Raw genomic sequence first — 111,382 nt, forward strand, 5'->3', positions numbered from 1 at the left:
CTCGCCGACCTCGCGCTGTACGCCGCGATCGGACCCGACTGGGGTCAGTGGGCGACCGAGATCTACGCCGACCTCGGGCTGCGGTTCGACGGCGAGCGCGCTGTGGCCGTCTCCACCGCCGCGGCCGCGCTGGCCGACGTCCGCCAGGACGCCGCGCTGATGCTGCACGACGAGCACCGTGACGTCGACGACGTGGCCGCGTTCCTGCAGCGGTGGCAACTGACCAGCGACGCGCGCGCCCGGCAGTCGCTGCGGTTCCTGTCGTCCCCGCTGTGGCGGGCCTACACCAGCACCTACGTCGAGGGCTATCGACTGTTGCGCGCCTGGCTCGACGCCCGCCCGGCCGACGTCACGCTGATCGAGCGGTTCGGCAGGCTTCTCGACGAGCCTTTGGTGCCGTCGGCGTTGCGCGCCTGACGCCGAGTTCTGCAGGACGGCTGGGATTTCAGAATGAAGACGACCATGGCGCAGAAGTCGGCGTAGTCTGCGCCGACTAAGCTGGGCCCATGACCGCTGAGCCCGTGACCACCCCTACTCCAGCGCTGGGCGCGGAGTACGCCGAGACCGCGAGCGCCGCGTACACGGCCGCCTTGAAGGTCATCGAGTCCGTCGAACCACGCATCGCTGCGGCCACGCGCCAGGAGCTCGCCGATCAGCGTGATTCGCTGAAGCTGATCGCCAGCGAGAACTACGCGTCGCCTGCCGTGCTGCTGACGATGGGCACCTGGTTCTCCGACAAGTACGCCGAGGGCACCGTCGGCCACCGCTTCTACGCGGCGTGCCAGAACGTCGACACCGTGGAGGCGCTGGCCGCCGAGCACGCCCGCGAGCTGTTCGGCGCGCCGTATGCCTACGCGCAGCCGCACTCCGGCATCGACGCCAACCTGGTCGCGTTCTGGGCAATCCTGCAGACCCGCATCGAGGCGCCCGGCCTGGCCGAACTCGGTGCCAAGAACGTCAACGACCTGACCGAGGCCGACTGGGAGAAGCTTCGCGCCACGCTGGGCAACCAGCGCCTGATGGGCATGTCGCTGGACGCGGGCGGCCACCTGACCCACGGTTTCCGGCCCAACATCTCCGGCAAGATGTTCCACCAGCGCAGCTACGGCACCGACCCGCAGACGGGCCTGCTGGACTACACGCAGGTCGCCGCGGCGGCTCGCGAGTTCAAGCCGCTGATCCTGGTCGCGGGGTACTCCGCCTACCCGCGCCGGGTGAACTTCGCCAAGATGCGCGAGATCGCCGACGAGGTGGGCGCCACCTTCATGGTCGACATGGCGCACTTCGCGGGCCTGGTGGCCGGCAAGGTGTTCACCGGCGACGAGGACCCGGTGCCGTTCGCTCACGTCACGACGACGACGACGCACAAGTCGCTGCGCGGCCCGCGCGGCGGCCTGGTGCTGGCCACCGAGGAGTACTCGGCGGCGGTGGACAAGGGCTGCCCGATGGTGCTCGGCGGCCCGATGGCCCACGTCATGGCGGCCAAGGCCGTCGCGTTCGCCGAGGCCCGTCAGCCGTCGTTCCAGCTCTACGCCCAGCGCATCGCCGACAACGCCAAGGCGTTGGCCGACGGCTTCCTCACCCGCGGCGCCCGCCTTGTCACCGGCGGCACCGACAACCACATCGTGCTGCTCGACGTCACGTCGTTCGGCCTGACCGGTCGTCAGGCCGAGTCGGCGTTGCTCGACGCCGGCGTCGTCACCAACCGCAACTCGATCCCGGCCGACCCGAACGGCGCCTGGTACACCAGCGGCATCCGGTTCGGCACCCCGGCGTTGACGACGCGCGGATTCGGTGCGGACGACTTCGACCGCGTGGCCGAGCTGGTCGTCGAGGTGCTGACGAACACCCAGCCCGACGGGACGTCGAAGGCCAAGTACGTCTTGGCCGACGGAGTTGCCGCCCGCGTGCGCAGTGCGTCGGCTGAACTGTTGAACGCCAACCCGCTGTACCCGGGTCTGACGCTCCAGTAGGACACGCCGCTGACCGATTTCGGGGAACGTGTGTCCACGGGTTACAGTTAGTTTCATGGCAGAGAAGCCCGTAGCCAATGCGTTGACCCTCGAGCTCGAGCCCGTCGTCGACGAGAATCTGACGCGCCACGTCGCCACCGAGGAGTTGTGGTACCCGCACGACTTCGTGCCCTTCGACAAGGGTGAGAACTTCGCGTTCCTCGGCGGCACGGACTGGGACGAGTCGTCGGTGACGCTGCCCAAGCCGGTGACCGATGCGCTGGAAATCCTGCTCATCGTCAAGGACAACCTGGCCGGCTACCACCGCGAGCTCGTCGAGCACTTCATCCTCGACGACAAGTGGGGACGTTGGCTCGGCCGGTGGACCGCCGAGGAGCACCTGCACGCGGTGGCCCTGCGCAACTACCTCGTCGTCACGCGCGAGATCGACCCCAGCGCCAACGAGGACGTCCGCGTCGAGCACGTCATGAAGGGCTACCGCGCCGACAAGCTCAGCCAGATCGAGACGCTGGTCTTCATGTCCTTCCTCGAGCGCGCTCACGCCGTCTTCTGCCGCAACCTGCAGGCCCAGATCACCGAGCCGATCCTGGCGTCGATGGTCGGCCGGATCGCCAAGGACGAGGAGCGCCACGAGGAGTTCTTCGCGAACCTCATCGCGCACTGCCTCACCACCAAGCGTGACGAGACGATCGCCGCGATCGCCACCCGCGCCGCCGCGTTCGAGCCCATCGGCGCGGACATCGACGCCTACGCAGGCAAGGTCCGCGTCGTCGCCGAAGCCGGCATCTTCGACGACGCGGCATTGCGCAAGGTGCTCTCCGATCGCATCGGCGCCTGGGGTGTCGCGGACGCTCCCGAACTCGCGGAATTCGTCGCCAACTAGTTAACCGAGTGGTCACATTTCGGCCACGGCGCGCCTGCTCGGCGCAATCCTCGGGACGGGAGTAGCGTCGGCTTCGATGGCCGACATGCTCTGCTATCCGGGCGGTACCCGTCGTTTCGACGAAGGGGCCGGCCCCGGTCCTGGTACCGCGGTATCCACCGAGGGAGTTCGTGCGGTGCCGCACGGGCCTAGGAGCGCCACGTGACTGATTCGGCCGTTCGGACTTACGTGCTCGACACCTCAGTGCTGCTGTCCGATCCCTGGGCATGCAGTCGGTTCGCCGAACACGCAGTCGTCGTCCCCCTCGTCGTGATCAGCGAGTTGGAGGACAAGAGGCACCACCACGAACTGGGCTGGTTTGCGCGCCAGGCCTTGCGGATGTTCGACGATCTTCGACTCGAACACGGGCGACTCGATCAGCCCATTCCCATTGGTACCCAAGGCGGAACGCTCCAGATCGAGCTCAACCACAGTGATCCGTCGGTCCTGCCCGCCGGCTTCCGCACGGGCACCAACGATGCACGAATCCTGACGTGCGCCGCCAACCTCGCCGCCGAGGGCAAGCTGGTCACCCTCGTCAGCAAGGACATCCCGTTGCGCGTCAAGGCGGGCGCGGTCGGCCTGCCCGCCGACGAGTACCACGCCCAGGACGTCGTGGCGTCGGGTTGGACGGGCATGTCCGAGGTGGAGGTCAGCGCCGACGACGTCAACGCGCTGTTCGCCGACGGCGAGATCGACCTCGAGGAGGCGCGAAACCTGCCGTGCCACACCGGTGTTCGGTTGCTCGGCGGCAACTCGCACGCGTTGGGCAGGGTGAACGCCGAGAAGAGGGTGCAGTTGGTCCGTGGCGACAGGGAGGTGTTCGGCCTCCGGGGAAGGTCAGCCGAACAGCGCGTCGCCCTGGACCTGCTGCTCGACGAGTCGGTCGGGATCGTGTCCCTCGGCGGCAAGGCGGGCACCGGAAAGTCGGCGCTGGCATTGTGCGCGGGACTCGAGGCGGTGCTGGAACGCCGCACGCACCGCAAGGTCGTCGTCTTCCGGCCGCTGTACGCCGTCGGCGGACAGGATCTGGGCTATCTACCCGGTAGCGAGAGCGAGAAGATGGGTCCGTGGGCGCAGGCCGTCTTCGACACCCTCGAGGGGCTCGCCAGTCCGGCGGTGCTCGACGAAGTGAATGCCCGCGGCATGCTGGAAGTGCTTCCGCTGACCCACATTCGAGGCCGTTCGCTACACGACTCCTTCGTCATCGTCGACGAGGCGCAGTCGCTGGAGCGCAACGTTCTGCTGACCGTGCTGTCGCGGCTCGGCGCCGGATCGCGGGTGGTGCTCACCCACGACGTCGCCCAGCGCGACAACCTGCGGGTGGGGCGGCACGACGGCGTGGCGGCGGTCATCGAGAAGCTCAAGGGCCATCCGCTGTTCGCTCACATCACGCTTCTGCGCAGTGAGCGTTCGCCGATCGCCGCGCTCGTCACCGAGATGCTGGAGGAGTTCAGCCCCGGCGCCCTGCCCTGATCCCCATCGCGTGTGCTGTGAGATCGCCGTTCGACGCGATTCCGCGATCTCACAGCACACGCGAAACGGTCAGGCGGGGTCGGTAAGGTGTGCTGGTGCGCAAGCGCCCCGAGAAGCCCACCTGGTCATACTGGCGGACCGTCATCGGCGTGTGCGCCGGGGTGGCAATCGTCGTGGTCGGCAGCCTGACCGGTCACGTTGCCAAGGCCGACGAGGTCGACTGCTCCCAGTTCAAGTGCATCGCCCTGACGTTCGACGACGGGCCAAGCCCGTACACCGACCGGTTGCTCCAGGTGCTCAAGGACAACGACGCCAAGGCGACGTTCTTCGAGATCGGCAACAAGGTGGCGGCCAATCCCGAAGGCGCCAAACGCGTGGTCGAGGCGGGCATGGAACTGGGCAGTCACACGTGGGAGCACCCCAACATGACGACCATTCCGCCCGAGGACATCCCCGCCCAATTCAGCAAGGCGAGCGACGCGATCGAGGCCGCGACGGGTCAACGCCCCAAGCTGGTGCGCACCGCAGGCGGTCTGATCAACGACCAGGTGCTGGAGGAGGCCAAGAAGCAGGGCCTCGCCGACATCAACTGGGACGTCATCCCGTTCGACTGGGCGAACGACGGCAACACCGACGCGACCCGTTACATGCTGATGACCCAGATCAAGCCGAACTCCGTCGTCCTGTTCCACGACACGTACTCCTCAACCGTCGACCTGGTTCAGCAGTTCATCCCCGTGCTCAAGGCCAACGGCTACCACATGGTGACCGTGTCGCAGATGCTCGGTGAGCGGGCACCGGGCAGCACCTATGGCAGCCGCGACAACGGTCCGCCCGCCAACGATTTGACCGACATCCCGCCGGCCGAGATCCCGACGCTGCCGAACACCCCGTCGCCCGCTCCGATGCCCAACTTCCCGATCACCGACATTCCGGACCAGAACTCCGGTGGTCCCACCAATGGGGCGTGACGGCACGTCATGACGACGAACACGGCGTTCGTCCTGACGCTGTTGGTGCTCTGCTACGCGGTTGTCTCGGGTCTGGTGAAGCGGTGGTACCTGGCGCCGGCGCTGATCTTCGTGCTGTGTGGAATGGCGTTGGGACCGTTCGGTTTCGATCTTCTCGAGGGCGGGACGAACACCTCGACGTTCACGGTGCTGGCGCAGCTGGCGCTGACGGTGATTCTGTTCAACCAGGCCGCCGAGCTGGACATGTCAGCGGTCGTGCGACGCCGCGAGGTGACCTTTCGTCTTCTGGCGGTGGGCATTCCGCTGGCGATCGCGCTCGGCATGGGGACGGCGCTGCTGCTCTTTCCGGTGATGCCGACGTGGGAGGCGGTGTGCCTGGCCGCGATCGTGGCGCCGACCGAGGTCGCGTTGATCGACGCCCTTCTCGACGACGACCGCGTCCCCGAGCGGATTCGCCACGCGCTGTCCACCGAGAGCGGTTTCTACGACGGCTTCGCGCTGGCGGCGCTCCTCGCGGCGGTGGCGTTCGCCTCGGAGCGCAACGAAGCCAGCGTGCACTGGGGGTACTTCCTGGTGCGCACCGAACTGGTGTCGGTGGTCGTCGGGCTCGCCATCGGGGCGGCGGGCGGTTGGGTGATCGGCAGGTCGCGGCAGCGCGGCTGGATGAGCGACATCTGGGCGCAGCTCGCCACGCTGGCCGTCGCGCTGGTGTGCTTCCAGGTTGGCGAGATGTTGCACGGCAGCGGCTTCGTCGCGGCGTTCGCCGGAGGTCTGGCCTTCGCCTACGCGGCGCGCCGGGCGGGTTCGCGGCCCGAGACGCACGTGTCCGACGCCGCCGGTCAACTGCTCGAGTTGACCGTCTTCGCGTTGTTCGGCGGCTATGCGGTGATCGTGGGGTGGCGCGACGTCAGTTGGCGCGTCGTCGTATTCGCCGTCGTTGCCTTGTTCGGCGTCCGCCTGGTGGCGGTCTGTCTGGCGCTGCTGCGCAGTGACGTGCCGGTGCGAGACAGGGTGTTCATCGGGTGGTTCGGCCCGCGCGGCATCGGCACGTTGGTGCTTGGCCTGCTGGTGTTGGAACGCGGCAGCATCGAGCAGGAGTCGCTGATCATCCAGGTTGTCGCGGTGACGGTGTCGCTGAGCCTGGTCCTGCACAGCGTGTCGGCGTGGCCAGGCATCAAGTGGCTGGCCACGCCGGACCGCGTTACTCGCCCTGCTTGACCTTCGCCATCTTCAGCACGTCGAGGCGCTTGTCGAGTTCCTCTTCGGACAGCTTGTCGCCGATCAGGCCGCGGTCGATGACCGTTTGCCGAATCGTCTTGCGCTCCTTGAGCGCTTCCTTGGCGACCTTCGCGGCCTCCTCGTAGCCGATCGCCGAATTCAGCGGCGTGACGATCGAGGGCGACGACTCGGCCAGCTCACGAAGGTGCTGCTCGTTGGCGACAAGGCCGTCGATGCACCGCTCGGCGAACAGCCTCGAGACGTTGGACAGCAGCGTGAACGACTCCAGGACGTTGCGCGCCATCATCGGGATGTAGACGTTGAGCTCGAAGGCACCGGAGAGGCCACCGACGGCGACGGCGGCGTCGTTGCCGATCACCTGGGCGGCGACCTGCGTAACAGCTTCGGGCAGAACGGGATTGACCTTGCCCGGCATGATCGAGCTGCCCGGCTGCAGGTCGGGCAGCTGAAGCTCGCCGAGACCGGTGAGCGGGCCGGAGCCCATCCAACGGACGTCATTGGCGATCTTGGTCAGCGACACGGCGATGGTCTTCAGGGCGCCGGACGCCTCGACGAGCCCGTCGCGGGCGGCCTGCGCCTCGAACGAGTCGACGGCCGTTCGCAATTCGGCGATGCCGGTCTGGTCGACGAGGACGTCGACGACCTTGGGGCCGAATCCGTCGGGTGCGTTGAGGCCGGTGCCGACGGCGGTGCCGCCGATGGCCAGCTCACCAAGCCGGGGGAGCGTCGCCTTGACGCGTTCGATGCCTGCCTCGATCTGACGGGCGTAGCCGCCGAACTCCTGGCCCAGCGTGACCGGGACGGCGTCCATCAGGTGCGTGCGGCCGGACTTGACGACGGTGCGCCACTGCCGGGCCTTGTTGCCCAGCGACTCGTGGAGCACCTCGAGAGCCGGAATCAGGTGTCGGACAGCGGCTTCCGTGGCGGCGATGTGGGTCGCGGTGGGGAAGGTGTCGTTGGAGCTCTGCGACATGTTGACGTGGTCGTTGGGGTGTACCTCGACGCCGTTGGCCTTCGCGATCGAGGCGATGACCTCATTGGCGTTCATGTTCGAGCTGGTGCCCGACCCTGTCTGGAAGACGTCGATCGGGAATTGGTCGTCGTGCTTGCCGTCGGCGATCTCGGCGGCCGCGGCGATGATGGCGTCGGCCTTGTCGGCGTCGAGCAGGCCGAGGTCCTTGTTCACCTGAGCGCAGGCACCCTTGAGCAGGCCGAGGGCCCGAATCTGGGTGCGCTCCAAGGGCCGGAACGAGATTGGGAAGTTCTCCACCGCGCGTTGGGTCTGTGCCCGCCAGAGGGCGCTCTTCGGCACCCGGACTTCGCCCATGGTGTCGTGCTCGATGCGGTATTCGACTTCGTTGTCGGGCATTTGCTCCCTGTTCGTCTCTCGGTTGGGGGGAAGGGTGTTACGGCAAGGGGTGGGCGGCGGACATGTCACCGGTGAAGTCGACCGCCGAGTACTCGTTGAGCTTCGAAAGTCGGTGGTACGCCTCGATCATGCGGACCGTGCCGGACTTGGAGCGCATCACGATCGACTGCGTGGTGCAGCCGCCGCCGAAGTAGCGGACGCCCTGCAGCAGATCGCCGTCGGTGACACCGGTGGCGGAGAAGAACACGTTCTCCCCGGACACCAGGTCCTCGGTGTGCAGCACGCGGTCGAGGTCGTGGCCCGCGTCGATCGCCTTCTGGCGCTCGGCGTCGTCGGTCGGGGCGAGGACGGCTTGGATGGCACCGCCCATGCAGCGGATGGCCGCGGCGGTGATGATGCCCTCTGGCGTGCCGCCGATGCCGGCCAGCATGTCGGTGCCGGAACCGGGCCGACAGGCCGCGATCGCACCCGCGACGTCACCGTCGGAGATCAGCCGGATGCGGGCGCCCGCCTCGCGGACGTCGGCCATCAGCTGGCTGTGCCGGGGCCGGTCGAGCACGCACACCGTGATGTCGGCGACCGAGGACTTGCGCACCTTGGCGACGCGGCGGATGTTCTCGCCGATCGGCGCGGTGATGTCGAGGACGTCGACCGCGTCAGGGCCGACGGCGATCTTGTTCATGTAGAACACCGCCGACGGATCGAACATGGCGCCGCGTTCTGCCACCGCGAGCACCGAGATGGCGTTGGGCATGCCCTTGGCCATCAGCGTGGTGCCGTCCACGGGGTCGACGGCGAAGTCGCAGTCCGGTCCGTCGCCGTTGCCGACCTCTTCTCCGTTGTAGAGCATCGGGGCGTTGTCCTTCTCGCCCTCACCGATGACGACGACGCCGCGCATCGACACCGAGTTCACCAGCTCGCGCATGGCGTCGACGGCGGCCCCGTCGCCGCCCTCCTTGTCGCCGCGGCCGACCCAGCGGCCCGCGGCCATGGCGCCCGCCTCGGTCACCCGTACCAACTCGAGGGCGAGGTTGCGATCCGGGGCTTCGCGTCGTGATCGGGACGAGCCGCTTGCGGGGGAAGCATCAGGGGCAGTCATGTGCAGATTCTCCCATTAACCGTCCACAGGTTGGGAGCTGGGATACTGGCAGAGTGACCACACCCCAGGCGGCTCCGGAGCCGAAGCCGGCCAAGTCGCGGCTGTTGCAGGACGGCCGCGACATGTTCTGGTCGATGGCACCTCTGGTCCTGGTCTGCATCGTGCTGGCGGGGATCCTCGGAATGTGCTCTTTCGCCCCGAACGGGCCAGGTCAAGGGCCTGTGCTGCCCTATGACACGACCGCCGCGATGAAGGCCGACGCCGAGACGCTGAAGATCCCGATCCGTCAGCCGCAGTTGCCGGAGGGGTGGCGCGCGAACTCCGGCTCACGCGCCAGCATCGACGGCGGCCGCACCGAGAACGGCAGGCCGGCGCGGGCCGTCATCTCGCGCACCGGTTTCCTGGCGCCGACGGGGATGTTCATCAGTCTGATTCAGAGCAATGCAGACGAGCAGAGCCTCGTCCGGTGGGTCGACACCGACGTGGTGCCCACGGGGACCCAGGACGTCGACGGCGTGCGGTGGATCGTCTACGAGGGCGGCGAGGATTCCCGGCCGGTGTGGACGACCCGGCTCAAGGGGCCGACCGGTCCGGCGCAGATCGCGGTCACGGGGCCAGCGGGTACCGACGAGTACCGTACGCTGGCGAAGGCCACGCAGTCGCAGCCTCCGCTGCCCGTCGTCTAGGAGACCCCATGCCCGGACCGGAAGCAGACCTCACCGGATGGGCCGTCGCGCCCTTCACCGCCGAGGGTTTCACCTACGACGTCTACCGCAAGGGCGAGGGCCCCGGCGTCGTCCTCATTCCCGAGATGCCCGGCATCCACCCAGGCGTGCTGGCGCTGGGAAACCACTTGGTGGACAACGGGTTCACCGTCGCGTGTCCGTCGCTGTACGGCACCCCGGGGGCCAAGGGCATCCGGCCCGGTGCGGTTCCGGTGATGCTGCGCGGTTGCGTGGCCAAGGAGTTCGCCGCCTTCGCCACCAACGCCGACCGGCCCGTCGCCCACTACCTGCGCGCGCTGGCCCGTGACCTCAACGAGCGGACGCCCGGCAAGGGCGTCGGCGTCATCGGCGAGTGCTGGAGCGGAGGGTTCGCCCTGGCCGCCGCGGTCGACGACAGCGTGCTGGCCCCGGTGCTGAGCCAGCCGTCGCTGCCGATCGGACTGACCGCCAAGCAGAAGGCCGATCCCGGCCTGTCGGAAGCCGAGCTCAAGGTCGTCGAACGCCGCGTCGCCGAGGACGGCCTGTGCGCGCTCGCATTGCGCTTCAGCGAGGACCCGATGTCGCCCGGTGCGCGTTTCGCGACATTGAAGGCACGGCTGGGGGACGCCTTCGAGGTGATCGAGATCGATTCGAAGAAGGGCAACGCGGCCGGATTCGGGAAGATGGCCCACTCGGTGCTGACCCTCGAGGTCCGCGAAGTCGACGGCCATCCCGCCTACGAGGCCCGCAAGCGGGTCGTCGAATTCCTCAAGCAGAGGCTGACCGCGTAGTCGCGCTCTGCGCTTGCTGCCGCTTGCGGTCACGCCGGCTCCAGATCCGTTGCCGCGCCTTCTCGATGAGGCGGGCGACGGGACCGGGCCCCTTGTCCTCGTCGTCGTCATCGGGGTCGTCGATCGGCACGCCCTTGAACACCGCGAGGTAGACGCTCACCGTCGTGACGATGACGATCATCACCACCGGGCCGATGATGATGCCCAGGAAGCCGAACATCGTGATGCCGGCGAAGACGGCCAGCAGCATCAGGGCGGAGTCCAGGCGGGCAGCTCGTGGGATCAGGATTGGTCGCAGGACGTTGTCGATGTTGGTCACGACGATCAGATGCCAGGCGATGACGAAGATGCCGCCGGGGACGTTGCCAAACAGGATCATTCCGATGCCGAACGGGATGCTCACGATGCCGCCGCCGAGCGGGATCACCGACAGCGCGGTGAGCAGGATCGCAAAGATGAAGAAGCCGTCGTGGAAGCCGGCAAGGTAGATCGACACCGCACCGGCCAACCCCTGCGCCAGCGCGATGACGAACTGGCCGAATACCGCGCCGCGCACCATCGCGCCCATCTTCTCGAAGTAGAGGTCGGTGACCTCTTCGCCGAGCGGGTTGAGTTGGCGGATCAGCGTCTGCACGCGTTCGCGGTTGGAGAGCAGCGAGATGAACACGTAAATGAACAGCACGGCCGCGGTGAGCCCGCCGGCGAGTCCGCCCGCGGCACCCTGCAGGGCGCCAAGCGCGTATTCGCCCACACTTTGGGCGACGGTGCTCATCTTCTCTTGCAGCAGTTGCGGTGTCACCTGGACGTCGCCGAGAAACGGGATCTTGTCGACGGCGTCGTTGGTCCACTTCAGCGCGTGGTCGCCGAGCGAGTTCAGGTCGGTGTGCGACACCCAATCCGACACGCTGCGGACCATGGCGCTGATCTGCACCACGGCCAACAGGATCAGCAGTGACAACGGGATGATCACCGCGAAGATCGCCGCCAACAACGTGAACGTCACCGACAGCCCGCGGTTGAACCGCGTGAGGAACCAGTTGAACAGCGGGTTGAACAGGTAGGCCGCGACGGTCGCGACGACGACGAGCATGAAGTAGCCGCGAAGGAAGTACGCGCCGAAGGCCAGGGCGACGACGACCGCGACGGCCAGCGCGCGCTTCTGCGTTTGGGTGAACTCCGTCGTCATGGCCACGGGAATGAGCCTACGGCGCGGCCAGTTTCGTCAGGTGTCCGAGGATGTCCGGGTAGCGCTTCAGGTGCGCGCCGCCGTTGAGGTCCAGCACCTCGCCGGTGAGCCACGCCGCCTTGGTCAGATACAGCACGGCCTCGGCGACGTCCTCCGGCGTGCCCGCCCGCCCCAGCGGCGTGTTCTCGACGTACTCCTCGACGACGCCGGGCACCAGCGCGGCGCCCTCGGTGAGCGGGGTGAGCACGAACCCCGGCGCGACGGCGTTGACCCGAATGCCCCGCGGCGCGAGTTCGAGTGCGGCGACGTGGGTCAGCATCGACAGCCCGGCCTTGGCAGAGCAGTAGGCGCTCATGCCGATGGCGGGTTGGCGGGCGTTGAGCGAGGAGATCGACACCAACGATCCGCCGTCGACGAGGTGGCGTCCCGCGTACTTGGCGACGATGAACGCACCGGTCAGGCAGACGTCGACGACCGAGCGGAACTGTTCGACCGGGAGGTCGACGATGGGGCCGAAGGTCGAGAAGCCCGCGCAGCTGACGACCGCGTCGCAGTCGCCGACGCCTTCGAAAAGTGTTGCGACGGTGGCTTCGTCGGCGACGTCGACGAACTCCCCGCGGTGTGGATCGCCGAGCTCGGCGGCCCTTGCGGCCGCGGCGTCGCCGTTGAGGTCGGCGATGACGACCCGATATCCGTCGGCGGCGAGTGCCTGAGCCGACGCCCAGCCGATTCCCGACGCTCCTCCGATGACGATCGAGTTCTTCATGGCTTGCCGCCGTCCGGTCGCGGGTCGGCCCACTTCGCCGCGATCGCACCCCACGGGTCGGCGTAGGGCTCGGTGCGACCGTGATAGGCCGAGCGGCGGGTGAAGATGGCCTTGGTCAGCGGTGCGGCGACGCGCAGCAGGTGACGGGTGACGCCGGCCTTGTTGGCCGTCTCGATCAGCATCTCGGGCCACGAATGTTGTTGATGCTTCAGCACTTCCTGTGCACGGGAGGTGTCCATCCAGTCGGTGTTGAACCAGTCGTCGTCGCGGGCCGGGTCGCCCTTCAACCCGGTTGGCAGGCCCCCGACGAGGCCCATCGCCGCGGCCATCGCGGGTGCGACGTCACCCTGGACGAGGCGATGCGTGTCGTCGCCGGCGACGAGCAACGTCTCACCGACGGCGTCGGCGGCGGTCGCGGCGGCGAAGGCCCGCGCCACGTCGCGCACGTCGACGGTCTGAATGCGTCCGTCGACGGGGAGCACACCCTCGAAGTAGAGGTTGTCCATCTTCATGTACGCCGCGGGGTCGACGGTCAACACCCCGCCGAGGCGCAGGATCACCCAGTCCAGTGTGGACGCGCGGACCAGCGCTTCGGCCGCCACCTTGTGCGCGCCGTAGACGTCGGCCGGGTTGAGCGGGGTGTCGGCGGTCAGCACGTCGGGGTGGGTGTGGGGGTTGCGCGCCCCGTAGACCGCGATGCTGGACGCCAGGACGAACCGCGGTCTGGTGGGCTGCTTCTCGGCGGCGGCCAGCAGCGAGCCCGTCGCTCCGACGTTCACCTTCTCGGCGAGTTCTCGCCTCGTGTAGATGAACGGCGGGATGACCGCGGCGAGATGGATGATCGCGGCGGGCGCGACGCCCGCGACGAGGGCGTCCACCGCGGCCGGGTCGGTCAGGTCCGCGTACTGGACCTCGACGCCCGGCGGAAGCTTGTCGGCGGCCTTGCGGTTGGCCGGGATGTCGAGGTCGGTGGCCACCACCCGCCGGCCGTCTGCGGCGAGCCGTTTCACCGTCGAGGATCCCACCAGCCCGAAGGCGCCCGTCACCAGTACGGCGTCCGTCATGCAGCTCCCTAGTCAACTAGAACGTGTTGCAGGCATCATTGCCTAGACGGTCGCGGTTCACCAGCGTTGGCGTCTGCGAATACAGCGGAATCCGATGTGGCTCATCCCGGTCTCGAGCATCTGTGGGCGCCGAGCGGCGGGGCGGTACCGCAGGCAGTAACCGTCCGCGCACATGAACGAGCCGCCCTTGACGACCTTTCGTCCGATCGCGAACTGCGGCTGAGCCGGATCGTAACTGTCTGCCGCGCAGCATGATTCGACGTCTCCGGTGTCCGACCACCAGTCGGTGGTCCACTCCCAGGCGTTGCCCGCCATGTCGAAGAGGCCATAGCCGTTCGCGGCGAAGCTCCCGACCGGCGCGGTGGTGCCGTATCCGGTGTCTGGAAGATACGGAAACTCGCCGTGCCAGTAGTTCGCGAGGCGTTGGCCAGGTTCTTCCGGCTCGTCACCCCAGGTGTAGGTCGCCCCGTCCAGTCCGCCGCGCGCCGCGACCTCCCACTGCGCCTCGGTCGGCAGGCTCAGCCCCGCCCAGTCGGCGTACGCCGAGGCGTCCTCGAACGCGACGTGCACGACGGGATGGTTCTCGCGGCCGCGCGTCGTCGAACGCGGTCCGCGGGGATGGTTCCAGCAGGCGCCCGGCGTCCACGTCCACCACTGGTCCAGGTGGCGCAGGTCAACCGGACCCGGCGTGCGGCGGAAGACCATCGATCCGGGGTGCAGGTTCTCCGGTGGCGCGCCGGGATAGTCGGCGGGGTCCAGCGGCCGCTCCGCCACGGTGACGTAGCCGGTGGCGTCGACGAAGGCGGCGTAGTCGGCGTTGGTCACCTGGTGGGTGTGGATCCAGAAGCCGTCGACTGCCACCTCGCGGAGGGGTGCTTCCTCGGCGTAGTGCGACTCGGAGCCAAGCGTGGCGGTCTGCGGCGGGATCCACGCCATGCCGTCGCCACCCGTCATCTCACGACTCCGCTTCGTCGAGACTGCGGTGAGGGCGGGAAAGTGCGAGTAACCGTCGCCGTGAGCGCAGTCTCGACGGGATCGTCAGTCAAAGACGGTCGTCCAGTCGTCGCGCATGCTCACCACGGTCCAGTCGCGCGTCTCGGCCTCCGCGAGCGCCCGCTCCGCACCGGTGACGTAGTCGAATTCCCGGTCGGCGTCGTCGTGGCGGACGAGCAGCCGCAGGCCGCGGGTGAATTCCAGCATCTCCATGTCGCCGTTGGAGTTTCCCGCCGCCAGGATGGGTCGACGGCCGATTCGGCTCCACAGCCGCACCGGTTTCATCGGGCCGTCGTCGAGGAATTCGGGTTCGGCAGTGGTGTAGACGTTGGCGTTCTCGAACCTCAGGCCCACCGAGCTGCCGACGACCCGCTCGCGGGGGATGCCGTACATCTGCCAGGTGACGGGTCGCATGAAGTCCCGACCTCCGCCGGAGACGATGTAGTTGGTGAACCCGTTGGCCTCCAGGTACCGCAACAGCTCGACCATCGGGGCGTACCCGCAGGACGTGTACGGCCGCCCCAGCGTTGGGTGCGTGGCCTCGGCGAAGAAGGCGTCGACCCGGCTGGAGTGTTCCTCGACGGTGATCGCGTGATGTGCCGAGAGGACCGCTGCCAGAAGGAGTTTGAAGTCGGCGTCGTCACCCTGATAGTGCTTGGTGACGGCGTCGCCGAGCCACCCCAGGTCGCCGGTGTAGGCCGCCCGGTACGGCTGCGTGTCGCGCAGCGAGGCGTCGGCCTCGGCCTGCTCCTTGAAGCGGCGCAACAGGAAGTCCAGCTGTACGTACATCGGCTTCTCGCACCACAGCGTGCCGTCGTTGTCGAAGACGGCAACCCGCTCCTCGGGCGGCATGTCGGTGACCGTGCGCTCCACGAAGTGGACGATCGCCGCCTTCGTGGGCCCCTCTTTCCAGGACTCCAGCATCAGCCGCCTCGGGTGGCGAGGAACTTCTCGAGTTCCTCGACCGCGTGGGTGATGGTGAACGACGCCGGCTCCTGACGTGGCGGGAACTCCTTGAACGTCTGCAGGAATTGCGTCGCGATGGCGGAGCCGTAGAGCACCAGATAGATCCGGTCGATCACCCAGTCCCAGTAGGTATTCGACGTCTTGTCCGCGCGCTCGTAGGGGTCGGTGCGGAGGTTGAACAGCTTCGGTGCCCGCAACTTGGTGAACGGTTCGAACCAAATCTGAAGCGTGCCTTCGCACCGCTGCTCCTGGAACACGATCTTCCAGTTCTCCGCGCGGATGCCGAGGACGTCGCAGTCGTCGGAGAAGTAGATCAGTCCGCGCCGCGGGCTCTTGTCGACCTCGCCGGTGAGGTATGGCACCAGGTTGTAGCCGTCGATGTGGACCTTGTACGTCATGTCGTCGACGGTGTGCCCGACCTTGAGCTTGTCGACGATGTCGGTGTCACCCGCCGCGGCGAGGAACGTCGGCAGCCAATCGTGATGCTGGACGATTTCGTTGGAGACCGATCGCGGCTTGATCTTCCCCGGCCACCGAATCAGCTCGGGAATGCGGAAGGCGCCCTCCCAGTTGGTGGCCTTCTCGCTGCGGAACGGCGTCGTGGCGCCGTCGGGCCAGCTATTTGCGTGGGGGCCGTTGTCGGTCGAGTAGATGACGATGGTGTCGTCGGCGAGGCCGAGCTCGTCCAAGAGGTCGAGCAGGGTGCCCACGTTGCGGTCGTGATCGATCATCGTGTCGTGGTACTCCGACTGCCAGCGGCCGGCCTGCCCACGGCTTTCCGGCTTGGTGTGCGTCCGAAAGTGCATGTGCGTCATGTTCATCCACACGAAGAACGGCGTCTCCGCTTCGTGCTGTCGTTTGATGAAGTCGACGCAGGCTCCGGTCGTCTCGTCGTCGACGGTCTCCATGCGCAGCTTCGTCAGCGGTCCGGTGTCCTCGATGCGCTGCTTGCCGACGGGTCCGTAGCGCTCGTCGACTTCGTCGGATTCCTCGTCGGTGGCCCAGGAGTGGATGACGCCGCGGGGCAGCAATCGCGCACGCATGATCGGCGCTTCCTCGGCGGTGGGATAGTCGGCGTTCTCCGGCTCCTCCTCGGCGTTGAGGTGGTACAGGTTGCCGAAGAACTCGTCGAACCCGTGCGCGGTCGGCAGGTACTTGTTCAGATCACCGAGGTGGTTCTTGCCGAATTGGCCGCATGCGTAACCCATTGGCTTCAGCAGCTCGGCGATGGTCGGGTCCTCCTTCTGGAGTCCGATGTCGACGCCGGGCATGCCGACCTTGCTCATCCCGGTGCGGTACACGCTCTGGCCGGTGATGAACGACGACCGCCCCGCCGTGCAGCTCTGCTCGCCGTAGGAGTCGGTGAAGAGCATGCCCTCGTCGGCGATCCGGTCGATGTTGGGCGTGGAGTAGCCCATCATGCCGCGGCTGTAGCAGCTCAGATTCGAGATGCCGATGTCGTCGCCCCAGATCACCAGGATGTTGGGTTTGTCTTCTGGCATGCGCAGTGCCCTTCTCGAATTGTCGGGAGGCACCCGGCATCGTCGAGGCTAGTCGGCCGCGAGAAAGTCGTTGAGCTTCTTGACGATCTGGTCGATGCTGAAGCTGGCCGGCTCGTGCCGCGGCGGGAACTCCTTGAACGTGTCGAGGAACATCGACGCCATCGCCGTGGCGTAGAAGACGAAGAAGTCGCGGCGAAGGAACCACTCGTAGTAGGTGTTCGAGGTGATGTCGGCGTACTCGAACGGGTCGGTCCGCAGGTTGAACAGCTTGGGCACCCGCAGTTCGGTGAACGGCTCGGCCCACGTCCGCAGCGTGCCCTGGGCGCGTTGTTCGGCGAATACGATCTTCCAGTTTTCGAAGCGCATCCCGACCATCTGCGCGTCGTCGTTGAAGTAGAAGAAGCCGCGGCGCGGGCTGTTCTCGACTTCGCCCATCAGATACGGCAGCAGGTTGAAGCCGTCGATGTGCACCTTGTATTCGGTGTCACCGTCACGCCCGGCTTTGTGGCCCTTCTTCAGTTTCTCGCTTATGTCGGGATCGCCAGCCGCCGCCAGCAGGGTCGGCAGCCAGTCGTGGTGCTGGATGATGTCGTTGGAGATGCTGCCCGCCTTGATCTTTCCCGGCCAGCGGATCAACTCCGGCACCCGGTAGGCGCCCTCCCAGTTGGTGTTCTTCTCGCTGCGGAACGGCGTGGTGCCTGCGTCGGGCCAGCTGTTGCGGTGGGGGCCGTTGTCGGTGGAGTAGATGACGATCGTGTCGTCGGCGATGCCGAGCTCGTCGAGCGCGTCGAGCACCGTGCCCACGTTGCGGTCGTGGTCGATCATCGCGTCGTGGTACTCGGACTGCCACATGCCGGCCTGGCCCTTGCTGCCCGGCTTGAGGTGGGTGTAGAGGTGCATGTGGGTGAAGTTGCACCAGACGAAGAACGGGGTGTCGGCCTCGTGCTGACGCCGGATGTAGTCGACCGTGAGGTCGGCGATGTCGTCGTCGATGGTCTCCATCCGCTTGGCGGTCAGGGGCCCGGTGTCTTCGATGGTCTGCTTGCCGACCGGTCCGAACTTTTCGTCGTCGGGTTCGGCTGAGTCCTCGTCGAGGGCCGTGCACTTCAGCACCCCACGCGGGAGGGCGAGTTCGTAGAGTCGGGGGAACTGGTCCTTGTGCGGATAGTCGTACTGCTCGGGCTCCTCCTCGGCGTTGAGGTGGTAGAGGTTGCCGTAGAACTCGTCGAAGCCGTGCACGGTCGGCAGGTACTTGTTCCGGTCGCCGAAGTGGTTCTTGCCGAACTGGCCGGTGGCGTAGCCGAGCGGCTTGAGGAGTTCGGCGATGGTCGGATCCTCAGCGGCCCAACCGATGTCGACTCCGGGGACGCCGACCTTGCTCATTCCGGTGCGGTACACGCTTTGCCCACTGATGAACGCCGCCCGGCCGGCTGTGCAGCTTTGCTCGCCGTAGGAATCGGTGAAGCGCATGCCTTCGTGGGCGATGCGGTCGATGTTGGGCGTGCGGTAGCCCATCATGCCGTCGCTGTAGCAGCTCAGGTTCGAGATGCCGATGTCGTCACCCCAGATGACCAGGATGTTGGGCTTTCCGCCGGGCATGATGAGTTCCCCCGCTCGCATCGATCCGTAGGGGTCTCACGCTAGGCCTGCGGGGGTGGCACCCGTCGAGGTTTGGGCCAAAAGCGTCACGCGGGAGCGGGCACGGGTAAGCCCGCACCCTTGAGCTGCGCGTAGAGGTCGACGTAGTACGGCAGGCAGTCGGCCATGGCGGCCTCGGTGGTGTACAGCGGGCGATAGCCCAAGTCACGCTCGGCCTTCGCGGTGGAGAAGTAGTTGTCGAGGTAGACGCGTTCCACCGCAAGGGGTTCCAGCAACGGCCGGGGGAGCCCGAAGCGGAAGTGCAGCCACTGCCATACCGACATCACCTTGTGGACCAACCTGCCGGACACCCGCAACCGGGGCCAGCTGTGACCGCACGCCTCGATCACGGGTCGGGAGAACTCGAACATGTTGACGGGTTCGCCGTCGTTGACGAAGTACGCCTGTCCTGGTGCCGAGCCGCCGGGAACCAGGTGCTCGCCGGCGAGGATGAAACCGTGAATCAGGTTGTGCACGTAGGAATTGTCGAGCTTGACGTTCTTGCCGCCGACGAGCACCTTGACGTGACCGGCCAGGATGCTCTCGAAGAGCTTGCGGAACATCGTCTGGTCGCCGCGGCCCCAGATGCCGCTGGGGCGGATGCTGCAGGTGAGCATGCCGGCCGCGCCGTTCTCGGTGAGCACGAACTTCTCGGCGACCACCTTCGTCTCGGTGTACAGATCGGCGAAACGCGTTGTGTACGGCAGGTTCTCGTCACCGTCGGTGATGGGTTGACCGCCCATGACGACGCTGTTGGAGGCGGTGTAGACGAAGCGCTTCACCCCTGCGGCCTGGGCGGCGTGAACCAGGTTCTTCGTGCCGCCGACGTTGACGGCGAAACTGCGCTCACGCGCCGGCGCGGAACCGCCGCCCATCAGGTCGATGATGGCGGCGGTGTGGATGACGGTGTCGACGCCGTCGACGGCGCGGGCCACGTCGTCTTCGTTGGTGATGTCCCCGACGACGGTCTCGAGCCGGTCCCGTGCGGGCAGTGGCGACGGCGCGCGGTCGAACGAGCGGACGGCGTGGCCGCGGTCGAGCAGCTCGGTGACGAGGTTGGTGCCGACGAAGCCGGAGCCGCCGGTGACCAGCACTCGGCCGAGATTAGTGGTCAGAGTCGTGTCACCCATGGGGTGAGAGTAACTGAAACGTGTTCCAGTTTCGACCCCCCGGAGCGTTAGGGGGTCGCGCGGTCAGGCGTCGGCGTCGTCCCTGGCGGCCAGGGCCCGCTCCACCTTCTCCCGGGCGCCGGCCAGGTGCTCCTCGCAACGTTTGGCCAGCTCCTCGCCTCTTTCCCACAGCTTGAGCGACGCGTCGAGGTCGAGTCCGCCCTCTTCGAGTTGACGCACCACCTCGATGAGTTCGTCGCGGGACTGCTCGTATCCCAGTTGACTAATGGGCTTCATCTGGTCCCTCGCTCACCGTTGTTATCGCGCCGTCGGCGACGCGGATTCGAAGTCGGGTTCCCGCCGGCGCGTCCGTCGTCGACCGTAGAACCGCCATGGAGTCGGACGCGACCTGCACCACCGCGTAGCCGCGTGCCAGGGTGGCCGCCGGCCCCAGGGTGGCCAGCCGCGCCGACAGGTGGCCGACGCTTCGTGATTCGGTCTCGATCAGACGCACGACGTCGCGACGGGCCGTCGCCCTGGCCCGGTGGACTTCCTCGACGCGTGCGGTCAGTGCGGCCAGGGGCTGGGCCAACACCGGACGGCTGCGCAGCTGATCCAGCGTGCGCTGTTCGCGGTGCACCCAGCTGCGCAGGGCCCTGGCGCTGCGCTCACGGAGGTCGGCGACGCGAGCCTGCTCGGCCGCGGCGTCGGGGACCACCCGCTTGGCGGCGTCGGTGGGGGTGGCGGCGCGGACGTCGGCGACCAGGTCGCACAGCGGGTTGTCGGGCTCGTGGCCGATCGCGGTCACCACCGGCGTGTTGCACTTGGCGATCTCGCGGCACAAGGTTTCGTCGGAGAAGGGCAGCAGGTCCTCGACGCTGCCGCCGCCACGGGCGAGCACGATGACGTCGACGTCGGGGTTGGCGTCGAGTTCCCGCAAGGCCTCGACGATCTGAGGCACCGCGCTGGGCCCCTGAACGATGGTGTTGCGCAGCGCGAAGCGCACGGCGGGCCAGCGCGCCTCGGCCACGGACATGACGTCCTTCTCCGCGGCGGACGCGCGTCCGGTGATCAACCCGACGGTGTTGGGCAGGAACGGAATTGGGCGCTTGAGTCGCGGGTCGAACAGGCCTTCGGCCGCGAGCAGCTGGCGGAGCCTGTCGATGCGGGCCAACAGCTCGCCGATGCCGACGGCGCGAATCTGGTTGACGCGCAAGGAGAACGACCCGCGGCCGACGAAGAAGTTGGGTCTGCCGTGCATGATCACCTGGGTGCCCTCGGCGAGTTTCACCGGCGCGTTGAACACCAGGTCTCGGGGGCAGGTGATCTGCAGTGACATGTCGGCGGCCGGATCACGCAGCGTGATGTAGGCGGTCGAGGAGTTCGGACGGACGTTGAGCTGGGCGATCTGGCCCTCGACCCACACCGTGCCGAGCTTGTCGATCCAGTCCTTGACCATCATTGCGACGGACCTGACCGGCCACGGATTGTCGGCGGACTTGCCCTGGGCGGGTTCTGTCACGTCGAGGCGAGCGAAGCGACGGGGATGGTCACCAGGGCGAGCGAAGCGACGGGGGTAATCACAGGATTACTTGGCGGACGCGCGGGTGATCCTGTTGGCGATCAGCGTCTGGAACGGTGCGCGCGCCTTGGTCGCCTCCTCGAAGGCCAGCAGTGCCTCGAGGTCGGGAACCTTCAGCGAGGGCAGCCGGGCGCGCAGCTGAGCCAGCGTCAACGACTCGTAGTCCAGGTCGGCGACCACGCCGGGCACGGGGGCGTCGACGTTCGTTTCGGGTTCGGCGTCGTCGCGCGATTCCGGCTCGCCGGTGCTGTACAGCGCGAACCTGCCCTCGGTCAGGCGCTCGCCGTTGCGGGGAGCGTCGTCCTCGGGCTCGTCGGAATCGGCGTCGTCCTCGTCGAAGGTGGCCCACTCGGGCTGCTCGTCCTTCGGCGGAAAGAGCTGCTCCAAGGTTTCGTCGCCCCGGTTCACCAGGTCGGCGACGTCCTGCTGCATCTTCATCACCAACTGGGCGAACTGGCTGACGATGGTCATCGGGTAGGTGATGACGGTCTGCGGCAGCCTGCGAGTTTCCTCGAGCGCGGTCACCGCGGCGCCGACCAGCAGACGGACTCCATATGGTGCAGTAGCCATGAGTGCAAGAGTACGGGCGAGTCCGCAGGTGGTGCTGGTAGCCCGACGGTAAGTACCCTGGACCCATGCCGGAGACGATCAACATGGGTATGCCGGGCGCGACCCTTTCCGTCGCCGCGCCGGTCGAGGGTAAGCGCGTCCTGCTCGCCGAGCCGCGCGGATACTGCGCAGGCGTCGACCGCGCGGTCGAAACCGTGGAGCGCGCCTTGGAGAAGCACGGCGCACCGGTTTACGTTCGCCACGAGATCGTCCACAACCGCTACGTGGTGGAGACCCTGGCCAAGGCCGGTGCGGTCTTCGTCGAGCGGACCGACGAGGTCCCCGAGGGCGCCATCGTGGTGTTCTCCGCCCACGGCGTCGCCCCGACGGTGCACGTCGAGGCCGCCGAGCGGAACCTGACCACCATCGACGCCACCTGCCCGCTGGTCACCAAGGTGCACAACGAGGCCAAGCGCTTCGCCCGTGACGACTACGACATCCTGCTCGTCGGCCACGAAGGCCACGAGGAGGTCGTCGGTACCGCGGGTGAGGCCCCCGACCACGTCCAGGTGGTCGACAGCCCGGACTCGGTCGAACACGTCACCGTGCGCGACGTCAACAAGGTCATCTGGTTGTCGCAGACCACGCTGAGCGTCGACGAGACGATGGAGACCGTCCGACGCCTGCGGGAGAAGTTCCCCACGCTGCAGGACCCGCCCAGCGACGACATCTGCTACGCCACCCAGAACCGCCAGGTCGCGGTCAAGGTGATGGCGCCGGAGTGCGATCTGGTGATCGTCGTGGGTTCGCGTAACTCGTCGAACTCGGTGCGTCTGGTCGAGGTGGCGCTCGGAGCTGGCGCGGACGCGTCGTACCTGGTGGACTACGCCGAGGACATCGACCCGGCCTGGCTGGACGGGGTGACGACGGTCGGCGTGACCTCCGGTGCCTCGGTGCCCGAGGTGCTGGTGCGCGGCGTTCTCGACCGGTTGGCCGACCACGGCTACGGCACGGTGCAGCCGGTGACGACCGCCAACGAGACGCTGGTGTTCTCACTGCCGAAGGCGATCCGCGCCAAGCGCAACGCCTAGCTAGCCGCTTACTCCCAGGAGTCGGGCGCCGAATGCCGAGGCCGACGCGGCTTCGTGCGGTGCTCGGTCCGTGACTCGTCGTCCTCAGACCCGCGATAGCGCACCCGGGAGATCGGGTGATGCGTGCCGCTGCTGCCGTTGGTGCGGGTCACCGGAGGCTCGAAGGGCTCATACGGTTCGTAGTCCGTGGGGCGCGGCCGACGACGTTCAGTCCGTTCGGGTCGTTCACCCCGCTCTGGGCGTTCGTAGGCATCGGGGCGTTCCCGCCGCTGCGGGCGCTCCGGCCGGTCGCGGTCCATGGCGCCGCTCCTGCGGTCCAGCGGGGGCAGTGGGCGCCGGTCGCGTGGTTCACGGGGCTCGCGGGTGCGTGGCTCGGTCGCGCGGGGACGACGGCGTGGCTCGGCGGGCGGGTCGACGGGCGCGGAGCTTCGCCTGCGCGGCCGGTCCTGCACGGGTTCGATGATCTCGGTCTCGGGCGGCCGGGAGTGCCGCGAGCGTCTCGAGGCCCGGCCAGCGGCCGCCCCCGTCGACCTCTCGGAACCGGCGGCGGGCGTCCTTGGGGTGCGGCGAGAGGGGCGCGGTGCCTCGTCGTCCATAGGGTCGACGTCGAGCGCGGCCGAGTCCGCTGCGGCGGCGCGGGCTTCCGCGCTCCGGGTGCTGCGGCTGCTGCGACGCGACTTGCCGGCCAACGCGCTGGCGGCCGCCGCCACGTCGGGAGTCTCGGTGGTCGGCTCGGGGTCCGTGGCGACGACGCGGCGTGCCGCTGCTCCCAGATACCACCGGACCATGCCGATGACGAGCACCGTCGCGGAGGTGAAGAACATCAGTGGGAATCGCTCGATCAGCGGATACCCGCAGTTGATCAGCGTGTCCTTGATGCCGGTGAACGTGCTGCCGTGGAACACGAAGTAGGCGAAGGGCACGGCGACGAAGAGGATGAGCGGAGGTTGGATGACGGCGGTGAAGACGCCCGACTGCCGAACCGCGAGTACGGCGGCCAGACAACCGAGCACGTAACACGCGGCGAAGACGCCACCGAGGGCCTTGTCGCCGGCGCCCGCGTCGAACGCAATTCCGATCGCAGTGAGGGTGGCTGCCACGATCGCGGCTCCCCACCAGGGGATTCCGGGGATATGGGGCAACGCCGATCGATGGTCGGCGGCTACCGCCGACCGTCCGCGCAGTCCTGACACACGTCGACCGTACCGGCAATCGCGAGGAGTGCAGGAACAGCGCGCACTGGCGCGCCCACGGACCGAGGTCGGTCGACGCCTAGACTCTTCAACCCGTGGGCCTCAACCTTGGAATCGTCGGACTACCCAACGTCGGAAAGTCGACGCTGTTCAACGCGCTGACACGCAATGACGTGCTTGCCGCGAACTACCCGTTCGCCACGATCGAACCGAACGAAGGCGTCGTCGCGCTGCCGGATCCGCGGCTCGACAAACTCGCCGAAATCTTCGGCTCGGAGAAGACCGTGCCGGCGCCGGTCACGTTCGTGGACATCGCCGGCATCGTCAAGGGGGCCTCCGAAGGCGCCGGCCTCGGGAACAAGTTCCTGGCCAACATCCGCGAGTGCGACGCCATCTGTCAGGTGGTCCGGGTGTTCGCCGACGACGACGTCATCCACGTCGACGGCAGGGTCGACCCCAAGTCCGACATCGAGGTCATCGAGACCGAGTTGATCCTGGCCGACCTCCAGACGTTGGAGAAGGCGGTGCCGCGGCTGGAGAAGGAAGCGCGCAACAACAAGGACCGCAAGCCGGTGCACGAGGCTGCGGTGGCCGCGCAGGCGACGCTCGACGGTGGCACCACTCTGTTCGCCTCCGGCGTCGACACCGCGCCGCTGCGCGAGCTGAACCTGATGACCACCAAGCCGTTCCTGTACGTGTTCAACGCCGACGAGTCGGTGCTGACCGACGACGCGAGGAAGGCCGAGCTGCGCGCGTTGGTGGCACCCGCCGACGCGGTGTTCCTCGACGCGAAGATCGAAGCCGAACTGCAGGAGCTCGACGACGAGTCGGCCGCGGAGTTGCTGGAGTCCATCGGTCAGACCGAGAAGGGCTTGGATGCGTTGGCGCGCGCCGGTTTTCACACCCTCAAGCTGCAGACGTACCTGACCGCCGGGCCCAAGGAGTCGCGGGCGTGGACGATCCACCGGGGCGACACCGCGCCCAAGGCGGCCGGCGTCATCCACACCGACTTCGAGAAGGGCTTCATCAAGGCCGAGATCGTGTCCTTCGAGGACCTGGTCGCCGCGGGGTCGATGGCCGCGGCGAAGTCGGCGGGCAAGGTGCGGATCGAAGGCAAGGACTACGTGATGGTCGACGGCGACGTGGTGGAGTTCCGGTTCAACGTTTAGCTCGGCCCCGTCGTCGAGATTGCGCTGAGGGCTGCGAATCGACGGAAATCGCGACCGTGGCCGCAGTCTCGCCTATTGGGGCTGGCCGCCGTCACGTTGCGTGTATCCGTGTCATCATTATGTGCATCAAATGATGCGCGTGGAGGTGGAATGCGTACGACGGTGACCATAGACGATGCCCTGCTGGCGAAGGCGGCCGAGCTCACCGGGTTGACCGAGAACGGGGCACTCCTCCGTCAGGGATTGCAGACCTTGATCCGCGTGGAGAGCGGGCGTCGCCTGGCTGCTCTCGGCGGCACGGATCCGGAAGCGTCTGCCGCGCCGCGACGGAGAGCGTCCGCCGGTTGATCCTCGTAGACACCTCGGTCTGGGTCGACCATTTGCACGCCGCCGAGGCACGGCTCATCGGCTTGCTGACCGAGGACGAGATCGGATGCCATCGCCTGGTCATCGAAGAGCTGGCACTCGGTTCGATGAAGCAGCGCGGTGTCGTCCTTGGACTGCTCTCCGGTCTCTACCATTTCCCCACAGTGACGCACCTCGAGCTTCTCCATCTCGTTGACCAACGTCGTTTGTGGGGCAGGGGATTGAGTGCAATCGACGCCAACATCCTCGGATCGGTTGCGTTGGTGGACGGCGCTCGTCTATGGACGAGGGACAAGCGGCTGAAAGCGGTATGCGCGGAGCTCGGCGTTGCCGTTCTCGAAGAATCGTGACGTTTTTCGGGCGTCATCCACATCGCACATCGCCGTGACGTCTATTGGTAAAGCACGGGTTGAACGATTAGCAGGAAGATTGAGGTGACTGGCGTGGATGCGCTGACCATCGGCGACGTGCGAGCGGCGTCTCGTCGGATCGCCGGTTCGGTTCGGAGCGTGGCGATTGCGCGCGACGGCTCGACGCACCTGGCGCTCGAGTTCCTGCAGTACACCGGGACGTTCAAAGCCCGTGGCGCGCAGAACTTCATCCGAGCCCACCTCGAATCAGGAGACCTCCCGGAGGCGGGAATCACGATTGCCTCGGGAGGCAACGCGGGACTCGAGTGTGCGTGGGCCGCGGCGCAGCACGGACTAACGGCGACGGTCTTCGTCCCCGCGAGTGCGCCTCGGGTGAAGGTCGACCGACTGCGGGCGTATGGCGCCGACGTCCGCTTGGAGGGCGCCGACTACGGGGACGCCCTGGCGGCGAGCAACGACTTCGCGGCCCGCACCGGTGCACTGGTCTCGCACGCCTACGACCACCCGCTCATCGCAGCGGGCGCCGGGACGCTGATGGAAGAAATTCACGACCAGCTTCCCGACGTCGACGTCGTCGTGGTGGCCGTCGGGGGTGGTGGCCTGTTCGCCGGGGTCGCGACGGTGGCCCAGCACTACGGCATCGCAACGGTTGCCGTCGAGCCGGAGGGAGCCCGTGCGCTGAACGCCGCCGTCGAGAAGGGGCAGCTCGTGGACGTTCCCGTCGACTCCGTCGCGGCGGATTCACTCGGGGCTCGCCGGGCCACGTCACTGGCCCTGCACGCGGCCCAGCACGAGACAGTACACAGCATCTGCGTGTCCGACGCTGATATTATCCGTGCACGCCAAAACCTTTGGGAGAACAACCGACTCATCGTCGAGCACGGTGCGGCGACAGCGCTGGCGGGATTGTGCAATCCGGAAGTCGCCCGCTTCGTGGAGGGCAAGACGACGTGTGTCGTTCTGTGCGGGGCGAACACCAATCCAGGTGATGTTTCCGCAGACGAGGTCACGGCGGGGTGAGCCGCGTGCTGGGATCTGCGTGAACGCATAGATCGGCTGGGGTTGACGGATATCGTCCTCATTTGGAGGATTGATGGCGGGTCGGGTGGTCTGGTACGGGCTGGCTGCGGGTCTCACGGCTGCCGTCGTTGCCGCGGGTGTTGGCCCCTTCCGCTGCGGACTCTATGGCTGTACTGGAGGGACCAATCCCTCGCTTCATACGTCCTTGTTGGGAGCTGCCATCGGTGCAGCGGTCGGTCTGGTGGCGATGTGCTTGGTCGACATTGCCGTCAACGGCCGCTACTTCCTCATCAATCGGGCCGAGGCGAAGGCGCAGCGCTTACGGGATGCGAGTGGACCCACTCCGCGCGACGTTCGGGGTGGGGGCACTGCTTCCAAGCAACGTCCTCCGGCAGCCGAAGAACGGCCACCGGGCGAATCATGAAGGGATGGTACGTAACTCATGGGCGACGACAGCTTGCTCGAGATCTATCGCAATTACCTTGCGTGCCTCAATGATCGGCGATGGTCGGATCTTGGTGAGTACGTCGCCGACGACGTCGTGCACAACGGGCGCGCTCTGGGGCTGAGCGGGTATCGCGCGATGCTGGAGTCTGACACGCACGCGATCCCCGACCTTGAGTTCGTCCCGGAGATCCTGCTCGCCGACGACCACGTCGTGTCCTGTCGGCTCTTCTTTCAGTGCACTCCGCAGCACGAGTTCCTGGGCTTCGAGCCGACGGGACGACGGGTGTCGTTCGCCGAGCATGTGTTCTACCGGTTCGGCGGCGGGCGGGTCAGCGAAGTTCACTCGTTGATCGACCGGGACGCCATCCGCCAGCAGGGTTTCCGCGAACGCCCCTGACACCCCAGCGTCCTTGGTGAGGGCGGAATGGCCGTATCCGGCACACTGCCGCAACCCGTGGGTTCGACAGGGACGCCCGGGTAGGTGCATTATCTGCGTATGAATGCAAGTACGGGTGGATGCCGCCGTCGGCTGCCCGACGACCAGGTGGGCCTCGTCGTCGAGGTGTTCCGGATGCTCGCCGACGCGACCCGCGTGCAGGTGCTGTGGGCGCTGGTGGACCACGAGATGTCGGTCAACGAACTCGCCGAGCACGTCGGCAAGCCGGCGCCGTCGGTGTCGCAGCACCTGGCCAAGCTGCGGATGGCGCGCCTGGTCCGCCCCCGACGCGACGGAACCACGATCTTCTACAGCCTGGAGAACGAGCACGTCGCACAGTTGGTCACCGACGCGGTGTTCAACGCCGAACACTCGGGACCGGGCGTTCCCGGGCACCACGCGGGGGCTGCCGAACTACGCGCGCTGCATCCCGAACCCGCGTCGTCGCGGACGGAGCACGCGTGATGGCCCACGAACCGATCCGCACGCACGACCACCATCACGACCACGATCACCACCACGACGGCTGGGGCGGGTCGTTTGGCTCCGCCGTCCGCGACGTGTTCGCACCACACAGCCACGACGCCGCCGACAGCATCGACGACGCGCTGGAGTCCAGCGCCGCCGGGATTCGAGCGGTCAAGATCAGCCTGCTGACCCTCGGCGCTACGGCCGTCGCCCAGATCGTCATCGTCGCCGTCTCCGGGTCGGTCGCCTTGCTGGCCGATACCATTCACAACTTCTCCGACGCGCTGACCGCGATCCCGCTGTGGATCGCGTTCGCACTGGGCACGAAGGCCGCCACCCGGCGTTACACGTACGGCTTCGGCCGCGCCGAGGACCTGGCCGGGCTGTTCGTCGTGGCGATGATCGCCGTGTCGGCCGTCGTCGCCGGCATCGAATCGATCCGCCGCCTGATCGATCCCGTCCCCGTCGAGCACGTGGGGTGGGTGGCAGCAGCCGGCCTGGTCGGTTTCATTGGCAACGAAGTCGTTGCGGTGTACCGGATTCGGGTCGGTCGGCGGATTGGGTCCGCCGCGCTGGTGGCGGACGGTCTGCACGCCCGCACCGACGGCTTCACCTCGCTGGCGGTGCTCCTCGGCGCAGGTGCGGTCGCCCTTGGCTTTCCACTGGCCGATCCGATCATCGGGCTGGTCATCACGGTGGCGATCCTGGCGGTACTGCGCACCGCCGCGCGCGACGTCTTCCGTCGCCTCATGGACGGGGTCGACCCGACCTACGTCGACGCGGCCGAGGCCGCCCTTGCGGCGGAACCCGGCGTCACCGGGGTGCGCAGCGTGAAGATGCGATGGCTGGGGCATACGCTGCACGTCGACGCCGAACTGGACGTGGATCCGACCCTCGGGTTGTCCGATGCCCATCGCATCGCCCACGACGCCGAACACGCGCTCACGCATGCGGTTCCGCGCCTGACCTCTGCGCTCGTCCACGCCTATCCCGAAGACACCAGGAGTCAGTGACCTTGACCGCGGACCATCCGGCAGTGGGAGCGTTGCTCGTCGTCTCCGGGCTGCCCGGCGTCGGAAAGACCGCAGTGGCCACCGAGATCGCGAGGCGGGTCGGCGGGGTGCATCTGTCGGTCGACCCGGTCGAGGAGGCACTGCTGGCCGCCGGCCTGCCCCCCGGTTGGAATCTGGGCGTCGGGGCCTACGAGGCCGTGGCGTCGATGGCCGCGGCGAACGTGGCCTTGGGAAATACCGTCGTCGTCGACGCGGTGAACGACAGCGAAGCGGCGCGCGGCACGTGGAGTCGGGTGGCCGAACCGGTGACGTTCATCGTGTTGACGTGTTCGGACCCGGTTGAGCATCGGCGACGTCTGGAAGGCCGACGTCGCGGATTCATTCGTGTTCCGGAGCCGTCGTGGTCGAAGGTGTGCGACCGCGCCGCGAACTACGTGCCGTGGTCCGGTGGGTACGTGGAAGTCGACACCTGCGGCCTCACGGTTGCGGAGGTGTGCGATCGAATTGGCATGAAAACGCCTGCAGCACAGCGTACGTAGGCGGCGGCGGGGTCGTCGTGCCGACCGGGCCGCCGCCTATCACGTGCGTCAGAACGGCAGGTCTACCTGTCCGTTGGTGGTGTTGAGTTCGTCGTGGTTGGAGTCCACGTATCCCAGGTGAGACGGTTCCTGTGGCTCGGTGCCGTAGGGCACCAGCGGGTCGACGCCCCCACCACTGGCGGAGATGATCACCGAGTGCGCGGCCGGTGCAGCCAGGGGAGCGGCGTTGGCGGCGGGGGCAAGGGCGACGATGCTGCCGATCGCGATGGCGGCCAGTCCGGGGATGACGTAGGTGAACGGTGTCTTCATGATGGCTCCTGGTGTGGGTCGGTCTGTCTGACATCTCCAATCTTGCTGCGCGGAGCCACCCGCGTCGTCGCTGCTGACACCCATTCCGTATTGCAGCTAGCCGGAAGATCGGCCCCGAGGTGTGGCTCGACCGTGACCTGGGCGGGACCCCGATGGGGAAGGGTCGGCGGCATGACCGCTGTCGAGGTGATCGTCTTGGTCGCCGCCATCCTGTGGATCGGCGTGGTGGTAGCGGCGCTCGTCGTCGGGATCCGCGTCACCCTCAAACTGCGCGCGCGACGGCGGCGGATCGAACGCCTGCTCTACGTCCTGCGGCTACCCGTCTACGTGGGGTCGCCTCCGTCGCGGCGCTTCCGAGCGTCATCCCGCCGCTGACCGGAAACGATGAACGAGTGGACGAATATCGTCGCTAGCGGCGTGAAATTGGCTAGGGCGGGCAGAAAGTCGGCCGAAGTATCCGTCCGCCGACGGAATTGACACCAACACCGCTAGACCTCGGAACCGCCCACGTTGCCGGGCGACCCGCCGAAGCCGCCGCTCGCACCGCCGCTTCCGTTGGACTCACCGCCGTTGCCACCGTTGCCGCCGAAGCCACCCAAACTGCCGCTGCCACCATTGCCGCCGCTGCCACCAGTGCCGCTGTTCACGTTGCCATCGCCGACGCCGTTACCGCCGTTGCCGCCGCGGCCGCCGCCGGTCACGACGCCGCGGCCGTCACCACCGGTGCCGCCCGCGCCACCGGTTCCACCTTGTCCACTGCGAGTTCCGTTGCCGCCGTTGCCGCCTCGACCACCTCCACCGAGGGCCAGACCGCTGTCGCCTCCGATTCCACCGGCACCGCCCGTACTCGCACCCGTGGTGGCCGTGCTGCTCCCGCCGTCACCGCCGCGGCCCCCGCTTCCAATGCTGGAGGCATCGGCGCCGGCCCCACCCTGACCGCCAGTGGCATCGCCGGCGGTAGCGGTGGCATCGCCGCCTGCGCCGCCACGGCCACCGTCGCCGACATCGGCCACGCCACCGGTGCCGCCCTGGCCGCCGGTCGCGGAGTCGTTGACGGCGTCCCCGTTGCCGGTTGACGCCGAACCGCCCTGGCCGCCAGTTCCGGCCTGGAACGTCGAACTTCCCCCGTTTCCGCCGCCTCCGCCGCGAACATCGCTGCCGGACAGAGTGCCAGCGACGCCCGTGGCGTTGCCGCCTGCCCCGCCCGTGCCGCCGGCCCCGAAGAAGCCGCTGGTGCCGCCATTGCCGCCGTTGCTCCCAACCGCGTCGACGGCGGTTACGCTACCGCCCGCGCCGCCTGCACCCCCGTTGCCGACCAGCAGTCCGCCGCGACCACCGTCGCCACCGTCGGAGTTCAGGCCGAAACCGGCACCGCCGACACCACCGCTGCCGAACAACCCTGCCGTACCGCCATTTCCGCCATCGATGCCGACGTCGCCGGCGCTGCCCGCGCCGCCATTGCCCAGCAGCAAGCCGCCGCGGCCACCGTCCACGCCGGAGCTCAGCGATGTGAACCCGTTGCCAATCAGCAGACCACCGTCAAGTTGGTCGGGAGTTCCGTTCCGCACGAAGATGTTGACGAACGGAATCCGGCCACCGATGTCACCCAGTAGGCCTGCAAGCGCTCCTGGCAGATCGGCAATCGTGGTGGTCACGACCTGCAGCGGCCCGTCGGAGGAGGCCACGAGGACAGTGACCGCAGTGTTCGGGTCCCCGCCACCGGCGCGCGATACGACGTCGGTCACCAACGCGGGTGTGAATTCGGGGCCACTGTCGGCAGCCGCCGAGCGCGCCGACGTGCCGGACGCCCCCGCAGTCGGCAGAAAGGTGATGAGCGCGCCACTGTGACCGACGGAGTTGACACTTGGTGCCGCGGCCTGGGCGGCAGCGCCGAACTGCGCGCCAAGAAGCGCGTTGGGGGCGGGGCTGGGCAACGCCGCGGCGGCCAGCAGTGGCTGATCGTGCAGCAATCGTGGGCTGCTGGTGGTCGGCTCGGCAGCTCCTGCGCGTTCACCTTGCACCGTGGTTGCGGACACCGCCGTCGTCACCAGTACGGCTGCCGCCAATGCTGTAAAGATACTGCCGGGCGTGTTTCCCACCGCATTGCTCCCTAAGCCGAATGGATTTGCCAATGGCAGTATTGCAGACGGTCGCTCAGTAAATCCACAGTTTGCGGACACCTCTTCTCGAACAGTGATGGGCGACATCGTGACCGTTTTAAGTGCACAAACGGACCGCCATGGATTTCGGTTGCCTTTTGCGAGACATGTGGTGCTGGCGACTGGGCGGCTGCATACACAGGTTGCTGTTATTTGCGCGCGCGTTAGCGAACGTCGGCCGAGCGGTGCGCTGTCCGCGGTGGCCGCAGCGGTGCGCGCCGCCGCAGCCGAACTCGCCGAGTGCAACGAACGCGAGACGGGAAAGGTGCTCGCGGACGCCCTCGGTGGCGTCGACGCCGCGGTGGGGACACCCGAGCCGCGCGGAGTGGTCGTGGCACCGACCCCGTGGAACGATCCCGTCGCGGTCGCCGCGAGACTGCTTGGCGCTGCGTTGGCGACGGGAAACACCTTGGTGCACAAGCCAAGTGAACAATGTTCGGGAACCGGACGCCGGTTCGCCGAACCGCTTGCCGAGCAGTTGCCGCACGGTGTCTTGGAGATCGTCGTCGGGATCCGCGTCACCCTCAAACTGCGCGCGCGACGGCGGCGGATCGAACGCCTGCTCTACGTCCTGCGATTGCCGTCATCCCTGGTGCCCGGGTCGATGAACGAAATCACGAAGATCATCGTCAGCAGCGTGAAGATGGCCAGGGCGGAGAGAAGGTCGCCCCACTGGAACGGATAGAGAGTCCCGTCGATCGACAGCACCAGCACTGTCTCGATGACGCCGAACACCAAGAAGAACACGCCGAACAACACCCGAGAAATCCTCTGGTGCAACGCACTTCGCCGTAGCTCGACCATCAGCGTGAGCAGCAGCAGGGGCAGAATCTGCGAGAGCGTTGAGGCGGTTCCGCCGTCCATCACGACGATCTGAACGGCGCCGGTGTTACCCATCGATCGCACGCTAGCAGCCCGCACGCCACGTGTCGGCGACGTGCGAAATCGGTCGTGTCGATCGGGACCGGCTGGGTACCCAACTGCCGCACGGATTCGACTCAGCCGCAGAGGAGGCGACCATGACGAACTTCGAGCACGATCTACCGGAAGCCGACGTGGCGGAGCAGCAGACGCCAGTCGACTCTGCCGCCGAACCGGTGTTGGACGTCGACTACCTGCAGGACCGCAGCGGGGCCGAGGCGGACCCGGCGGACCTCGCTGAGCAGGCAGTCGACGTCCCGATGCTGGAGGACGACCGCGACTAACCGAAGGCGCGCGCGTACTGCGGTGGGTGCGACAGCGTGGCCCCGAGCTCGTCGGCGGCCTGCCGGATCCAGCTGGGGTTCCGCAGGAGCACCCTGGCAAGGAACACGGCGTCGGCGTCACCGTCGGCGATGATCGAGTCGGCCTGCTCGGCCTCGGTGATCAGTCCGACTGCAGCGGTGGGGATTTCGATCTCCTTGCGCACCCGGGCGGAGAACGGCACCTGGTAGCTGGGTCCGACGACGATCTTCGCGTCCGGCGCGGAGCCACCGGAGGAGACGTCCATCAGGTCGACGCCGAGGGACTTGAGGCGCGACGCGAGTTCGAGCGTCTCGTGAACCGTCCACCCCGGGCGCTCGTCGTCGGTGTCACCACCGAGCCAGTCGGTGGCCGAGACGCGGAAGAACAGTGGCAACTCCTCGGGCCAGGCCTGGCGCACCGCCGTGGTGACCTCGAGTGCGAAGCGCAGGCGGTTCTCCAGCGAGCCGCCGTACTGGTCGGTGCGGGCGTTGGAGTGCGGGGAGAGGAACTGGTGGATCAAATAGCCATGCGCCCCATGCAGTTCCAGGACCTTGAAGCCGGCGTCGGCAGCTCGACGGGCCGAGTCCGCGAACGCCTGGACGAGTGAGCCGATCTCCTCGACGCTCAGCTCGGCCGGACGTTCCAGCCGACCGAACGGCAACGTGCTCGCGCTCACGGTCTGCCAGGACTCTGGCGCCCTGCTCTCGTCGGGCCAGGGCCTTCCGGTCGAGCCCTTGCGACCGGCATGGACTAGTTGGATGCCCGGCACGGATCCCTGTGCCGAGACGAAGTCGGTGATCCGCCGAAACGCCATGGCCTGACGGTCGTTCCACAACCCGGTGTCGTAGACGCTGCTGCGACCCTGCGGGTGGATCGAGGTGGCCTCGACCATGACCAGGGCGGCTCCCGCGGCGGCCCGCGAACCCAGGTGCTGCAGGTGCCAGTCCGACGGCGACCCGACGTCCTCGCCGTCCGTTGCCGCGGCGAACTGCATCATCGGCGACATCCAGGCGCGGTGGGCGAAGGTCACCTCGCGCAGTGTGAGAGGGGTGAACAGGTGCGGCATGACGTTTCCTACTTTCGGCCGGTGGTCAGCGGCAGTGGCGCGTTGGCACTGTCGAGGTGCTCGACGGTGCTGAAGATCAGCTCGGTGTCGCCGATGTTCTCGATGTCGTGCAACAGATATTCTCCCGGTCCGAAGTGGAAGTGGCGGGTCTCACCGGCATCGTAGGACACCTCGCGCACGGTCCCGTCGAAGGTGTGTTGCCTGCTGCGGCCGGCGTTGATCGCGGTCCAGAAGTAGTCGAGCACGTGCCGGTGGGCGTGCCAGCGCTCACCGGGTGCCAAGCGGATCTCCCACACGCGCACCCGCTCGTTCTCGCTGAGTAGGCGTGATCCGACTTCGCCGTCGTGAGCGTGCTCGCTGAATTCTGCCTTGAGCCATTCTGGCCAGCTGTCGAAGTTCGTCGAGATCAGTTCGCCGGCCAGTGGCAGGTCGGAGAGGAAGCTGCTGTCGGTCATGTTGTCGTCCTTCGTGTTTGGGGGTTGGCTACTTGCCGGGGCCGTAGAGCCCGAAGCGCAGGTCGGGATCGCCAGGCGTCCAGGTGTTGCTGAATTGCGAACGCTCGCCCATCGCCACGACGCGGCGCAACAGCGCGTCGCTCATCTGGAGTTGGGCGGGCTCCCACTTCACCAGTGCGGCGGCGACGTCGCCGCCGGCCTCGGAGAGTGCGGCGGCCAGCGCCCACCCGTCCGCCGCCGCCTTGGCCGTTCCGGCCGCGGCGTGCGGACGGGCCGCGCAGGCGGCGTCACCGATGAGCGCCACCCGACCCATGGCCATCCGTGCCGACCGGCTGTCGGAAACGACCTGCAGATAGGGGGTTTCGGTGGCCCGGATGACGTTCGCGATGGCGGGTGCCATGCGCTCGCCGGCCGTCTGCTTCATCTCGTCGACGTAGCGGTCCTGCACCTGGCCGGGGTGCACCGACACGGAGCCGGCGAAACCGCGCTTGTCGATCAGCATTTCGGTGAGGTCGGGTCCGGCGGGCACGTTGCGGTACCAGACGTAGTTCATCAGCCGGTCTTCGATGCTGAGGCTGTTCTCCCCGGGGATCGGGTACATCGTGATGTGCGAGTTGGGAATCACCTGATAGGTGATGGCGTCCTGCAGGACTTCCCGCGTCGCGGCGTCGAGGTCGCGCAGTGCGACCGTGCCGCGCCACCCGACGTAACCCGAGTAGTGCAGCCCGGATTCGGGGTCGAACCGTTCCCGCGCCACCGAGGTGACGCCGTCTGCGAAGACCACCAGGTCGGCCGATTCCCGCCGGCCGCTGACGAAGCGGACGGTGACGCCGTCCTCGTGTTCGCTGAAGCCGCAGGCATATTCGCCGTAGTGGTAGCGCTCGGTGCCGAAGTCGGCGAGCAATGCGCGGTAGAACGTACCCCACGAGGTGTAGGTCCAGGTGCACTGCTCGCGGTACTCCACGTCACCTTCGGGGGTGAGGTATTGAACCGCGGAGGTCGACGTGCTGAGATCGGCGAGGTTCTGGGTGCTGCGTTCGGTGAACCAGCGCACCGTGTCCGGCTGAAGGACGATGCCGCTGCCCCGGCCGTCCAGCGCGGTGGGGGTCCGCTCGTAGACGTCGACGGTGAATCCGAGGTCGCGCAGCAGCAGTGCGGCGGTGAGCCCGCCGATCGAACCGCCGACGACGATGGCCCGGGAGTTGGAGTAGTCGGTCATGATGCGCTCTTCTCGGTGGACTGAAGGGGTTGTGCGGGAATGGCGTCGACCGGCAGGTCGTCCCCGCGGGTCTCCTTGCAGAACGCGAGGCCGACGACGGCGATGAGGCCGAAGGAGGCCACCACCGCGGTGGCCATGCCGAGGTTGCCGCCGAACCACGAGGTGGCGATGGCGCCGGCGGCGAGCGGCCCGAGAGCGGTGACGTAGCGGCCGACGCTGTTGCACACCGCAAGTGCGGTGGCGCGGACGCTCGGCGGGAACAGTTCGGGAGCGTAGATGAACGTCCCGGACAGTGCGCCGAAGAGGCCGAAGCCGAGAAGTGGCATGACGAACAGGTATTCGGTGTAGCCACGGTCGAACGGGAAGGTCCACGCCACGGTCACGGCCGAGACGCCGAAGCTGACCAGGAAGGCCTTGCGGCGGCCGATCGCGTCGGCGAGGAAGCCCCAGGAGGCGTAGCCGATGATGCCACCGGCGTTGAAGAGCATGGCGGCGGTGGCCACGCGGTGATCGGCCAGGCCGGTGGGCAGGTTCTCGGCCGCGGTGAGCTGGCGGATGATCTGCGGGTACCAGGTGGACACGCTCCAGAAGGTGATGAGCGCCCCGGATGCGAGGGCCGTGCAGATCAGCATCGGTCGCCGGAACGGCGGTACCAGCAGCCTGCGCAGGACGAACTGGTCGGCCGCGGTACTGGTGCCGTTGCTCTTTCGTTCCCGGCGGGCGGTCAGGTGGGCGTTGATCTCGGGGGGCTCCGGCACGTAGCGACGGATGAACCACACCACCAGAGCGGGCAGGCCGGCCAGCGCCAGCATCAGTCGCCAGCCGTGGCTACCCCAGAGGGCGTAGGCGGCGGCCGCCGCGAAGAAGCCGGCGGCGTAGCCCGACATCATGATTCCGCCTGCGCGGGCCCGGTAACGGTTGCGCCAGGTCTCGGCGATCAATGCGGCACCGACGGGTGCCTCCACTCCGGAGCCCAATCCCGCGATGAAGCGCAGGATTCCGAGCTGCCACCAGGTGTCGGCGAAGGCCGCCAACGCGCTGAAGACGGCGTAGGTCAGGATGCCAAGTGACAGCACCCTGGTGCGACCGAAGTAGTCGGCGAGGACGCCGAACAGGATGCCGCCCGTCGCCCAGCCGATGAGGAACAGTGCGACGGTCATGCCGCCGTAGTAGCCGATCGTGGCGGGGCCGGCCTGCACCCCGCTATTGGGGAGCAGCTCGCTCATCGCCGGTCCGAGGACCAGGATGTAGAGGCTGCCTGCGAAGCCGTCGAGACCCCAGCCGAGGGTGGTGCCTGCGAGGACGAGCCACTGGGTGCGGGTGATCTCCTTGCGCCACCCTTGTGGTGGTGCGGTACTGGACGTCATGTGAATTCCTTTCGTGCGACGAGTGACTCGAGGGTGGATCAGTTCAACCGGGCGGTTTCCCCACCGCCGTACCAATCGACGTGATCGGCGGCGGTGCGGACGACGACGGTCTTGATCCAGGAGAAGTCGTCGAACGATTCGGATCCGGCGTCCTTGCCGAGACCCGATTCCTTCACGCCGCCCCAGGGCAGGGACGGCTCGAGGCGATGGTGGTCGTTGACCCAGACCATGCCCGCCACGATGTTGGATGCGACGCGGTGGGCGCGACCGACGTCGTTCGTCCACACTCCGGCGCCGAGGCCGTAACGGTTGTCGTTGGCCATCCGTACGGCCTCGTCCTCGTCGTCGAACGGGATGACGACGGCGACCGGGCCGAAGATTTCTTCCATGGCGACGGTGTTCGCCATGGTGGCGTCGGCGATCACGGTCGGCTCGACGAAGAAGCCCTCCCGCAACGCTTCTGGAAGCTCGGGCACTCCGCCGCCCGCGGCCAGCTGGGCGCCTTCGTCGACGCCGGTTTGGATAAGAGCCTGAACCTTGTCGCGTTGGCGGGCGCTGATCAGCGGCCCCAGCTGGGTGTCGGCGTCGGTGGGGTCACCGATGCGGATGGCGCGGGCGCGTGCCGACAGGGCGGCGACGAACTGGTCGTACACGTTGCGCTGCACCAGGAATCGTGATCCGGCGACACAGGATTGGCCCGCCGCGACGAAGGCGGAGAACGCCGCGCCCTCGGCGGCGACCACGGGGTCGACGTCGTCGAACACGATGACGGGGGTCTTGCCGCCGAGTTCGGCTGTCACTCTGGCGAACCGGGAGGCCGTGGCGATCGCCGCCGCGCGGCCCGCCTCGGTGCCGCCGGTCAGCGTGATCTTCGCGACGTCGGGGTGCTGGGTGAGCCGGGCGCCGGCCTCCCTGGCGCCGGTGACCACGTTGACCACGCCGTCGGGCAGTCCGGCCTCGGCCATGATGTCGGCCAGCACCAGGGTGGTCAGCGGCGTCAGCTCGGACGGCTTGACCACAACGGTGTTGCCGTTGGCCAGGGCGGCGGACACGCTGCGGGCCAGGATGAGCAAGGGATGGTTGAACGGGGTGATGATGCCGCAGACGCCGAGCGGGCGACGCTCCTGGTAGGTCAGGTACGGGCCGTCGCCGGGCAGGACCGCCTGGCGCTGAGCGGCCAGCAGTCCCGCGTTGTAGCGGAACCACTCCGGCACGCGGGACAGCTGCGCGCGGGTCTCGGTGATCGGCCGCCCGTTGTTCTTGGCTTCCAGCGTGTAGAGCCGGTCGGCGTTGGCCTCGATCGCGTCGGCGATGCGCAGCAGCAGGCGGGACCGCTGGCTGCGAACCAGGGTGGGCCACGGCCCACTCTCGAAGGCGGCCTTCGCCTTGGCGACGGCCGCATCGACGCCGGCGGCGCCGTGTTCGGCGACCGTCTCGATGACGGCGCCGGTGGCGGGGTTGAGGATGTCGCGAACGTCGGCGCGGGTCGCGGTTGGGCCGGGGACGGTGGTGGTCATGGATATGAGTGTCGTCACAGTCCGCGTAGCCCTCAATGTCGAGCAAGACATCATTCGGCGAATGCTGTGTGTCCCAGAACACTCACATGGGATGCTGGTCCGCATGGCGGTGGATGCGGGACGGCGGCCGGCGGCCGAGCTGGTCACGTGGTTGAGCGCGCTGCGCGAGCTGAGTTCGGCGTCGACGTCGGCGGGCGACCTTCGCCAGGTCCTCAACCTCGTCGCCGACACGGCGAGATCGCTTCTGGGATACGACTTTTGCGGCGTGCTGACCCCGGATGCGGCCGGCGACGCCCTCGTCATCATGGGGTGGAGCGGACTGTCGGACGACTACGTGAGCCGCGTCAACACCGATCGTCCGGTCCGGCTCGGCAGCGGCTCACCGTCGAGCCAAGCATTCGAGACCGGTCAGCCCGTGGCCATCCGCGACATCGACGCCGAAGCCGAGTTCACGCCGTGGGGTGGCGTCGCCCGCGAGCAGGGGTACCGCGCGATCATCTGCGTGCCGCTCGTCGCCGGTGACCAAATCCTCGGCACCCTCAACGGGTACTACGCCCCGGTTCACACGTTCACCGACAGCGAGGTGGAACGGCTGACCCTGTTGGCGAACCACGCCGCGATCGCCCTGACGTCGGCCAGCAGGCTCGACCAGCTTCGCCAACTCAACGAGTCGCTGCGTGAACAGCGTGACGCACTGACCCGGTCGGAGCAGATCCACGAGCGCTTGCTGTCAGTGACGTTGAGGTCGGGCGGTCTCAGCGGTATCGCCGCTGTCGTCGCCGAGCTGATCGGGCGCGCGGTGCTCATCGACGACGCGCGCAACGTCGTCCTCGCCACCGCCGGTGACGCCGCGGAGCTGCCCGACGACGACTGGCGTGCGACGGCCGTCGTCGACGGGTCGGTGGCGTCGGCCCCGGTGCTGCTCGACGGTCGTGAGGGTTCGGCGTACTTCGTGTCCGTCGCCCGGCTTGGTGACGACGCCGTGGCCCGAATTTGGTTCCCCCGTGGGGAATCCGCGCTCGACCCAGTCGGCGTGCGCGCCGTCGAGCACGCGTCGATCGTGATCTCGCTTGAGCTGTTGCGCATTCGGACCGCCGCCGAGGTGGAGCACCGACTGCGCGGCGAACTGCTGGCCGAGTTGTTCAGCAGCGGGCCAAACATTTCCGAGCAGCTGGCGCAGCGGGCCCAGCGGTTGGGCCACGACCCGACGCGACCCCACGTCGTCGTGGTGGGCGCGCTGGGGTCGGCGGACGAGCCCGCCGACAGCAGGCTCTACCAACGATCGCTGACGCTCGTCGCCGAACTCGCCCACTCGCGGCGGCCGCGGCCCCTCACGGCGATGCATCGCGGCAACGTCGTCACGCTGTGGCCCGTCGATGGTCAACCCGGGGATGACGCGGCCGAATTGATCCGCCGGGCAATGGGTTCGGTGTCCAGGTCTGCCGACGCGACAGTGGCGGTCTCGGCGCCGGGGGAGCACGGCTACGGCGAGGCGTACCGCACGGCGAAGGGGGCGCTGGACATCGCCATGCGGGCCGGGCGCACCAACACCGTTGTGCGACTCGAGGAGCTGGGCGTGCTCGGCCTGCTGCTGCAACTCGAGGACTCGACGCAATTGGTCGCCTTCGCGGGGCGCACGCTGGGTCCGCTGCTCGACTACGACGCCGTGCACCGCACCGACCTGGTCCAGACTCTGCGCACCCACTTCGCCTGCAAGCTCGACCGGAGCCGGACGGCCGCTGCCCTCCACATCCACCCGAACACCGTCACCCAGAGGCTTCGCCGCATCGAACAGCTCTGTGGCCTCGACCTCGCGGACCCGGCGGTCGCGTTGCAATTCAGCGCCGCGCTGACGGTGCTGGACGTGGCGAGCGTGTAGTGGGGCACACGCCTCCGTCGAAGGTATGTGTGCGCTGACATTGCCGCGCAGGACCGCGGCGACGAGGCTGGGCACCATGATCACTGCCGCCGCCCACTCGTTCACGGCGGCGATCGTCGGCGGGTCCGTCGGCGGACTCGCGGCCGCCCACGAACTCCGGTCCATCGGCGCCGACGTCACCGTCTACGAGCGGTCGGTCGACCGCACTCAGCCGCGCGGCGCAGGCATCGTCATGCAGGCCGAGGTCGAATCGCTGCTGGCCCGTCTCGGTGTCTCGGTGCCGTCGGTCAGCGTGCAACTGCAAGAACGTCAGCAACTGCACCGTGACGGCCGGATGGGCCGTTACGAGGCGCCGCAATGGATGACGGCGTGGGACACCCTTTACAACACGTTGCGGGCGCCGCTCGGCGACGTCTGCTATCGCCTTGGCAGTGAACTCCGCGACCTGAGTGTCGAAAACCAGAGTGTCACGGCCACATTCGCCGACGGCCATCGCGCGACGACAGATCTCCTGATCGGTGCGGACGGCGTCGGGTCCACCACGCGCAGCCTGCTGCACCTGCCGGGAGACATCGGCTACGCCGGTTACGTCGCGTGGCGCGGACTCGAGCCGGAGGCGGACCTCTCCGGGCACCTCGTCGACCTGCTCGCCGAGCGGTTCACTTCATTCGGCGCGCCCGGCATGCAGATGCTCTGCTACCTGGTCCCCGGTCCGAACGGTGAGCTGGAGCGCGGCTCGCGGCGCGTCAACTGGGTCTGGTACGTCAACACCGCCGAGAACAGTCTCGGACGGCTGCTCACCGGTACGTCCGGTCGGCGATACGACAACTTCCTGCCACCGGGGGAGCTGACCGCGGAGAACCTGACCGAGGTGACCACCCTGGCCGAACGGACGCTGCCCGGCCCCTTCGTCGAACTGATCGGGCAGTCGCACGTCTTCATGCAACCGGTAGTCGACCTGCCGCCGTTGCGGATGGTCGCCGACCGCGTGATGCTCCTCGGCGATGCGGCGGGAACGGTGCGACCACACACCGCCTCCGGCACCTCCAAGGCGCTCGGCGACGCCGCCACCCTGGCCCGCGCCCTGCATGGCTGGGCGCCACCCGCAGAACTCCCGCACCAGCGGCTGGGCTCCTGGGAGGCGCACAGGCTCGCGCACCTGGAATCGGTGGCGCACGCAGGCATGCGGTTGGCCGCCCAATCACTACTCGGCCCAGCCGGTCCCGATCATTCGGCATGCGCCGATGCCTGCTAGCGGGTATTGGTGATGGAGGCCACCGGCGTCGACGTGAATGGTGTTGAGAAGTGAGGGTGATGACATGACGTCGACCGCAGACGCGACGGGGATCGTCGGCACGCCGATGAACCGAGTCGAGGGCATCGAGAAGGTGACCGGCCACGCGACCTACACCGCGGACGTCGTCGTCCCGGGAACCACGTACGCCGTGCTGGTGCAATCGGAGATCCCGCACGGCACCGTCACCGCCGACTCACTGCGGGCCAGTACCGAACGCGCCCTCGCCGCACCGGGGGTGCTGCGCGTCCTGACTCCGCTGAATTGTCCTGCGCTGCATGCCCCGCCACGTCAGATGAGCGACGACCTGCCCCTCGAGCGACGCCCGCCGCTGTCCGATCTCACCGTGCAACACGTCGGGCAGCACATGGCACTGGTGATCGCTGACACGCTGGAGAACGCCACGGCCGCGGCGGCGTCGTTCGAGCTGGCCTACGAGACCGCCCCACCCCAGCTCAGTGCGCGCGAGGTGCTCGACGACGCGGCCGGGGACCGAGACGGTGAGGGTGACGGGGCCATCCGCCACGGCGTCTATCAGCCGGATCACTTCGTCAAACTCGAAGACGAAAAGCTTCAGGACAGCCGCGGCGCCGACGACGAACCAACCGGTGCCACAAGGGTTTCGGCCACCTACACCACACCGCTGAACACGCACTACCCGATCGAGCTGTCGGCGACGATCGCCCAGTGGGACGACGACGTCCTCACCGTCCACGACACCACCCGCTGGATCACCGGTGAACGGATGGCATTGGCCGCCTATCTCGGCATCCCCGAGACCAAGATCCGCATCCTGTCGCCGCTCGTCGGTGGCGCGTTCGGCTCGAAGAGCTTCCTCTGGATGCACGTTGCGCTGTGCGCCGTCGCGGCCCGGGAAGTCGGGCGCCCGGTCAAGCTGGTGCTGACCCGCGACCAGATGTTCTCCTCCACGGGCCACCGGCCGCGAACCGAGCAGCACCTGTCGCTGGTCGCCGACGACGCCGCGCACATCCTGAGCACCGAGCAGCACACCCTGACCGAGACCTCCACCGTCGCGCACTTCTGCGAGCCCGTCGGGCTGTCGGCGCGGTTCCTCTACGACTCGCCTCGGCTGGTGGTCTCGCACACCGTCGCCCGGATCAATTACCCAACACCGTGTTTCATGCGCGGACCGGGCGAGGCCCCTGGCCTGTTCGCCCTCGAAGTCGCCATGGACGAGCTGGCCTACGCCTCGAACGTCGACCCGATGGAACTCCGTCTGCGCAACGACACCGACCACGACCAGGCCAGCGGCAAGGCGTGGTCCGGCAAGCATCTGCGTGAGTGCTACCTGCAGGGCGCCGAGCGCTTCGGCTGGGGCGAGCGGCCGATGGCCCCACGGTCGCTGCACCGTGACGGCCTTCGGGTGGGCTGGGGGATGGCCACCGCCACCTACCCCGGTCGACGCATGCCTGCGAGCTGCCGCGTCACCACCGACGCCGCCGGCACGGTGCGGTTCGCGTCGGCCACGCACGAAGTCGGCACTGGCGTCCGCACGGTGATGACCCAGGTGGCCGCCGACGCGGCGGGTCTCGACGTCACGTTGGTCGGCTTCGACTCGGGTGACTCGCTGTTCCCGGACGCGCCCTACAGCGGGGCCTCGCAGACGACGGCCACCGTCGGCTCCGTGGTGCACCAGGCCGCCACCGAGTGGCGAAAGCGGTTGAACGACATGGGCGGTCAGCTGGACCAGCTGACCCCCGGTCAACTCGAGACCCTGAACTTCACCGCGACCAGCGAGGGCGCGGCAGACGACGGTCCGATGTCTCAGTCCTTCGGCGCGCACTTCTGCGAGGTCACGGTCGACGAGGAGATCGGCCGGGTTTCGGTGACCCGCTGGGTCGCGATGATGGACTGCGGCCGGGTGCTCAACCCGAAGCTGGCCCGCAACCAGGTGATGGGCGGCATCACCTTCGGGCTCGGCATGGCGCTGCTCGAGCAGGTGCCCTACGACGCGCACACCGCGCAACTCATCGGCGAGTACTACCTGCCCACCCACGCCGACCGGCCGGAGTTCGACATCGGCTTCGTCGACGTCCCCGACTACGGCCTCGACCCGGTCGGGGTGCGGGGCATCGGCGAGATCGGCACCTGCGGTGTGCCCGCGGCGATTTCGAATGCGATCTTCCACGCCACCGGCAAGCGGCTACGCGACCTGCCGATCACACTGGAGAACCTGATGACGCCGTTCGACGACGAATCCGACCGCGGAGGCACCCCATGAGAGACGTCACGCTCACCGTCAACGGGGAGTCGCGCATCGTGGCCGCCGACGTCCGGTCGACGCTGCTCGACCTGCTCAGGGAGACGTTGCACCTCACCGGCACCAAGAAGGGGTGCGACCACGGTCTCTGCGGCGCCTGCACCGTCGCGGTCGACGGCGAGCGGGTGGTCAGCTGCCTGACCCTCGCGGCGTCGGTCGACGGCAGCGACGTACTGACCGTCGAAGGCATCGCCGACGGCGACCAACTGCACCCGTTGCAGCAGGCATTCGTCGACTGCGACGGCTTCCAGTGCGGCTTCTGCACCTCGGGCCAGATTTCGTCGGCGCACGCCATGCTCCACGAGCACGCCAGGGGCGACCTGTCCACGGCCTCGTTCGAGGCGGGCCGCGCCACGGTGTGCAACGGCCCGAAGGCGCTGTCCGACGACGAGATTCGCGAGCGCATGGCAGGCAACATCTGCCGCTGCGGTGCCTACGCCAACATCGTCGAGGCCATCGCGGGCGTTGCGAAGGATGCGAAGTGAAGACCTTCGAGTTCGAACACGCCACCACCGTCGAGGGCGCCGTCGACCGCGTCGTCGCAACGGGCGGCAAGTATTACGCCGGCGGGACGAATCTGCTGGACCTGATGAAGGGTGGCGTCGAAGCGCCGGCGGCCCTCGTCGACGTCCGTCGCCTCGGACTGCGCGACGTCACCACCACCGAGTCCGGCGGCGTTCTCATCGGGTCGGGCGTCACCAACAGCGCGTTGGCCAACCACCCGTTGATCCGGTCTCGGTATCCCGTTCTGTCGCAAGCGATCCTGTCGGGGGCGACGACTCAACTGCGCAACATGGCGACTGTCGGTGGCAACCTGATGCAGCGGACCCGGTGCCCGTACTTCATGGAAACCGCCTTCGCACAATGCAACAAGCGCAACCCCGGCTCGGGGTGCGCGGCCAAGGACGGCTTCAACCGCGAGCACGCACTCTTCGGAGCCAGCGAGTCCTGCGTCGCGATCCACCCGTCCGACATGGCCGTCGCACTGGCCATCCTCGACGCGACCGTCCACGTGCACGGACCCGACGGTCGACGAGACGTGCCCATCGCGGAGTTCTTCCGACCGCCCGGCGACGAGCCGCAGCGGGACAACACCCTTCGTACCGCGGAGTTCATCGTCGACGTCGAGCTGCCGCCGTCGCCGTTCGCCGAGAACTCCTGGTATCTCAAGGTCCGCGACCGGCACAGCTACGCCTTCGCGTTGGTGTCCGTCGCAGCCGGTTTGCGCGTCGAGGGCGGGATCATCAGCGCCGCCGCCGTGGCGTTGGGTGGGGTCGCCCCGATGCCGTGGCGCGTGGCCGAGGCCGAAGCCGGGCTGATTGGTCAGGCGCCGACGGACGCCGTCTTCCGGACTGCCGCCCAGCGGATCATGGCGGGCGCTCGACCGTTGGGGCAGAACGGATTCAAGGTCAACCTCGGCAAGCACTCGGTGGTGCGCGCACTGTCGACGGCTCTGCGGGTCACCTGAGGTCGCCGACGGTCTTGTCGCGGTTGGAGTCCTTGCCGCAGAACTCGAGCGTGGCCGCGACGCGCGTCATGACGTCGGAGGTCGAGGCGTTGCGGCCGTTGCGGGCCTTGAGGAGATTCGCGATGGTGGCACTGCGGGTGTCCTGAGTCATGCCGGTGAAGTCGTGGCACGTCGTGGATTCGTCGCCGATTCCCGCGCAACCCGCGAGCGCGACCCCAATGGCGGCCAACACCGCGGCGGTTCGATACATGCCTCGACGCTACGGTACCCAGCTGTGGCTCAGAGGACGACCGAGATCTCGTCGCTCAGGTCGTAGCCCGGGGCCAGGGGGAGGGTGTCACCGCTCCAGAACTTGCCGGGGTCGAACCAGTTGGTGTCCTTGTCCGTCGCGAGCAGCCCCATCTCCTGGTACGTGATGGCGACGGTTTCTGCGCAGTAGGCGGTCTCCAGCCCCACCTTGCGGCGTTCCGCCCGCTTGCGGCCGGTGAGCTTCATGACGCGGTCGTCCAGAATCGGAATGCCCTTGGTCCAGTCGTGCAACGTGGGCACCCGGCCCCGGAACCACCGCGCCGTGAGCTTGGCGGTCGTCGGGAAGGCGGTGCCGTCCATCCTGGCGATGACGCGCAGCAGGTCGTCTTCCTGCTGGCGGGTGGCGTACGGCGTCATCTGCCGCAACCAGCACCGCTGACCGTAGGTGAGCATCCACCGCTCGACGGCCTGACGCAGATCGTTGAGCTGAACGCCACGGTGGTGGCCGCCGCTCCAGAGGCATTCCAGCTTGTCGCCGAGTTCGGCGTGCCAGATCAGCGGCGGCAGGTCGTCGATGGCCACCGTCATGCCGACGTGGTTGACCGGGGCGTTGGTCATGGTCTGGATTGCGCGGTCGGGGCCGGAGTCGCCGCGAAACAGCCAAACGTCGCCGGTTCGCGTTTCGGCCAATGCGCGCTCGAGTGTCACCGTATTCGCATTCACCAGGGCAGCTTAGAGCGGGCAGGCGCCAGGCGACCCGGGACCATTGGGCAGACTGTGGCGATGCGAGGCATCTGGAAGTGGATCGGGATGGCCGGTGTCGCCGGAGTCATGGCGGGCGGCGCGTTGGTCGCGCGGGATCAGCGCAAGCGAAATGCCTATATGCCCGACGACATCCGGGCGAAGCTGCACCAGCGACTGGCGGAGTCCGGCTCCACCGAATAGCCGGTTCAGGCCGTCACCGCGTACAGCCGGTGAATGCCGTTGAACCCCTTCAGTTCGACGTCCCTGCCCTCGTCGACGATGACGTCGTCGCCAAGGGCGTCGCGCACGGACTCGCTGATCAGGATTTCGCCGCCGTCGGCTGCCGCGGCGACGCGGGCCGCCATCGCCACGTTGCGGCCGAACAGGTCGTCGCCGCGGCGCACCGACTTACCCGCGTGAATGCCGATGCGCACCCGAATTCCGTTGGGCCGCTTGGCCAGGTCGCGCTGGAGGTCCATGCTGCACCACACCGCCTGTTCGGGTTGAGCGAAGGCGATCATGAATCCGTCGCCCTGGCTCTTGACGACGTAACCAGAGTGGCGCTTGACCAGGCGGCTCACCGTCTTGTCATGCCTGTCGATCAGGCGGACCCACGCTTTGTCACCGATGCGTTCGTTGAGCGCTGTCGACCCCTCGATGTCGGAGAACACGATGGCGACCCGCCCGTTGGGGGCCAGCCGGGCCAGGTCGGGGCGTTCGACGGCAGCCCAGTCGGCAAGGTCCTCGATGTTGGATCGGACGGCCGCGCCGAAGCCCTCCTTGCGGAAGATGTTCGCGGTCTGCCAGACGGTCTTGACGGCCTCGCGTCCGCCGGACACCAGGTTGTTCCGGGTGTCGAGCCTGCGCTGCAGCTCACCCAGTTCCTCGTCGCGCTTCTTCACCCGCTGCCACAGCACGGCGATGGCGCAGGCCTCGGCGGCGGCCACGGCGAGCAGCAGGTAGATCGCGATCATCGGTAGCGACACCGGTTGATTATCAATGCCGGCCATCCGTGCCGACCGTAGGCCCTATGGCGGACTTTGCCACCACGGATCGCCGTAAGGCCCACGTTCGGCGACGAGCTACGCCAAACCCGCCGTTACCGTCGCCAAGTCGAAGTAGTCCCGCCACGCGGCGATGCGCCCGTCGCGAACCTCGAAGGTGCCCATCACGGGCAGCTCGACCCGCCCGCCGTTGGTCCTGCGCATCACGTCGGTGCGTTCGTTCATCACGAGATTGCCGCTGGCGACCTGCCGGTGAACGATGAAGTCGATGCCCTCCATGCCGTCGAGCATCATGGGAAGCAGTTCCCGAATCGCCGCGAGCCCCTCGGCCGGTGCCATCGGAATGTTGTGATAGACCGCATCTTCGGTGAAGTAGCTCAGGATCGTCTCGAGATCCGGCTTGGCCCAGAGGGCGCAGAACTCGGTGACCAGCTCTGCGGGTTCGGTTGTCATGCCTCGATGAAACGGGCTGCGGCCGAGAAAGGCAACCGCGTGACAGCCGACGGTGCAACCGATCGACGTCCTACGCGAGACCGAGCTCGGTCCTGATCGCCGCGGTCATCACGTCGAACGGCACCGACGTCGCCCGCTCGAACATCCCGACCTCGTCGTCGGCCTGGTCGGTCAGATACTCGTTGTCGGGATCGAGGATGACCTGGTGGGCGCAACTGACGACGAGCACCGCGGTGCGCAGTACCAGCAGCGGCCAGATCGCGTCGGCCTCGGCGGAACTGAGCGGACGGATCGCGTGAAAGGCCTTGACGCCGGGCAGAATTGACGTGGGCTCGGCGCCCGGATGTCTGAGCACCGAGGACAGCGTGATCGCGATCTCCGACACTGCCCAGGTGTCCGACAGGTCGCCGAAGTCGATGATGCCGTCCGGAAGACCGGTGCCGCTCGCCACGACGACGTTGGCGTCGGTCAGGTCGAGGTGCACCGCTTGGCGCGGAAGGTCCTCTGCCAGAGGCGCGATCCGCGACCACGCCTCGGCCGCGGCGGTCACGAGGTCACGACGAGCCGCGGGATCGATGACGTGCCCGACGAGGGTGGTGACGACGTCGTGACCGTGGCGGAGGTCCCACTGCAGCGCCCGGTCAAGGCCGGGATGGTGAAAGTCCTGCAGCGCGAGGCTGAGTCGACCCGCCAGCTCGCCCATGCCCGCGACGACGGTTGGTGCAAGGGAGCCCTCGCCGAACAACGTGCCGCCCGACAGGAACCGCAGGAGTCGGACGTGGGCGGTTCCGTCGATCAGGCCGGTGACGGTCGTCGACGACTCGCCCGCGAGGTTCGGCAGCGGGACCGCCACTCGCAGCGTCGGCTCGGCAGCGGCGAGGGCTGCGGCCGCCGCGTCCTGCGCGGCGAGTTCGACGGCGTTGAAGGCGGGGTTGGCGATCTTCAGAACACCGAGCACGCGATCGTCGTCGCCGTAGACCAAGAAGTTCTTGTCCTGGTTGCTGCCAAGGGATTCCACCCTCGCGATCAGGCCGTAGTGGGTCGACAACAGCTGCGTGGCCTGAGCATCGCTCACCTGCGGAGCGGGCAGCTCAGGAGACTCGAGGAAGTCGAAACCCGCGACGCGACGTTCTGCGCTCACCGGTTCACGAACTCGACGACGGCGTCGGTGAAGGCGTCGTTGTCGTCGCCCGCTGCGGTATGTCCGGCATCGGACAGCTCGACGAACTCCGCTCGCGGCACCTTGGCGAGGAAGTCCTGCACGCCCTCGGGGCTGACCACGTCGGACAACTTGCCACGAATCAGCAGGATCGGGATCCGAAGGTCGATCGCGGACTGCTCGAGCATGTCCATTCGGACGAATGGGTCGTCGGCCGGTTTGGTGAGAAACGCCGGGTCCCAGTGCCAGTACCACCGCCCGTCGCGCAACCGCAGGTTCTTCTTCAAGCCCTCGGGGCTGCGCGGCTTGGCGCGATGCGGCAGGTAGGCCGAAACCGCCTCGGCGGCCTGCTCGAGTGAATCGAAACCGTCGACCCCACTGAACATGAAGTCACGGATGCGGGCGCTGCCGTCCTTCTCGAACCGTGGCACGACGTCGACCAACACCAACTTGGTGATGACCTCGCGACCCGCCTCGTGCGCGGCGAGGATGCCCGTCAGCCCGCCCATGCTGGCACCGATCAACACAGTCGGCCCGCCGATCTGGTCGATCACCCGCAGTGTGTCGGCGCCGAGCGAGTCGACGGAGTAGTTCGCGGTGGGTGAGCGATCGCTGTCGCCGTGACCGCGGCTGTCGAGCGCGACGACGCGAAATCCCCGGTCGGCGAGCACCTGCCCGGTGTTCTTCCACGAATACCTGTTCTGCCCGCCGCCGTGCAGCATCAGAATGGCGGGCCGCCCACCGGCGGTGTCCGCGCCCCTGTTCCACTCGTCGGCGACCAGGGTGAGGTCGTCCGCACCGCGGAACTCCACCGTCGTCAAAGAGCTTCGCGCTTCGCCACTGGACATCCCCGCACGTTACCCAGGTCGTAATCGGCATCCGACGTGGGTCGCAGGACGGTGATGACTTTTGCTCGCAGCGCCGGTCAGCATCGGTGAACTCATCTCAACAGGAGGTCAACGCCCATGCCTACGATCACTCCTTCGCTGTGGTTCGACGGCGATCTCGAGGAGGCCGCCGAGTTCTACACCTCGGTGTTCCCCAACTCGTCGATCGAGGGTTTCAACCGCTACACCGAGGCTGGCCCCGGGACGCCCGGCCAGGTCGTCGCCGGCACGTTCGTACTCGACGGGAAGCGCTTCGTCGGCATCAACGGCGGTCCGCAGTTTCCGTTCACCGAGGCAGTGTCGTTCGAGGTGCGGTGCGCCGATCAGGAGGAGGTCGACTACTACTGGAACCGGTTGGTCGACGGTGGCGTCGAGTCGCAGTGCGGGTGGCTCAAGGACCGCTTCGGGCTGAGCTGGCAGATCGTTCCCGAGCGGTTGTTCGAACTGCTCGGGGACAGCGATTCCGCCCGCGCCACCGCCGCGACCACGGCGATGCTCGGGATGCGGCGGATCGTCGTCGCGGACCTCGAAGACGCCGTGCGCGACGTCTGACCGTTCCCGCAGTTCCACGGTGGCGGCGTTCTATGGTGATCGAGATGACTGAACCGCGCTGGCTTGACGTCCCCACCCCCGACGTGCACCTGCGGGCACTGTCGTGGGGTCCGGACGACGCCCCGATTGCCTTGTGTCTCCACGGCTTTCCCGACACCGCGCACGGCTGGCGCAAGGTGGCGCCCAAGCTCGTCGACGCGGGGTGGCGGGTCGTCGCCCCGTTCATGCGCGGGTACGCCCCGTCCTCGACGTCGACCGACGGGAGTTATCACGTCGGTGCCCTGATGGACGACGCGCTCCGCGTGCTCGACGCGGCCGGCCCGACCGGTCGCGACGTCCTCGTCGGACACGACTGGGGGGCGATCGCGGGTTCTGGCCTTGCGGCCATGCCCGACAGCCCGTTCCGCAAGGCCGTCATCATGTCGGTGCCGCCCGCAGGGGGCTTCCGGCCGTTCAGTCAGGTGCCCGACGCTGGCAAGCTGGCCGCCCAGATCCCTCGTCAGCTGCTGCGGAGCTGGTACATCATGTACTTCCAATTGCCCTTTCTCCCAGAACGTTCCGCGTCGTGGGTGGTGCCCCGGCTGTGGCGGCAATGGTCACCGTCCTATGCCGCCGACGAGGACGTGGCACTGGTGCTCGACGCGATTGGTGCGCCCGAGAACTGGCGTGCCGCCCTCGGCTACTACCGGGCGACCATCCGCGGCAGCAAGCCGCCGCCGCGCTACGCCGATCTGCACGACCACTGGCTGTCACCCCTTCGGCTGCCGACCCTGTACCTGCACGGCTCCGACGACGGCTGCGCCACGTCGGACTACACGCGGTGGGTGGAACCCTCACTCCCGCCGGGCAGCCGGGTCGAGATCGTCGACGGCGGAGGGCACTTCATGCAACTGGACCGCCCCGACGACGTGGCGCGCCGCATCGTCGACTTCATCGGAACGGGAAACTAGCGCTCCTTGAGCGCCGGGTGGGTGCGGGCCAGGATCGGCAGTAGCAGCCGGCGCGGCAGAATCTTGTATGCCGCGGCACCAACCCTGTTGAACACGCCGGGGACGATGACCGTCGCCCCGGAAGCCAATCCGTCCACCGCAGTCGACGCGACCTCGGCCGCGCTCACCCACATCGCCTTCGGCAGCGCCGCCTCGGCGTCCGCGTCGGAAATGCCTGCGGCCGCGCCGAACTCGGTCTTCACCGGTCCGGGGCACAGTGCCGCTGCAATGACGCCGGTGCCCTTCAGCTCCTGGCCGAGGGCCTGGGTGTAGGACAACACGAACGCCTTGGCCGCGCCGTAGGCGGCCTGCCCCGGCAGCGGCCCGAACGCCCCGACCGACGCGACGTTGAGCACCGCACCCCTGCCGCGCGACACCATGCCCGGCACGAAGCGGCTGCACAGGTCGACGACGGCGGCGACGTCGACCTCGACGAGGTTGAGCTCGGCGGCCGGATCCGACGTCGCGACCGGACCGGACGTGCTGAGACCGGCGTTGTTGACCAGGACGTCGACGACAAGTCCCAACTCGGCGACGCGGCCGGGAAGGGCGGCGCGCTCGTCGGCCTTGGAGAGGTCGGCGGCCAACACGTCGGCGGCCGAGCCGAGCGACGCGGCGAGGGCCTGCAGCTTGTCGGCGCGCCGGGCGACCAGCACCACGTGGCGGCCCCGGCTGACGAATTCCTTCGCCAGTTCCGCGCCGATACCGGATGAGGCGCCGGTGACGAGGACGGCCCCGTGGGCACTTGCCACTGGAAGCATGACCGCAGCCTAGCCTTGGGCGCATGACGCAGGAGCGGCTGACGCCGATCGACGCGCAGACCTTCTGGCTGGCGGGCAAGATTCCGAACGACACCTTCCTGCTCTTCGGATTCGACGGAGGGCCCGCCGACGTGGAGCGGACGCTCGACGACCTCGCCGCCCGCGCCCGCACCAGTCCCGAGTTGTCGGTACGCGTCGCCGACGACGGCTCGTGGGGGTATCCGACCTGGGTGCACCGCGACGTCGACCGGTCGCAGTTCGTGGTGCACGGCCTCGACGAGCCGACCTGGGCGGGCTGCCTGGCCGCGGTAAGTGCGCTGGTCGACGAGCAACTGGACGCCGCGCAGACCGCGTGGCGCGTGCACGTGTTCACCGACGTCGACGGGGTGCCGGGCGTGGTAGGCACAGGAACCGTTGCGGTGCTGCAGATCTCGCATGCGCTTGGTGGCGGTGGGCGCACGTCGGTACACGCGGCACTGATGTTCGGCAGGGCCGAGGTGCACGTGCCCGAAATCCATCCGCCGGCGAACGGCCCAATCAGTTTGCCGCTGGCCGGGTTTCGCGCCGCCAGGGCACACCGCAGGCTGACGGCCGACGTCGAGGCCGGAGTGGTGCCGGCGCAGGCGGAGCTCCGCCCGCTGCTGCGCACCAACGACCGACCCGCCGGGCCGCGGAGCCTGCGCACCGTCGTCCGGCCGCGCTCCGAGCTGGCCGGCGCGACGGTGACGGTGGCGACCCTGTCCGCGGTGTCGGCCGCGCTCGCCGCACGACTGCGGGCGCTCGGCGACGACCCGTCGACGCTCGGTGCCGAGGTGCCGATGACCAAGCCGCCACCGCGCCTGGCCTACAACCACTTCGGCAACGTCGGCGTGGGGCTCTACCCCGATCTGGCGGCGCAGGAGCGAATTTCCAGAATCACCGACGACCTCGCGGCCAGGCGGTTGCGCGCCGCGCACCCGGCGATGCGTGCCGCCGATCTGGCCTTCGCCGCCACGCCCGCGAAGTTGTTGCGTTGGGGGATGGGAAAATTCGACGCCGACGTCCGCCCCGTCGCGGTGACGGGCAACACCGTGGTGTCGAGCGTGAACTGCGGCGCCGCGGACTTCTTCTTCGGCGGGGCACCCGTCAGGATGGCCACCGCCTTCGCCGGGCTGTCGCCGATGATGGGTCTGACCCACGTCGTCGTCGGTGTCGGCGACACCGTGACGATTGGCGTGCACGCCGCCGAGTCGGCCCTGGGTGGGCCCGACGGCATCGACGACTACGTGGCCGGGCTGGAAGCGGCGCTCTCGGCAGGCTAACCGCGCAGGGCGGCGATGCCGACGTCGAGTGCCGCTTCGAGGTAGCTGAGGTCACCGGTGCTCATGAGCACCAGCACCCCGCCCTGGATGCCGGCCAGCAGCGCCGCGGCGGCGCGCGCCGGGTCGACGCCTGCGCCGATCTTGCCCTGCGCCTGCATGGCCCGCACGCCCACTTCGATCTCCGAACGCCATCGGTCGATCAGGGTCGACGTGACGGCCTGCGCGCCGGGCGTGCGGCCGATCTCCGACATGACGGTCGACAGCGGGCAGAGTTGACCCTGCCTGCGGTAGCGCTCGACGACGGTGTCGCGCCACCGCTGCCACGCCGCCCACGACACGAGTTGGCCGAGATGCGGCTGCTGGTCGCTGAGCACGCGCGCCGCCTCCAGCTCGGCGACGGCGAGCAGCAGTTGGTCCTTGCCGCCGGGAAAGTAGTGGAACAACTGGCTCTTCGACGTTGCCGTGTGCGCCATGACGTCCTCGAGCGTGGTGGCGACCGCGCCGCGGATCCGGATCTCGGCGGCCGCACCCTCGACGATCCGCTGCCGCGTCGCACGGCCCTTCGGAGTGAGCCTCTGCACGGCCGCATCCGCCGTCACCGCCGCACCGTTTGGACTCACGGGTCCAAACTTTACGCCGCGTGCCCGGGGAAAGCGGCCCGATGGATCTAGAACACGTTCTAGTCTGGCGGGCATGGGATTTCTCAAGCCCGACCTACCGGTGGTCGACTTCGCCGAATGGAGCAAGGGCACCCGTGCGGAGAGAATCCGACCGCTGGCCCGTCACTGGGCCGAGGTGGGGTTCGGCACGCCGGTGGTGCTGCACCTGTTCTACGTCGTCAAGATCGTGCTGTACGTGCTGGCCGGGGCGTTGTTCGCGGTGGCCACGTCCGGAATCGACGGGCTCACCAACGTGACCGCCTGGTACGACGAGCCGATCGTGTTCCAGAAGGTCGTGCTGTTCACGATGCTGTTCGAGGTGGTGGGCCTCGGGTGTGGATTCGGACCGCTCAACAACCGGTTCTTCCCGCCGATGGGCTCGATCCTGTACTGGCTGCGACCGGGGACGATCCGGCTGCCACCCTGGCCGACGCGCATCCCGCTGACCCGCGGCACGGCCCGCACCCCGCTCGACGCCCTGCTCTACGGCGCGCTGCTGATCGTGCTCGTCGTCGCCCTTTTCTCGAACGGCACCGGGCCGATCCCCGTCCTCGACACCACCGTCGGGGTGCTGCCCATGTGGCAGATCTGGACGATCCTCGGACTGCTTGCCGTAGCAGGCCTGCGCGACAAGGTGATCTTCCTGGCCGCCCGCGGCGAGGTGTACGCGTCGTTCACGGTGGCGTTCCTCTTCGGCGGCGTGGACATGATCATCGCCGCGAAGCTGGTGTGCCTGGTCATCTGGATCGGTGCGGCCACCTCGAAGCTCAACAAGCACTTCCCGTTCGTCATCTCCACGATGATGTCCAACAGCCCGCTGGTGCGGACCAAGGCGTTCAAGCGGGCCTTCTTCGAACGGTTCCCCGACGACCTTCGGCCGGGGCGGATCTCGCGGATCGTGGCCCACTTCAGCACCGCCGTCGAGGGACTGGTGCCGCTGGTCCTGTTCTTCACCCACGGCGGCTGGCCGACGGCCATCGCGGCGACGGTGATGCTGATCTTCCACTTCGGCATCCTGTCCGCGATCCCGATGGGCGTGCCGCTGGAGTGGAACGTCTTCATGATGTTCAGCGTGCTCGCGCTGTTCGTCGGCCACGCGGACATCGGCCTCGGCGACCTCACCAGTCCGCTGCCCGTCGTGCTGTTCGCCGTCGTCGCAGGCACGGTGGTGATCGGAAACCTGTTCCCGCGCAAGGTGTCGTTCCTGCCGGGCATGCGGTATTACGCCGGCAACTGGGACACCACCCAGTGGTGCATGAAGCCCTCTGCCGAGGAGAAGATCAAGGCCGGGCTGGTCGCGATCGCGAGCATGCCGCAGTCGCAGGTGGAGCGCATCTACGGCAGCCCGGAGCAGGCGCTCGTCATGCTGCACTCCGGATACGCGTTCCGGGCGATGAACACCCACGGCCGGGCGCTGTTCACCCTGGTGCACCGGGCGATGGCCGACGGCGACGAGGCCGACTACGTCGTCACCGAGGGGGAGCGGTTGTGCAGCACCGCCATTGGCTGGAACTTCGGCGACGGGCACATGCACAACGAGCAGCTCATCGCGGCGATGCAGGAGCGGTGCGGATTCGAGCCGGGTGAGGTGCGGGTGGTGCTGCTCGACGCCCAGCCCATTCATCAGCAGCGGCAGGCCTACCGGCTGGTCGACGCGGCCACGGGGGAATTCGAACGCGGCTTCGTACGGGTGGCCGACATGGTCACGCGCCAGCCATGGGCCGACGACGTTCCCGTGCAGGTGACGTGGTCGGCGTCCACTACTGCATGACGTCGCGGACCTTGACGTCCTCGAGGCCCTGCAACAACAGGTTTCGAGCGGTGTCGAGGTGCCTGCGCCAGTGGGTCTCCGCGCCGGCTCCGTCACCCGCGCGCAGCAGCGTCATCAGCCGCCGATAGGACCGGGTCAGCTTGTCGTAGTCGGCCTTGGAGACCTCGCGGAGCTCCTTGATGGCGAATGCCGTGTGGCGCACGGTGATCTCGTGCAGCATTCCCGCGATGATGGTCAGCGTGGCGTTGCCCGAGAGCTCGACCATGCGACGGTGGAATTCGCCGGTGGCCTCGGCCAACCGCCCCGACTGCCAGCCCGCGGGGATGTCTTCGGCGAGCATGCCGTCGAGTTCGTCGAGCGCGGCGGCTGACGCAGTCTCGGCGAGGAGTCGCACGGCCAGTGGCTCGATGCCCGACCTCGCGACGAGCACGTCGGCGATGGTCGCGCCCGACAGTTCGAGGAGCAGGCCGGCCGGTCGCGCGACGATCTCCGGGCCAGGCACGCGTACCCGCGCACCCGTCCGCGAGCCGCGTCGCACCTCGACCAGTCGTTCGGATTCGAGCACCCGCACCGCTTCGCGAAGCGTCGGCCTGCTGACGCCGAAGTGCGTCATCAGCTCGGCTTCGTTGGGCAGGAAGTCGCCCTCCTTGAGCTGGCCGTCGACCACCATGCGACGCAGCGTCCCGGCGACCAGTTCGGCGGTCTTGGGGGAGCGGATGGTCGTCCCGCCGCGCGGCGCGACGGCGTCTGGCCCCATCATGGGTGCCAAAGGCGTGTTGCGAGCCACGAGTTCTCCGAGCTGTATTCGGCCGGTTGTTCAACTCAGTAAACCATGTAGGGCAAATTCAACTCGGTGACGCAACCTCGTGTCCACCAACCAGTAGGTTGACCTAGTAAACCTACTCATCTACCTTCGGAGCTATCGCATCATCGCGCGAAGTGCTCGATCACACCACGTCAAAGGAGATGTCCATGGCCGAAGCCGTCATCGTAGAAGCGGTCCGATCACCAGTCGGAAAGCGCAACGGCGGGCTCTCCGGCGTTCACCCCGGTGAGCTGTCGGCGCAGGTCCTCAACGGCCTGGTCCAGCGGGCCGGGGTCGACCCGGCTCTCGTCGACGACGTCATCTGGGGCTGCGTCATGCAGGCGGGCGAGCAGGCGCTCGACATCGCCAGGACCGCCGTGCTGACGGCCGGCTGGCCCGAGACCGTTCCCGGCGTGACCGTCGACCGGCAATGCGGGTCCAGCCAGCAGTCGGTGCACTTCGCCGCCGCGGGCGTCGTCGCAGGGCACTACGACATCGTCGTCGCCGGCGGCGTCGAGTCGATGTCGCGCACCCCGATGGGCGCCTCGCTGGCCAACGGCGGCCATCCCTACCCCGATGCGTTCCGCGCCCGCTACACCCAGACCCCGAACCAGGGCGTCGGCGCCGAGATGATCGCCGAGCAGTGGGGCTTCGACCGCACCGCACTCGACCAGTTCTCCCTCGGATCACACGAAAAGGCGGCCACCGCGCAGGATTCCGGTGCGTTCGACGATCAGATCGTGGCGATCAAGGACCAGGACGGGAACACCGTCCTTAAGGACGAGGGCATTCGGCGCGGCGGCACCATCGAGAAGATGGCAGGAATCAAGCCGGCGTTCAAGGAAGACGGAGTCATCCACGCGGGCAACGCTTCCCAGATCTCCGACGGCTCGGCAGCGCTGCTGTTCATGTCGGCCGAGAAGGCCAAGGAACTGGGCCTCAAACCGCTGGCCAAGGTGCACACCGCCGTGCTGGCGGGCGCCGACCCGGTCATCATGCTCACCGCCCCGATCCCGGCCACGCAGAAGGCGCTCAAGCGCTCGGGCCTGTCGGTCGACCAGATCGGCGTCTTCGAGGTGAACGAGGCGTTCGCGCCGGTTCCGCTCGCCTGGCTCAAAGACATTGGGGCCGACGAGAAGCGGCTGAACCCCAATGGCGGCGCCATCGCGCTTGGTCACCCCCTCGGCGGTTCCGGTGCGCGGATCATGACGACGATGCTCTACCACATGCGGGACAACGGAATTCAGTACGGCCTGCAGACCATGTGCGAAGGTGGCGGCCAGGCCAACGCGACGATTCTCGAGCTGCTGTGAGCGAAGGCGCGACGGATGTCCCCGCTACTCTCTCTGAGCGGCGCGGGAACGTCCTGCTCGTCACGCTGAACCGGCCCGAGGCGCGCAACGCCGTGAACGCCGCCGTCAGCACCGGGCTCGGCGATGCGCTTCACGTGGCCCAGCACGACCCCGACGTCCGCGCGGTCGTCGTCACCGGTGCCGGCCAGTCGTTCTGCGCCGGAGCCGATCTCAAGGCAATCTCGCGGCGGGAGAACATCTTTCACCCCGAGCACGCCGAGTGGGGGTTCGCCGGGTTCGTGCAACACGTCGTCGACAAGCCGGTCATCGCCGCGGTGAACGGCACCGCGCTCGGCGGCGGCACCGAGCTGGCGTTGGCCAGTGACCTCGTCGTCGCCGAGGAGCGCACCACGTTCGGTCTGCCAGAAGTCAAGCGCGGCTTGATCGCAGCGGCGGGCGGGGTGTTCCGCATCGTCGAGCAGCTGCCGCGCAAGGTCGCGATGGAACTGATGTTCACCGGTGAGCCGATGTCCGCCGCCGACGCACTGAAGTGGGGTCTGGTCAACCAGGTGGTACCCGACGGCACCGTCGTCGACGCCGCCCTTGCCCTCGCAGAGCGCATCACCGTCAACGCTCCGCTCGCCGTGTGGGCGACCAAGCGGGTGGCCGCCGGGATCGACGACGGCGTCATCACCGGCGACGAAGCCGGCTGGACCAGGACCATGCGCGAGATGGGCACGGTCTTGCGGTCGCAGGACGCCAGGGAAGGGCCACTGGCATTCGCCGAGAAGAGACAGCCCGTATGGCAAGCAAAGTAGGAGAAACACGATGAAGCGGTTGATCTTCCAGGAAGAACACGAGCAGTTGCGGGCGACGGCACGCCAGTTCCTCGAGAAGGAATGTGCGCCATACGCCGAGAAGTGGGACAGCGAGCGCATCGTCGACAGGGACGCCTACGTCGCCGCGGGCAAGTACGGGCTGATCGGGTTCAACCTGCCCGAGAAGTTCGGTGGCGGTGGCGTCGACGACTTCCGGTTCAACGCGGTCATCGTCGAGGAGTTCACCAAGTACGGCCTCCCGTCGCCCGGCCTGAGCCTGCAGAACGACATCGTCGGCCCGTACTTCGCCAACCTCGCCACCGAGGAACAGCAGGAGCGGTGGCTGCCGGGGTACATCACCGGTGAGCTCATCGGTGCGGTCGCCATGACCGAGCCGGGTGCGGGCAGCGACCTGGCGGGCATCAAGACCACCGCGGTTCGCGACGGGGACGACTGGATCCTCAACGGCTCCAAGACCTTCATCTCCGCGGGCATCAACTCCGACCTCGTCGTCGTGGTAGCGCGGACCGATCCCGACGCCGGTCACAAGGGCTTCTCGCTGCTCGTCGTCGAACGCGGCATGGAGGGCTTCACCCGCGGTCGCAAGCTCGACAAGATGGGTCAGCACTTCGCGGACACGGCGGAGCTGAACTTCGAGAACGTGCGCGTTCCGAATGCGAACCTGCTTGGCAAGGAGGGTCGCGGCTTCTATCACCTGATGACCAACTTGCCGTCCGAGCGACTGTCGATCGCGATTGCCGGTGTCGCCGGTGCCCGCGCAACGTTCAACGACACGCTGGCATACGTCAAGGACCGCAAGGCCTTTGGTCAGCCGATCGGCAGCTTTCAGCACAACAAGTTCGTCATGGCCGAGATGGACACCGAGCTGGAGATCGCCGAGTCGTACATCGACAGGTGCCTGCAGGCCATCGTCGACGGCGAGCTGACGGCCGTCGAGGCGTCCAAGGCCAAGTGGTGGTGCACCGAGCTGGGCAAGCGCGTCGTCGACCACTGCGTGCAACTGCACGGTGGCTACGGCTACATGAACGAGTACAAGGTGGCCCGCGACTACGTCGACGTCCGCATCCAGACCATCTACGGCGGCACCACGGAAATCATGAAGGAGATCATCGGCAAGGATCTCGGCCTCTAACCACCCCAAGACAACTTCGGCGCGTTTCCGTTCAATGGTGAACGGAAACGCGCCGAAGTCGCGTCAAGCGGGTGGGGTCAGCCGGCGGCCGGTGCGGGGGCCGGTTCGGCTGCCTCGGTCGACGTGGGGGTGCTGGTCGGGGTCAGCGGCTTGCCCGTGCCGTTGAACGACGTCGTCGGGGTGACGGGCTCCGGCGGGGAGTTCGGATCGAGGACCGTGTCCAAGATGTAGATCCTGGCGTTGGCGGCCTGGATGCCACCGCAGATCACCTTGGCGGTGTCGTTGACCTTGATGTCGCCGTCCTTGCCGGTGACCTTGACCTCGGCGCCCTCCTGAGTGGGACGCTGGCCGGCCACGTCACCGGGGCCGAGCAGGCCGAGGAACGCGTGGTAGTAGTCCAGCTTGCTCAGCGCGGTCGGGTCGGCCTTGATGGCCTCGAGCGCGGCGGGATCGAGCTTGGCGAAGGCGTCGTTGTTCGGCGCGAACACCACGTACGGGCCGTTCTCCAGAACGGGCACGACGTTGACGGCGGGGTTCAGTCCACCGTTGACCGCCGAGGTGAAGGTGCTCAGCGACGGGATCGCGGCGAGCACCTGACCGACGGGGAGCTTGGCGAGGCTCTCCTTGGTGGCACCACTCGGCGCCAGCTCGGCGCGGACCGGATCGCAGTTGCCCTGCCAGTCCGGCAGGGGCTTGGCGTCGGCGGTCGCCGTCGGCGGCGGATCTGCCTGCGCGTTGATCGCCAACGGCAACGACACGGCGATCGCGGCGACTGCGGCGGACATTCCAATGGCTCGGCTGGTGCGAGTCTTCACTATTTCGGCTCCTCGACGTGTGTGATCGCGCCGCCTTAGAGCCCGACTCTCGTGGCGACGCCAACCGAAGCGTAAGGGCTCAGATCACGAATCGGCAAAGTCAGAGTCCGGCGCGACCGGCTCCGAAGCCGTGCTGACCTGCTGTTTCCGCACGCTGAGACAAAGTAGTGCGGCCACGGCACACAGCCCGGAAGCGAGGTAGAACGCCAGGTCGTAGTCGCCCCGCAGATCGCGCAGCCACCCGGCGCCCGCGGCGGCGACTGCAGCCCCCAGTTGGTGGGAGGCGAACACCCAGCCGAATACCACCGGTGTGCGCGCCCCGAAGTAGCGGCGACACAGCACGATGGTCGGCGGCACCGTCGCCACCCAGTCCAGCCCGTAGAAGATGACGAACACCCACGTGCTCGGCTCGGCGTGCGGATAAAGCAGCGACGGCAGGAGCAGCAGCGAGATGCCCCGGCCCAGGTAGTAGACGACGAGCAGCAGTCGCGGATCCACGCGGTCGGTCAGCCACCCGGAGAAGATCGTTCCCGCGACGTCGAGGATGCCGATCGTCGCGAGCAGCCCGGCGGCCACGGTGGTCGGCATGCCGTGGTCGTTTGCGGCCGGGATGAAGTGGGTGCCGATGAGGCCGTTCGTCGTCATTCCGCAGATGGCGAAGCTGCCGGCGAGCAGCCAGAATGCCGGTACCCGCAGCCCGATCCGCAATCCGTCGAACGCCGCGCGGAAGCTGCCCGTCGGCACGACCGCAGGCACGTCCTCGGTTGCCCCGTAAGCAAGGAGCCCGACGTCGCGCGGGTAGTGCCTCATGAAGACCAGCACCAAAGGCACGACGCTCAGTGCCGCGGCAGCCACGATGATCGACGCCCACCGCCAACCGTGGCGGGTGGTCACCTCGGCGACGACCGGCAGGAAGATCAGCTGCCCGGTCGCACTCGCCGCGGTGAGGACACCGGTGACCAGGCCGCGCCGATGCTCGAACCAGCGCGTCGCGACGGTCGCCACGAAGCCCATCGAGATGGACCCGGTTCCCACGCCGACCAGCACGCCCCACAGCAGCACCAGCTGCCAACTCGTCGTCATCGTCACCGACAGCGCCGATCCCGCCGAGACCAGGAGCAGGGCCACCGTCAGGACCGGCCGGACGCCGAAGCGGTCCATCAGCGCGGCGGCGAACGGGGCGGTCAGCCCGAACAGCGTCATGTTGACCGACATCGCCAACCCGACCGTGCCGTGCGACCAGCCGAACTCGTGGTGCAGCGGGTTCATCATCACGCCGGGCACCGAACGGAAGCCCGCGGCGCCCAGGATGGCGACGAAGCTGACCGCGGCGATCACCCAGGCCCAATGCAGGCGGGGTCCACGTTCGACGTCGGGTTTGGCGATTGTCACCAGGACACGATGGCGTCCACCGACAGAATCCGCCAGTGGCATGAATGACACGACTCGTCAAGAACGTGCCAAACTCGAAGGATGCACCGCGTCGCCGTCCTGCTCCTCGCGCCCGTCGTCGGCTTCGACGCGGCGATTGCGCCCCTGCTGTTCGGTGAGGCCGCCGACGACGACGGTCAACCGCTATACGACGTCGTCGTATGCGGCCTCGACACCGACCCGGTCGCGTCGATCCACGGCTTCGGCATGGTTCCCGCCGCCGGTCCGGAAGCGCTGGCGACCGCCGACACCGTCGTCGTCCCCGGCACGAAGTTCCCCTCGGCACGCGAACACGGCGTCTTGACCCCTGCCGCGCGCGCCGCGTTCGACTCGATTCGGCCGGGGACCCGCATGGTGTCCATCTGCACAGGCGCCTTCGTCTTGGCGGCGGCCGGACTCCTCGACGGTCGGCGCGCCACCACGCACTGGAAGTACGCCCCCGATCTGCGCCGCCTGTTTCCGAAGGTGGCCCTCGACGAAAACGTCCTCTTCGTCGACGACGGCGACGTGCTGACCTCTGCCGGGTTGGCGGCGGGAATCGACCTGTGCCTCCACGTGATTCGCTCCGACCACGGCGCGCAGGTCGCCAACGCCGTGGCCCGGCACTGCGTCGTGCCACCGTGGCGCGAGGGTGGCCAGGCGCAGTTCATCGACCGGCACCTGCCGGTGCAGGACGACGCGGCCACCGCGGCGACGCGGGCGTGGGCGTTGGCGAACCTCGGCGAGGACCTGACCGTCGAGCAGCTGGCCAGGCACGCCCACATGAGCCCGCGCACCTTCAACCGCCGCTTCCGCGAAGAGACCGGTCAGGCGCCGGGAGCATGGATCCGCAACCGGCGGGTCGACCACGCCCGCGAGCTTCTGGAGTCCGGTGACCTGACAGTCGACGAGGTCGCGCGCCTCGCCGGCCTGGGAACCGGCGGCAATCTGCGCCACCAGCTGCGCCGCGGGCTGGGGATGTCACCGTCGAGTTATCGCAAGGTGTTCCAGGGCGCCTGAACCGCCGCGGCTAGGATTTCGGCCATGCCAAAGCCGCTGATCCTCACCGTCAACGGCCATGCGCCGAACCTGCACCCGCAATCGTGGGTGGCGCCGAATGCCACGGTCGTCGGTCACGTGACGGCGGGCCCGAAGGCGAGCATCTGGTACGGCGCGGTCCTGCGGGCCGAGTTCGAACCGATCGAGATCGGTGAGGGCTCCAACCTGCAGGACAACGTGACGGTCCACGTCGACCCCGGGTTTCCGGCCACCATCGGCGCCGGGGTCAGCGTCGGCCACAACGCCGTTCTGCACGGCTGCACCATCGAGGACGGCTGCCTGATCGGGATGGGCGCGGTGGTCCTGAACGGAGCCCGGATCGGCGCAGGCTCGCTGGTCGCCGCGGGCGCGGTGGTCGGCCAGGGCGCGGTAATCCCGCCCGGCTCGTTGGTCGCCGGCGTGCCCGGCAAGGTCAAGCGCGAGCTCAGCGCCGACGAGGTCGCACACAATCGCCTCAACGCGCAGGTCTACGAGCATTTGAGTGACGTCCACCGCACTGCGGTGGAATAGCATTTGCGCGGGTACCTACCTACGGTGAAACCCATGCGCACACTCGTCACCGGGGCGACCGGCTACATCGGTTCGCGACTCGTCGCCGCCCTGCTCGGCGAGGGGCACGAGGTGGTCGTGGCCAGCCGCAGTCCCGAGCGCCTCGGGGACTTCGGTTGGATCGACGACGTCACACCGGTGATGCTCGACGCCGCCGACTCGGAGTCTGCGGCCAGCGCCTTCGGTGTCGCCGGGCCGGTCGACGTCGCCTACTACCTGGTGCACGGCATCGGCCAACCCGGCTACCGCGAGGCCGACAACGCCGCGGCCGCCACCTTCGCGCACGCCGCGAAGGACGCTGGGGTGAAGCGCATCGTCTACCTTGGCGGCTTCGTGCCCGAGGGGGACGGTCTGTCCGAGCACCTTGCCGGCCGCGCCGAAGTCGCCGAGGAGCTGACCGTCGACGGCGGTCCGGAGGTGGTGTGGCTGGGCGCCGCCATCATCATCGGCGCCGGGTCGACCTCGTTCGAGATGCTGCGCGCCGTCGGGGACCGCTTCCTGCTGATCCCCATGCCGCCGTGGGCCAACAATCCGCTTGACCCGATCTCGATCAGCGACGTGCTGTACTACCTCGTCGCGGCGGCGGACTCCGAGCGGGTTCCGCCCGGGTCCTACGACATCAAGGGTCCTGAGACCACGACCTACGGCGACCTGCTGCTCACCTACGCGCGGGTATCCGGGTTGTGGCGCAGCGGGGTGCCCGTGCCCGACGTCAACATGGACTTGGTGTCGCAGGTGGCCGCGCTGTTCGTCCCGGTGCCGCACGCGCTGGCCGCGGATCTCGTTCAGTCCCTTGACTATCCGATGACGGCGTCCAACGACGGGCTGACGGGGTTGGTGCCCGATCCGCCGGGCGGCCAGGTCGGCATCGAGGACTCGATCCGGTTGTCGCTGTCGAGTCACCGTCGACGGCCCGTCGACCGACTGGCCGATCCGCACCACCTCGCCGACACCGATCCCGACTGGGCAGGCGGCGACGTCAGCCGAATCCGCAGCCTCGCGTCGATGGTCACGCCGTCGGTCGCACATCCCGCACTCGGCTTGCTCTGCGCCATCCCCGGGCCCGTCGCCGGCTGGGTGCGAACCGGCCTGGACACCGTGATTGGACTCGCCCCGAAGGGATTGTCGTGATCGGTTTCTTCTCCGACATCGGTGCGATTGCGGCGACACCGGCCGCACCTCACGACGAGCCGCCGACCCTGGTCCGACGGCGCCGCGTCGTCGTGGCCGTCGTGCTGGTCATCGGCGCGTCGCTGCTCGGGACCTCGTTGCGCACGACGCCGGGCGAGACCGCGTTCTACGTGTTGACGCTGGCCCTGGCGGGAGTGTGGGCCGTCGGCGCCCGGCTGTCGGGGCCGCTGCACCTCGGCTGCGTGACGTTCCGCGGCAAGCTCCGCCGCCCGGTCTTCACCGGTGCGGGCGTCGGCATAGCGCTTGGCTTGGTGTTCATCGTCGGCGGGTTGGTGTGCCGTGAGATCGGTCCGGTGCGCGAGTACATCGTCGCGGTCCTGGAGTACGCCAACTACGGCTCGCTGTGGTTGGTCGTGCTGATCACCGTGATCAACGGTGTCGCCGAGGAGATGTTCTTCCGAGGGGCGTTGTACAGCTCGCTCGGCCGGTTCCATCCCGAGATCGTCTCCACCGTCGTCTACGCGCTGGCGGTGTCGGCGGCTGGCAACCCGATGCTGGGCTTCGCGGGCATCATCCTCGGCGCGGTGTGCGCCTACGAACGCCGAATCACCGGCGGAGTGCTCGCGCCCATGCTGACCCACTTCTTCTGGGGTCTGGTCATGGTGCTCGCACTGCCACCGATGTTCGGCGTCTGACGCAGCTATCCGAGCGGGTTCTCGATCTCGTCGCGGGGCATCTTGGCCGCCACGATCGCGATCCCTGCGAGTACGACCGGTACCACGCCTGCGGCGACGAAGATCGTCTCCATCGGCACCACCTTCGACAGCGGGCCCGCGATCGCGAACGACACGGGTATGAACGCCAGCGAGACGAAGAAGTCCAGGCTCGACACCCGGCCCAGCATCTCCCTGGGCACCCGCCGCTGCAGAAGGGTTCCCCAGATCACGCTGCCCGCACCGTCGGTGAGGCCGACGACGAACGTCGCCAGCGCCATCAGCGGGAACGACGACGTCGCTCCGACGATCACCAGCGGCAGCGAGCCCGCACCCCACATCACCATCATCACCGTCAGGTAGCGGCGCGGCAGCCGGCCCGACGACACCGCCAGCGCACCGATCGCGCTGCCAATCCCGAAGGCAGCCAGGATGAAGCCGTACATCCGCGCGCCGTCGGCGAACCGGTTCTGCGCAATGAAGGGCAGCAGCACTTCGATCGGACCGAGAACGACCAGCACGAACACGCTGGCGAACAGCACCGTCCACAGCAGCCACGGGGTGCGCACCATGAAGCGGACCCCGTCGCGCATATCGCGCAGCACGTGCGTGCGTTCCCGATCGCCGCTCGTGGCAACGGGTTTGGGCGGCCGGGTGGCGACGAGCAGGATCAGGCCGACCGCGAAGAGTGCGGCCACGGTGAACGCCCCAAGGGCGGGAAACGTCACGCCGACCAGGACGCCTGCCACCGCCGGTCCGACGGCGCGCTGGAACACCGGCCGCACGACGCCCTCGACACCGTTGGCTGCCAGCAGCTGGTCAGCCGGCAGGATCCGAGGCAGCATGGCGCTATAGGCCGGGAAGAAGAACGCCGCGGCGATGCCGAGGGCGCCGGCGGCGACGGCCATCTGCCAAATCCGCAGCAGCCCAAGTGAACTCAGCGTGGCGGCGGTCAGGACGACGGCGGTGTTGACCGCCTCGACGGCGATGATGATGCTGCGCTGGTTGAGTCGGTCGGCCGCGATGCCGCCGATGAGGACGAACGCGACCAGGCCGGTGCCAAGGCACGTGGCCACCAGGGACAGCGACGCGGGATCGTTGTCGAGGGCGATCACCTGCATCGCCATCACGACGGCCCACATGCCCTCGGCGAAGATTGAGATGGACAGTGCGCCGATCAGCAGGCGGTACTCACGAAACCGGAACGGTGCGAGCACGCGCCAGCCACCGGTGCCCGGCTGGTCGAGGTCTACGTGCGTACTCACGCACATGATGGTGGCCGACCGACCCCTGCCGAGTCGAATGGTTATCGCGTCGGCTCGTCCTTGGGGGTCGGGCATCACCCAGTCTGAAAGTCGTTATCGCCGGTGATATCGCTGAGGCGGTGATATCGCCGGTGATAGAGACTTCGTGAGTGGGTCCCCGCCCGGAGCGGCGCTCGTCAGTCGTCGGTGAAGGTGGCCGCTCGGCGCTGCTGAAACGCCCTGGCGCCCTCGCGGAAGTCGTGCGACGACAGCAGTGTCAACTGCCCCTCGGTCTCGCGGTCGAGCGCACCCTCGAGCTCGGTCAGCGTGGCGGCGTTGACGGCGGCCTTGGTCTTGCGGAGAGCGACCGCCGGCCCTGACTTCAGCTTCTCGATCACCGCGTTCGCCTCGGCCTCCAAGTCGTCGGCGTGATGTACCGAGCTCACCAGACCCGCGGCGAAAGCGTCTGCGGCGGAAAGGCGTTCGGCCAGCATCGCCATCCGCATCGCCCGGGCCCGGCCGATCGAGGCGGCAACGAGAGCGGAGGCGCCGCCGTCGGGCATGAGCCCAATCTTGGTGAACGCCAACAGGAAGTAGGCCTTTTCGGAGGCCAGGACCACGTCGGCCGCGATCGCCAACGACACTCCGACTCCGGCGGCGGGGCCCTGCACCACGGAGACCACGGGCTTCGGCAGCGCGACGATGGCGCGGACGGCGCGGTTGGCGGCCGCCAGCGTGTCGGCCCCGTCGGCGATGGGGTTGGACTGATCCTCGACGCTCAGGCCGGCGCCGGAGCTGAAGCCGCGTCCCTCGCCGCCGAGGCGGACGACCCGCACCGCCGGATCGGTGGCCGCGCGCTCCATCGTGTCGGCGATGGTTTCGAGCATGGCGGCCGTCAGCGAGTTGAGGCTGTCGGGCCGGTTGAGCGTCACCGCGAGGACCCCGTCGTGCAGGTTCACGGTGAGATCGTCGATGCCGGTGTAGGACTCGGGATTGGTCATGCTCGCCTCTGGTTGAGCGAGCGCGAGGCCCGCGATCGGTCGACTTGGTTATACAAGTAAGCTATGTCGCGGTCAACTGGGTCGAACTGCTGGAGGGTGTCAACGATGACTGGACCACTGCACGGATTGAGGGTCGTCGAGCTCGCGGGCATCGGCCCGGGGCCGCATGCGGCGATGATCCTTGGCGATCTCGGCGCCGACGTGGTGCGCGTCGAACGACCGGGCAAGGGTGGCGGGGTGCCCGTTGGCGGCCGTGACTCGATGCTTCGCAACCGCCGTTCGGTCGCCGCCGACCTGAAGAGCGACGACGGCCGTGAACTGGTGTTGCGGCTGATCGCGAAGGCCGACGTGCTGATCGAGGGCTACCGCCCCGGGGTGACCGAACGCCTCGGCCTCGGCCCGGAGGATTGCGCCAAGGTCAACGAACGACTGATCTACGGCCGCATGACGGGCTGGGGTCAGACCGGGCCGCGCGCGCAGCAGGCCGGCCACGACATCAACTACATCTCGCTCAACGGCGTGCTGCACGCGATCGGCCGCAAGGGCGAGCGGCCCGTGCCGCCCCTGAATCTCGCCGGTGACTTCGGCGGCGGGTCGATGTTCCTGATCGTCGGCATCCTCTCCGCACTGTGGGAACGGCAGACCTCCGGCAAGGGCCAGGTCGTCGACGCCGCGATGGTCGACGGCTCCAGCGTGCTGGCGCAGATGATGTGGAGCTTCCGAGCCGGCGGCATGTGGAGCGACGAACGCGGCGTCAACATGCTCGACACCGGGGCGCCGTTCTACGACACCTACGAAACCGCCGACGGCAAGTACGTCGCCGTCGGAGCGATCGAGCCGCAGTTCTACGCGCAGCTGCTCGAGGGGCTCGGGCTGGCCGACGCCGACCTGCCCAACCAGCACGACGCCTCGCGCGCCGAGGAGTTGCGGGCGACGTTCACCGAGGCGTTCCTGCGCCACGATCGGGATCACTGGGCGTCGGTGTTCAACGGCACCGACGCGTGTGTCACCCCCGTCCTGAGCTTCGGCGAGGTGGAGACCGAGCCGCACATCACCGAACGCGGAACCTTCTTTCAGGACGGCGACAACCTCGAGCCGGCACCCGCGCCGCGCTTCTCCCGCAGCGTGCCGCCGACGCCCACCCCGCCCGGCGAGAAGGGTGCGGACACCGACGCCGTCCTGAGGGACTGGGTATAGTCCCAACCAACCAGTCGGTTGAATCAACGAAGGGAATCGATCAGTGCAGATCAAGGATTCGGTAGCGGTCGTCACGGGTGGTGCGTCGGGCTTGGGCCTGGCGACCGTCAAGCGACTGCTGGACGCCGGCGGCAGTGTCGTGGTCATCGACCTCAAGGGTGAGGAAGTGGTCGCCGAACTGGGGGAGCGCGCCAAGTTCGTCGCCGCGAACGTCACCGACGAGGACGCGGTGGCCAAGGCGCTCGACGTCGCCGAGTCGATGGGTCCGCTGCGCATCAACGTCAACTGCGCCGGCATCGGCAACGCGGTCAAGACGGTGAGCAAGAACGGCCCGTTCCCGCTCGACGGATTCCGCAAGGTCGTCGAGGTCAACCTGATCGGCACTTTCAACGTGATCCGGTTGGCCGCCGAGCGGATCGCCAAGACCGAACCCCTGGGTGAGGAGCGCGGTGTCATCGTCAACACCGCGTCGGTGGCGGCATTCGACGGTCAGATCGGTCAGGCCGCGTACTCGGCGTCCAAGGGTGGTGTGGTCGGGATGACCCTGCCGATCGCCCGCGACCTGTCCCGCGAACTGATCCGGGTCTGCACCATCGCCCCCGGTCTGTTCAAGACCCCGCTGCTGGGTTCGCTGCCCGAGGAGGCTCAGCGTTCGCTCGGTCAGCAGGTTCCGCATCCCGCGCGGCTCGGCGATCCCGACGAGTACGGCGCGCTCGCGCAGCACATCGTGGAGAACCCGATGCTCAACGGAGAGGTGATCCGGTTGGACGGGGCCATCCGGATGGCTCCGAGATGAGCGCTTGCGCGAAGAGCAGAGGGCGCAGCTGATGACGATCACGACGAAGTTCACCGAGGTCTTCGGTGTCGAGCACCCGATCGCCCAGGGTGGCATGCAATGGGTCGGCCGCGCGGAACTCGTTGCTGCCGTTGCCAATGCGGGCGGTTTGGGGTTCATCACCGCGCTGACGCAGCCCACCCCGGCGGACTTGGCACGCGAGATCGCCAAGACCCGGGAGCTGACCGACAAGCCGTTCGGGGTGAACCTGACCATTCTCCCGTCGATCACCCCGCCGCCGTATGACGAGTACCGCCAGGTCATCGTCGACGAGGGCGTCAAGATCGTCGAGACTGCCGGGTCCAACCCGGCGCCGCACCTGCCGATGTTCCACGACAACGGGATCAAGGTGCTGCACAAGTGCACCTCGGTGCGGCACGCGGTCAAGGCCCAAGCCAGGTCATCGTCGACGAGGGCGTCAAGATCGTCGAGACTGCCGGGTCCAACCCGGCGCCGCACCTGCCGATGTTCCACGACAACGGGATCAAGGTGCTGCACAAGTGCACCTCGGTGCGGCACGCGGTCAAGGCCCAAGGCCTCGGCGTCGACGGCATCAGCATCGACGGGTTCGAGTGCGCCGGTCATCCCGGTGAGGACGACGTGCCCGGGCTGGTGCTGATTCCGGCGGCGGCCAAGCAAATCGAGATTCCGATGATCGCCTCGGGCGGCTTCGGGGACGCTCGCGGTCTGGTGGCGGCGTTGGCGCTGGGTGCGGACGGGGTCAACATGGGCACGCGGTTCATGTGCACGGTCGAGTCCTGCATTCACCAGAACGTGAAGGATGCGATCGTCGCCGGCGACGAGCGTGGCACCGAATTGATCTTCCGCAGCCTGCACAACACGGCCCGCGTCGCGAGCAACGTGGTCTCGCGGGAAGTGGTGGAGATCCTCAAGGGCGGTGGCCAGTTCGAGGACGTCAAGGATCTGGTGGCCGGGGTGCGCGGTCGCAAGGTGTTCGAGGACGGCGACATCGACGCGGGCATCTGGACCGCGGGCACCGTGATGGGATTGATCGACGACATCCCGACGTGCGCGGAGTTGATCTCCCGCATCGTCTCAGAAGCCGAGGACGTCATCACCGCGCGACTGGGCGGCATGGTGTCCGCACCCGTCGCGGTCACTGCCTGACCCCTAGACGCACAAGAGCCGCCGACCAGTGGTCGGCGGCTCTTCGTGTGTCTGTGTGGCGGGGCGTCTAGACGGCCTCGGCGAGATCCGGGAACTGCTCGGCAGTCACTCCCTCGATGAGGAAGTCCCCGTGATACAGGGCCTCGAAGTCAACCTTGATGACGTTGGCGTTGCTCTCGTCGATCCACATGTACTGAACAGTAACTTCGGTGATTGAGAGAACTCTGAGGCCAGATTCTGAAATTGGTGGCAATTGTTACTGGGAAGTAGGTTCGGGGCTGTCGCGGCATGACCGAGAACGCGAGAAGCCGCCGACGAGTACGTCGGCGGCTTCTTGCACGCCATTGGCATACCGCAGCCGCGTCGGCATCCGAAGGTGCGCGCGACCGGTCTGCTCGTCGTCGAACGCGGGTGAAACCCGCGGTCGGTCAGACGGCTTGGGCTAGGTCGGGGAACTGCTCGGAGCAGTCACCCTCGACGAGGAAGTCCCCGTGATAGAAGGCTTCGAAGTCAACCTTGATGACATCTGCGCTGGTGTCGTCGATCCACATGTACTGGACAGTAACCATCACTATTAAGAGTTCTTTGAGTCACGATTCGGAAAACCCTGGCAATTGTTACCTCGAAGTAGGGTTCTAGGGCGTCGGAGTGCTCAGGTGGAGCGGGTTGACGCCGTTCAGCAGCACCCAGGTCGCGACGGCCGCGGCCACTGCGACCAGGAACAACGGGATCGTGACGGCGCCCGGCCACCGCGGCCGGCCGAACACCCGCGCGTCCACGGAGTAGCCGCCGGCGCCCACGAAGAGCAGGGCCGCTGCGGCAAACGCCACCAGGAACGGCACGTTGAAGGGATCCGACCACACGGCGGCGGCCGACACGTTGACCGCCCAGGCGTCGATCATCGCCGCGAGAATGCCGCACGCAGCCAACGGGGTCAGCAGGCCCAGCAGCAAGGCCGCCCCGCCGGCGATCTCGGTGGCCGTCACCAAGTAGGCGGCGAACGTCGGCGACCTCCAGCCCCCGCGTTCCATGAACTGGACGGTGCTTGGGAAGTCGAGCGCCTTGAGGACGCCGCCTTGGACCATCGTCGCGCCGACGGAGAGCCGAAGGAGGAGAACGCCGAGGTCGTGCAGGGCGGAGGGGTTCGAGGTGCGCCGTTTGATCACGTCGGTCGTCGCCATGGCGACCACCTTAAGGGGGCATTGAACGATCCGCCCCGCTCCGTCGTGCCATGAAGAGAGAGGCGTTGACCGCTCCAAGTTAACGTTGATAAGTTAACGCCGCTACTACCGGAAGGGGCGGACGTGCTGCACCGAATCGCACAGGCGGCCATCGCCGCGCCCAGACGCATACTGATCGGCGCCGCGCTGGTCATGGTCGCCGCCGCGATCTTCGGCATCCCCGTCGCCAAGAGCCTTTCGGCAGGCGGCTTCCAGGACCCGAACGCCGAATCGTCTCAAGCCGGCCGACTGCTCACCGACAAGTTCGGCCAAGGCGACATGCAGATGCTGCTCACAGTGACCGCGCCCGACGGCATCAGGAGCCCGCAGGCCACCAGGGTGGCCGACGACGTCCTGGCACGACTGAAGCAGTCGCCGCACGTCGCCGACGTCACCTCCGCGTGGACCGTCCCCCCAGCCGCCGCCAAGGAACTCACCAGCACGGACGGCACCTCCGGCCTGATCGTCGCCGGCATCACCGGCGGCGAGAACGACGCCCAGAAATACGCCAGCGACCTGTCCGACGCCGTCACCCAGGACCGCGACGGCGTCACCGTGCGCTCCGGCGGCCTCGCCATCGTCAACGCCCAGATCACCTCGCAGACCGAACGCGATCTGCTGCTGATGGAATCGATCGCCATCCCGCTGAGCTTCCTCGTGCTGGTGTGGGTCTTCGGCGGGCTGGTCGCGGCCGCCCTGCCCATGATCGTCGGCGGCCTGGCGATCGTCGGGTCGATGTCGGTGCTGCGGCTCATCACGCTCGGCACCGACGTGTCGATATTCGCCCTCAACCTCTCGACCGCACTCGGGCTGGCGCTGGCCATCGACTACACGCTGCTGATCCTGAGCCGCTACCGCGACGAACTCGCCGACGGGGTGCCGCGCGACAAGGCGCTGATCCGCACCATGTCGACCGCTGGCCGCACGGTGTTGTTCTCCGCCACCACGGTCGCGCTCTCCATGGCCGCGATGCTGATGTTCCCCATGTACTTCCTGAAGTCCTTCGCCTACGCAGGCGTCGCCACGGTCGCGTTCGCGGCCGCCGCAGCAGTGATCGTCACACCCGCGGCGATCTGGCTGCTCGGCGACCGGCTCGACGGCCTCGACGTGCGCCGGCCGCTGCGACGGCTCACCCGTCGAGACGAGCCCGCCCCGAAACCCGTCGACCAGATCTTCTGGTACCGCTCCACCAAGGCGGTCATGCGCAACGCGATCCCCATCGGCCTGGCCGTCGTCGTGGTGCTGTTGGCGCTCGGCGCACCGTTCCTCAGCGTTCGGTGGGGTTTCCCCGACGACCGGGTGCTGCCGTCCTCGGCGTCCGCGCACCAGGTAGGCGACCAACTCCGCGACGACTTCGCCGACGACTCGTCCACCGCGGTGACCGTCGTCATCCCCGACGCCGACGGTCTGTCACCGAGCGCGTTCGGACGGTACGCCGCCGACCTGTCGAGGGTCTCCGACGTGACCTCGGTGTCCGCCCCGGTGGGGACGTTCGTCGGCGGCGCACGGGTCGGACCGCCGTCCGCCCCGACGGGAGTGGCCGACGGCAGCGCCTACCTCACCGTCGACGGCACCGCCCCACTGTTCTCCGACGCCTCCGAGGCGCAACTCGACCAACTGCACGGCGTGGCAGGACCGGACGGCCGCGGTGTCGTCCTTGGCGGAGTCGCCCAGATCAACCGCGACAGCGTCGAGGCGATCACCACGCGGCTGCCATGGGTTCTCGGCCTCATCGCGGTCATTACGTTCGGGCTGTTGTTCCTGCTCACCGGCAGCGTCCTCCTGCCGATCAAAGCCGTTCTGCTGAACGTGCTTTCGCTGACCGCAGCCTTCGGCGCCCTGGTGTGGATCTTCCAGGACGGTCATCTGAACGCACTGGGGACGACGCCGACCGGGACGCTGGTTGCCAACATGCCGGTGCTGCTGTTCTGCATCGCATTCGGCCTGTCGATGGACTACGAGGTGTTCCTCGTGGCCCGTATCCGGGAGTACTGGCTCGGGCTCAGGGCCAACGGCGATGCGACACCGTCGGGTCTGCGGGCCATCCACGCGGCGCGGGCCGACAACGACGAGGCGGTCGCCCTCGGCCTGGCCCGCACCGGCCGAGTGATCACGGCGGCTGCCCTGGTGATGTCTATATCGTTCGCCGCCCTGATCGCCGCCGAAGTGTCGTTCATGCGGATGTTCGGCGTCGGCCTCACGCTGGCCGTCCTCGTCGACGCCACGCTCGTCCGGATGGTGCTGGTGCCCGCCTTCATGCACGCGCTTGGCGGCTGGAACTGGTGGGCACCCAAGCCGCTCGTCTGGCTGCACCAACGGATCGGCATCAGCGAATCCGGTCCCGAACCCGACCACCCGATTCGGCCGACGACGGACCTGGGCATGGTCGCCTCGGCGGACAACCGCTGACATGACGGTCAAGCCGCTCAAGCGTCGCCGGGCGGCGCGGGGATCCGGGGACCATCTCCGCGAGGAAATTCTCGACGCCGCGACCGGCCTGCTGCTGGAGACGGGCCACGCCAAGGCGGTGTCCATCCGCTCCGTCGCACAACGTGTCGGTGTCACGTCGCCGTCGATCTATCTGCACTTCGCCGACAAGGACGCGCTTCTGGATGCGGTGTGCGCCAGGTACTTCGAGGCACTCGACCAGGTGATGCAGCAGGTCGCCGTCGACCAACCGACGACCGTCGACCGGTTGCGCGCACAAGGGCTGGCCTACGTCCGCTTCGCCATGGCGAACCCCGAGCTGTATCGCATCGCCACGATGGGTGAGGGCAGGCCGGGCAGCGACGTGGACGTGACCCTCAACAGCTCGGCGTTCGTGCACATGAGGGCGTCGGTGGAGTCGCTGATGGCCGAGGGCGTCTATCCGGCGGGTGATCCCACCATGGCCGCACTCGAATTGTGGACGGTGGCGCATGGTGTTGCCGCCCTTGCCATCTCGCGGCCCTACCTTCCGTTCGGTGACGTCGAGGCGTTCGCCGACCGGGTGATGCGATCCGCGTGCTGCGGGCACATCGTGACGGGAATGCTTGGACTGGACGTGCCGCCGATGGAGGCGGTCACGAAGATCAAGGGACTGGTGACCTGATGGGTGATTACGGCGGGCAGGAGCGAAGCGACCGGGGGATTGGTGGAGTGGACAATCCGTTCTTCGCCCGGCTGTGGTCGAACATGTCGACCCGCGAGCCGGAGTCGGTCCGACGGCTGCGGCGCGAGAACCTGGTCGGGCTTTCCGGTCGGGTGCTCGAGGTGGGGGCCGGCACCGGAACCAACTTCGAGCTGTATCCGGCGACGGTCACCGAGGTGGTCGCCATCGAGCCGGAGCGGCGGCTCGCGGAGATCGCCAGGCGGGCCGCCGCGTCGACGTCGGTACCGGTCACGGTCACCACCGACACCGTCGAGGAGTTCGCGACCGACGAGCCGTTCGACGCCGTCGTCTGCTCGCTGGTGTTGTGTTCGGTCGACGACCCCGACGACGTTCTGCGCCAAGTCTTCTCGCTGTTGCGTCCCGGCGGCGAGCTGCGGTTCTTCGAGCACGTCGCCAGCGGCGGGCCGCGCGCGGCGCTACAGAAGCTGGCCGACGCGACCATCTGGCCACGGCTGCTTGGCAACTGCCACACCCACCGCGACACCGAACGGTCGATCGTCGGTGCGGGCTTCGAGGTGCGCGAGGTGCGCCACGAGTGGGTCATGCCGGCGTGGGTGCCGATGCCGGTGTCGGAAGCCGCCGTCGGCCGTGCGGTACGGCCCGCGTAGCGGTCGCTACACGGGTGTGACGACGCCCGGGACGGTCTTGCTCAGGGTGAAGTCGTTCGCGGGACCCACCGGACAGGTCGCGGACTCCGCGGAGACGCCGCTGACCTGGCCGACGAGGGTGGTCGCATCCCATGACCACGTCTGCAATTCCGCGCCGCGCGTGCCGTCGGGGCAGCTGTGACCGTCCGGCCTGTCGACCGTCATCGTCCACCGGCCGCCTGCCAGCCGCGCATCGCCGCTCCATCCGCTGGAACTGGCGACGTGCGCGACGCACTGGCTCGACGGGGGACAGGTGGTGCGGGCCGTCCAGGACGTGTGGGCGCCGGCGCCAATCAGGTTCAACGTGTACCTGCCGCTGAAGTCGTCGGCCCAGGCCGGGCCCGCCAACCCCACCGACACCCCGACGGCGATCAGGGTCGCCGCCACGCCACGGACTACGGTCATGATTTCTCCATTGTTAGGCATTCGTGGGAATACTTCGTTCGCCGACGGCGTTGAAAAACGTTGACGGGTGTGGTGTACGCCACCCGCACGGAGTGTGAATTCTGTTGCCAGACAACATGTTCAACTCCTGCCAGTGCCCTTGGATAGCTTTGAAAATACTAGACGCGACTCGTTCGTGGCGGTTGACTTCTTACATGGCCGGTCGCATTCGCCGACTGTGGACCACTGAGTCGTTGGAGGAAGAATGACCGTCGAACGCATCAAGCTGGTCGCCGCGACGATCGCCTGCGGAGCCCTCGTCGGCGCCGGCGCCGTCGTGTCCGTCATGGGTCCGGGCGCCGCGCCCGACGTCGTCGCCGGGGGTTCCGGCGACTCGGCAACCGACACGACCTACGTTCAGCCGACGGCGTCGGCGATGAAGCTCCCGTCGACCGTCGTGGACAAACCCGGGATCACCAACGAGGAGGCGCCGACGACGCTGGCCATACCGATGGCCGCGCCGACGTACAAGGCGACCCCTGCACCCGGCTGCGTGAACAACGGGCAGTGCCCCTAGCCCAGCAGCGCGGGTAGCCGCTGAAGCAGCCCGGGCAGTGCCGTCGCCGACGTCTCCCGCAACGAGATGGTGACCCGAGCCGACAGCGGCGTCTCCTCGGGATTGACCTCGATGACCGGGATGCCCTCGGCGAGCGCCATCTCGGGCAGGCCGGCCGCCGGGTAGACGACCGCCGACGTGCCGACGACGATCGCGACGTCGGCCCGGCTGACCGCCTCCACCGAACGGTCCCACTCCTCGGACGGCAACGGCTCGCCGAACCAGACCACGTCGGGCCGAATCAGACCGCCGCAGCCGCACCTCGGAGGGTCGACGGTCTCGACCGGCTCCGGCATCGGCGGCAGCGCGCCGACGTAGGGCACGTCGCAACGGTCGCAGCGGAAGCTGAACAGGCTGCCGTGCACGTGATGCACCCGCGCACTGCCCGCGCGTTCGTGCAGATCGTCGACGTTCTGGGTGACGACGTGCACCTCGGCGCCGTCCTGCCAGGCGGCAACCGCGCGGTGGCCGTCGTTCGGGTGGACGGCCTTCATCATGTAGTGGCGCCACAGGTACCAGGCCCACACCTTCTCCGGATGCCGACGCCATCCGTCGGAACTGGAGATTTCATAGGGGTCGACCTTGGCCCACAGACCCGTCTCGACGTCGCGAAACGTGGGGACGCCGCTCTCCGCGGACATCCCCGCTCCGCTGAGCACCGTCACTCGCACGCCACCAAACTAGCCGCTATTTGTGATACTGGGCACGTGGGGGATTTGGGGGAGTGGGTTCAAGTAGATCCGGACGGGGCCAGGCCGCTGTTCGACCAGTTGCGAACGCAGATCATCGGGGGTGTTCGGGACGGCAGGCTGCCGCCTGGCACCCGGCTGCCGACCGTTCGTGACCTGGCGCATCAGCTGAACATGGCGGTCAACACGGTCGCGCGCGCATATCGGGAGCTGGAGGCTGCCGGGTTGTTGGAGACTCGCGGCAGATTCGGCAGCTTCGTGGCGCGCATCGATCCTGCCGACGCCGCGATGGCGACCGCCGCGCACCAGTTTGCGGCTGCCGCCAAGGCGCTCGGCGTGTGCAAGGACGATGCGCTGCGCTACGTGGAAACGGCGTTCACCTAGCCGAATTCGAGCAGGGTGAGCGACGGCCTGACCGGGTCGAGCAACGGGATGCGCTGCATCCCGGACATCACCGTGTTCAACACACGACCGCGCCCGCGGGGATAGGGAACGTCGTGCACCGCCCGGACGCCGGGCACGAGGTCGACCAGCCGCGCCGCCTCGGATGGCGACATGCCGAAGGGCATGGCGGGCACGCGGTAGCGCGTCGACGTCCACAGGCCGCCCCGGCGCGCCAGCGCGGCGAACCACGACGGCGGCAGGTCGAACATCATCCGGCCGCCGGGGAAGCGTCGCGCGCACTCGGTGATCAGACCCATGGCGTCGACCGGCTGCAGGTACATCAGCAGACCCTCGGCGGTGATGAACACGCCGTCCGTCGTGTCGACCCGGTCCATCCAGCCGTAGTCCAACGCCGACTGGGCGCAGACGGTCACCCGATCCGACGACGGAAGCAACTTTTCGCGCAACTGCGTCACCGGCGGGAAATCGACGGTCAGCCAACGGAATTGATGGCCGACGTCGGCGGCGTCGATCCGGTAGAAGCTGGTCTGCAACCCCTCAGCCAGCGCGACGACGGTCGCCGCGGGATGCACGCGAAGGTAGTCGCGGGTGGCGCGGTCGAACGCCAGCGCCCGCACCGCCATGTCCTGGCGGCGGGTGTAGCCGAACTTGGCGAAGTCGAACTCGATGGAGTCGACGAGTTGGACCGCCATCGGATCGTCGATGATGCCGTCGGCCCGGCGGGCCTCGTGTGCTCGGACCTGCAACGTCAGCAGGGCGGTCTCGGAGACTCCGGAGAGGTCGACGTTCGTCTTCATTTCGCGAGCACCTTCTCGATCGTTCGTAGGTTGCGGGTAGTGGTCGACGACTTGTACCTCTTCTTGCCCATCGTCTTTCCGATGGTGGTGTCCAACGTGCCGCTCTTGGGCACCTGCCAGTACACGACGCCGTCGCCGCGCTGGATCAACTCGTCCGGCTGGGCGTCGGCGGCCAGTGCCGCGAGCTCTTCGAGCACGTCGGCGTCCGTCACGAAGGTGACGTACGAGTGGCGGCCGTCGACCTCGCGCTCGAACGGATAGCGCGCCGAGATCTCGGCGACAGTGGTCAGCTCGTAGGCCAGCACCCAGGCGTCGTACCCGAAGGCGTCGCGCAGCGCCGTCTCCGCCGCGGTGCGGACCGCCCCGACCTTGGCGTCGCTCGTCATCAGCACGTTGCCGCTGGCCAGAATCGTCGCGACGTCGGTGAAGCCGGCGTCGGTCAGGGCCCGCGCGACGTCGGCCATCTTGAGGTTCACGCCTCCGACGTTGACGCCCCTGAGGAAGGCGACGTACCGCGTCATCCGAACTCCAGCAGGGTGATGCTCGGGCGGTTCCTACGCAGCGGCCCGACGTAGTCCGTCACCGAGGCGCCACCCAGCCGCCAGAGTCCCCGACCCGGTGGCAGGGCGACGTCGCGCGCCGACCGCACGCCGGGGATGGTGCCCGCCAGCGCCAGGGCCTCGTCGGCGGACTGGCCGAACGGCATCGGCGGCGCGATGTAGCGCGACGACAGCTTCAGACCCTTCAGCGTGCGGGCGCTGAGCCAGCGGGGGATCGAGTCGAACATCATCCGGCCGCCGGGGAAGCGGGCGGCGCAGTCGGCGATCAGGCCGAGGGCGTCCTCCGGCTCGAGGTACATCAACAACCCCTCGGCGGTGATGAACACGCCGTCGGTCGCGTCGACGCGGTCCATCCAGCTGCGGTCGAGCGCCGACTGAGCCAACGCGACGATTCTGTCGTCCGAGGGCAGCAGCTGGTCCCGCAGCTCCATGACCGGCGGTAGATCGATTGAATACCACGTGGTTTCGGCTAGTACTCCGTGGCGGTCGAGGCGCCAGAAACTGGTCTGCAAACCCTCGGCCAGCGCCACCACCGAAGCCTTTGGGTGCGCGGTCAGATAGTCGCGGGCGGCGGCGTCGAACGCGACCGCGCGCAGGCCGTGTGACTGATTGGGCTTGCCGAACTTGAGATAGTCGTAGGAGATCGTGTCGAGCAGCGTGACCGCCCACGGATCGCGGATCACCCCGTCGGAGCGCTTGGCCTCGCTGCCGCGGTTGTGCAACGTCCACAGCGTGGTGGCGGAGACGCCGTCCAACGCGATCCCGTCGACCTGGGGCGAGCGGAGCGACGGGGGATCTTCCTGGGTCATTTGCCCATGGTAGGAGCTGCCGCGGTCGAATCGGACCGCACGCCGCGCCACGGTCGTAGGCTGGCGAGCATGAGCCGCGACGTGTTCGACGACAAGCTGCTGGCCTTGATCGGCGGCAATTCGCTGGGCGTTCTGGCGACCCTCAAGCGGGACGGCAGACCTCAGCTGTCGAACGTGTCCTACCACTTCGACGCGCGCGAGTTGACGATCTCGGTGTCGATCACCGAGCCGCGCGCCAAGACCCGCAATCTGCGCCGCGACCCACGGGCGTCGATTCACGTCAGCTCCGACGACGGATGGTCGTATGCGGTCGCCGAGGGTGACGCACGCCTGACCCTACCCGCGAGCGACCCGCACGACGACACCGTCGAGGGTCTGATTGCGTTGTACCGCAGCATCGCTGGCAAGGATCATCCGGACTGGGACGATTATCGCCGGGCCATGGTCGACGACCGGCGGGTGTTGATGACGCTGCCGATCTCCCATCTGTACGGCATGCCGCCTGGCATGCGCTGACACGCGCTAGTCTCAACGCATGGCCGAGCAACCCGAAGACGACAACAAGCGCAAGTTCCGCGAGGCGCTCGAGCGCAAGAAGGCCAATGCAGGCGGCGGTTCCGAGCACAAGGACGGCGGACGCAAGCACGGCCCGCGCTCGACCGGCCCGGCCGAGGCGCATCGGGAGTTCCGCCGCAAGAGCGGCTAACCCACGCTGGTGTGCGCGACCGGCTTCTCGTTGGCCAGGAAGCGCGCTCCGGTCAGCGCCGCCAGCACCACCAGGACGTAGTCGAGCCCTTCATCCTTGAGGCCCCACCCGGCCGCGGCGAGTGTCGCCGCGCCCGCGACGCACAACAGGGCGCCGACCACGGCACTGCGAAGACCGGGTCGGGCGAGGTGGCCGCCGTCCCACAGCGGCAGCGGATCGTTCTCCAACGGCCGCAGGACCACGAACGAGCCGCACACCAACACCGCCATCACCGCCACCTGCGCGGCGCTGATCGTCCAGAAGTTCGGCTGCCCCGGCCAGCGTTCCAAGCCCAGGTAGTCGAAGGCCAGGTGAACGGCCAGCAGCGCGGGCATGTGCCACAGGTACAGCGTCATGGCGCCGCTGTTTGCGATCACGGCCAGCCGCCACACCCGCGGCCGACCCGCCCAGCGGGCGATGGCGGGAGCCGCGGCAATTGCGAACGCGCACATCATGATTGCGTGGCCAGTGAGCAACAGTGACGGCGGCATCATGTTCTTCAGCTCTTGGGTGTCGATGCCGACGAGGCTCAGCTCGTACGGGCCGAACCACACCAGGGCGACGTTGACCGCGAACATCGTCAGTCCAACGGCCAGCGCGGTCCACGCGGTGACCAACCGTCGCCGGTACGCCACGCCGAACATGCCGGGGATCAACCACGCGACGAGGTTGACGTAGCCCAACGTCGACCACGCGGCATCGTGCACCCTGATGGCGTCGACGAGTGCGATCAGCGCGTACAGGGCGGTCACGGAGCCGACGAAGCGGGCCGTCGTCGTGATGCGTGCCAGCAGCGGGACGGCGGCGAGGACGACGACGTAGACGCCGAGGAACCAGAGCAGCTGGATGCTGATTCCGGCGATCGACTCGTACACGCGGGTCGGCAGCAGCGGGCGCAAGACGACCAGCGTCGCCGCCCAGAACGCGAGATAGTAGAAGACCGGCCGGTAGAGCCGGGTGCATCGCTTCAGCAGCCAACCGCCCCAGCTGCCGCCGGGTTCCCACGAGCCGACCGACGCCGCCACACCTGCGAAGAAGAACAGCGGCATGATTTGGAAGACCCACGTGAGCGCCTGGAACGCAGGCGACGTGGTGAGCAGGTTGCCCCACGTGAACACGCCGTCGGCGATCATGCTGGTGGCCATGATCGTGTGGCCGGCGACGACGCCGATCAGCGACGCGATCCGGATCATGTCGAGGGTCCGGTCCCGGTTCGCCGGGGTGGCCGACTCGATCGCGTCGGCGGTCGGAAATATGCTGGTTACGCCCATGAACCGAATGTAGGTCCGGAGGGCGTAGGTAGTTTTACCCGACTTTTGCGGCGATCCGGGTCACCATCCGCCGATCCAGCCCTCGAAGATCGCGTCCGGCTCGGCGTCGGGATTCTCGGATCGGCCGACCAGGAAGTCGAAGTCGCAGCCCTGGTCCGCCTGGAGGACGCGCTCGACGTATATCGAGGCGTACCCGCGGGTGTGACGCGGCGGTCTGGGCGTCAGGTCGGCGCGGCGCGCGGCCAACTCGTCGTCGGACACCAGCATGTTCAGCGTCCCCGCGCGGGCGTCGAGCGCGACGACGTCGCCGTCGCGCACCAGGGCGAGCGGACCGCCCACCGCTGACTCCGGGCTGACGTGCAGCACGCAGGTGCCGTATGCGGTGCCGCTCATCCGGGCGTCGGAGATGCGCACCATGTCGGTGACGCCCTCCTTGAGCAGCTTGCTTGGAATGGGCAGCTGCCCCCACTCCGGCATGCCCGGTGCGCCGCGCGGCCCGGCCGACCGCAGGATCAGCACGGAATCGCGCGTCACCTCCAGGTCGGGGTCGTCGAACCGTCGCATCAGATCCAACATGTCATCGAAGACCACGGCCGGACCCCGATGCACGAGCAGTTCGGGGCTGGCGGCGCTGCACTTGATCACCGCGCCACCGGGGGCGAGGTTGCCCCGCACCACCGCGAGGCCGCCCGGCGGCTGGAACGGCGCGTCCAGCGGCGCGATGACCGCCGTCTCGATCGCGGCTGCGGTCGGAAGGTTGTCGGCAACCGTCTTGCCGGTGACCGTCAGCGCATCGATGTGCAGCAGCGACTCCACCGACTTCATCACCGCCGGTATTCCGCCGGCGTGGAAGACCTGCTCGACGAGGTGCTCACCGGCGGGCCGCACGTTGACCACCAGCGGCGTGCGCGCCGAGAGCTCGTGAAAGCGGTCCAGCGACAACGGAACTCCCACCCGGCCTGCGATGGCTAGCAGGTGCACGATCGCGTTGGTCGACCCGCCGACCGCCAGCATCAGCGTGATCGCGTTGTCGAACGCCTCGGCCGTCATGACCTGCGACGGCCGCAGCCGCTCGACGGCCAACCCGACCGCCCGCGCACCGACCTCCTCGGCGACCTGCAGCCGGCGTGAGTCCATCGCGGGGATGGCCGCGCCGCCGGGCAGGGTCATGCCGAGGCCCTCGACGAGGGTGGCCATCGTGGAGGCGGTGCCCATCTCCGGGCAATGCCCCCGCGACGGGCCCGCCGCCGCCTCCAGTTGCTCGTACTCGGCCATCGACATTCGGCCGGCCCGCACGTCGTCGATGTACTCCCAGAGGTCGGTACCCACCCCGAGCTGCTTGCCCCGGAACACCGCGGGCGCGGCAGGCCCGCCGGTCAGCGCGATCGCGGGGACGTCGGCGCTGGCGGCCCCCATCAGCTGTGCGGGGACGGTCTTGTCGCAGCCGCCGAGCAGGACGACGGCGTCGAAGGGGTAGGCGCGGATGGACTCCTCGACGTCCATCGCCATCAGGTTGCGGAACAGCATGGTGGTCGGCTTCATCAACTGCTCGCCGAGCGACATGGTGGGGAACTCCAGCGGGAAGCCACCCGCCGCCAGCACGCCGCGCCGCACCGAGTCGGCCAGGCCGCGAAAGTGCATGTTGCAGTTGACGACTTCGGACCACGAGTTGCAGATGCCGACGATCGGTCTGCCCTCGAACGCCATCCGGGAGAACCCCGACGCCCGCATGGCCGAGCGGTGCACGAAGCCCGGCACGTCCTTGCCGGCGAACCACTTGGCGCTGCGCAACCCGCCCGGCGGCGTCGTCACGGTCAGCGGACCCGGGCCGCGTATGCGGTGACCTTGCGCAGCGCGGGTTGACGCGCCGCGCGGTAGCCCACCCAGCGTCCAGGTTTCGTCGACATGAGGCCGCCGACGACGCGTTGCTGCCACGGTGCCTTGCGGCCGCCCGTCCCCTTGGCGGTGCGGACCGGTGCTGCCGTGCCCGACGCGTCGGCGAGGACGGCCTTGGCCGCGTTGTGCCCGTTGGCCCCCATCACCCCACCGCCGGGGTGGGTGCCCGACCCACAGAGGTAGTAATTACGCACGGGCGTGCGATAATTCGCCAGCTCGGGCAAAGGCCGCGCGCCGAACAGCTGGTCGAGCATCATGCTGCCGTGGAAGATGTTGCCGTCGGTGATCAGGTACTCGTGGTCGAGGTCGTCGGGGGTGATGACGACGCGGTCGAGGATGTGCTCACGCAGGTTTGGCGCGTAGATGAACAGGTCCTCGAGGACGAGGTCCGCCCACTTCTCCTTCTCGGCCGCCCACGTGGTCCCGGTCAGTTCCGACGGCAGCTGCTGGATGCCGAGGGTCATGGTGTGCAGTCCGGCGGGGGCGAGTGAGTCGTCGGTCACCGACTGGGTGACCGCCTCGATGACGAAGGTGCTCGGGAAGGTCCCGCGGCGCTGTGCCTCGTAGGCCTCCTCGAACGCCTCCCGGCTGGGACCGAGCAGTTGATGCCCGTGATGCTGCGGACCCTCCGAGGCGTCCGGGAACGGAAGGTATTGCGGCAGTTCGTCGATCAGGAGGTGGATGCGCGCCATCGAACCACGGGTGTCGATGTTTCCGACGTCGCGGACCAGCTTGGCAGGCAGCACCCCGGGCTCGAGCAGCTTGAGCAGCGACCGCTTGGGGTCGGCGTTGGAGATCACCCTGGCGGCGGTGACGACGGTTCCGTCGGTCAGGCGTACCCCGGTGGCCGTGCCACGTTCGACGATCACCGTGTCGACCGGGGTCGAGGTGCGGATCGTCGCGCCGTGGTGACGCGCACCGGCGGCCAGTGCCTCGCTGATGGCACCCATCCCACCGCGGGCCAGGCCGAATTGCCCGAAGTTGCCGTTGAACTCACCCCAGGAGTGGTGCCCGTAGGTGTACGCCGTTCCGGGGGTGGAGGGTCCGCCGAAGATCGAGACCATGCCGAAGAACGTCAGCATGCTCTTGAGCCGCTCGTCGGTGAAGTAGCGGTCGAGCAGGTCGCGGACCGACAACAGGGTGAACTCGTCGAACAGCGTCTGCTCACCGGCCGCCTCGAACGCCGCGAACACCTCCGAGCGCTGCGGCGGTGGCGCCAGCAGGTAGGGGGTGACGAGCCCGGCGAAGCGTTGCAGCCGGACGCCGAAGTCGAGGAAGGCCTGGGCGTCGTCCTTGTTGATCTTCTCCAGCTCGCGCAGCGTGCGGTCGGTCTCCTTCCACATCGTGAACGACGTGCCGTCGCGAAACAGGCTGAAGGACAGTGCATCTCCCTGGTAGAGGTCCAGGCCGAATCTGGCCAGCTCGAGCTCGGCGATGATCTCGGGCCGCAGCAGGCCCGCGATGAACGCACACGACGACCACTTGCTGCCGGGGAACAGTTCCTCGGTGACGCAGGCCCCGCCGACCAGGTCGCGGGCCTCCAGCACCAGCACCCGTTGGCCAGCTTTGGCCAAATAGTTGGCGGTGACCAGGCCGTTGTGGCCCGCGCCGATGATGACGGCGTCGTACTCCGGTGTAGCGGTCATGTCAGATCTCCTGCGGCAGTGTTGTTTTGCGGGTCAGCAGCGTGGCAACGCTGCCCGGCTCGACGAGTTCGTCGAACCTCTGGACCACGGGTTTGAGTTCCGGTGACGAGTCGCGGACGCGTTCCCATTCGGGCCACGACGAGACGGTCATGATCTCGACGACGTCGGCGCTCGCCCCTGTGACATCCCCCGTCGCTTCGCTCGCCCCGTCTGCACCGTCGACGAGGTACACCTCGAACCCGAGGACCACGTCGAACGCCAGGCACGTCGGCCGGTCGAGGTCGGCCGAAAAGCGTTCGAACTGCTCGGCGGTGACACCGGAACGCAGCCGAAACGTGTTGACCGCGCTGATTGGCATCAGGCGATCTCGCGGTTGATCATGACGTGCTTGACCTCGGTGTACTCCTCAAGGGCGTATACCGACATGTCCTTGCCGTTGCCGGACTGCTTGAAGCCACCGTGTGGCATCTCCGGGGTGACGGGCAGGTGGTCGTTGATCCACACGGTGCCGAATTGAAGATCGCTCGACGCGGTCATCGCCCGCGACAGGTCGTTGGTGAACACCGATGCGGCGAGGCCGTATTCGGTGTCGTTGGCCCAGGCGATGACGTCATCGCCGTCGCCGAACTTCGTCACCGACGTCACGGGACCGAACACCTCGGTGCTGACGATCTCGTCGCCCTGACGCGCGCCGACGACGACGGTGGGCGCGGTGTAGAAACCCGTACCGGGGTTGTCGCCCTGGATGAGTTCGACGTGCCCGGTGGCCTTGGCCCGCTCGACGAAGCCCTCGACCCGGTCGCGGTGGGCCGCGGTGATGACCGGACCCATCGACGTGTTCTCGTCTGCGGTGTCGCCCAAATCCAGTTTCTTGACGGCCTTTTCGAGGCCGGCGACCAATTCGTCGTGCACCGACTCGTGGACGTAGAGCCGGGATGCGGCCATGCAGTCCTGGCCGGAGTTGCAGAACGCACCCTCCATGATCTTGCCAACCGCCAGGGGTACGTCGGCGTCGGAGTACACCAGCACCGGGGCCTTGCCGCCGAGTTCGAGGTGCAGCCGCTTGAGGTTCGAGTCGGCGGCGGCGTGCATCAGCGCCCGCCCCGTCGCGACCGATCCGGTGAGCGACGACATCCGCACCCGGGGATGGGCAACCAATCGGGCGCCGACCTCCTTGCCGTCACCGGTCACCACGTTGAACACGCCCGCCGGGAACAGGTCCTCGGCGAGTTCGGCGAGGCGCAGCACCGAGTAGGGGGTGTGCTCGGAGGGCTTGAGCACCAACGTGTTTCCCGTCAGTAGCGCGGGGGAGATCTTCCATATCGCCATCAGCAGCGGGTAGTTCCACGGGGCGACCGAGCCGACGACGCCGAGCGGGTCGCGCCGGATGATGCTGGTCTTGCCCCGCACGAACTCGGCTGCGGCGCGGCCCTCCATGGTGCGGGCGCCGCCCGCGAAGAACCGGAGGTGATCGGGAATCATCTCCATTTCCTCGAGCGCGAGACCGATGGGCTTGCCCACGTTGCGCGACTCGATCTCGGCGAGCGTGCGCTGGTCGGCCTCGACGCGGTCGGCGAGGGTGAGGAATGCCCGGGCCCGTTCGCCAACGGGTGTTCTGGCCCAATCCGGGAAGGCGGCCTCGGCGGCCGCGACGGCGCGGTCGACGTCGGCCGCACCGCCACGGGCGATTTCGGCGAAGGCCTCACCGGTGGTCGGGGCGTTGACGTGGTCGACGCCGCCGTCGGCCGCGTCGGTCCAGGTGCCGTCGATGAACATCTTGGTGTGGAAGGTCATGATCACTCCTAAGTGGTGGTGGGTGCGCTGCCGGCCGCCATGGTCAGCAGGGCGCGAACGTCGTCTTTCGACATTGGTTGTTGCGCAATGGACGTGTGCACCATCAGGCCCTCGACGACGACGTCGACGAGCCGTGCGGTGGTGCGGTCGAAGTGCTCCGCCAGGGCGTCCTCGGCACGTTCCATCCAGCGTTGGGTCAGGCGCCTGATTTCGGGCCTGCGCACGGCGTCGCCGTACAGCTCGTAGGTGACGGCGAGTTCGTTGGGATGGCTGGCTAGGTCGTCGGTGATGGCCGAGGCGATGGTCTCGATGAGGTCGTCGCCGTCGCCGCACGACGCCAAGCGGGCCTCGAAGCGGCTGGCCAGCGTGTCGACGTGGGCCTCGAACGCGTGCTGGACGAGGTCGTCCAGCGTGGCGAAGTGGTAGGTGACCGAGCCCAGCGGCACGTCGGCTGCGGTGGCGACGGCGCGGTGGGTGATGCCGGCCACGCCGTCGCTGGCGAGTACTTCCAGGGCCGAGGCCACGATGCGCTCCTTTCTGTCCGGGTCGTGTCGACGTGCCCGCCGCGGTGCGGAGCCCATGCCCACTCCTTTGTTAAGAACATTCGTACGCATCGTTGCGGACAAATGTACGTAACGTTGAGCATCGGCGCGCGGCGAACGATGAAAAACGTTGGGCTACTGAGCTTCTGGCGCCGGCTCGGGCACCTCGCGCTCGTTGAGCGCCTGCCCGACGAGGGCATACCTCGCCGGCGCCGCGACCTTCAGGTAGACGCCGTAGGCCGCACCCGCGAGGAAGGCGATGAACACCAGCGAGAGCATGATGGCGGCCATCGTGCCCTGCACGCCAAGCAGCACGTCGAGGCTGTCGAGCGTGAGGACGAAGAACCCGCCGAGCCCCACGATCGCCAGAAGCGGTGCGATCACGGTGTTCCACGGCCGCTTGTCGACCTCGGACTTGCGGAAGAAGGCGAAGATCGCGATGCCTGCGACGAGCTGCGACAGGATGACCCCGACGGTGCCGATGCCCGTCGCCCAGGTGAACAGCGTGGCGAAGGGGTCCTGCCCGAAGAGCGCGAACAGTGCGATCACGATGCCGACGGTCACGCTCTGCACGATCGACGCGACCCACGGCGTCTGGCGGCGGGGCAGTGTCCAGCCGAGCGGCTTCCAGATCAAGCCCTGTCGCCCGAGGGAGAACGTGTAGCGGGAGACGTTGTTGTGGAAGGTGACGATGGCCGCGAACGTCGCGGTCACGATCAGAATCTGGAACAACAGCGAGATGTTGTGGCCGATGATGGTGTCGCTGGCCGCGAAGATGAAGTTGCCGCCCGTCTCGGTGGCGATCCCCACGACGCGGTCGACGCCCAGTGCGTTGATGATGAGCCAGCCCGACACCGCGTACAGGACGCCCATGAACGCGATCGACAGGTACGTGGCCCGCGGGATGGTGCGCGCCGGATCCTTTGCCTCTTCGCCGTAGATCGCCGACCCCTCGAAGCCGATGAACGAGGCGTGCGCGAACATCAGCGCGACGCCCAGTGCGCCACCGAGCACGACGCTCGGCGCGAACGGCTCGAAGGAGAACTGCGACACCGGGACGGCGGCGTCACCGAACAGGCTGAACGCGCTGAGGATGGTGATCATGGTGACCTCCAGCGTCATGAAGACACCGAGGACCTTCGCGCCGGAGTGCACGCCCTGCACTCCAAGGCCGAGACACAACAGCAAACCGACGAATGCATATGCCCACCATGGGATCTCGACACCCAGTCGGGGATTGAGCAGCTCGGCGGCGTAGTAGCCAAAACCGCCGTAGAGCCCGGCCTGGATCGCGTTGTAGGCGAAGATCGCGAGAAACGCCGACCCCAGTCCGGCGATGCGCCCGAGCCCCAACGTCACGTAGGCGTAGAAGGCGCCCGCATTGGTGACGTGGCGGCTCATCGCCACGTAACCGACGGCGAAGATCATCAACACAACCGCGGCGATGACGAACGCACCGGGCATCCCGACGCCGTTGCCCGAGCCGAGGATGATGGGGAACAGCGCGACCACGACGGTCAGCGGAGACGCCGCGGCGATGATGTAGAAGAAGATGCTCGGCACACCGAGGCTGTTCTGCTTTAGGCCATGGTTGCGCCGCCCGGCAGGCAGCGGCGTGTCGGGCGAAGGCGAGGTGCCGGTCGGCTGCGCCGGAGTCGGCCGTCGTGGGGGTAGGGAGGCGGTGACGTTCTCCATAGTGGTTCATCTTTCGTGTTCATGGGCGTGTGACGATGCTTCAGGGGCCGGGCTGCGCGGCGGTCCGTCACCCCCTCTTGCCGAGAGCGAGGTCGAGGAGCAGGTCTTCTTGGCCGCCGACCATCGACCTGCGGCCTGCTTCGACGAGCAGGTCGCGGGTGTCGACGCCGACGTCGGCGGCGATGCGCTCGGCGTGCAGGAGGAAGCTTGAGTACACGCCGGCGAAGCCCAGCGTCAGCGTCTCGCGGTCGACCCGGACGGGGCGCTGCTGCAGCGGCCGGACGACGTCGTCGGCGGCATCCATCAGCGCGTACAGGTCACACCCGTGCTGCCACCCGTTGAGTTCGGCGACGGCGACGAAGGCCTCCAGAGGGCAATTGCCCGCTCCCGCACCGAGACCGGTCAGGGAGGCGTCCACGCGGTGCGCGCCCTCCTCCACTGCCACCAGTGAATTGGCCACTCCCAGAGCCAGATTGTGGTGCGCGTGCACCCCGATCGACGTCGTGGGTGCGAGCACGTCGCGGTAGGCGCGCACTCGATCGCGGACGCCGGTCATCGTCAACCGGCCTGCCGAGTCGGTCACGTAGACGCACTCCGCTCCGGCGTCCTCCATGATCTTGGCCTGGGCGGCCAGCCGATCCGGCGGGGCGAGGTGCGACATCATCAGGAAGCCGGCGACGTCGATTCCGAGGGACCGCGCGGTGCCGATGTGCTGGCGGGCGATGTCGGCCTCGGTGCAGTGGGTCGCGACTCGCACCGAGGTGACGCCTAGGTCGACGGCCGCGCGTAAGTCGTCGACCGTCCCGATGCCAGGGATGAGAAGCGTTGTCAGGCGGGCGGTCTGGACCACCTCGGCCGCGGCGGCGATCCAGGCGCCGTCGTCGTGCCTGCCCGCCCCGTAGGTCAGGCTGCCGCCGGCCAGTCCGTCACCGTGCGCAACCTCGATCGCCGCGACGCCCGCGGTGTCGAGTGCACCCGCGATGCGCCTGACGTCGTCCAGGCTCAGCGAGTGACCGACGGCGTGCATGCCGTCGCGCAGCGTCACGTCTTGGACGTAGACGTCGGTGCTCATCGGACCGGCTCGGGTGCCAGGGTGACCAACTGCTCGGCGACCTGGACGGCGGCGGCCGTCATGATGTCGAGGTTGCCTGCGTAGGCCGGAAGGTAGTCGGCGGCGCCCTCCACCTCCAGGAAGACCGTCACCTGCTGCAGGTCGAGGTGGCCCGCGGCCCCGGCCAGGCGACGACGCGGATCGGTCGACGGAACGGGGTCGACGCGAACCCGTTGAGCCAGGCGGTAACCCGGCACGTAGCGCGCCACCTCGGCGACCATCGCCGTGACCGCGGAGTCGATCGCGTCCTCGTCCGTCGTGGACACCAGCGCGGCGACGGTGTCGCGCATCAGCATCGGCGGCTCGGCCGGGTTGAGCACGATGATGGCCTTGCCCCGGGTGGCGCCGCCCACGATCTCGATGGCGCGTGCCGTCGTGTCCGTGAACTCGTCGATGTTGGCCCGCGTGCCAGGACCCGCCGACCGCGACGAGATGGAGGCGACGATCTCCGCGTAGTGCACGTCCGTCACGCTGGCCAGCGCCGCGACGACGGGGATGGTGGCCTGACCGCCGCACGTCACCATGTTGAGGTTCCGCTGACCCGCCAGTTGCGCCATGTTGACCGCAGGCACGACGAACGGACCGATGGCGGCGGGGGTGAGGTCGACGACCCGCCTGCCGGACTCCGCCAACGCCGCGTCGTTCACGTGGTGGGCGCCGGCGCTGGTCGCGTCGAACACCACCTCGACGTCGTCGAAGGCGCCGAGCCTCAGTAGACCGTCGACGCCGCCGGCGGTGACTGCCACGTCCATCGCCGCGGCCCGCGCGAGACCGTCACTGCCAGAGTCGATCCCGACCATGACCGCGACGTCGAGCACGCTCGAGCGGCGCAGTTTCATCAACAGGTCGGTGCCGATGTTTCCGGAGCCGATGATCGCGGCACGATGACGTCGAGTCATCACTTCTCCGTTCGTCTGCATCAGTTGGTGTGCGCGCGCAACGCGGGGCGCGGCTTCGGCGACACCGCGACGTCGGGGGCGTTGGTCTGCACCAGCTCGTTGAGGATGGCGGCGTGGCGGACCTTGTGACGGATGAGTTCGGCGTGGAACTCGGGGCGAACCCAGCCGTTGTACATGACGGCTTCGGACTCACCGGGCTCGATCTTGAAGTAGACCGGCCCCGCGACGCGCGCGATGTCGCCGGCTTCCCACAGCCGATTCATCCCACCAAATGACTCGAAGGTCTCCGCCCAGACGTCGAGCGGGACGTCGACGGAGTTGCGGATGGCGGCCAGCATGGGGCGGGAGAGGTCGCCGACGGGATTGACGCTGTCGGCGCCGAGGTCCTGGAGAATCCGGATTGAAGCCGGGTTGGCGTGACCGGCGTAGACCGAGATCTTGAACTTGGCGTCCGCAGGGATGTGGCCGGCGTCGCGCGCCTTGTTCAGGATGTCGAGAACGCCTTCGTCCCACACCAATACGCCGCGGATACCGGTCGAGAAGATGCGGAGGTAGTCGTCGAGAAGGTAGCGGATGTTGTCGAGGCCGCGGACGCGTCGACCACCGGCCTGGCCTTCGGTGCTCAGCGCCTGGCGGCCGAGGTCCCAGCCGGTGCGCGGCCCGGGGACGGCGATCAGTTCGATGCTGCGCTCCGTCGCCAGGGCGTTGACGTCGGCGAGTTCCTTCGTCGTGAGCAACGTCGTCCCGCCGCCGAAGGCGATGACGCGGTGAATGAAGACCCCATGCTCGTCGGCCTCGTCGAGCATGGCCTCAAGGGTCGAAAGTCTTTCGACGCCAGAGATTTCCAGGCGATACTTGCCGCCGTCGTCGAACGCCTTGGTCGACGGGGTGAGGGCGTAGTCGTCGGCCGTCATGAGGTCTTGTGCGGCCAGGATGCTGGCCCCGTCGACCTTGGAACTACGGCTGTCGGCTGCGGTGGGCATCGCTTCTCCTTCGAAGGCCGGATCGCGCACTATCCGGAGTTTCACTGAGTGACAACTAACTGCGCTGAATGAAAATCTAAGAGGTGCGGACGCGGCTGTCAACAGGAACGGTCAATTCACTGGGTACTGGTAACCTTCACTGAGTGAAACCAGCTGCGGCATCGGAGAAGTCCACCAGCCTGATCGGCGTTGAACGCACGGCCAGGATCCTCACCGCGGTGGCGGACTCCGACATCGGCAATCTCACCGAAATCGCAAGGCGCACAGAGCTAAACGAGGCGACCGTGCTGCGCTACCTCAACAGCCTGTCCGCACTCGGTTATGTGGAACGCTTCAACGCGAACCAATATCGACTGGGCTGGGAGATCTTCCGGCTGGGACAGCGGGCCTTCTCGAACCAGGTTCCCTCCGACGCGGTGATACCCACGATGGAGCGGCTGGTGAACGAGTTCAACGAGACGGTGAACTTCGCCGCGCACAAAGATCGCAGCGTGGTCATCCTCGAAGTCGTCGAGGGCAGGCGCGCGGTGAAGAAGGTCAGTGACGTCGGGCAGACCGATCCGTGGCATGCCTCCGCGTTGGGCAAGGCGCTGCTGGCGACCATGCCCGACAGCGTCTGGCACGACGTCGTCGCCTCGGCGGGACTCCCCGAGTTGACCGCGCACACGATCACCTCGATGAGAAAGATGGCTGTGGAGATCAAGGAGATTCGCGAGCACGGCTTTGCGGTCGACCGCGAGGAGGCCGCCGAGGAGCTCACCTGTGTGGCCGCCGCCGTGCCCACGCCGGACGGGGCGCCGTCGCGCTACGCGCTGAGCATCAGCTTCTTGACCCACCGGCTGACCGCCGAGAGCTTGGCCCACGCTGGCACTCAGGTCGTCGCGGGTGCCCGCGAAATCGCAGCCAAGCTGCCCTGACGGGACGCCCTTACCGGGCGATCCGTCGTTCCTGCACCAGAATCGAGACCAGACAGATCGCGGCGAGCACCGCGGTGGCGATCGCGAAGCTGACCCCGGCGGTACGCAAGCCGAGGTGCTGGGAGGCGAACCCCTCGGCGATCACCGGCACCGAGATCGCCACGTAGGCCACCACGAAGTAGGTCGAGCTGACCTCGGCGCGGCGGTCGGCGGGCGCCAGTTCTGCGACGGCGGCCAGGCCACGGCTGAAGCTGATGCCCTGCCCGGTGCCTGCCACGAGGGCGGCGACTACCAGCAGCGGCAGCGACGCCAGGTGCAGCGCGACGGCCAGCAGCACCATGCCCACGACCAGGATTGCGCAGCCGACCGCGACGGCCCGCCGCGGCGGGATGCGGCGCGCCGACAGTTGGGCGATCGCCGAGGCGACGAAGATCGAGCTCGCCACCAGCCCGGCGACGGCGTGGTTCTCGATGCCGATGACCGACCGGACGAACGTCGGCACCACCGCCATGAAGAGGCCCGTGACGGAGAACCCCGCGAACGCCGCCGTCGCCGCGGTCAGAAACACGGGCCGCATCTCAGCCGGCACGGACAGTCGTTGCATACCAAGCGTTCCGGTGCGCGACGACGTTTCGGGAGCCATCAGCACCGCGCCGACGCCGAGGAGCACCAGCACGATGTGCACCCAGAACGACAGCTGCAACGGGGCGGGGGCGTACTGCACCAGCACCCCGGCCACCAACGGCCCCGCGCCAAGCCCACCGATGTTGGCGACGGTCGCGATCGCCGTCGCGCGGTCGCGCTGATGGGGCGGAGAGGTTTCGACGATCGCGGCGGTCGCGGTCCCGGTGAAGACGCCGGCAGACAGACCCGACAGCACCCGGCCCACCAGCAGCAACGGCACGTCGTCGGCGAACAGGAACACCACGGCGCTGGCCAAGGCGAACCCGGCGCCCGCGAGCAGCACGGGGCGCCTACCGAGCGCGTCCGACCAGCGTCCGAACACCAGCAGCGCGGCGAGCACGCCGACGGCGTAGGTGGAGAAGATGACCGTGGTGGTCAGCACCTGGAAGTGCATGCGGTCGGAGTAGAGCGCATACATCGGCGTCGGCAGGGTGGTGCCGAGCATGATCGCCGCGAATGCGTATGCGAGCAGGGCGAACCCGAACCGCTGGCGGGTTGGCGTTGGCTGCTGCTCGGTCACTTGGCTGATCGTAGGCACGTGGCGGTCAACGCGCCGGGGGCGCCGGGACTTCCCGACGCCCCGCCGCGCCTAGTGTGAGATTGCCTTCTCGGCGCCGACGCCGGTCAGCGACCGGACTTCCATCTCGGCGTCGAGGACCGGATCGCCGGGCACCTTGGACGTCATGGTGCCGATGATGCCGAGGACGAACGCCAGCGGAATCGACACGATGCCGGGGTTGGCCAGCGGGAACCACGCGAAGTCCACGCTGGGGATCATGGCCGTCTTGGCGCCGGACACCGCCGGGGAGAAGACGATCAACACCAGCGTCGAGATCAGCCCGCCGTACATGCTCCACAGCGCACCGCGGGTGTTGAACCGCTTCCAGTACAGCGAGTAGACGATCGTCGGCAGGTTGGCCGCGGCGGCGATCGCGAAGGCGAGCGCCACCAGGAAGGCGACGTTCTGACCGTTGGCCAGAATGCCCAGCCCGATCGCGAAGATGCCGAGTACGACCGCCGTGATCCGCGAGACCTTGACCTGCTCGCTCTCGCTTACCTGACCCTTCTTGATCACGCTGGCGTAGATGTCGTGGGCGAACGACGCCGACGCGGTGATCGTGAGGCCGGCGACGACGGCGAGGATCGTCGCGAAGGCGACCGCGGAGATGACGCCGAGCAGAATCACGCCGCCAAGCTCGAACGCCAGCAGTGGCGCAGCGGAGTTGACGCCGCCCGCCGCCGCCAGGATCTTGTCCGGTCCGACGAGCGCTGCGGCCCCGTATCCGAGCACCAGGGTGAAGAGGTAGAAGCCGCCGATGAGCGCGATGGCCCACACCACCGAGCGACGCGCTTCCTTGGCCGTCGGCACGGTGTAGAACCGCATCAGCACGTGCGGGAGACCCGCGGTGCCGAGGACCAGCGCCAGACCGAGCGACAGAAGGTTGATCTTGGAGGTGGTCGAGGCGCCGTACTGAGCGCCGGGGGCCAGCACGTCGCGCGCGGCGACGGCCTTGTCCGCCGACCCCGAGACGGCGGTCTGCGCGGCGCCGAGGATCTCGGAGAAGTTCAGGCCGAACTTGGCCAGCACCATCACCGTCATCAGCCCGGCGCCCGCGATCAGCAGCACGGCCTTGATGATCTGCACCCACGTGGTGCCCTTCATGCCGCCGACCAAGACGTAGACGATCATCAGGATGCCGACGACGGCGATGACGATCGACTGTCCGCTCCTGCTCTTGACATCGAGCAGCAGTGCGACCAGCCCACCGGCGCCGGCCATCTGCGCCAACAGGTAGAACAGCGACACCGTCAGGGTCGACGTGGCCGCCGCCATCCGCACCGGGCGTTGCTTGAGCCGGAAGCTCAGCACGTCGGCCATCGTGAATCTGCCGGTGTTGCGCAGCAATTCGGCCACCAGCAGCAGTGCGACGAGCCACGCGACGAGGAAGCCGATGGAGTACAGGAAGCCGTCGTAGCCGTAGACGGCGATGGCGCCCGCAATGCCGAGGAAGCTGGCTGCCGACAGGTAGTCACCGGCGATGGCGATGCCGTTTTGCGGGCCGCTGAAACCCCGACCGCCGGTGAAGAATTCGTCGGCGGTCGCGTTCTTCTTGCTGGCGCGGATCACCACGATCATGGTGATGACCACGAACAGCGCGAAGATGCCGATGTTTGCGACCGGGTTGCCGATGGTTTCGCTCGCGGCGAGGTACGTCATTGCTCGGTGCCTTCCATCTCGGCGCGGATCGCCGCGGCCCGCGGGTCCAGTTCGCGGTTGGCGAAGCGGACGTAGATCCCGGTGATGAGGAACGTCGTCAGGAATTGTCCGAGGCCGATCAGCAGACCGACGTTGACGAAGCCGAAGACGCGGATCGACATGAAGTCGTGTGCGAACGCCCCAAGCAGGACGTAGGTGGCATACCAGACGAGGAAGAATGCCGTCATCGGAAAGACGAAGCGGCGCAGGCGGCTTCGTAGCTCTTGGAATTCGGGGCTGGCCTGCATGTCCACGAATTGTTGGGCCGTGTTGGCCGTCGGCCTATCGGTGGTCGCCACCGCGGTGCTCCTGACGCTGGAAGTGAGATCTCGAGGTGAGCCTATTGAGACTCACGTCACATACTCAGCAGATTCGCAGGATGGGACGCCGAAGCCGGGACGGCGTGCGGTGAGCGGTCGGACAACGACGACGAACGGTTCGGAGGGCAGAGCGAAGCGACGGGAAGTGCTCAACCCTCACTCGCGGGGGAGCCGCTCCACACCCATGCCGAGCCGCTCCGGGACGTGCATGCGAGCGAAGATCCTGGCCACGTCGGGTGGTCGCGACGCCGAGGTCAGCAGGCTCACCACCACCATCGTCAGGAACGCCAGCGGAACGGTGACCGCGGCGGGATAGCCGACGACGACGGCGGGCCAGCCGCCGAGCCGCCGGTCGTCGATACCGCCGACGACGGCCAGCGTCGTAGCCACCCCCGAGGCGAGGCCGCCGACGACAAGACCGCAAGCGGCACCGACGCTGGTCAACCCGCGCCACCAAATGCCAAGCACCAGTAGGGGACACAGCGTGGACGCGGCCACCGCGAAGACGAGGCCGACGCTGCGCGACAGTTCCAGCGACGACGCCAGCAGCGCCAGCGGGATGGGCACCATGCCGCCGACGACCGCGGCGACCCGGAAGTCGCGCACCCGGCCGCGCAGCACGTCGGTCGACAGCGCGCCCGCGATGCTGACGAGCAGGCCGGACGAGGTGGCGAGGAAGGCGGCTATTGCGCCGGCGGCGACCAGGGCGGCAAGAACCGCACCCGCCCCACCGCCGATCGCCGCGCTGGGGAGCAGCAGCACGGCCGCGTCCGCGGTGCCCGTGATCAGCAGCTGCGGCACGAACTGCCTCGCGAACACCCCCAGCAGAGTCGGAAAGAGATAGAACAGCGAGAGCAGGGCGATCACCGCCAGCGCCGTTCGTCTGGCCGCCGTGCCGTCGGGGTTGGTGTAGAAGCGCACCAGCACGTGGGGCAGTCCCATCGTGCCGAGGAAGGTGGCGATGATGATCGAAATGACTTGATAGAGAGGGTGGCCGCCGCCAAGCCCGCGGCCGGAGGCGAGCCAGTCGTCGCCCGAGCTGGGTGCGCCGGCGACCACCGGTGTCGCCGATCCCGCGGCCAGCGTCAGCGTGCTCCCGTGGGCCAACGTGTATTGGCCGGGTGCGGGGAACGCCGCGCCGTCCATGCGGGTGCCGTCCACGTCGCCGGTCACCGTGATGCCCCTCGGTTCGGCAACCTGGACGACGACGTCGGTTTCGACGGTGACCGTCGTCTGGTGCTGGATGACGGGCGGCAGCGGGCCGTCCAACGTCGTGGTGTCGCTCAGGAAGAGGGCCAGCAGCGCCAACGCGGGAACGGCGATCGCCGTGAGCTTCAACCAGTACTGGAACGCCTGCACGAACGTGATGGAACGCATGCCGCCGCCGACGACGTTGACGACGACGATGGCGCCCACGGCCACCGGCCCCACCCACACCGGAAGGCCGAGAAGGGTTTTGAGTGCCAGTCCGGCGCCCTGGTACTGGGGGACGAGGTAGAAGGTGCAGATGACGACGACGACGAGCATCGCCACCTTGCGCAGCCGCGCCGACCCCAGTCGGAACTCGGCGAAGTCTGGCACGGTGTACGCGCCCGAGCGGCGCAGTGGAGCGGCGACGAAGAGCAGGAGACCGAGGTAGCCGGCGGTGAAGCCGACGGGATACCACAGCGCGTCGGCACCGTACTTGGCTATCAGTCCCGCGACACCGAGAAACGAGGCAGCCGAGAGGTATTCACCGGAGATGGCGGCGGCGTTCCACTGCGGGCCGATGCTGCGCGAGGCCACCAAGAAGTCCGACGTGGTGCGGGACAGTCGGATTCCGTAGAAGCCGATGCCGACGGTGGCAAGCGCCGCGGCGAGCAGGGCCGCTGCGGTGAGCGGTGCGCCCGTCACGGTTCGCCGTCGACCACGCGGACGAAGTCCCGCTCACCCTGTTCGGCCAGTCGAACGTAGAGCCGGCCAACGCCGTACAGCACCGGATAGACGAGGACGGCGAGAATCAGCCAGTTCAGCCGGATGCCGGCGATCTGAACGTCGTCAATCTGGGGAAAGAGGCCAAGCAGCAAGGGGATCAACGCGACCGCACACACGGCGACGGCGGCAAGGCGCAGCGCCAGCCCGAGTTGGGCCCGCACCAGACCGCGGACCAACGCGTCACCGACCCGGGTTTGTTCCTGCACTTCGACCCGCGTGCGGATGACCCTGGCGCCGCGCCGGTTGGCCAGGATCACGCGTTCGCGTTGGGGGCGTGGGTTAGTCATCGTCGACCAGTTCCCCGGTCGAGCTCGCGGGCCGCAGGTTGCGCATCGGTTCGCGGATGACGCGGTCGCGGAGTTCACGGGCCTGACGGCGACTGACGGGCAGTTCCACCGCGGGCGACGCGCCGTTCGCGCGCAGGCGGACGAGCACCGCCCCGTCGCTGGTCCGCAGTCCGGTCACCATCCGAAGCGCCACCAGATAGGAGCGGTGGATCCGCTGGAAACCGCGTTCCCGCCAACGGGTTTCGAGGGTGCTCAACGGAATGCGCACCAGGTGTGCGCCCGACTCGGAGTGCAGGCGCGCGTAGTCGCCCTCGGCTTCGACCCAGCTGATGGTGTCGCGAGGCACCAGGTGGGTGATGCCCCCGAGCTCGGCGGGGATGACGTCGTCGCGTTCGTCGTCGTCTTCGTCGGGAGCGTGGCTCGGCTCGGACGCGACGGCAAGCACTCTGCGGACGGCTTCGTCGAGCCGACTCTGCCGGATGGGCTTGAGCAGGTAGTCGACCGCCCCGACGTCGAACGCCTCGACGGCCTTGTCGTCATGCGCGGTCACGAACACCACGGCGGGACGGTAGGAGTAGTTGGCGAGGACCCCGGCCAATTCCAGGCCGCTGAGGCCGGGCATGTTGACGTCGAGGAACACCGCGTCGATGGAACGCCGGTTCAGTTCGCGCAGCGCCGAAGTCGCGTCACCGGCCCGAAGCACCTCGGAGATGTCGGGATGCGCGTTGAGCAGGTAGGCCAGCTCGTCGAGCGCGGGCGCCTCGTCGTCGACCGCGAGCACCACGAGCGGCTTCACCTGAACGCACCTCCGCCGGCCCGGACTCCCGACCGGAATTTCGGGACCCGCATGAGGACCTTGGTTCCCGCGCCCACGGCCGTCTCGACCACCAGACCGTAGTCGTTTCCGAATGCCGCGCGCAGGCGATGGTCGACATTGGTCAACCCGACGTGCGCGGAATGCCCGCTCGCGTCGGGCGCCCCGTCGGCCAGTGCGTCGGCGGGGCCGGACCGCAACGCCTCGGGGTCCATGCCGACGCCGTCGTCCTCGACGGTGATGACGCAATCGGTCCCGTCGTCACGCGCGAGAATTTCGACGGTTCCGCCGCCGCGGTCGGCCAGCCCGTGCCGGACGGCGTTCTCCACCAACGGTTGCAGTGCCAGGAACGGGACGACGACCGCGAGCATCTCGGGGGCGACCTGCAGCCTGACGGTGAGTGATTCGCCGAAGCGGGCCCGTTCCAGCGTCAGGTAGCGGTCGATGTTGCGCAGTTCGTCGGCCAGCGTGGTGAATTGGCCCGCCGCGCGGAACGAGTACCTGGTGAAGTCGGCGAATTCGAGGATCAGCTCCCTGGCGCGGTCGGGGTCGGTCCGGACGAACGACGCGATGGTGTTCAGGGCGTTGTAGATGAAGTGCGGGCTGATCTGGGCGCGCAGCGCCAACACCTCGGCGCGGTCGAGGCGGGCGCGGGAGGCGTCGAGGTCGGCGAGTTCGAGCTGACTGGCGGCATAGCCGGCCACCTCGCCGATGGCGCCGACCATGCCGGGGCCTGGCTGACGCGACGTCACCGCGACCAAGACGCCGAGCGCGTCGCCGTCGTCGGTCAGCAGTGGTTGCGCGACCATCGCGCCCGCGCGGTGGCTCGACATGATGCGTCGCGGCCCGGCGAGGGCTTCCTTGGCTGCGGTCCCGGCCGCGGCGAGCGCGTCGGCCGTGTCGGACGGATCGTGGGCCAGGTGTTCACCGGACGCGTCGTAGACGACGACCGCGTCGGCACCGGTGAGCTGCCGGAGGAACGGCGCGGCGCGACCGGCGGAATCCTCGTCGAGCCCGTGCCGCAGTGCGTGCGCCGCCAGCGATGCGGTGTGCAGCGCGGCGTGCACGGCACGCTCGGTGGGGGTCGCCACGACGCGGCGGGTGCGCACCGCGATGACGGCGGCGGCGACGGCCAGGAACAGCGCTGACGCCAAGGCGATCGCGATCTCGGCAGGCATGTCACCTCGCACGGTCGGCCGGTCTGCGGGAGTGAACGTCACCTTAGACTGGCGCAATGGCGAAACTGCACCTAGTGCAAGATCCCGTCGCCGACGACCTTCTGGAATCCAATCCCTTTGCGCTGCTGGTCGGGATGACGCTGGATCAGCAACTCACCACGCGATGATGACTGGACCCGGTAGCCGCTTATCGTCCGGGTAAAGCATCAACGTTGCTGTCGCTGAGTGGATCCGGGGGCACGACGAGTGCCGTGATGCGCGTTGTTCTTCCTCACTGAACTGGGCAGGCGTACTTTCTGGCCACGTCCATCACGCGCTCCTGAGCCCCGGGGCCGATCACCCCTTGAGCAGCCAGTTCCAAACCGATGTATCCCGGAATGCCGCCTACGCATGCTTGGTGGGATACGCGCCACGCAGTATCTGGGTTCAGGTTGTAGCCATTGCGTTGCAATCCCTGGAGGTATTCGTCGAACGCCGGCGTGCCCTGGTCCGGTACTGCGTTCGCTGCGGGGGCGAAGGCAAGGGTGGTGGCCACCGCTGCGATGAGTGTTGCAAGCGCACGATTCATTCTGATTCCCCTCGGATGTAAGCCCCGCTTCGTTGTGTTTACGTTCGCACACTCCACCGACACAGACCGCTCAATCACCTCTTTGCGTCCGCTTCGTGTGGGCGTTCAAGCGCGATTCCGTCGAACCGAGCGTGCCCGAGAATTGCGGTGCCGTGCATTCACTGACTCCCGCGACACGCCTTAGACTCGCCACGTGCCCACCCTGCAGCTAGTGCAAGATCCCGAGGCCGACGCGTTGCTGGAGTCGAATCCCTTTGCGCTGCTGGTCGGGATGATGCTGGATCAGCAAATCCCGATGGAGGTCGCGTTCGCGGGCCCGCAGAAGCTGGCCGAGCGGATGGGTGGCGTGGACGCCCGCGAGATCGCGGACTACGACCCGGATGCCTTCGTCAAGCTGTTCTCGGAAAAGCCTGCGGTGCACAGGTTTCCGGGTTCGATGGCCAAGCGGCTGCAGACGTTGGCGCAGACGATAGTCGACGAGTACGACGGTGACGTCGTGGCGCTGTGGACGGCGGGTGACCCCGACGGCCCCGAGGTGTTGCGCCGGCTGAAGGCGTTACCCGGCTTCGGCGAGCAGAAGGCCAAGATCTTCCTGGCGCTGCTCGGCAAGCAGTACGGCGTCACCCCTGAGGGTTGGCGCGCGGCGGCCGGCGACTACGGCACGGAGGGGTCGCACATGTCGGTGGCCGACGTCGTCGACCAGGGTTCGTTGGAGAAGGTGCGCTCGTACAAGAAGGCGGCCAAGGCGGCGGCGAAGGCCGGGGCTGTGGGATCGTGAGGCATGGCGAAAACACACTTGAGCTGTCCCTGCGGCGAAGCCATTGTCGGCACTGACGAGGACGACCTCGTCGAGAAGGCTCAGTCGCATCTCTCCGAGGCGCACCCGGGCCGGGAGTACGACCGCGAGATGATCCTCTTCATGGCCTACTGACTCACCCATCAAAACAGCACTGGCTGTCGTCGACGCCGAGGCTCGACGACAGCCAGTGCTGTCTAGGGGGAGATCACGGGACGACGGTGGAACCGATCGTCGGCATGAACTGGCACTGCTTCTCGGTGGTGGTGACCTGACCGAAGATGGTCGACATGATGCTGCCCGAGCCGGTGTCGGCGATCGCGGTGAGCGTCGTCGGCCCCGCCGGGTTGATGTCGGCCTGCGGCTTGAGCGTCACCGTTCCCGACTTGCCGGTGGTCAGGTTGACCCACGTGACGTTCAGCGGGAGCTTCTGCACGGGGGCCGGTCCCGGTGTTCCCATCGCGGTGAACACGTAGGCCGTCTGGCCGGCGACGGGTCCTGGCTTGGGGATCGACGCAGGGCCCGCGACGGAGATTGCCGCCGCCAGCACGTTGCCGCCGTCGGACCCGCACCCGTTGCCGATCGACGGGTACATGAAGTCCTGCGTGGTCGGCGCGTCCGGCCCGAAGTTGGGCGCCGGTGCGGGAACTGCGCCGTCCGGGCTGGGGATGGTCGCCGCGGCGGGCACGGCCGCGGGGGCCGGAGCCACTGCCGCCTCGGGGGCCGGAGCCGCCACCGCCTCGGGGGCCGGAGCGGGCGCCGGCGCCGCGTCGGGAGCCGGCACCGCAGCCAGTGGCGCCGCGTCCGGTGCGGGGCCGACGGCATTCGCCGGGTCGATCCCCTGTGGGAGGTGCGCCTCGGTGCCGGGGATGGCGCCCGCCGCTGGGACGTGGGCCACCTGGGGATCGGCGACGAACTGGTTCACCGCCGTCGCGACGTTCTTCGATCCCGACGGCATCGCGCTGTTGCCCGCGAACGCCGCCGCCGCGGCCATCAGCATCGAGGCGGCGTTCGTCGGGTCACCAGCGGCTTGTTGAATGACCGGTCCCAGGCTCTCCATCGCGGGGAGCCCTGGCGCCTGAAGACCGCTGATCGGCAACGGCAACGGCAACGGCGGCGCGGGTTCCGCGTTGGCGACCGGTTGGGCGCTCAGCACGAGCGCGGCCGACGCACCGAGTGCGATCAGAAGCGTTCTGGTCGATGGCATGACTCTCCCGTGATGTCGATGGTGGTGCGGCGGTGAGGGGTGAACGTCAGGGCAGTGCGGAGGTGGGGAAGAACAGCGGTGCGAACGCGCCTTCTGCCGTGGCGGGCAGCGCGGGTGCGATCGCAGCCGGGACGGCGGCGACGGCCGCGGGCGCAAGGGCCGTCGCGGCGGGCACTGCGGCGGGGACGGCTGCCGGTGACCGCGGAAGCAGGTTGGCCAGCGGCAGGCCCGGGGGCAGCAGCGAGGTCAGGTCACCCGGGAAGCTGAGCTCCTTGGGTAGCGGCAACACGTTGTTCGCGACCTGCGGGATCTGGACCTCGGCGGTGGGGACCAGGCCGGCAGGCTGCGCTGCGGGCACCGCGGCGGGAGCGGCGGCGGCGGGCAGCAGGCCGGGCAGGGCCGACGTCGCCGGGGCAGCGGCAGGCGCCGCGGCGGCGGGCAGCGTCACCGACGCGGTGGCCGCCGGCGCCGGTGCTGCGGGGGCGGCCGCCGGTGCGGCTGCCGCGCCCGTGAACGCCGACGCGAGGCCCTGCAGCATCGCCGGCGCGTTGGCCGGCGACATGCCGTTGAGGAACGGGATGTTCGGCATGGCGGGCGCGGGGGCCGGAATCGGGTCGGCCGATGCGGTGGCGCTGAGCAGCAGGGCACCCGGGACGGCGCATGCGGCCGCGATCACGCTGGTGGCAAGGGCTTTTCTGGCGAAGTGCATGGTTCTCCCGATCAGTTGGTGACACGTCTGAAACCGAAGCTACGGAGTTACTGGTGTTACTCAAGTGACACGTGTGGCATTTACTCAACCGTTATGGCTATGACGGCCGATGGTGACCGAACCGCCCGCCTGGCACGCCCGGCGGCGACCGGAAACTAGAGTCGGACGGATAACGAGACAGTCAGAGGTCGAACCCGTCGGCGTCACCGTGGTGCCCCGACGCCGAGTGGCGGGCGCCGCGCCGTACCTGCTCGCGGTCAGCCTTCTCGCGCGGTTCGCCGTCACCTACCTGGTGCCCAACGGCACCAACTTCATCGACCTCCACGTCTACGTCGACGGCGCCGCGACCATGCGCGACGGCGGCCTCTACGACTTCGTCTACCACCCGGTGATCCCGCCGCTGCCGCTGCAGTTCACCTATCCGCCGTTCGCCGGCGTGGTGTTCTACCCGCTGCACTTCCTGCCGTTCCCCGTCGTCGCCCTGTGCTGGCAGCTCGGCACCGTGGCGGCGCTCTACGGCTCCGCGGCGCTCGTCCTGAAGATGATGGGCACGCCCGACGCCCGGCAGGCGATGGCGTGGACCGCGCTCGCCATCTGGTTCGAACCGGTACGCCACCTCTTCGAACTCGGCCAGGTCGGCGCGCTGCTGATGATCGCCGTGCTCTATGCGGTGTATAGCACCAGATGGTGGGTGTCCGGGGTGTTGGTGGGGCTGGCGACCGGCATGAAGCTCACGCCTGCGGTGGCGGGCATGTACTTCGTCGGCGCGCGCCGGTGGGGCGTCGTGCTGCTCTCTGCGGTGGTGTTCGGCGCGACGGTGGCGGCGTCGATCCTGCTTGGCGGCGCTCAGGCCCGCTTCTACTTCACCGACCTGCTGGGCAACGCCAACCGGGTCGGCGTGGTGGACACCCCGATGAACCAGTCGCTGCGCGGCGCCCTTGGCTACGTGGCGGGTCACGACGTCGGGTACGGCGTGCCGCTGCTGGTCGCCGTCGCGGTCACCGCGGCGCTCAGCCTGGCGGCGTGGTGGCGGGTCGGGGCCGACGACGCGCTCGGCCGGATCGTCGTGGTGATGCTGTTCGGGTTGCTGATCTCACCCATCAGCTGGACCCACCACTGGGTGTGGATGATGCCGCTGGCCATGTGGCTGGTGCTCGGGTCGACACATCCGGGCGCCAGGGTCGTCGGCTGGGCGTGGGTGGTGCTCGCCTACGTCGGGTCGCCGTGGTTGGTGACGTTCGCCGGTGACACCGGCAGGCTGGACGGCAGGCCCTGGTACGCCGAGCTGTGCGGCTCGCTCTACGTGCTGGCGGCGGTGGCGACGCTGGCCTACCTCGCGGTGGTCAGCCGACGATCCGGTTGATGTCGCCTGCCATCGCGACGTCCTTGTCGGTGATGCCGCCCTCGGAGTGCGTGACGAGTGTGAAAGTCACTGTCCGCCAACGGATGTCGATGTCGGGGTGGTGATCCTCGAGTTCCGCATGTTCGCCGACGCGGCGGACGGCGTCGATGCCGTCGAGGAATGCGGGGAACTTCACCGATCGGCGTAGGGCTCCGTCGGAGTGTTCCCAGCCCGCCAGGTCGGCCAGGGCGGCGTTCACTTGATCGTCGGTCAGCACGGCCATGTTTCGACGGTATACCGTCGCAGCGTGCCGAACCAGATCGTCGTCGCGGGCGCCTTGATCGTCGGCGCCAAACTTCTGGTGGCCCAACGCGACCGGCCTCCGGAACTCGCCGGACTGTGGGAACTGCCCGGCGGCAAGGTGACGCCGGGGGAGAGTGACGCCGCAGCACTGACCCGCGAACTCGACGAGGAACTGGGCGTCGAGGTCAGTGTCGGAGCCCAGCTGAGCGCCGAGGTGGCGTTGAGCGCGACGACGATCCTGCGGGCCTTCCGCGTCACGCAGACGGGCGGAACCCTGCACCCGCGTGACCATCGCGCGCTGCGCTGGGTGACCGCCGACGAGCTCGACGCGCTCGACTGGGTGCCCGCCGACCGTGCCTGGTTGCCGGAACTGACCGCCGTTCTGGCGCGGCACGACGGCGTCGACCGTAGGTCTTCTGGCGGAGATCGGCGGCCGGGAACGCCATAGCACCCACGCTCGGCGACCATTCCGCTGCGGTGACATGGCGCACACCGTGGCGACGCATCGACCGAACGCCCGAGGCGAATGCGTCGGCGGGACGGGCGTGGCTTCGACCACCGGCGGCCACCTCGGCGGCGCGTCGTGGCCCACCTTGGTGAACGGTCGCGTCGCTACCGGGTTCCGCGGCGCATGACGACGGCATCCGCGCAGCTCATCACGCCTTTCTGGCGCGTTTGAAGACCTTCTCCAACTCCTTGCCGCGAATACCCGAGAGTTCGGCTTTGTGCACCTTGTGGAGAACGAGTGGGCAGCGTTTACAGCGGGGTTTGCTGCGACAACACTTCTTCTTCGCCTTGAGCGTGGCGAACTCCGACGGCTTCACTTGTCCCTCTCCATGCGCGCGGGCGAAACCCGCCGTTTTCGCGATTGCATACCTACGCTGCGACAATCTGGAGGTGGATTCCCGCCCCAACTTTCGCAATGTCGCCATCGTCGCTCACGTCGACCACGGTAAGACCACCCTCGTCGACGCCATGCTCCGGCAGTCCGGAGCGCTGACGCACCGCGGTGACGACTCCGTCGAGCGCCTGATGGACTCCGGTGACCTGGAGAAGGAAAAGGGCATCACGATCCTGGCGAAGAACACCGCCGTGCATCGCCTCAATCCCGACGGCTCCATGACGGTCATCAACGTCATCGACACCCCGGGCCACGCCGACTTCGGTGGCGAGGTCGAGCGCGGCCTGTCGATGGTCGACGGCGTGCTGCTGTTGGTCGACGCGTCCGAGGGCCCGCTGCCGCAGACCCGCTTCGTGCTGCGCAAGGCGCTGACCGCGCACCTGCCGGTGATCGTGTGCGTCAACAAGACCGACCGTCCCGACGCCCGCATCGCCGAGGTGGTCTCCGAGAGCCACGACCTGCTGCTCGACGTCGCATCCGACTTGGACGAAGAAGCGCAGAAGGCCGCCGAGTTCGCGCTCGGCCTGCCGACGCTCTACGCCTCGGGTCGCGCAGGCATCGCCAGCACCACCCAGCCAGCCAACGGTGAGAACCCCGACGGCGAGAACCTCGACGTGCTCTTCGACGTGCTCCTCGAGCACATCCCCGAGCCCGAGGGTGACCCCGAGGCCCCGCTGCAGGCCCTGGTCACCAACCTCGACGCCTCGGCGTTCCTCGGCCGCCTGGCGCTGATCCGCATCTACAAGGGTCGGATCAAGAAGGGCCAGCAGATCGCGTGGATGCGCGAAGTGGACGGCCATCCCGTCATCACCAACGCGAAGATCACCGAACTCCTGGCCACCGAAGGCGTCGAGCGGACCAGCACCAACGAAGCGGTGGCGGGCGACATCGTCGCCGTCGCGGGTATGCCCGAGATCATGATCGGCGACACCCTCGCCGACGTCGACCACGCGCACGCACTGCCGCGCATCACCGTCGACGAACCCGCCATCTCGGTCACCATCGGCACCAACACCTCGCCGCTGGCCGGCAAGGTGTCCGGCCACAAGCTGACCGCCCGCATGGTGAAGGCCCGGTTGGACAGCGAACTGATCGGCAACGTGTCGATCAAGGTCGTCGACATCGACCGCCCCGACGCCTGGGAGGTCCAGGGCCGTGGCGAGTTGGCGCTGGCCATCCTCGTGGAGCAGATGCGTCGCGAAGGGTTCGAGCTCACCGTCGGCAAGCCGCAGGTGGTCACCAGGATGGTCGACGGCAAGCTGCACGAGCCGTTCGAATCGATGACCATCGACTGTCCCGAGGAGTTCGTCGGCGCGGTCACGCAGCTGATGGCCGCGCGCAAGGCCCGCATGGAGGAGATGGCCAACCACGCCGCGGGGTGGGTGCGCATGGACTTCATCGTCCCCAGCCGCGGGCTGATCGGCTTCCGCACCGACTTCCTCACGCTGACGCGCGGCACCGGCATCGCCAACGCCGTGTTCGACGGTTACCGCCCGTGGGCCGGCGAGATCAGGGCCCGCCACACCGGTTCGCTCGTGTCCGACCGCACCGGCAAGATCACGCCGTTCGCCTTGACGCAGCTGTCGGACCGCGGCCAGTTCTTCGTCGTGCCGGGTGACGACACCTACGAGGGCCAGGTCGTGGGCATCAACCCCCGCGCCGAGGACCTCGACATCAACGCCACCCGCGAAAAGAAGCTCACCAACATGCGCTCGGCCAACGCCGACGTCTTCGAAACGCTGGCCCGGCCGCTGGAAATGGGTCTGGAGCAGGCGATGGAGTTCTGCGCCGAGGACGAGTGCGTGGAGGTCACCCCCGAGGTGGTCCGCGTCCGCAAGGTGGAGTTGGCCGCGACGACCCGGGCCCGCTCTAAGTCGCGCTTGAAGGCCCGCAACTGACTCGGCGCGGCCCGATAGCCTGAAGGGCGTGCCGACGAACTTGCGACGAATAAGCTCCGTCGCCGGTGCTCTGACTGCCACGTTGATGCTGGTGGCGGCCTGTACCGTCAGCCCGCCGCCGGCGCCGCAAAGCACCGAGACGGCGGAGAGCACACCACCGCCGCCGCTCAAGGCGTCGCAGATCATCATGGCGATCGACGCCATCGGGCCGGGGTTCAACCCTCACCTGCTGTCGGACCAGTCGCCGGTGAACGCGGCCATCGCGTCCCTGGTGCTGCCGAGTTCGTTCCGCCCGATCCCCGATCCGCAGTCGCCGACGGGCTCGCGGTGGGAACTCGACCCCACCATGCTCGAGTCGGCGGAGGTGACGAGCGAGGATCCGTTCACCGTCACCTACAAGATCCGGCCCGAAGCCCAGTGGACCGACAACGCGCCGATCGCCGCCGACGACTACTGGTACCTGTGGCGTCAGATGGTCAGCGCGCCAGGCGTCGTCGACCCGGCGGGGTACGACCTCATCACCGGAGTCCAGTCCCTGGCGGGCGGCAAGACCGCCGTGGTGACGTTCTCCCAGGCCTACCCGGCGTGGCGGGAACTGTTCAACGACATCCTTCCCGCCCACATCGTCAAGGACGTGCCGGGCGGGTTCGCGGCCGGGCTGCTCAGGGCTCTTCCGGTGACCGGTGGGCAGTTCCGCGTCGACTCCATCGATCCGCAGCGCGACGAGATCCTGTTGGCGCGCAACGACCGGTATTGGGGTCAGCCCGCCAAACCGGATCAGATCCTGTTCCGCCGCGGTGGAGCGCCCGCCGTGCTCGCCGACTCGATCCGCAACGGTGACACCCAGGTTGCCCAGGTGCACGGCGGTCAATCCGCGTTCGTCCAACTCGGGGCCATCCCCGACGTCCGGACCGCGCGGATCGTCACGCCGCGCGTGATGCAGGTGACGCTGCGGGCCCAGCAACCGGCTCTTCAGGACACCCAGGTGCGCAAAGCGATCCTCGGGTTGCTCGACGTGGACCTGCTGGCCTCCGTCGGTGCGGGCAGCGACAACACCGTGACGCTGGCTCAGGCGCAGGTGCGGTCACCGTCGGATCCGGGGTACGCACCGACCGCGCCGCCCGCCCTGCCCCGGGAGGCCGCTCTGGACCTGCTGAAGGCCAGCGGTTACGTCGTCGAGCAGGAGGTGTCCTCGACGAGTCCGATGCCGCCGCCGACGCCGGGTTCGCCACCGCCGACCAGGGGGCGCATCAGCAAGGACGGCGAGCAGTTGCGATTCGTGCTCGGGGTCGCGGCCAACGACCCGACGTCGGTGGCCGTCGCCAACACCGCCGCCGACCAGCTGCGCAGCGTCGGCATCTCGGCGTCAGTCCTGGCGCTCGACCCGCCGGCGCTCTACGGCGACGCGCTGTCCCAGAACCGCGTCGACGCGATCGTC

Annotated in this window: 116 protein-coding genes and 4 pseudogenes (2 of these 120 running past the window's edge); 56 read left to right on the forward strand and 64 right to left on the reverse strand. The window is 68.0% G+C overall.

Translation table 11 applies throughout. The annotated features are described in order from the left end of the window. The 6 genes from ASD37_RS27335 to ASD37_RS27360 form a co-directional block, all read left to right on the forward strand. Positions 1–417, forward strand: partial view of a hypothetical protein gene (locus tag ASD37_RS27335; RefSeq protein WP_056559222.1) — the 3' end only. It extends 783 nt beyond the left edge of the window; only the last 417 of its 1,200 coding nucleotides appear in the window; the start codon falls outside the window, past its left edge; it ends in the stop codon at positions 415–417. An 89-nt stretch (positions 418–506) separates the two neighbouring features. Further along, the gene (locus ASD37_RS27340) at positions 507–1,973 is read left to right on the forward strand and encodes a glycine hydroxymethyltransferase (protein ID WP_056559224.1); all 1,467 of its coding nucleotides are present in this window, start codon (positions 507–509) and stop codon (positions 1,971–1,973) included. A gap of 55 nt (positions 1,974–2,028) precedes the next feature. Beyond that, on the forward strand, positions 2,029–2,856 hold the full coding sequence (locus tag ASD37_RS27345; RefSeq protein WP_056559227.1) for an acyl-ACP desaturase: 828 nt from the start codon (positions 2,029–2,031) through the stop codon (positions 2,854–2,856). A 201-nt stretch (positions 2,857–3,057) separates the two neighbouring features. After that, the gene (locus tag ASD37_RS27350) at positions 3,058–4,371 is read left to right on the forward strand and encodes a PhoH family protein (RefSeq protein WP_056559230.1); all 1,314 of its coding nucleotides are present in this window, start codon (positions 3,058–3,060) and stop codon (positions 4,369–4,371) included. Between the two features lie 95 nt (positions 4,372–4,466). Then, the gene (locus ASD37_RS27355) at positions 4,467–5,342 is read left to right on the forward strand and encodes a polysaccharide deacetylase family protein (RefSeq protein WP_056560003.1); all 876 of its coding nucleotides are present in this window, start codon (positions 4,467–4,469) and stop codon (positions 5,340–5,342) included. Positions 5,343–5,351: 9 nt separating this feature from the next. Next, entirely contained in the window at positions 5,352–6,560 is a 1,209-nt protein-coding gene (locus tag ASD37_RS27360) for a cation:proton antiporter (RefSeq protein WP_056559233.1), read from the forward strand. On the opposite strand, the gene ASD37_RS27365 is transcribed toward ASD37_RS27360, so the two are convergent. Together ASD37_RS27365 and glpX are read right to left on the reverse strand one after the other, a co-directional pair. After that, complete coding sequence (locus ASD37_RS27365) at positions 6,544–7,950, reverse strand: class II fumarate hydratase (protein WP_056559237.1); 1,407 nt, start codon at positions 7,948–7,950, stop codon at positions 6,544–6,546. The two genes, ASD37_RS27360 and ASD37_RS27365, sit on opposite strands and share 17 nt — an antisense overlap. 37 nt (positions 7,951–7,987) lie before the next feature. Continuing rightward, a complete protein-coding gene (gene glpX, locus ASD37_RS27370) occupies positions 7,988–9,049 on the reverse strand; it encodes a class II fructose-bisphosphatase (RefSeq protein ID WP_056559240.1) in 1,062 nt (353 codons plus the stop codon). A gap of 53 nt (positions 9,050–9,102) precedes the next feature. Between glpX and ASD37_RS27375 the strand changes: the two genes are divergently transcribed. Further along, positions 9,103–9,735, forward strand: a complete 633-nt coding sequence (locus tag ASD37_RS27375) for a DUF4245 domain-containing protein (protein ID WP_056559244.1) — start codon at positions 9,103–9,105, stop codon at positions 9,733–9,735. Between the two features lie 8 nt (positions 9,736–9,743). Continuing rightward, complete coding sequence (locus ASD37_RS27380) at positions 9,744–10,544, forward strand: dienelactone hydrolase family protein (protein WP_056559247.1); 801 nt, start codon at positions 9,744–9,746, stop codon at positions 10,542–10,544. Here the strand turns inward: ASD37_RS27380 and ASD37_RS27385 are convergent. The 11 genes from ASD37_RS27385 to ASD37_RS27435 all read right to left on the reverse strand — a co-directional run bounded on the left by ASD37_RS27385 (position 10,522) and on the right by ASD37_RS27435 (position 21,920). After that, positions 10,522–11,730 (reverse strand): AI-2E family transporter, encoded by a 1,209-nt coding sequence (locus tag ASD37_RS27385; protein WP_082570452.1) that lies wholly within the window; start codon positions 11,728–11,730, stop codon positions 10,522–10,524. The genes ASD37_RS27380 and ASD37_RS27385 overlap by 23 nt on opposite strands. A 16-nt stretch (positions 11,731–11,746) precedes the next feature. Next, positions 11,747–12,496 (reverse strand): SDR family NAD(P)-dependent oxidoreductase, encoded by a 750-nt coding sequence (locus ASD37_RS27390; RefSeq protein ID WP_056560005.1) that lies wholly within the window; start codon positions 12,494–12,496, stop codon positions 11,747–11,749. After that, entirely contained in the window at positions 12,493–13,560 is a 1,068-nt protein-coding gene (locus ASD37_RS27395) for an NAD(P)-dependent oxidoreductase (protein WP_056559250.1), read from the reverse strand. Before ASD37_RS27395 ends, ASD37_RS27390 begins: the two co-directional genes overlap by 4 nt. A 57-nt stretch (positions 13,561–13,617) precedes the next feature. Then, positions 13,618–14,514, reverse strand: a complete 897-nt coding sequence (locus ASD37_RS27400; protein ID WP_056559253.1) for a formylglycine-generating enzyme family protein — start codon at positions 14,512–14,514, stop codon at positions 13,618–13,620. An 84-nt stretch (positions 14,515–14,598) separates the two neighbouring features. Next, positions 14,599–15,477 (reverse strand): HAD family phosphatase, encoded by an 879-nt coding sequence (locus tag ASD37_RS27405; RefSeq protein ID WP_056559256.1) that lies wholly within the window; start codon positions 15,475–15,477, stop codon positions 14,599–14,601. Then, positions 15,477–17,021, reverse strand: coding sequence for an arylsulfatase (locus ASD37_RS27410; RefSeq protein WP_056559258.1), 1,545 nt, complete (start codon positions 17,019–17,021; stop codon positions 15,477–15,479). Before ASD37_RS27410 ends, ASD37_RS27405 begins: the two co-directional genes overlap by 1 nt. Positions 17,022–17,069: 48 nt before the next feature. Beyond that, positions 17,070–18,620 carry an arylsulfatase gene (locus ASD37_RS27415; RefSeq protein ID WP_056559261.1) on the reverse strand — a complete coding sequence of 517 codons (1,551 nt, stop codon included), beginning with the start codon at positions 18,618–18,620 and terminating at the stop codon, positions 17,070–17,072. Between the two features lie 86 nt (positions 18,621–18,706). Then, positions 18,707–19,789, reverse strand: a complete 1,083-nt coding sequence (locus ASD37_RS27420) for an NAD-dependent epimerase/dehydratase family protein (RefSeq protein ID WP_056559264.1) — start codon at positions 19,787–19,789, stop codon at positions 18,707–18,709. A 63-nt stretch (positions 19,790–19,852) separates the two neighbouring features. Continuing rightward, positions 19,853–20,065: an exodeoxyribonuclease VII small subunit gene (locus tag ASD37_RS27425; protein WP_056559267.1), complete on the reverse strand. Its 213-nt coding sequence runs from the start codon at positions 20,063–20,065 to the stop codon at positions 19,853–19,855. Beyond that, the gene (gene xseA / locus ASD37_RS27430) at positions 20,052–21,290 is read right to left on the reverse strand and encodes an exodeoxyribonuclease VII large subunit (protein WP_056559271.1); all 1,239 of its coding nucleotides are present in this window, start codon (positions 21,288–21,290) and stop codon (positions 20,052–20,054) included. The genes ASD37_RS27425 and xseA overlap by 14 nt, the downstream gene beginning before the upstream one ends. Before the next feature lie 66 nt (positions 21,291–21,356). Next, entirely contained in the window at positions 21,357–21,920 is a 564-nt protein-coding gene (locus ASD37_RS27435) for a lipid droplet-associated protein (RefSeq protein WP_056559275.1), read from the reverse strand. A 65-nt stretch (positions 21,921–21,985) separates the two neighbouring features. Here ASD37_RS27435 and ASD37_RS27440 point away from each other — a divergent pair, with 65 nt between their 5' ends. Next, the gene (locus ASD37_RS27440; protein WP_056559278.1) at positions 21,986–22,990 is read left to right on the forward strand and encodes a 4-hydroxy-3-methylbut-2-enyl diphosphate reductase; all 1,005 of its coding nucleotides are present in this window, start codon (positions 21,986–21,988) and stop codon (positions 22,988–22,990) included. An 8-nt stretch (positions 22,991–22,998) separates the two neighbouring features. Here ASD37_RS27440 and ASD37_RS27445 read toward each other — a convergent pair whose 3' ends face one another. Next, positions 22,999–24,183 carry a DUF6542 domain-containing protein gene (locus tag ASD37_RS27445; protein WP_056559281.1) on the reverse strand — a complete coding sequence of 395 codons (1,185 nt, stop codon included), beginning with the start codon at positions 24,181–24,183 and terminating at the stop codon, positions 22,999–23,001. Positions 24,184–24,278: 95 nt separating this feature from the next. Here ASD37_RS27445 and ychF point away from each other — a divergent pair, with 95 nt between their 5' ends. The 8 genes from ychF (at position 24,279) to ASD37_RS27485 (ending at position 30,012) form a co-directional block, all read left to right on the forward strand. Then, a complete protein-coding gene (gene ychF, locus ASD37_RS27450; RefSeq protein WP_056559284.1) occupies positions 24,279–25,352 on the forward strand; it encodes a redox-regulated ATPase YchF in 1,074 nt (357 codons plus the stop codon). A gap of 150 nt (positions 25,353–25,502) precedes the next feature. Further along, entirely contained in the window at positions 25,503–25,700 is a 198-nt protein-coding gene (locus tag ASD37_RS27455; protein ID WP_056559286.1) for a type II toxin-antitoxin system VapB family antitoxin, read from the forward strand. Next, positions 25,697–26,068 (forward strand): type II toxin-antitoxin system VapC family toxin, encoded by a 372-nt coding sequence (locus ASD37_RS27460; protein WP_056559288.1) that lies wholly within the window; start codon positions 25,697–25,699, stop codon positions 26,066–26,068. The genes ASD37_RS27455 and ASD37_RS27460 overlap by 4 nt, the downstream gene beginning before the upstream one ends. An 84-nt stretch (positions 26,069–26,152) precedes the next feature. Next, positions 26,153–27,109 (forward strand): serine/threonine dehydratase, encoded by a 957-nt coding sequence (locus tag ASD37_RS27465; RefSeq protein ID WP_235568572.1) that lies wholly within the window; start codon positions 26,153–26,155, stop codon positions 27,107–27,109. A 442-nt stretch (positions 27,110–27,551) separates the two neighbouring features. Further along, positions 27,552–27,953: an ester cyclase gene (locus tag ASD37_RS27470; RefSeq protein ID WP_056559295.1), complete on the forward strand. Its 402-nt coding sequence runs from the start codon at positions 27,552–27,554 to the stop codon at positions 27,951–27,953. Between the two features lie 99 nt (positions 27,954–28,052). Next, entirely contained in the window at positions 28,053–28,457 is a 405-nt protein-coding gene (locus ASD37_RS27475; RefSeq protein WP_056559298.1) for a metalloregulator ArsR/SmtB family transcription factor, read from the forward strand. Then, positions 28,457–29,473, forward strand: a complete 1,017-nt coding sequence (locus tag ASD37_RS27480; RefSeq protein WP_056559301.1) for a cation diffusion facilitator family transporter — start codon at positions 28,457–28,459, stop codon at positions 29,471–29,473. Before ASD37_RS27475 ends, ASD37_RS27480 begins: the two co-directional genes overlap by 1 nt. Further along, positions 29,470–30,012, forward strand: a complete 543-nt coding sequence (locus ASD37_RS27485) for an AAA family ATPase (protein WP_056559304.1) — start codon at positions 29,470–29,472, stop codon at positions 30,010–30,012. The genes ASD37_RS27480 and ASD37_RS27485 overlap by 4 nt, the downstream gene beginning before the upstream one ends. 48 nt (positions 30,013–30,060) lie before the next feature. Here the strand turns inward: ASD37_RS27485 and ASD37_RS27490 are convergent, their stop codons facing one another. Further along, positions 30,061–30,321 carry a hypothetical protein gene (locus tag ASD37_RS27490; protein WP_056559307.1) on the reverse strand — a complete coding sequence of 87 codons (261 nt, stop codon included), beginning with the start codon at positions 30,319–30,321 and terminating at the stop codon, positions 30,061–30,063. Between the two features lie 171 nt (positions 30,322–30,492). Here ASD37_RS27490 and ASD37_RS27495 point away from each other — a divergent pair, with 171 nt between their 5' ends. Further along, positions 30,493–30,696 (forward strand): hypothetical protein, encoded by a 204-nt coding sequence (locus ASD37_RS27495; protein ID WP_056559310.1) that lies wholly within the window; start codon positions 30,493–30,495, stop codon positions 30,694–30,696. A 113-nt stretch (positions 30,697–30,809) separates the two neighbouring features. On the opposite strand, the gene ASD37_RS32625 is transcribed toward ASD37_RS27495, so the two are convergent. After that, on the reverse strand, positions 30,810–32,387 hold the full coding sequence (locus tag ASD37_RS32625; protein ID WP_156721135.1) for a PGRS repeat-containing protein: 1,578 nt from the start codon (positions 32,385–32,387) through the stop codon (positions 30,810–30,812). A 130-nt stretch (positions 32,388–32,517) separates the two neighbouring features. Between ASD37_RS32625 and ASD37_RS32435 the strand changes: the two are divergent. Then, positions 32,518–32,979 (forward strand): annotated as a pseudogene (locus ASD37_RS32435) (aldehyde dehydrogenase family protein); the annotation flags it as partial. 65 nt (positions 32,980–33,044) lie between these two features. On the opposite strand, the gene ASD37_RS32440 reads toward ASD37_RS32435, so the two are convergent. Further along, positions 33,045–33,377 (reverse strand): hypothetical protein, encoded by a 333-nt coding sequence (locus ASD37_RS32440; RefSeq protein ID WP_056559315.1) that lies wholly within the window; start codon positions 33,375–33,377, stop codon positions 33,045–33,047. A 122-nt stretch (positions 33,378–33,499) separates the two neighbouring features. Here ASD37_RS32440 and ASD37_RS27510 point away from each other — a divergent pair, with 122 nt between their 5' ends. Then, entirely contained in the window at positions 33,500–33,685 is a 186-nt protein-coding gene (locus tag ASD37_RS27510) for a hypothetical protein (protein WP_056560007.1), read from the forward strand. On the opposite strand, the gene ASD37_RS27515 is transcribed toward ASD37_RS27510, so the two are convergent. The 5 genes from ASD37_RS27515 to ASD37_RS27535 are packed head-to-tail and all read right to left on the reverse strand — an operon-like array spanning position 33,682 to position 39,328. Continuing rightward, a complete protein-coding gene (locus tag ASD37_RS27515; RefSeq protein ID WP_056559318.1) occupies positions 33,682–34,770 on the reverse strand; it encodes an NADH:flavin oxidoreductase/NADH oxidase in 1,089 nt (362 codons plus the stop codon). The genes ASD37_RS27510 and ASD37_RS27515 overlap by 4 nt on opposite strands. Positions 34,771–34,778: 8 nt before the next feature. Beyond that, positions 34,779–35,225: a hypothetical protein gene (locus ASD37_RS27520; protein ID WP_056559321.1), complete on the reverse strand. Its 447-nt coding sequence runs from the start codon at positions 35,223–35,225 to the stop codon at positions 34,779–34,781. A gap of 28 nt (positions 35,226–35,253) precedes the next feature. Further along, positions 35,254–36,444: an FAD-dependent monooxygenase gene (locus ASD37_RS27525; protein ID WP_056559324.1), complete on the reverse strand. Its 1,191-nt coding sequence runs from the start codon at positions 36,442–36,444 to the stop codon at positions 35,254–35,256. Next, complete coding sequence (locus tag ASD37_RS27530) at positions 36,441–37,811, reverse strand: MFS transporter (protein ID WP_056559326.1); 1,371 nt, start codon at positions 37,809–37,811, stop codon at positions 36,441–36,443. Before ASD37_RS27530 ends, ASD37_RS27525 begins: the two co-directional genes overlap by 4 nt. Before the next feature lie 38 nt (positions 37,812–37,849). Further along, entirely contained in the window at positions 37,850–39,328 is a 1,479-nt protein-coding gene (locus ASD37_RS27535) for an aldehyde dehydrogenase (RefSeq protein ID WP_082570453.1), read from the reverse strand. 103 nt (positions 39,329–39,431) lie between these two features. Here ASD37_RS27535 and ASD37_RS27540 point away from each other — a divergent pair, with 103 nt between their 5' ends. The 5 genes from ASD37_RS27540 (at position 39,432) to ASD37_RS27560 (ending at position 46,250) form a co-directional block, all read left to right on the forward strand. Then, a complete protein-coding gene (locus tag ASD37_RS27540) occupies positions 39,432–41,207 on the forward strand; it encodes a GAF domain-containing protein (RefSeq protein WP_056560011.1) in 1,776 nt (591 codons plus the stop codon). A gap of 76 nt (positions 41,208–41,283) precedes the next feature. Beyond that, positions 41,284–42,462 carry an FAD-dependent monooxygenase gene (locus ASD37_RS27545; RefSeq protein WP_056560013.1) on the forward strand — a complete coding sequence of 393 codons (1,179 nt, stop codon included), beginning with the start codon at positions 41,284–41,286 and terminating at the stop codon, positions 42,460–42,462. A 64-nt stretch (positions 42,463–42,526) separates the two neighbouring features. After that, positions 42,527–44,743 (forward strand): xanthine dehydrogenase family protein molybdopterin-binding subunit, encoded by a 2,217-nt coding sequence (locus ASD37_RS27550; RefSeq protein WP_056559329.1) that lies wholly within the window; start codon positions 42,527–42,529, stop codon positions 44,741–44,743. After that, positions 44,740–45,267 (forward strand): (2Fe-2S)-binding protein, encoded by a 528-nt coding sequence (locus ASD37_RS27555; RefSeq protein ID WP_056559332.1) that lies wholly within the window; start codon positions 44,740–44,742, stop codon positions 45,265–45,267. Before ASD37_RS27550 ends, ASD37_RS27555 begins: the two co-directional genes overlap by 4 nt. Continuing rightward, positions 45,264–46,250: a xanthine dehydrogenase family protein subunit M gene (locus ASD37_RS27560; RefSeq protein ID WP_056559335.1), complete on the forward strand. Its 987-nt coding sequence runs from the start codon at positions 45,264–45,266 to the stop codon at positions 46,248–46,250. Before ASD37_RS27555 ends, ASD37_RS27560 begins: the two co-directional genes overlap by 4 nt. On the opposite strand, the gene ASD37_RS27565 is transcribed toward ASD37_RS27560, so the two are convergent. Both ASD37_RS27565 and ASD37_RS27570 read right to left on the reverse strand, forming a co-directional pair. Next, complete coding sequence (locus tag ASD37_RS27565; RefSeq protein WP_056559339.1) at positions 46,243–46,500, reverse strand: hypothetical protein; 258 nt, start codon at positions 46,498–46,500, stop codon at positions 46,243–46,245. The genes ASD37_RS27560 and ASD37_RS27565 overlap by 8 nt on opposite strands. A 29-nt stretch (positions 46,501–46,529) precedes the next feature. Next, entirely contained in the window at positions 46,530–47,222 is a 693-nt protein-coding gene (locus ASD37_RS27570) for a hypothetical protein (protein WP_056559342.1), read from the reverse strand. Positions 47,223–47,282: 60 nt separating this feature from the next. Between ASD37_RS27570 and ASD37_RS32065 the strand changes: the two genes are divergently transcribed. After that, the gene (locus tag ASD37_RS32065; RefSeq protein ID WP_200960009.1) at positions 47,283–47,444 is read left to right on the forward strand and encodes a hypothetical protein; all 162 of its coding nucleotides are present in this window, start codon (positions 47,283–47,285) and stop codon (positions 47,442–47,444) included. Between the two features lie 5 nt (positions 47,445–47,449). On the opposite strand, the gene ASD37_RS27575 is transcribed toward ASD37_RS32065, so the two are convergent. The 4 genes and pseudogenes from ASD37_RS27575 to ASD37_RS27590 form a co-directional block, all read right to left on the reverse strand. Then, positions 47,450–48,253 carry an adenylate/guanylate cyclase domain-containing protein gene (locus tag ASD37_RS27575; protein WP_056559345.1) on the reverse strand — a complete coding sequence of 268 codons (804 nt, stop codon included), beginning with the start codon at positions 48,251–48,253 and terminating at the stop codon, positions 47,450–47,452. Between the two features lie 72 nt (positions 48,254–48,325). Further along, the gene (locus ASD37_RS27580) at positions 48,326–48,700 is read right to left on the reverse strand and encodes a limonene-1,2-epoxide hydrolase family protein (RefSeq protein ID WP_056559347.1); all 375 of its coding nucleotides are present in this window, start codon (positions 48,698–48,700) and stop codon (positions 48,326–48,328) included. Between the two features lie 79 nt (positions 48,701–48,779). Beyond that, positions 48,780–49,841, reverse strand: a pseudogene (locus ASD37_RS27585) (phosphotransferase); the annotation flags it as partial. Further along, positions 49,838–50,707: an alpha/beta fold hydrolase gene (locus tag ASD37_RS27590; protein ID WP_056559354.1), complete on the reverse strand. Its 870-nt coding sequence runs from the start codon at positions 50,705–50,707 to the stop codon at positions 49,838–49,840. The gene ASD37_RS27590 and the pseudogene ASD37_RS27585, both read right to left, overlap by 4 nt. A 117-nt stretch (positions 50,708–50,824) precedes the next feature. On the opposite strand from ASD37_RS27590, the gene ASD37_RS27595 reads away from it, so the two are divergent. After that, entirely contained in the window at positions 50,825–51,298 is a 474-nt protein-coding gene (locus tag ASD37_RS27595; RefSeq protein WP_056559357.1) for a VOC family protein, read from the forward strand. Between the two features lie 44 nt (positions 51,299–51,342). Beyond that, positions 51,343–52,248, forward strand: a complete 906-nt coding sequence (locus tag ASD37_RS27600) for an alpha/beta fold hydrolase (RefSeq protein ID WP_056560015.1) — start codon at positions 51,343–51,345, stop codon at positions 52,246–52,248. On the opposite strand, the gene ASD37_RS27605 is transcribed toward ASD37_RS27600, so the two are convergent. Beyond that, positions 52,245–53,048, reverse strand: a complete 804-nt coding sequence (locus ASD37_RS27605; protein WP_056559362.1) for an SDR family oxidoreductase — start codon at positions 53,046–53,048, stop codon at positions 52,245–52,247. The two genes, ASD37_RS27600 and ASD37_RS27605, sit on opposite strands and share 4 nt — an antisense overlap. A gap of 23 nt (positions 53,049–53,071) precedes the next feature. Between ASD37_RS27605 and ASD37_RS27610 the strand changes: the two genes are divergently transcribed. Then, positions 53,072–54,349 carry a WS/DGAT domain-containing protein gene (locus tag ASD37_RS27610; protein ID WP_056559365.1) on the forward strand — a complete coding sequence of 426 codons (1,278 nt, stop codon included), beginning with the start codon at positions 53,072–53,074 and terminating at the stop codon, positions 54,347–54,349. On the opposite strand, the gene ASD37_RS27615 is transcribed toward ASD37_RS27610, so the two are convergent. Then, entirely contained in the window at positions 54,346–54,969 is a 624-nt protein-coding gene (locus ASD37_RS27615; RefSeq protein WP_235568573.1) for a TetR/AcrR family transcriptional regulator, read from the reverse strand. The genes ASD37_RS27610 and ASD37_RS27615 overlap by 4 nt on opposite strands. Positions 54,970–55,042: 73 nt before the next feature. On the opposite strand from ASD37_RS27615, the gene ASD37_RS27620 reads away from it, so the two are divergent. Further along, positions 55,043–56,779, forward strand: a complete 1,737-nt coding sequence (locus tag ASD37_RS27620; protein ID WP_056559368.1) for a DUF3556 domain-containing protein — start codon at positions 55,043–55,045, stop codon at positions 56,777–56,779. On the opposite strand, the gene ASD37_RS27625 is transcribed toward ASD37_RS27620, so the two are convergent. Next, positions 56,769–57,566 (reverse strand): FadR/GntR family transcriptional regulator, encoded by a 798-nt coding sequence (locus ASD37_RS27625; RefSeq protein ID WP_056559371.1) that lies wholly within the window; start codon positions 57,564–57,566, stop codon positions 56,769–56,771. The two genes, ASD37_RS27620 and ASD37_RS27625, sit on opposite strands and share 11 nt — an antisense overlap. A 185-nt stretch (positions 57,567–57,751) precedes the next feature. On the opposite strand from ASD37_RS27625, the gene ASD37_RS27630 reads away from it, so the two are divergent. Genes ASD37_RS27630 through ASD37_RS27640 form a run of 3 tightly spaced genes read left to right on the forward strand, consistent with a single transcriptional unit; the run spans position 57,752 to position 60,847 of the window. Further along, positions 57,752–58,897, forward strand: coding sequence for a thiolase family protein (locus tag ASD37_RS27630; RefSeq protein ID WP_056560019.1), 1,146 nt, complete (start codon positions 57,752–57,754; stop codon positions 58,895–58,897). Beyond that, positions 58,894–59,694: a crotonase/enoyl-CoA hydratase family protein gene (locus ASD37_RS27635; RefSeq protein ID WP_056559373.1), complete on the forward strand. Its 801-nt coding sequence runs from the start codon at positions 58,894–58,896 to the stop codon at positions 59,692–59,694. Before ASD37_RS27630 ends, ASD37_RS27635 begins: the two co-directional genes overlap by 4 nt. 10 nt (positions 59,695–59,704) lie before the next feature. Further along, a complete protein-coding gene (locus tag ASD37_RS27640) occupies positions 59,705–60,847 on the forward strand; it encodes an acyl-CoA dehydrogenase family protein (RefSeq protein WP_056559377.1) in 1,143 nt (380 codons plus the stop codon). 77 nt (positions 60,848–60,924) lie between these two features. On the opposite strand, the gene ASD37_RS27645 is transcribed toward ASD37_RS27640, so the two are convergent. Both ASD37_RS27645 and ASD37_RS27650 read right to left on the reverse strand, forming a co-directional pair. Continuing rightward, positions 60,925–61,662, reverse strand: a complete 738-nt coding sequence (locus ASD37_RS27645; RefSeq protein WP_056559380.1) for a fasciclin domain-containing protein — start codon at positions 61,660–61,662, stop codon at positions 60,925–60,927. Between the two features lie 84 nt (positions 61,663–61,746). Continuing rightward, on the reverse strand, positions 61,747–63,096 hold the full coding sequence (locus tag ASD37_RS27650) for an MFS transporter (protein ID WP_082570455.1): 1,350 nt from the start codon (positions 63,094–63,096) through the stop codon (positions 61,747–61,749). A gap of 39 nt (positions 63,097–63,135) precedes the next feature. Between ASD37_RS27650 and ASD37_RS27655 the strand changes: the two genes are divergently transcribed. From ASD37_RS27655 to ASD37_RS27670, 4 genes are read left to right on the forward strand one after another with little or no spacing between them, the layout of a single operon-like run. Then, complete coding sequence (locus ASD37_RS27655) at positions 63,136–64,092, forward strand: GlxA family transcriptional regulator (protein ID WP_056559383.1); 957 nt, start codon at positions 63,136–63,138, stop codon at positions 64,090–64,092. Between the two features lie 24 nt (positions 64,093–64,116). Then, positions 64,117–64,641, forward strand: coding sequence for a gamma carbonic anhydrase family protein (locus tag ASD37_RS27660; protein WP_056559386.1), 525 nt, complete (start codon positions 64,117–64,119; stop codon positions 64,639–64,641). A gap of 24 nt (positions 64,642–64,665) precedes the next feature. Next, positions 64,666–65,811 carry an NAD(P)H-binding protein gene (locus ASD37_RS27665; protein ID WP_156721136.1) on the forward strand — a complete coding sequence of 382 codons (1,146 nt, stop codon included), beginning with the start codon at positions 64,666–64,668 and terminating at the stop codon, positions 65,809–65,811. Next, positions 65,811–66,506, forward strand: a complete 696-nt coding sequence (locus ASD37_RS27670) for a lysostaphin resistance A-like protein (protein WP_370073099.1) — start codon at positions 65,811–65,813, stop codon at positions 66,504–66,506. Before ASD37_RS27665 ends, ASD37_RS27670 begins: the two co-directional genes overlap by 1 nt. 5 nt (positions 66,507–66,511) lie before the next feature. On the opposite strand, the gene tet(V) is transcribed toward ASD37_RS27670, so the two are convergent. After that, the gene (tet(V), locus tag ASD37_RS27675; protein WP_056560023.1) at positions 66,512–67,789 is read right to left on the reverse strand and encodes a tetracycline efflux MFS transporter Tet(V); all 1,278 of its coding nucleotides are present in this window, start codon (positions 67,787–67,789) and stop codon (positions 66,512–66,514) included. 176 nt (positions 67,790–67,965) lie between these two features. Further along, a complete protein-coding gene (locus tag ASD37_RS27680) occupies positions 67,966–68,769 on the reverse strand; it encodes an enoyl-CoA hydratase (RefSeq protein WP_056559395.1) in 804 nt (267 codons plus the stop codon). A 105-nt stretch (positions 68,770–68,874) separates the two neighbouring features. On the opposite strand from ASD37_RS27680, the gene ASD37_RS27685 reads away from it, so the two are divergent. The 4 genes and pseudogenes from ASD37_RS27685 (at position 68,875) to ASD37_RS32570 (ending at position 71,929) form a co-directional block, all read left to right on the forward strand. After that, positions 68,875–69,966 (forward strand): CaiB/BaiF CoA-transferase family protein, encoded by a 1,092-nt coding sequence (locus ASD37_RS27685; protein WP_056559398.1) that lies wholly within the window; start codon positions 68,875–68,877, stop codon positions 69,964–69,966. Positions 69,967–70,009: 43 nt separating this feature from the next. Continuing rightward, entirely contained in the window at positions 70,010–70,762 is a 753-nt protein-coding gene (locus ASD37_RS27690; protein ID WP_056559401.1) for a 3-hydroxyacyl-CoA dehydrogenase, read from the forward strand. 31 nt (positions 70,763–70,793) lie between these two features. Then, positions 70,794–71,198 (forward strand): annotated as a pseudogene (locus ASD37_RS32795) (NAD(P)H-dependent flavin oxidoreductase); the annotation flags it as partial. After that, the gene (locus ASD37_RS32570; protein ID WP_304438730.1) at positions 71,162–71,929 is read left to right on the forward strand and encodes a nitronate monooxygenase family protein; all 768 of its coding nucleotides are present in this window, start codon (positions 71,162–71,164) and stop codon (positions 71,927–71,929) included. The pseudogene ASD37_RS32795 and the gene ASD37_RS32570, both read left to right, overlap by 37 nt. 67 nt (positions 71,930–71,996) lie before the next feature. On the opposite strand, the gene ASD37_RS32575 is transcribed toward ASD37_RS32570, so the two are convergent. The 3 genes from ASD37_RS32575 to ASD37_RS27700 form a co-directional block, all read right to left on the reverse strand. After that, positions 71,997–72,119: a hypothetical protein gene (locus ASD37_RS32575; RefSeq protein WP_255354949.1), complete on the reverse strand. Its 123-nt coding sequence runs from the start codon at positions 72,117–72,119 to the stop codon at positions 71,997–71,999. A 238-nt stretch (positions 72,120–72,357) separates the two neighbouring features. Next, positions 72,358–72,480, reverse strand: coding sequence for a hypothetical protein (locus ASD37_RS32580; protein WP_142271112.1), 123 nt, complete (start codon positions 72,478–72,480; stop codon positions 72,358–72,360). Between the two features lie 84 nt (positions 72,481–72,564). Continuing rightward, positions 72,565–73,110, reverse strand: a complete 546-nt coding sequence (locus tag ASD37_RS27700) for a DoxX family protein (RefSeq protein WP_056560025.1) — start codon at positions 73,108–73,110, stop codon at positions 72,565–72,567. Between the two features lie 123 nt (positions 73,111–73,233). Between ASD37_RS27700 and ASD37_RS27705 the strand changes: the two genes are divergently transcribed. From ASD37_RS27705 to ASD37_RS27715, 3 genes are read left to right on the forward strand one after another with little or no spacing between them, the layout of a single operon-like run. Further along, on the forward strand, positions 73,234–75,558 hold the full coding sequence (locus tag ASD37_RS27705; protein WP_056559404.1) for an MMPL family transporter: 2,325 nt from the start codon (positions 73,234–73,236) through the stop codon (positions 75,556–75,558). A gap of 1 nt (position 75,559) precedes the next feature. Then, positions 75,560–76,240, forward strand: a complete 681-nt coding sequence (locus tag ASD37_RS27710) for a TetR/AcrR family transcriptional regulator (RefSeq protein WP_056559406.1) — start codon at positions 75,560–75,562, stop codon at positions 76,238–76,240. Beyond that, a complete protein-coding gene (locus ASD37_RS27715) occupies positions 76,240–76,908 on the forward strand; it encodes a bifunctional 2-polyprenyl-6-hydroxyphenol methylase/3-demethylubiquinol 3-O-methyltransferase UbiG (protein ID WP_056559409.1) in 669 nt (222 codons plus the stop codon). Before ASD37_RS27710 ends, ASD37_RS27715 begins: the two co-directional genes overlap by 1 nt. Before the next feature lie 6 nt (positions 76,909–76,914). On the opposite strand, the gene ASD37_RS27720 is transcribed toward ASD37_RS27715, so the two are convergent. Then, the gene (locus ASD37_RS27720; RefSeq protein ID WP_056559411.1) at positions 76,915–77,352 is read right to left on the reverse strand and encodes a hypothetical protein; all 438 of its coding nucleotides are present in this window, start codon (positions 77,350–77,352) and stop codon (positions 76,915–76,917) included. A gap of 244 nt (positions 77,353–77,596) precedes the next feature. Here ASD37_RS27720 and ASD37_RS27725 point away from each other — a divergent pair, with 244 nt between their 5' ends. Further along, a complete protein-coding gene (locus ASD37_RS27725; protein WP_056559413.1) occupies positions 77,597–77,908 on the forward strand; it encodes a hypothetical protein in 312 nt (103 codons plus the stop codon). Here ASD37_RS27725 and ASD37_RS27730 read toward each other — a convergent pair. Further along, a complete protein-coding gene (locus ASD37_RS27730) occupies positions 77,905–78,618 on the reverse strand; it encodes an NAD-dependent deacylase (protein ID WP_200960010.1) in 714 nt (237 codons plus the stop codon). The genes ASD37_RS27725 and ASD37_RS27730 overlap by 4 nt on opposite strands. Positions 78,619–78,654: 36 nt before the next feature. Here ASD37_RS27730 and ASD37_RS27735 point away from each other — a divergent pair, with 36 nt between their 5' ends. Next, positions 78,655–79,020 carry a GntR family transcriptional regulator gene (locus tag ASD37_RS27735; protein WP_056559418.1) on the forward strand — a complete coding sequence of 122 codons (366 nt, stop codon included), beginning with the start codon at positions 78,655–78,657 and terminating at the stop codon, positions 79,018–79,020. On the opposite strand, the gene ASD37_RS27740 is transcribed toward ASD37_RS27735, so the two are convergent. Genes ASD37_RS27740 through ASD37_RS27750 form a run of 3 tightly spaced genes read right to left on the reverse strand, consistent with a single transcriptional unit; the run spans position 79,017 to position 81,207 of the window. Then, positions 79,017–79,838: a class I SAM-dependent methyltransferase gene (locus ASD37_RS27740; RefSeq protein WP_056559421.1), complete on the reverse strand. Its 822-nt coding sequence runs from the start codon at positions 79,836–79,838 to the stop codon at positions 79,017–79,019. The genes ASD37_RS27735 and ASD37_RS27740 overlap by 4 nt on opposite strands. Next, positions 79,835–80,359: a DUF1697 domain-containing protein gene (locus ASD37_RS27745; protein WP_056559424.1), complete on the reverse strand. Its 525-nt coding sequence runs from the start codon at positions 80,357–80,359 to the stop codon at positions 79,835–79,837. Before ASD37_RS27745 ends, ASD37_RS27740 begins: the two co-directional genes overlap by 4 nt. Further along, entirely contained in the window at positions 80,356–81,207 is an 852-nt protein-coding gene (locus tag ASD37_RS27750) for a class I SAM-dependent methyltransferase (protein WP_056559427.1), read from the reverse strand. Before ASD37_RS27750 ends, ASD37_RS27745 begins: the two co-directional genes overlap by 4 nt. A 69-nt stretch (positions 81,208–81,276) precedes the next feature. Between ASD37_RS27750 and ASD37_RS27755 the strand changes: the two genes are divergently transcribed. Both ASD37_RS27755 and ASD37_RS31725 read left to right on the forward strand, forming a co-directional pair. Next, the gene (locus tag ASD37_RS27755) at positions 81,277–81,723 is read left to right on the forward strand and encodes a PPOX class F420-dependent oxidoreductase (protein WP_056559430.1); all 447 of its coding nucleotides are present in this window, start codon (positions 81,277–81,279) and stop codon (positions 81,721–81,723) included. A gap of 19 nt (positions 81,724–81,742) precedes the next feature. Continuing rightward, positions 81,743–81,913, forward strand: a complete 171-nt coding sequence (locus ASD37_RS31725; RefSeq protein WP_142271110.1) for a DUF5302 domain-containing protein — start codon at positions 81,743–81,745, stop codon at positions 81,911–81,913. Here ASD37_RS31725 and ASD37_RS27760 read toward each other — a convergent pair. From ASD37_RS27760 to ASD37_RS27805, 10 genes are all read right to left on the reverse strand, one after another. Continuing rightward, positions 81,910–83,223, reverse strand: a complete 1,314-nt coding sequence (locus ASD37_RS27760) for an acyltransferase (protein WP_056559433.1) — start codon at positions 83,221–83,223, stop codon at positions 81,910–81,912. The genes ASD37_RS31725 and ASD37_RS27760 overlap by 4 nt on opposite strands. A 60-nt stretch (positions 83,224–83,283) precedes the next feature. Continuing rightward, a complete protein-coding gene (locus ASD37_RS27765) occupies positions 83,284–85,035 on the reverse strand; it encodes an IlvD/Edd family dehydratase (protein ID WP_056559437.1) in 1,752 nt (583 codons plus the stop codon). A 2-nt stretch (positions 85,036–85,037) separates the two neighbouring features. Then, positions 85,038–86,765, reverse strand: a complete 1,728-nt coding sequence (locus ASD37_RS27770) for an NAD(P)/FAD-dependent oxidoreductase (protein WP_056559441.1) — start codon at positions 86,763–86,765, stop codon at positions 85,038–85,040. A gap of 1 nt (position 86,766) precedes the next feature. Next, entirely contained in the window at positions 86,767–87,123 is a 357-nt protein-coding gene (locus ASD37_RS27775; RefSeq protein ID WP_056559444.1) for a hypothetical protein, read from the reverse strand. Continuing rightward, the gene (locus ASD37_RS27780) at positions 87,123–88,559 is read right to left on the reverse strand and encodes an aminobutyraldehyde dehydrogenase (protein ID WP_056560027.1); all 1,437 of its coding nucleotides are present in this window, start codon (positions 88,557–88,559) and stop codon (positions 87,123–87,125) included. Before ASD37_RS27780 ends, ASD37_RS27775 begins: the two co-directional genes overlap by 1 nt. An 8-nt stretch (positions 88,560–88,567) precedes the next feature. Then, a complete protein-coding gene (locus ASD37_RS27785; protein WP_200960011.1) occupies positions 88,568–89,083 on the reverse strand; it encodes a TetR/AcrR family transcriptional regulator in 516 nt (171 codons plus the stop codon). A 153-nt stretch (positions 89,084–89,236) separates the two neighbouring features. Then, positions 89,237–90,796 (reverse strand): APC family permease, encoded by a 1,560-nt coding sequence (locus tag ASD37_RS27790; RefSeq protein ID WP_056559449.1) that lies wholly within the window; start codon positions 90,794–90,796, stop codon positions 89,237–89,239. Between the two features lie 67 nt (positions 90,797–90,863). Then, entirely contained in the window at positions 90,864–91,868 is a 1,005-nt protein-coding gene (dmpG, locus tag ASD37_RS27795; protein ID WP_056559452.1) for a 4-hydroxy-2-oxovalerate aldolase, read from the reverse strand. Beyond that, the gene (locus ASD37_RS27800; protein ID WP_056560029.1) at positions 91,865–92,806 is read right to left on the reverse strand and encodes an acetaldehyde dehydrogenase (acetylating); all 942 of its coding nucleotides are present in this window, start codon (positions 92,804–92,806) and stop codon (positions 91,865–91,867) included. Before ASD37_RS27800 ends, dmpG begins: the two co-directional genes overlap by 4 nt. 20 nt (positions 92,807–92,826) lie before the next feature. Next, a complete protein-coding gene (locus ASD37_RS27805) occupies positions 92,827–93,789 on the reverse strand; it encodes a hypothetical protein (RefSeq protein WP_156721137.1) in 963 nt (320 codons plus the stop codon). 143 nt (positions 93,790–93,932) lie between these two features. Between ASD37_RS27805 and ASD37_RS27810 the strand changes: the two genes are divergently transcribed. Continuing rightward, entirely contained in the window at positions 93,933–94,706 is a 774-nt protein-coding gene (locus ASD37_RS27810) for an IclR family transcriptional regulator (protein WP_056559458.1), read from the forward strand. Between the two features lie 10 nt (positions 94,707–94,716). On the opposite strand, the gene ASD37_RS27815 is transcribed toward ASD37_RS27810, so the two are convergent. From ASD37_RS27815 to ASD37_RS27845, 7 genes are all read right to left on the reverse strand, one after another. Beyond that, positions 94,717–95,910 (reverse strand): MFS transporter, encoded by a 1,194-nt coding sequence (locus ASD37_RS27815; protein WP_255354950.1) that lies wholly within the window; start codon positions 95,908–95,910, stop codon positions 94,717–94,719. A 69-nt stretch (positions 95,911–95,979) separates the two neighbouring features. After that, entirely contained in the window at positions 95,980–97,608 is a 1,629-nt protein-coding gene (locus ASD37_RS27820; protein WP_056559461.1) for a cation acetate symporter, read from the reverse strand. Beyond that, positions 97,605–97,946 carry a DUF485 domain-containing protein gene (locus tag ASD37_RS27825; RefSeq protein WP_056559464.1) on the reverse strand — a complete coding sequence of 114 codons (342 nt, stop codon included), beginning with the start codon at positions 97,944–97,946 and terminating at the stop codon, positions 97,605–97,607. The genes ASD37_RS27820 and ASD37_RS27825 overlap by 4 nt, the downstream gene beginning before the upstream one ends. 177 nt (positions 97,947–98,123) lie before the next feature. Beyond that, entirely contained in the window at positions 98,124–99,860 is a 1,737-nt protein-coding gene (locus ASD37_RS27830) for a cation acetate symporter (RefSeq protein ID WP_056559469.1), read from the reverse strand. Further along, positions 99,857–100,228, reverse strand: coding sequence for a hypothetical protein (locus ASD37_RS27835; RefSeq protein ID WP_056559471.1), 372 nt, complete (start codon positions 100,226–100,228; stop codon positions 99,857–99,859). The genes ASD37_RS27830 and ASD37_RS27835 overlap by 4 nt, the downstream gene beginning before the upstream one ends. After that, positions 100,221–101,024: a LytTR family DNA-binding domain-containing protein gene (locus tag ASD37_RS27840; protein WP_056559474.1), complete on the reverse strand. Its 804-nt coding sequence runs from the start codon at positions 101,022–101,024 to the stop codon at positions 100,221–100,223. The genes ASD37_RS27835 and ASD37_RS27840 overlap by 8 nt, the downstream gene beginning before the upstream one ends. Further along, a complete protein-coding gene (locus tag ASD37_RS27845) occupies positions 101,021–102,220 on the reverse strand; it encodes a sensor histidine kinase (protein ID WP_056559477.1) in 1,200 nt (399 codons plus the stop codon). Before ASD37_RS27845 ends, ASD37_RS27840 begins: the two co-directional genes overlap by 4 nt. A gap of 56 nt (positions 102,221–102,276) precedes the next feature. Between ASD37_RS27845 and ASD37_RS31730 the strand changes: the two are divergent. Further along, a pseudogene (locus ASD37_RS31730) lies at positions 102,277–102,375 on the forward strand (Fe-S cluster assembly protein HesB); the annotation flags it as partial. A gap of 116 nt (positions 102,376–102,491) precedes the next feature. Here the strand turns inward: ASD37_RS31730 and ASD37_RS31225 are convergent. Beyond that, positions 102,492–102,788, reverse strand: coding sequence for a DUF732 domain-containing protein (locus tag ASD37_RS31225; protein ID WP_156721138.1), 297 nt, complete (start codon positions 102,786–102,788; stop codon positions 102,492–102,494). Positions 102,789–102,981: 193 nt separating this feature from the next. Between ASD37_RS31225 and ASD37_RS27850 the strand changes: the two genes are divergently transcribed. Continuing rightward, positions 102,982–103,566, forward strand: a complete 585-nt coding sequence (locus ASD37_RS27850) for an HhH-GPD-type base excision DNA repair protein (RefSeq protein ID WP_056559481.1) — start codon at positions 102,982–102,984, stop codon at positions 103,564–103,566. 3 nt (positions 103,567–103,569) lie between these two features. Further along, positions 103,570–103,719: a DUF1059 domain-containing protein gene (locus ASD37_RS31230; protein WP_079922554.1), complete on the forward strand. Its 150-nt coding sequence runs from the start codon at positions 103,570–103,572 to the stop codon at positions 103,717–103,719. 73 nt (positions 103,720–103,792) lie between these two features. Here ASD37_RS31230 and ASD37_RS27855 read toward each other — a convergent pair whose 3' ends face one another. Beyond that, positions 103,793–104,791, reverse strand: coding sequence for a hypothetical protein (locus ASD37_RS27855; protein WP_056559484.1), 999 nt, complete (start codon positions 104,789–104,791; stop codon positions 103,793–103,795). Positions 104,792–104,837: 46 nt separating this feature from the next. Next, positions 104,838–105,500 carry a hypothetical protein gene (locus tag ASD37_RS27860; protein ID WP_056559487.1) on the reverse strand — a complete coding sequence of 221 codons (663 nt, stop codon included), beginning with the start codon at positions 105,498–105,500 and terminating at the stop codon, positions 104,838–104,840. Positions 105,501–105,609: 109 nt separating this feature from the next. Here ASD37_RS27860 and ASD37_RS27865 point away from each other — a divergent pair, with 109 nt between their 5' ends. After that, a complete protein-coding gene (locus tag ASD37_RS27865; protein WP_082570459.1) occupies positions 105,610–106,863 on the forward strand; it encodes a mannosyltransferase in 1,254 nt (417 codons plus the stop codon). On the opposite strand, the gene ASD37_RS27870 is transcribed toward ASD37_RS27865, so the two are convergent. After that, positions 106,844–107,125, reverse strand: a complete 282-nt coding sequence (locus tag ASD37_RS27870; RefSeq protein WP_056559491.1) for a 4a-hydroxytetrahydrobiopterin dehydratase — start codon at positions 107,123–107,125, stop codon at positions 106,844–106,846. The genes ASD37_RS27865 and ASD37_RS27870 overlap by 20 nt on opposite strands. 24 nt (positions 107,126–107,149) lie before the next feature. Here ASD37_RS27870 and ASD37_RS27875 point away from each other — a divergent pair, with 24 nt between their 5' ends. From ASD37_RS27875 to ASD37_RS27885, 3 genes are all read left to right on the forward strand, one after another. Then, the gene (locus tag ASD37_RS27875; protein WP_056559494.1) at positions 107,150–107,593 is read left to right on the forward strand and encodes a (deoxy)nucleoside triphosphate pyrophosphohydrolase; all 444 of its coding nucleotides are present in this window, start codon (positions 107,150–107,152) and stop codon (positions 107,591–107,593) included. A 449-nt stretch (positions 107,594–108,042) separates the two neighbouring features. Further along, on the forward strand, positions 108,043–109,944 hold the full coding sequence (gene typA / locus ASD37_RS27880) for a translational GTPase TypA (RefSeq protein WP_056559497.1): 1,902 nt from the start codon (positions 108,043–108,045) through the stop codon (positions 109,942–109,944). Between the two features lie 85 nt (positions 109,945–110,029). Continuing rightward, positions 110,030–111,382, forward strand: the 5' portion of a protein-coding gene (locus tag ASD37_RS27885; protein WP_156721163.1) for an ABC transporter family substrate-binding protein. Its footprint extends 486 nt past the window's final position; the window shows 1,353 of its 1,839 coding nt (coding positions 1–1,353); it begins with the start codon at positions 110,030–110,032; its stop codon lies off the right edge, out of view.

The organism is Mycobacterium sp. Root135 (assembly GCF_001426545.1).
In the GTDB taxonomy this organism is placed as follows: domain Bacteria; phylum Actinomycetota; class Actinomycetes; order Mycobacteriales; family Mycobacteriaceae; genus Mycobacterium.

Coding starts and splice junctions, on each gene's coding strand:
- ASD37_RS27630 (WP_056560019.1), top strand. CDS start 57,752: ATGGCCGAAGCCGTCATCGTAGAAGCGGTCCGATCACCAGTCGGAAAG.
- ASD37_RS27345 (WP_056559227.1), top strand. CDS start 2,029: ATGGCAGAGAAGCCCGTAGCCAATGCGTTGACCCTCGAGCTCGAGCCC.
- ASD37_RS27775 (WP_056559444.1), bottom strand. CDS start 87,123: ATGCCAATCAGCGCGGTCAACACGTTTCGGCTGCGTTCCGGTGTCACC.
- ASD37_RS27575 (WP_056559345.1), bottom strand. CDS start 48,253: ATGGCCGGCATTGATAATCAACCGGTGTCGCTACCGATGATCGCGATC.
- ASD37_RS27555 (WP_056559332.1), top strand. CDS start 44,740: ATGAGAGACGTCACGCTCACCGTCAACGGGGAGTCGCGCATCGTGGCC.
- ASD37_RS27530 (WP_056559326.1), bottom strand. CDS start 37,811: ATGACGTCCAGTACCGCACCACCACAAGGGTGGCGCAAGGAGATCACC.
- ASD37_RS27680 (WP_056559395.1), bottom strand. CDS start 68,769: ATGACCAATCCCGAGTCCTACACCGGCATCGACGATCTCACCGTGAAC.
- ASD37_RS27750 (WP_056559427.1), bottom strand. CDS start 81,207: ATGACCCAGGAAGATCCCCCGTCGCTCCGCTCGCCCCAGGTCGACGGG.
- ASD37_RS27660 (WP_056559386.1), top strand. CDS start 64,117: ATGCCAAAGCCGCTGATCCTCACCGTCAACGGCCATGCGCCGAACCTG.
- ASD37_RS27400 (WP_056559253.1), bottom strand. CDS start 14,514: ATGACGGGTGGCGACGGCATGGCGTGGATCCCGCCGCAGACCGCCACG.
- ASD37_RS27435 (WP_056559275.1), bottom strand. CDS start 21,920: ATGGCTACTGCACCATATGGAGTCCGTCTGCTGGTCGGCGCCGCGGTG.
- ASD37_RS27510 (WP_056560007.1), top strand. CDS start 33,500: ATGACGAACTTCGAGCACGATCTACCGGAAGCCGACGTGGCGGAGCAG.
- ASD37_RS27365 (WP_056559237.1), bottom strand. CDS start 7,950: ATGCCCGACAACGAAGTCGAATACCGCATCGAGCACGACACCATGGGC.
- ASD37_RS27650 (WP_082570455.1), bottom strand. CDS start 63,096: ATGCCACTGGCGGATTCTGTCGGTGGACGCCATCGTGTCCTGGTGACA.
- ASD37_RS27480 (WP_056559301.1), top strand. CDS start 28,457: ATGGCCCACGAACCGATCCGCACGCACGACCACCATCACGACCACGAT.
- ASD37_RS27835 (WP_056559471.1), bottom strand. CDS start 100,228: ATGACTAACCCACGCCCCCAACGCGAACGCGTGATCCTGGCCAACCGG.
- ASD37_RS27710 (WP_056559406.1), top strand. CDS start 75,560: ATGACGGTCAAGCCGCTCAAGCGTCGCCGGGCGGCGCGGGGATCCGGG.
- ASD37_RS27605 (WP_056559362.1), bottom strand. CDS start 53,048: ATGCTTCCAGTGGCAAGTGCCCACGGGGCCGTCCTCGTCACCGGCGCC.
- ASD37_RS27590 (WP_056559354.1), bottom strand. CDS start 50,707: ATGTCCAGTGGCGAAGCGCGAAGCTCTTTGACGACGGTGGAGTTCCGC.
- ASD37_RS27855 (WP_056559484.1), bottom strand. CDS start 104,791: ATGCCATCGACCAGAACGCTTCTGATCGCACTCGGTGCGTCGGCCGCG.
- ASD37_RS32065 (WP_200960009.1), top strand. CDS start 47,283: ATGCGAGGCATCTGGAAGTGGATCGGGATGGCCGGTGTCGCCGGAGTC.
- ASD37_RS27740 (WP_056559421.1), bottom strand. CDS start 79,838: ATGAAGACGAACGTCGACCTCTCCGGAGTCTCCGAGACCGCCCTGCTG.
- ASD37_RS27410 (WP_056559258.1), bottom strand. CDS start 17,021: ATGCCAGAAGACAAACCCAACATCCTGGTGATCTGGGGCGACGACATC.
- ASD37_RS27550 (WP_056559329.1), top strand. CDS start 42,527: ATGACGTCGACCGCAGACGCGACGGGGATCGTCGGCACGCCGATGAAC.
- ASD37_RS27610 (WP_056559365.1), top strand. CDS start 53,072: ATGACGCAGGAGCGGCTGACGCCGATCGACGCGCAGACCTTCTGGCTG.
- ASD37_RS27595 (WP_056559357.1), top strand. CDS start 50,825: ATGCCTACGATCACTCCTTCGCTGTGGTTCGACGGCGATCTCGAGGAG.
- ASD37_RS27580 (WP_056559347.1), bottom strand. CDS start 48,700: ATGACAACCGAACCCGCAGAGCTGGTCACCGAGTTCTGCGCCCTCTGG.
- ASD37_RS27535 (WP_082570453.1), bottom strand. CDS start 39,328: ATGACCACCACCGTCCCCGGCCCAACCGCGACCCGCGCCGACGTTCGC.
- ASD37_RS27455 (WP_056559286.1), top strand. CDS start 25,503: ATGCGTACGACGGTGACCATAGACGATGCCCTGCTGGCGAAGGCGGCC.
- ASD37_RS31225 (WP_156721138.1), bottom strand. CDS start 102,788: ATGAATCGTGCGCTTGCAACACTCATCGCAGCGGTGGCCACCACCCTT.
- ASD37_RS27565 (WP_056559339.1), bottom strand. CDS start 46,500: ATGTATCGAACCGCCGCGGTGTTGGCCGCCATTGGGGTCGCGCTCGCG.
- ASD37_RS27870 (WP_056559491.1), bottom strand. CDS start 107,125: ATGGCCGTGCTGACCGACGATCAAGTGAACGCCGCCCTGGCCGACCTG.
- ASD37_RS27770 (WP_056559441.1), bottom strand. CDS start 86,765: ATGACCGCTACACCGGAGTACGACGCCGTCATCATCGGCGCGGGCCAC.
- ASD37_RS27395 (WP_056559250.1), bottom strand. CDS start 13,560: ATGACGGACGCCGTACTGGTGACGGGCGCCTTCGGGCTGGTGGGATCC.
- ASD37_RS27495 (WP_056559310.1), top strand. CDS start 30,493: ATGACCGCTGTCGAGGTGATCGTCTTGGTCGCCGCCATCCTGTGGATC.
- ASD37_RS27340 (WP_056559224.1), top strand. CDS start 507: ATGACCGCTGAGCCCGTGACCACCCCTACTCCAGCGCTGGGCGCGGAG.
- ASD37_RS27525 (WP_056559324.1), bottom strand. CDS start 36,444: ATGACCGACTACTCCAACTCCCGGGCCATCGTCGTCGGCGGTTCGATC.
- ASD37_RS27640 (WP_056559377.1), top strand. CDS start 59,705: ATGAAGCGGTTGATCTTCCAGGAAGAACACGAGCAGTTGCGGGCGACG.
- ASD37_RS27425 (WP_056559267.1), bottom strand. CDS start 20,065: ATGAAGCCCATTAGTCAACTGGGATACGAGCAGTCCCGCGACGAACTC.
- ASD37_RS32575 (WP_255354949.1), bottom strand. CDS start 72,119: ATGTGGATCGACGAGAGCAACGCCAACGTCATCAAGGTTGACTTCGAG.
- ASD37_RS27760 (WP_056559433.1), bottom strand. CDS start 83,223: ATGGGCGTAACCAGCATATTTCCGACCGCCGACGCGATCGAGTCGGCC.
- ASD37_RS27685 (WP_056559398.1), top strand. CDS start 68,875: ATGACTGGACCACTGCACGGATTGAGGGTCGTCGAGCTCGCGGGCATC.
- ASD37_RS27385 (WP_082570452.1), bottom strand. CDS start 11,730: ATGACGACGGAGTTCACCCAAACGCAGAAGCGCGCGCTGGCCGTCGCG.
- ASD37_RS27720 (WP_056559411.1), bottom strand. CDS start 77,352: ATGACCGTAGTCCGTGGCGTGGCGGCGACCCTGATCGCCGTCGGGGTG.
- ASD37_RS27845 (WP_056559477.1), bottom strand. CDS start 102,220: ATGCCTGCCGAGATCGCGATCGCCTTGGCGTCAGCGCTGTTCCTGGCC.
- ASD37_RS27405 (WP_056559256.1), bottom strand. CDS start 15,477: ATGCTGGAGTCCTGGAAAGAGGGGCCCACGAAGGCGGCGATCGTCCAC.
- ASD37_RS27820 (WP_056559461.1), bottom strand. CDS start 97,608: ATGACGTACCTCGCCGCGAGCGAAACCATCGGCAACCCGGTCGCAAAC.
- ASD37_RS27655 (WP_056559383.1), top strand. CDS start 63,136: ATGCACCGCGTCGCCGTCCTGCTCCTCGCGCCCGTCGTCGGCTTCGAC.
- ASD37_RS27805 (WP_156721137.1), bottom strand. CDS start 93,789: ATGCCCACCGCAGCCGACAGCCGTAGTTCCAAGGTCGACGGGGCCAGC.
- ASD37_RS27745 (WP_056559424.1), bottom strand. CDS start 80,359: ATGACGCGGTACGTCGCCTTCCTCAGGGGCGTCAACGTCGGAGGCGTG.
- ASD37_RS27520 (WP_056559321.1), bottom strand. CDS start 35,225: ATGACCGACAGCAGCTTCCTCTCCGACCTGCCACTGGCCGGCGAACTG.
- ASD37_RS27780 (WP_056560027.1), bottom strand. CDS start 88,559: ATGACCTTCCACACCAAGATGTTCATCGACGGCACCTGGACCGACGCG.
- ASD37_RS27800 (WP_056560029.1), bottom strand. CDS start 92,806: ATGACTCGACGTCATCGTGCCGCGATCATCGGCTCCGGAAACATCGGC.
- ASD37_RS27475 (WP_056559298.1), top strand. CDS start 28,053: ATGAATGCAAGTACGGGTGGATGCCGCCGTCGGCTGCCCGACGACCAG.
- ASD37_RS27415 (WP_056559261.1), bottom strand. CDS start 18,620: ATGCCCGGCGGAAAGCCCAACATCCTGGTCATCTGGGGTGACGACATC.
- ASD37_RS27470 (WP_056559295.1), top strand. CDS start 27,552: ATGGGCGACGACAGCTTGCTCGAGATCTATCGCAATTACCTTGCGTGC.
- ASD37_RS27755 (WP_056559430.1), top strand. CDS start 81,277: ATGAGCCGCGACGTGTTCGACGACAAGCTGCTGGCCTTGATCGGCGGC.
- ASD37_RS27380 (WP_056559247.1), top strand. CDS start 9,744: ATGCCCGGACCGGAAGCAGACCTCACCGGATGGGCCGTCGCGCCCTTC.
- ASD37_RS31725 (WP_142271110.1), top strand. CDS start 81,743: ATGGCCGAGCAACCCGAAGACGACAACAAGCGCAAGTTCCGCGAGGCG.
- ASD37_RS27700 (WP_056560025.1), bottom strand. CDS start 73,110: ATGGCGACGACCGACGTGATCAAACGGCGCACCTCGAACCCCTCCGCC.
- ASD37_RS27420 (WP_056559264.1), bottom strand. CDS start 19,789: ATGGGTGACACGACTCTGACCACTAATCTCGGCCGAGTGCTGGTCACC.
- ASD37_RS27860 (WP_056559487.1), bottom strand. CDS start 105,500: ATGCACTTCGCCAGAAAAGCCCTTGCCACCAGCGTGATCGCGGCCGCA.
- ASD37_RS27790 (WP_056559449.1), bottom strand. CDS start 90,796: ATGGAGAACGTCACCGCCTCCCTACCCCCACGACGGCCGACTCCGGCG.
- ASD37_RS27865 (WP_082570459.1), top strand. CDS start 105,610: ATGGTGACCGAACCGCCCGCCTGGCACGCCCGGCGGCGACCGGAAACT.
- ASD37_RS27715 (WP_056559409.1), top strand. CDS start 76,240: ATGGGTGATTACGGCGGGCAGGAGCGAAGCGACCGGGGGATTGGTGGA.
- dmpG (WP_056559452.1), bottom strand. CDS start 91,868: ATGAGCACCGACGTCTACGTCCAAGACGTGACGCTGCGCGACGGCATG.
- ASD37_RS31230 (WP_079922554.1), top strand. CDS start 103,570: ATGGCGAAAACACACTTGAGCTGTCCCTGCGGCGAAGCCATTGTCGGC.
- ASD37_RS27725 (WP_056559413.1), top strand. CDS start 77,597: ATGACCGTCGAACGCATCAAGCTGGTCGCCGCGACGATCGCCTGCGGA.
- ASD37_RS27545 (WP_056560013.1), top strand. CDS start 41,284: ATGATCACTGCCGCCGCCCACTCGTTCACGGCGGCGATCGTCGGCGGG.
- ASD37_RS32440 (WP_056559315.1), bottom strand. CDS start 33,377: ATGGGTAACACCGGCGCCGTTCAGATCGTCGTGATGGACGGCGGAACC.
- ASD37_RS27540 (WP_056560011.1), top strand. CDS start 39,432: ATGGCGGTGGATGCGGGACGGCGGCCGGCGGCCGAGCTGGTCACGTGG.
- ASD37_RS27360 (WP_056559233.1), top strand. CDS start 5,352: ATGACGACGAACACGGCGTTCGTCCTGACGCTGTTGGTGCTCTGCTAC.
- ASD37_RS32580 (WP_142271112.1), bottom strand. CDS start 72,480: ATGTGGATCGACGACACCAGCGCAGATGTCATCAAGGTTGACTTCGAA.
- glpX (WP_056559240.1), bottom strand. CDS start 9,049: ATGACTGCCCCTGATGCTTCCCCCGCAAGCGGCTCGTCCCGATCACGA.
- ASD37_RS27600 (WP_056560015.1), top strand. CDS start 51,343: ATGACTGAACCGCGCTGGCTTGACGTCCCCACCCCCGACGTGCACCTG.
- ASD37_RS27515 (WP_056559318.1), bottom strand. CDS start 34,770: ATGCCGCACCTGTTCACCCCTCTCACACTGCGCGAGGTGACCTTCGCC.
- ASD37_RS27390 (WP_056560005.1), bottom strand. CDS start 12,496: ATGAAGAACTCGATCGTCATCGGAGGAGCGTCGGGAATCGGCTGGGCG.
- ASD37_RS27620 (WP_056559368.1), top strand. CDS start 55,043: ATGGGATTTCTCAAGCCCGACCTACCGGTGGTCGACTTCGCCGAATGG.
- ASD37_RS27440 (WP_056559278.1), top strand. CDS start 21,986: ATGCCGGAGACGATCAACATGGGTATGCCGGGCGCGACCCTTTCCGTC.
- ASD37_RS27490 (WP_056559307.1), bottom strand. CDS start 30,321: ATGAAGACACCGTTCACCTACGTCATCCCCGGACTGGCCGCCATCGCG.